This window comes from Mesorhizobium sp. CA7 (assembly GCF_020165015.1).
GTDB lineage: Bacteria > Pseudomonadota > Alphaproteobacteria > Rhizobiales > Rhizobiaceae > Mesorhizobium.
In genome coordinates this window covers 900347-1004707 of the sequence record NZ_JAIUHH010000001.1, presented here as the reverse complement: position 1 = coordinate 1004707, position 104361 = coordinate 900347, and the positions used below count along the sequence as shown (strand labels likewise).

At 64.1% G+C, this 104361-nt stretch carries 82 protein-coding genes and 1 other RNA gene; 57 read left to right on the top strand and 26 right to left on the bottom strand.

Features of this window, described 5'->3' with window-relative positions:
- Positions 1-257 precede the first annotated feature (257 nt).
- Together pbpC and LB552_RS04745 are read right to left on the bottom strand one after the other, a co-directional pair.
- On the bottom strand, positions 258-2363 hold the full coding sequence (pbpC, locus tag LB552_RS04750; protein WP_411965495.1) for a penicillin-binding protein 1C: 2106 nt from the start codon (positions 2361-2363) through the stop codon (positions 258-260).
- A 109-nt stretch (positions 2364-2472) separates the two neighbouring features.
- Complete coding sequence (locus LB552_RS04745) at positions 2473-7953, bottom strand: alpha-2-macroglobulin family protein (RefSeq protein ID WP_224602190.1); 5481 nt, start codon at positions 7951-7953, stop codon at positions 2473-2475.
- 277 nt (positions 7954-8230) lie between these two features.
- On the opposite strand from LB552_RS04745, the gene LB552_RS04740 reads away from it, so the two are divergent.
- The 6 genes from LB552_RS04740 to LB552_RS04715 all read left to right on the top strand — a co-directional run bounded on the left by LB552_RS04740 (position 8231) and on the right by LB552_RS04715 (position 22877).
- Positions 8231-10159: an autotransporter assembly complex protein TamA gene (locus LB552_RS04740; RefSeq protein ID WP_224602188.1), complete on the top strand. Its 1929-nt coding sequence runs from the start codon at positions 8231-8233 to the stop codon at positions 10157-10159.
- A gap of 2 nt (positions 10160-10161) precedes the next feature.
- Positions 10162-16215: a translocation/assembly module TamB domain-containing protein gene (locus tag LB552_RS04735; RefSeq protein ID WP_224602186.1), complete on the top strand. Its 6054-nt coding sequence runs from the start codon at positions 10162-10164 to the stop codon at positions 16213-16215.
- Between the two features lie 276 nt (positions 16216-16491).
- Positions 16492-18150, top strand: a complete 1659-nt coding sequence (locus LB552_RS04730) for an ABC transporter substrate-binding protein (protein ID WP_140839585.1) — start codon at positions 16492-16494, stop codon at positions 18148-18150.
- 148 nt (positions 18151-18298) lie between these two features.
- The gene (locus LB552_RS04725; RefSeq protein ID WP_095768933.1) at positions 18299-19333 is read left to right on the top strand and encodes an ABC transporter permease; all 1035 of its coding nucleotides are present in this window, start codon (positions 18299-18301) and stop codon (positions 19331-19333) included.
- A 12-nt stretch (positions 19334-19345) separates the two neighbouring features.
- The gene (locus LB552_RS04720; RefSeq protein ID WP_140839587.1) at positions 19346-20503 is read left to right on the top strand and encodes an ABC transporter permease; all 1158 of its coding nucleotides are present in this window, start codon (positions 19346-19348) and stop codon (positions 20501-20503) included.
- A 52-nt stretch (positions 20504-20555) separates the two neighbouring features.
- Positions 20556-22877 (top strand): ABC transporter ATP-binding protein, encoded by a 2322-nt coding sequence (locus LB552_RS04715; protein ID WP_224602184.1) that lies wholly within the window; start codon positions 20556-20558, stop codon positions 22875-22877.
- Positions 22878-23245: 368 nt separating this feature from the next.
- Here LB552_RS04715 and LB552_RS04710 read toward each other — a convergent pair whose 3' ends face one another.
- A complete protein-coding gene (locus LB552_RS04710) occupies positions 23246-23836 on the bottom strand; it encodes a hypothetical protein (RefSeq protein ID WP_224602182.1) in 591 nt (196 codons plus the stop codon).
- Between the two features lie 210 nt (positions 23837-24046).
- Between LB552_RS04710 and LB552_RS04705 the strand changes: the two genes are divergently transcribed.
- Positions 24047-25585, top strand: a complete 1539-nt coding sequence (locus LB552_RS04705) for a trimethylamine methyltransferase family protein (RefSeq protein ID WP_224602181.1) — start codon at positions 24047-24049, stop codon at positions 25583-25585.
- A gap of 80 nt (positions 25586-25665) precedes the next feature.
- Positions 25666-28092, top strand: coding sequence for an FAD-dependent oxidoreductase (locus LB552_RS04700; protein ID WP_224602178.1), 2427 nt, complete (start codon positions 25666-25668; stop codon positions 28090-28092).
- Positions 28093-28177: 85 nt separating this feature from the next.
- Here LB552_RS04700 and LB552_RS04695 read toward each other — a convergent pair whose 3' ends face one another.
- Positions 28178-28570, bottom strand: a complete 393-nt coding sequence (locus LB552_RS04695; RefSeq protein ID WP_224602176.1) for a DoxX family protein — start codon at positions 28568-28570, stop codon at positions 28178-28180.
- 195 nt (positions 28571-28765) lie between these two features.
- Here LB552_RS04695 and LB552_RS04690 point away from each other — a divergent pair, with 195 nt between their 5' ends.
- Positions 28766-29254, top strand: coding sequence for a hypothetical protein (locus LB552_RS04690; protein ID WP_224531879.1), 489 nt, complete (start codon positions 28766-28768; stop codon positions 29252-29254).
- Between the two features lie 26 nt (positions 29255-29280).
- Here LB552_RS04690 and LB552_RS04685 read toward each other — a convergent pair whose 3' ends face one another.
- A complete protein-coding gene (locus tag LB552_RS04685) occupies positions 29281-30057 on the bottom strand; it encodes a VOC family protein (protein ID WP_224602174.1) in 777 nt (258 codons plus the stop codon).
- Between the two features lie 424 nt (positions 30058-30481).
- Here LB552_RS04685 and LB552_RS04680 point away from each other — a divergent pair, with 424 nt between their 5' ends.
- From LB552_RS04680 to LB552_RS04660, 5 genes are all read left to right on the top strand, one after another.
- Complete coding sequence (locus LB552_RS04680) at positions 30482-31216, top strand: gamma-glutamylcyclotransferase (protein WP_224602173.1); 735 nt, start codon at positions 30482-30484, stop codon at positions 31214-31216.
- A 114-nt stretch (positions 31217-31330) separates the two neighbouring features.
- The gene (locus tag LB552_RS04675; RefSeq protein ID WP_140839603.1) at positions 31331-32695 is read left to right on the top strand and encodes an NAD(P)-dependent oxidoreductase; all 1365 of its coding nucleotides are present in this window, start codon (positions 31331-31333) and stop codon (positions 32693-32695) included.
- 2 nt (positions 32696-32697) lie between these two features.
- On the top strand, positions 32698-34011 hold the full coding sequence (preA, locus tag LB552_RS04670) for an NAD-dependent dihydropyrimidine dehydrogenase subunit PreA (RefSeq protein ID WP_224602171.1): 1314 nt from the start codon (positions 32698-32700) through the stop codon (positions 34009-34011).
- Positions 34012-34676: 665 nt separating this feature from the next.
- Positions 34677-35195 (top strand): RrF2 family transcriptional regulator, encoded by a 519-nt coding sequence (locus LB552_RS04665; protein ID WP_224602169.1) that lies wholly within the window; start codon positions 34677-34679, stop codon positions 35193-35195.
- Between the two features lie 36 nt (positions 35196-35231).
- Positions 35232-35690 (top strand): carboxymuconolactone decarboxylase family protein, encoded by a 459-nt coding sequence (locus LB552_RS04660; protein ID WP_224602168.1) that lies wholly within the window; start codon positions 35232-35234, stop codon positions 35688-35690.
- Between the two features lie 41 nt (positions 35691-35731).
- Here the strand turns inward: LB552_RS04660 and LB552_RS04655 are convergent, their stop codons facing one another.
- On the bottom strand, positions 35732-36454 hold the full coding sequence (locus tag LB552_RS04655) for an SDR family oxidoreductase (RefSeq protein WP_224602166.1): 723 nt from the start codon (positions 36452-36454) through the stop codon (positions 35732-35734).
- Entirely contained in the window at positions 36451-37296 is an 846-nt protein-coding gene (locus LB552_RS04650; protein WP_140839611.1) for an SDR family oxidoreductase, read from the bottom strand. The genes LB552_RS04655 and LB552_RS04650 overlap by 4 nt, the downstream gene beginning before the upstream one ends.
- Before the next feature lie 103 nt (positions 37297-37399).
- Between LB552_RS04650 and LB552_RS04645 the strand changes: the two genes are divergently transcribed.
- Positions 37400-38272 (top strand): helix-turn-helix transcriptional regulator, encoded by an 873-nt coding sequence (locus tag LB552_RS04645; protein WP_224600756.1) that lies wholly within the window; start codon positions 37400-37402, stop codon positions 38270-38272.
- A 306-nt stretch (positions 38273-38578) separates the two neighbouring features.
- Here the strand turns inward: LB552_RS04645 and LB552_RS04640 are convergent, their stop codons facing one another.
- Positions 38579-39208: a TetR family transcriptional regulator C-terminal domain-containing protein gene (locus LB552_RS04640; RefSeq protein WP_095769027.1), complete on the bottom strand. Its 630-nt coding sequence runs from the start codon at positions 39206-39208 to the stop codon at positions 38579-38581.
- Between the two features lie 239 nt (positions 39209-39447).
- Here LB552_RS04640 and LB552_RS04635 point away from each other — a divergent pair, with 239 nt between their 5' ends.
- Positions 39448-40776: an aspartate aminotransferase family protein gene (locus LB552_RS04635; protein ID WP_224602164.1), complete on the top strand. Its 1329-nt coding sequence runs from the start codon at positions 39448-39450 to the stop codon at positions 40774-40776.
- A gap of 90 nt (positions 40777-40866) precedes the next feature.
- On the opposite strand, the gene LB552_RS04630 is transcribed toward LB552_RS04635, so the two are convergent.
- The gene (locus tag LB552_RS04630; protein WP_140530185.1) at positions 40867-41505 is read right to left on the bottom strand and encodes a TetR/AcrR family transcriptional regulator; all 639 of its coding nucleotides are present in this window, start codon (positions 41503-41505) and stop codon (positions 40867-40869) included.
- A gap of 121 nt (positions 41506-41626) precedes the next feature.
- On the opposite strand from LB552_RS04630, the gene LB552_RS04625 reads away from it, so the two are divergent.
- From LB552_RS04625 to LB552_RS04615, 3 genes are all read left to right on the top strand, one after another.
- Positions 41627-42877: a Zn-dependent hydrolase gene (locus LB552_RS04625; protein WP_224600757.1), complete on the top strand. Its 1251-nt coding sequence runs from the start codon at positions 41627-41629 to the stop codon at positions 42875-42877.
- A gap of 64 nt (positions 42878-42941) precedes the next feature.
- Positions 42942-44393 carry a dihydropyrimidinase gene (hydA, locus tag LB552_RS04620; protein ID WP_224602162.1) on the top strand — a complete coding sequence of 484 codons (1452 nt, stop codon included), beginning with the start codon at positions 42942-42944 and terminating at the stop codon, positions 44391-44393.
- A 2-nt stretch (positions 44394-44395) separates the two neighbouring features.
- Positions 44396-44770 (top strand): hypothetical protein, encoded by a 375-nt coding sequence (locus LB552_RS04615; protein ID WP_224602160.1) that lies wholly within the window; start codon positions 44396-44398, stop codon positions 44768-44770.
- A gap of 86 nt (positions 44771-44856) precedes the next feature.
- Here the strand turns inward: LB552_RS04615 and LB552_RS04610 are convergent, their stop codons facing one another.
- A complete protein-coding gene (locus tag LB552_RS04610; RefSeq protein ID WP_140839621.1) occupies positions 44857-45261 on the bottom strand; it encodes a cupin domain-containing protein in 405 nt (134 codons plus the stop codon).
- A 119-nt stretch (positions 45262-45380) separates the two neighbouring features.
- Here LB552_RS04610 and LB552_RS04605 point away from each other — a divergent pair, with 119 nt between their 5' ends.
- From LB552_RS04605 to LB552_RS04585, 5 genes are all read left to right on the top strand, one after another.
- Positions 45381-46172 carry an ABC transporter ATP-binding protein gene (locus LB552_RS04605; RefSeq protein WP_095768956.1) on the top strand — a complete coding sequence of 264 codons (792 nt, stop codon included), beginning with the start codon at positions 45381-45383 and terminating at the stop codon, positions 46170-46172.
- Positions 46173-46635: 463 nt separating this feature from the next.
- Positions 46636-47514 carry an ABC transporter permease gene (locus LB552_RS04600; RefSeq protein ID WP_224602157.1) on the top strand — a complete coding sequence of 293 codons (879 nt, stop codon included), beginning with the start codon at positions 46636-46638 and terminating at the stop codon, positions 47512-47514.
- Positions 47511-48665 carry an ABC transporter permease gene (locus LB552_RS04595; RefSeq protein WP_224602155.1) on the top strand — a complete coding sequence of 385 codons (1155 nt, stop codon included), beginning with the start codon at positions 47511-47513 and terminating at the stop codon, positions 48663-48665. Before LB552_RS04600 ends, LB552_RS04595 begins: the two co-directional genes overlap by 4 nt.
- Positions 48666-48704: 39 nt before the next feature.
- Complete coding sequence (locus LB552_RS04590) at positions 48705-49676, top strand: ABC transporter substrate-binding protein (RefSeq protein ID WP_224602154.1); 972 nt, start codon at positions 48705-48707, stop codon at positions 49674-49676.
- 168 nt (positions 49677-49844) lie between these two features.
- On the top strand, positions 49845-50282 hold the full coding sequence (locus LB552_RS04585; protein ID WP_140839627.1) for a CHRD domain-containing protein: 438 nt from the start codon (positions 49845-49847) through the stop codon (positions 50280-50282).
- Between the two features lie 65 nt (positions 50283-50347).
- Here the strand turns inward: LB552_RS04585 and LB552_RS04580 are convergent, their stop codons facing one another.
- The 4 genes from LB552_RS04580 to LB552_RS04565 form a co-directional block, all read right to left on the bottom strand.
- Positions 50348-51997 (bottom strand): thiamine pyrophosphate-binding protein, encoded by a 1650-nt coding sequence (locus LB552_RS04580; RefSeq protein WP_224602152.1) that lies wholly within the window; start codon positions 51995-51997, stop codon positions 50348-50350.
- Entirely contained in the window at positions 51994-53166 is a 1173-nt protein-coding gene (locus tag LB552_RS04575; protein WP_224602150.1) for a CaiB/BaiF CoA transferase family protein, read from the bottom strand. Before LB552_RS04575 ends, LB552_RS04580 begins: the two co-directional genes overlap by 4 nt.
- A gap of 82 nt (positions 53167-53248) precedes the next feature.
- A complete protein-coding gene (locus LB552_RS04570) occupies positions 53249-54181 on the bottom strand; it encodes an alpha/beta fold hydrolase (RefSeq protein ID WP_224602148.1) in 933 nt (310 codons plus the stop codon).
- A gap of 205 nt (positions 54182-54386) precedes the next feature.
- Entirely contained in the window at positions 54387-54602 is a 216-nt protein-coding gene (locus tag LB552_RS04565; RefSeq protein ID WP_140839635.1) for a hypothetical protein, read from the bottom strand.
- Positions 54603-55002: 400 nt separating this feature from the next.
- Between LB552_RS04565 and LB552_RS04560 the strand changes: the two genes are divergently transcribed.
- Both LB552_RS04560 and LB552_RS04555 read left to right on the top strand, forming a co-directional pair.
- Positions 55003-55470 carry a hypothetical protein gene (locus LB552_RS04560; protein WP_224602146.1) on the top strand — a complete coding sequence of 156 codons (468 nt, stop codon included), beginning with the start codon at positions 55003-55005 and terminating at the stop codon, positions 55468-55470.
- A gap of 221 nt (positions 55471-55691) precedes the next feature.
- Positions 55692-56702 (top strand): ribonuclease T2 family protein, encoded by a 1011-nt coding sequence (locus LB552_RS04555; RefSeq protein WP_224602144.1) that lies wholly within the window; start codon positions 55692-55694, stop codon positions 56700-56702.
- A gap of 28 nt (positions 56703-56730) precedes the next feature.
- Here the strand turns inward: LB552_RS04555 and LB552_RS04550 are convergent, their stop codons facing one another.
- Positions 56731-58008, bottom strand: a complete 1278-nt coding sequence (locus LB552_RS04550; protein ID WP_224602143.1) for a sensor domain-containing diguanylate cyclase — start codon at positions 58006-58008, stop codon at positions 56731-56733.
- 266 nt (positions 58009-58274) lie between these two features.
- On the opposite strand from LB552_RS04550, the gene ettA reads away from it, so the two are divergent.
- From ettA to LB552_RS04535, 3 genes are all read left to right on the top strand, one after another.
- Positions 58275-59924, top strand: a complete 1650-nt coding sequence (gene ettA / locus LB552_RS04545; protein ID WP_224602141.1) for an energy-dependent translational throttle protein EttA — start codon at positions 58275-58277, stop codon at positions 59922-59924.
- Between the two features lie 40 nt (positions 59925-59964).
- On the top strand, positions 59965-60732 hold the full coding sequence (gene tam / locus LB552_RS04540; RefSeq protein ID WP_224602139.1) for a trans-aconitate 2-methyltransferase: 768 nt from the start codon (positions 59965-59967) through the stop codon (positions 60730-60732).
- A 119-nt stretch (positions 60733-60851) separates the two neighbouring features.
- Complete coding sequence (locus tag LB552_RS04535; RefSeq protein WP_224602137.1) at positions 60852-61973, top strand: beta-ketoacyl-ACP synthase III; 1122 nt, start codon at positions 60852-60854, stop codon at positions 61971-61973.
- On the opposite strand, the gene LB552_RS04530 is transcribed toward LB552_RS04535, so the two are convergent.
- Positions 61970-62536: a methyltransferase family protein gene (locus LB552_RS04530; RefSeq protein WP_140839651.1), complete on the bottom strand. Its 567-nt coding sequence runs from the start codon at positions 62534-62536 to the stop codon at positions 61970-61972. The genes LB552_RS04535 and LB552_RS04530 overlap by 4 nt on opposite strands.
- 184 nt (positions 62537-62720) lie before the next feature.
- Here LB552_RS04530 and LB552_RS04525 point away from each other — a divergent pair, with 184 nt between their 5' ends.
- On the top strand, positions 62721-63350 hold the full coding sequence (locus LB552_RS04525; RefSeq protein ID WP_224602135.1) for an MOSC domain-containing protein: 630 nt from the start codon (positions 62721-62723) through the stop codon (positions 63348-63350).
- A 40-nt stretch (positions 63351-63390) separates the two neighbouring features.
- On the opposite strand, the gene LB552_RS04520 is transcribed toward LB552_RS04525, so the two are convergent.
- From LB552_RS04520 to tsaA, 3 genes are all read right to left on the bottom strand, one after another.
- On the bottom strand, positions 63391-64233 hold the full coding sequence (locus LB552_RS04520; RefSeq protein ID WP_224602132.1) for an SDR family oxidoreductase: 843 nt from the start codon (positions 64231-64233) through the stop codon (positions 63391-63393).
- Positions 64234-64543: 310 nt separating this feature from the next.
- Positions 64544-64858: a DUF2293 domain-containing protein gene (locus LB552_RS04515; RefSeq protein ID WP_140839657.1), complete on the bottom strand. Its 315-nt coding sequence runs from the start codon at positions 64856-64858 to the stop codon at positions 64544-64546.
- The gene (gene tsaA, locus LB552_RS04510) at positions 64855-65361 is read right to left on the bottom strand and encodes a tRNA (N6-threonylcarbamoyladenosine(37)-N6)-methyltransferase TrmO (RefSeq protein ID WP_224602130.1); all 507 of its coding nucleotides are present in this window, start codon (positions 65359-65361) and stop codon (positions 64855-64857) included. The genes LB552_RS04515 and tsaA overlap by 4 nt, the downstream gene beginning before the upstream one ends.
- Positions 65362-65500: 139 nt before the next feature.
- Here tsaA and LB552_RS04505 point away from each other — a divergent pair, with 139 nt between their 5' ends.
- Both LB552_RS04505 and metF read left to right on the top strand, forming a co-directional pair.
- Entirely contained in the window at positions 65501-66523 is a 1023-nt protein-coding gene (locus tag LB552_RS04505) for an ArsR/SmtB family transcription factor (RefSeq protein ID WP_224602129.1), read from the top strand.
- Positions 66523-67440, top strand: a complete 918-nt coding sequence (gene metF, locus LB552_RS04500) for a methylenetetrahydrofolate reductase [NAD(P)H] (protein ID WP_224522885.1) — start codon at positions 66523-66525, stop codon at positions 67438-67440. The genes LB552_RS04505 and metF overlap by 1 nt, the downstream gene beginning before the upstream one ends.
- Before the next feature lie 371 nt (positions 67441-67811).
- Here the strand turns inward: metF and LB552_RS04495 are convergent, their stop codons facing one another.
- Positions 67812-68732: a DMT family transporter gene (locus tag LB552_RS04495; RefSeq protein WP_095768974.1), complete on the bottom strand. Its 921-nt coding sequence runs from the start codon at positions 68730-68732 to the stop codon at positions 67812-67814.
- Positions 68733-68948: 216 nt separating this feature from the next.
- Between LB552_RS04495 and LB552_RS04490 the strand changes: the two genes are divergently transcribed.
- Entirely contained in the window at positions 68949-70169 is a 1221-nt protein-coding gene (locus tag LB552_RS04490) for an alanine racemase (protein WP_224602127.1), read from the top strand.
- Positions 70170-70263: 94 nt separating this feature from the next.
- Here the strand turns inward: LB552_RS04490 and LB552_RS04485 are convergent, their stop codons facing one another.
- Both LB552_RS04485 and LB552_RS04480 read right to left on the bottom strand, forming a co-directional pair.
- A complete protein-coding gene (locus tag LB552_RS04485; protein WP_224602125.1) occupies positions 70264-71442 on the bottom strand; it encodes a lytic murein transglycosylase in 1179 nt (392 codons plus the stop codon).
- A gap of 183 nt (positions 71443-71625) precedes the next feature.
- Complete coding sequence (locus LB552_RS04480) at positions 71626-72417, bottom strand: GH25 family lysozyme (RefSeq protein WP_095768977.1); 792 nt, start codon at positions 72415-72417, stop codon at positions 71626-71628.
- Between the two features lie 234 nt (positions 72418-72651).
- Between LB552_RS04480 and LB552_RS04475 the strand changes: the two genes are divergently transcribed.
- On the top strand, positions 72652-74034 hold the full coding sequence (locus LB552_RS04475; RefSeq protein WP_224602123.1) for a serine hydrolase domain-containing protein: 1383 nt from the start codon (positions 72652-72654) through the stop codon (positions 74032-74034).
- A gap of 10 nt (positions 74035-74044) precedes the next feature.
- Here LB552_RS04475 and LB552_RS04470 read toward each other — a convergent pair whose 3' ends face one another.
- From LB552_RS04470 to LB552_RS04460, 3 genes are read right to left on the bottom strand one after another with little or no spacing between them, the layout of a single operon-like run.
- Positions 74045-74710 carry a class I SAM-dependent methyltransferase gene (locus LB552_RS04470; RefSeq protein ID WP_224602121.1) on the bottom strand — a complete coding sequence of 222 codons (666 nt, stop codon included), beginning with the start codon at positions 74708-74710 and terminating at the stop codon, positions 74045-74047.
- Entirely contained in the window at positions 74707-76005 is a 1299-nt protein-coding gene (locus LB552_RS04465) for a DUF3419 family protein (protein ID WP_224602119.1), read from the bottom strand. Before LB552_RS04465 ends, LB552_RS04470 begins: the two co-directional genes overlap by 4 nt.
- Positions 76006-76049: 44 nt before the next feature.
- A complete protein-coding gene (locus tag LB552_RS04460; protein ID WP_224602117.1) occupies positions 76050-79682 on the bottom strand; it encodes a hydantoinase B/oxoprolinase family protein in 3633 nt (1210 codons plus the stop codon).
- A 175-nt stretch (positions 79683-79857) separates the two neighbouring features.
- Between LB552_RS04460 and LB552_RS04455 the strand changes: the two genes are divergently transcribed.
- The 7 genes from LB552_RS04455 to LB552_RS04425 all read left to right on the top strand — a co-directional run bounded on the left by LB552_RS04455 (position 79858) and on the right by LB552_RS04425 (position 83836).
- Complete coding sequence (locus LB552_RS04455; RefSeq protein ID WP_095768981.1) at positions 79858-80070, top strand: hypothetical protein; 213 nt, start codon at positions 79858-79860, stop codon at positions 80068-80070.
- A 134-nt stretch (positions 80071-80204) separates the two neighbouring features.
- Positions 80205-80924: a J domain-containing protein gene (locus LB552_RS04450; protein WP_140839681.1), complete on the top strand. Its 720-nt coding sequence runs from the start codon at positions 80205-80207 to the stop codon at positions 80922-80924.
- A complete protein-coding gene (locus tag LB552_RS04445; RefSeq protein WP_095768982.1) occupies positions 80921-81688 on the top strand; it encodes an N-acetylmuramoyl-L-alanine amidase in 768 nt (255 codons plus the stop codon). Before LB552_RS04450 ends, LB552_RS04445 begins: the two co-directional genes overlap by 4 nt.
- A 185-nt stretch (positions 81689-81873) precedes the next feature.
- A complete protein-coding gene (locus tag LB552_RS04440; protein WP_224602115.1) occupies positions 81874-82575 on the top strand; it encodes a lytic transglycosylase domain-containing protein in 702 nt (233 codons plus the stop codon).
- 136 nt (positions 82576-82711) lie between these two features.
- An RNA gene (gene rnpB, locus LB552_RS04435) (RNase P RNA component class A) lies at positions 82712-83108 on the top strand.
- A gap of 156 nt (positions 83109-83264) precedes the next feature.
- Positions 83265-83549 carry a type II toxin-antitoxin system ParD family antitoxin gene (locus LB552_RS04430; protein ID WP_140839687.1) on the top strand — a complete coding sequence of 95 codons (285 nt, stop codon included), beginning with the start codon at positions 83265-83267 and terminating at the stop codon, positions 83547-83549.
- Complete coding sequence (locus tag LB552_RS04425; protein ID WP_140839689.1) at positions 83546-83836, top strand: type II toxin-antitoxin system RelE/ParE family toxin; 291 nt, start codon at positions 83546-83548, stop codon at positions 83834-83836. Before LB552_RS04430 ends, LB552_RS04425 begins: the two co-directional genes overlap by 4 nt.
- A 5-nt stretch (positions 83837-83841) precedes the next feature.
- Here LB552_RS04425 and LB552_RS04420 read toward each other — a convergent pair whose 3' ends face one another.
- Complete coding sequence (locus LB552_RS04420) at positions 83842-84957, bottom strand: cystathionine gamma-lyase (protein WP_224602113.1); 1116 nt, start codon at positions 84955-84957, stop codon at positions 83842-83844.
- A 388-nt stretch (positions 84958-85345) separates the two neighbouring features.
- Here LB552_RS04420 and mraZ point away from each other — a divergent pair, with 388 nt between their 5' ends.
- The 16 genes from mraZ (at position 85346) to ftsZ (ending at position 104245) form a co-directional block, all read left to right on the top strand.
- Positions 85346-85804, top strand: a complete 459-nt coding sequence (gene mraZ / locus LB552_RS04415) for a division/cell wall cluster transcriptional repressor MraZ (RefSeq protein ID WP_224602111.1) — start codon at positions 85346-85348, stop codon at positions 85802-85804.
- Positions 85801-86817 carry a 16S rRNA (cytosine(1402)-N(4))-methyltransferase RsmH gene (rsmH, locus tag LB552_RS04410; protein WP_224602109.1) on the top strand — a complete coding sequence of 339 codons (1017 nt, stop codon included), beginning with the start codon at positions 85801-85803 and terminating at the stop codon, positions 86815-86817. The genes mraZ and rsmH overlap by 4 nt, the downstream gene beginning before the upstream one ends.
- Before the next feature lie 4 nt (positions 86818-86821).
- Positions 86822-87217, top strand: a complete 396-nt coding sequence (locus LB552_RS04405; RefSeq protein WP_095768987.1) for a hypothetical protein — start codon at positions 86822-86824, stop codon at positions 87215-87217.
- Positions 87214-88935: a peptidoglycan D,D-transpeptidase FtsI family protein gene (locus tag LB552_RS04400; RefSeq protein WP_224602107.1), complete on the top strand. Its 1722-nt coding sequence runs from the start codon at positions 87214-87216 to the stop codon at positions 88933-88935. Before LB552_RS04405 ends, LB552_RS04400 begins: the two co-directional genes overlap by 4 nt.
- Before the next feature lie 54 nt (positions 88936-88989).
- Positions 88990-90444 (top strand): UDP-N-acetylmuramoyl-L-alanyl-D-glutamate--2,6-diaminopimelate ligase, encoded by a 1455-nt coding sequence (locus LB552_RS04395; RefSeq protein ID WP_224602105.1) that lies wholly within the window; start codon positions 88990-88992, stop codon positions 90442-90444.
- Complete coding sequence (locus LB552_RS04390; protein WP_224602104.1) at positions 90441-91874, top strand: UDP-N-acetylmuramoylalanyl-D-glutamyl-2,6-diaminopimelate--D-alanyl-D-alanine ligase; 1434 nt, start codon at positions 90441-90443, stop codon at positions 91872-91874. The genes LB552_RS04395 and LB552_RS04390 overlap by 4 nt, the downstream gene beginning before the upstream one ends.
- Before the next feature lie 26 nt (positions 91875-91900).
- Complete coding sequence (gene mraY, locus LB552_RS04385; RefSeq protein ID WP_095768991.1) at positions 91901-92983, top strand: phospho-N-acetylmuramoyl-pentapeptide-transferase; 1083 nt, start codon at positions 91901-91903, stop codon at positions 92981-92983.
- A 10-nt stretch (positions 92984-92993) separates the two neighbouring features.
- A complete protein-coding gene (murD, locus tag LB552_RS04380; protein WP_224544827.1) occupies positions 92994-94394 on the top strand; it encodes a UDP-N-acetylmuramoyl-L-alanine--D-glutamate ligase in 1401 nt (466 codons plus the stop codon).
- Positions 94394-95545 carry a putative lipid II flippase FtsW gene (gene ftsW / locus LB552_RS04375; protein WP_140839705.1) on the top strand — a complete coding sequence of 384 codons (1152 nt, stop codon included), beginning with the start codon at positions 94394-94396 and terminating at the stop codon, positions 95543-95545. The genes murD and ftsW overlap by 1 nt, the downstream gene beginning before the upstream one ends.
- 6 nt (positions 95546-95551) lie before the next feature.
- Entirely contained in the window at positions 95552-96676 is a 1125-nt protein-coding gene (gene murG, locus LB552_RS04370; protein ID WP_224602101.1) for an undecaprenyldiphospho-muramoylpentapeptide beta-N-acetylglucosaminyltransferase, read from the top strand.
- Positions 96673-98079, top strand: a complete 1407-nt coding sequence (gene murC, locus LB552_RS04365; protein ID WP_224602099.1) for a UDP-N-acetylmuramate--L-alanine ligase — start codon at positions 96673-96675, stop codon at positions 98077-98079. The genes murG and murC overlap by 4 nt, the downstream gene beginning before the upstream one ends.
- Positions 98076-99041 carry a UDP-N-acetylmuramate dehydrogenase gene (gene murB / locus LB552_RS04360; RefSeq protein ID WP_095768996.1) on the top strand — a complete coding sequence of 322 codons (966 nt, stop codon included), beginning with the start codon at positions 98076-98078 and terminating at the stop codon, positions 99039-99041. Before murC ends, murB begins: the two co-directional genes overlap by 4 nt.
- A gap of 312 nt (positions 99042-99353) precedes the next feature.
- Positions 99354-100280, top strand: coding sequence for a D-alanine--D-alanine ligase (locus LB552_RS04355; RefSeq protein WP_095768997.1), 927 nt, complete (start codon positions 99354-99356; stop codon positions 100278-100280).
- Positions 100268-101212, top strand: a complete 945-nt coding sequence (locus LB552_RS04350; RefSeq protein ID WP_224602098.1) for a cell division protein FtsQ/DivIB — start codon at positions 100268-100270, stop codon at positions 101210-101212. Before LB552_RS04355 ends, LB552_RS04350 begins: the two co-directional genes overlap by 13 nt.
- Positions 101209-102516: a cell division protein FtsA gene (gene ftsA / locus LB552_RS04345; RefSeq protein ID WP_095768999.1), complete on the top strand. Its 1308-nt coding sequence runs from the start codon at positions 101209-101211 to the stop codon at positions 102514-102516. The genes LB552_RS04350 and ftsA overlap by 4 nt, the downstream gene beginning before the upstream one ends.
- A gap of 67 nt (positions 102517-102583) precedes the next feature.
- On the top strand, positions 102584-104245 hold the full coding sequence (gene ftsZ, locus LB552_RS04340) for a cell division protein FtsZ (RefSeq protein WP_224602096.1): 1662 nt from the start codon (positions 102584-102586) through the stop codon (positions 104243-104245).
- Positions 104246-104361 lie beyond the last annotated feature (116 nt).

Here is a 104361-nt window from a genome sequence, read left to right as displayed (position 1 = left end):
GTCTGCTTCACAGCCATCGCGATTCCCTCCGAGCTTCCTCTCAGAGAATCACAACCAGCCAATTACGCAACAGGCCCCCTCAAGGGGGGAGATTGGCAGTTTCGGCGCTGGGCCCGCCTTTCCGACTTTGAAGATTAGCGAAGGCCACGAAGCTGCTGATCTCCCCCTGAGGGGGAGATGGCCGGCAGGCCAGAGAGGGGGGCCTCGCACCATCCAGAAGATGGAAAAACGCAATCCCCTGAATCGCTTGCCGCATCCTATTCAACGAAAACCTTCACGCTTGCAGCTCGCCCCACAGCATCGATCACCGTCAGCGTCGAATAGCCGGTGCCGTCGGGTTGCCAGGTCGCGGTGCGGCGGCGGTCGATGCCGGCGAGTGGCTTGCCGTTGGCGAGCCAGCGGAACGGCGCCCGGCCGCCCTGTAGCTTCAGCACCAGCGGTGTGGCATCGGCCGAATTGATGCCGAGGTCGACGCGGGCGCCGTTGGGCGGGAAGATGATGGTCGGCGCCGGCTCGGTGGCGGTGGCCTGCACCAGACCGTCGGCGCCGGCGCCGAAGCGGGCGAGCGTCACCGGCAATTCCTCGCGCTTGGGGTTGAAGACGCCCGGCGGCCGGCCGGGCAGCGGCACGCCGGCAAGGCCGGAACGGACGAAGCCTTCGAACAGGATGGGTGCTGCCGAGACATAGCCCGACAGGCCAGGGACAGGGCTGGCATCGGCGCGGCCGACCCACACACCCAGCACGTAGCGGCCGTCGAAGCCGACGGACCAGGCATCGCGATAGCCGTAAGAGGTGCCGGTCTTGTAGGCGATGCCGCGCTGCATGGCGCCTTCCGGCGGCTTCACGCCGGACAGGATGTCGTTGATCTGCCAGGCCGCCTGGTCTTCGAGGATGGTGGCGGTGGTGCGCTCGGCGTCGGCCGGCTCGGTGCCGTCACGCAGCGTATGCATCTTGCCGCCATTGGCCAGCCCCGTATAGAGCTGCACCAGGTCGCGCAAGGTCACGCCGACGCCGCCAAGTCCGATCGCCAGGCCCGGCGCTTCGTTGACTGGCAGGATCGGGTTGACGCCTGCCTGGCGGAAGCGCGCGGTGAGCCGCGCGGGGCCGACCGCGTCGAGCACGCGGATCGCCGGCACGTTGAGAGACATTTGCAGCGCCTGGCGGATCGAGACGTCACCCTGGTAGCCCATGTCGAAATTCTTCGGACGGTAGCCGCCGAAATCGGCGGGGCTGTCCTCGATGATCATCTCCTGCGCCACCAGCCCCTGCTCGAAGGCCAGCCCATAGATGAAGGGCTTGAGCGTCGAGCCGGGTGAGCGTACCACCTTGGTCATGTCGATCCAGCCGGAGCGGCTGGCATCGAAGAAATCGGCCGAGCCGACCTCGCCCAGAATGTCGCCGGTGCGCGCATCGGCCATGATCATGGCGACGGAAAGTTTCGGCCCGAGCTTCCTGGCGGCATCTCGTGCCACCTGTTCCAGCCCCTGCTGCACGCTTTTGCGGATGGTGAGCTGCAGCGGCTTGCCTGGCACGGCCCTGGGCAGCATGGCATAGGAAGCATGCGCGGCCAGCGCCGGCAATTTTCTGCGCAGGCCGGAGACGTCGTCCAGCGCGGCGCGCGCGGCTTCGCGTTCGCCGAGCAGGCCGGCCGAGACCATGCGGGTCAGCACGCGGTCGCGTGCGGCGTGGGCGATGTCGAGGTTGCGGTCGGGACGGCGCTTCTCCGGCAATTGCGGCAGCGCGACGAGCAGGGCGGCTTCCGAAACCGTAAGCCGCTTCGGCTCCTTGCCGAAATAGGCGAGCGATGCGGCGCGAACGCCTTCGAGATTGCCGCCATAGGGCGCCAGCGTCAGGTAGCGTTCGAGGATTTCCTGCTTGGTGAGCCGCCGCTCGATCTGGATGGCGCGCAGCATCTGCTTGAGCTTGGAGCCAAGGCTGCGGCTGTCGCGCGGCTCGATCAGCCGGGCAAGCTGCATCGATAAGGTCGAGCCGCCGGACACGATATGCCCGCTGGTGACGAGCTGGCCGGCAGCGCGGCAGAGCGCCAGGAGGTCGACGCCGCGGTGGTCCCAGAAGCGCTTGTCTTCATAGGTGACCAGCATGTCGACGAATTGCCTGTCGACCTGGTCGAGGCGGGTTTCGAGCCGCCAATAGCCGTCGGGCGTGGCGAAGGCGCGCAGCAGCTGACCGTCGCGGTCCTGCACCTCCGTCGAGACCGTCAGCTTTGCCGGCAGCGGTGGCGGGAAAGCGCGGTCGAGTTCCCAAAGGGCAGCGACGGAAAGCGCCGCGAAGCCGGCGAGGCAAAGGCCTGCGATCGCGGTGCGTCGGAGAAATTTCCTGGAAAGCATGGCGCTGACCTTCATCCGCCTGCCCGTCCTTCGCAGCAGCTACGCTGCAGCTTCGGACGGTGAACCGGCCCCTTCTCCCGGTATGGAGGCGGGGAGAAGGGAGACATCGGCGATCTTGTCATCGCTACTCGGCCTTCACCTCCATCACGCCGGTGGCGGTGCGGGCCGAGTATTGCGGCCGGTACATGTCCTCCACCGTCGCCGCCGGATGGGCGTAGGTGCCCGGCGTCACGGCGCGCACGACATAGGCCAGCGTGATGTTGCGGTCGCCGTCGCCTTCGTTCGGATTGAAAGCGGCGACGAAGCGGTCGTTGCGGAACTCCAGATGCGCGGCGTCGGTTTGCGTCAGCCAGGAGAAGTTCGATAGTTGCGCGCTGGAAACCAGGCTCGGATTGTCGATCTCGAAGCCGGCCGGCAACAGGTCGGTGATCAGGAGCCGCGACGGCCATTTGTTCTGCTCATAGACCTTGAGCACGACCACGTAGCGTTCGTTCTGCTTGGCCTCGGTGACGTTGGCCTCGGTGCCGTCGAGCTTGTAGTAAGTGCGCGCGATGGTGAAACCGTCGCCGCCGGACGGCAGCGGCTCGACCGGCGCGGCAACCGCGGTCACCACCGCCTGCAGCGGCGTCGCGCCGGTATTGGCGATGGTGAGCGGGCTGTCGACAAGCTCGCTGCCGGCGACCTGGTCTGAATAGCCGCCCGAATGCGGCGCGCCGTTGACGGAAAGCGTGATGGAATCATTGCCTTCCTTCAGCGCCCGCGCGGCCAGCAGCATCCAGGATTCGTCCTGCGTGCTTGTCCAGCGGGCGTCGGCGCGCGCCACTCCCACCAGCTTGATCAGCTGCGGCACGATGCTCGGCACCGGCTTCGATTCCGCCGCCAGCGCCAGCATCGCCGCGCCGTCACGCAGCCGCGAGCCGTAGTCCGAGCGGTAGTAGTCGTAGTCGGTTTCCGACTTCGCCAGCCTGAGCGCCGTCTGGAAGGTGGCTTCCGAACGCTGCGCGTCGCCATAGAGCGCCAGGCTTGCCGCCAACTGGGCGACGGCCATCGGGCTGGAGAAGGCTTCGAGCTGCGTGTCGGCATAATAGCGCAGGTCGCCGATCGAGGCCTTCTTGTTGCGGGCGAGCACATAGAGCGCATAGGCGATCTCGCTGCCCTTGTCCTGGACGTCCTGGTCGTAGCCGAGTGCGTTCTGCAAGTTGTTGAGCGCCTGGTTCATGGCCAGCGCCGGCACATCGTACTTCTGCTCACGCGCCCGGGTCAGGAACTCCGTGACATAGGCGTCGAGCCACAGATCGCCGGAGCCGGGGCCCCAGAGGCCGAAGCTGCCGCTTGCCGCCTGGTAGGACAGCACCTTGTAGATGGCGTCCTGGATGCGGCCATGCAGGTCCGGATCGCTCTCCATGCCGATGCTCTTGGCCATGTCATTGACGTAGAGCAGCGGCATGGCGCGGCTGGTGGTCTGCTCGGCGCAGCCATAGGGGTAGCGGTCGAGCGACATCAGAAGCGACGGCACGTCGAGCGCGGACGACTGCGAGACGCCGACGCTGACCGAAGCGCCGTCGAGCACGCTTGCGGCAAGCAGTTCCTTGTCGACGCGCAACGAGCCGCCATTGGGCTTGAGGTCGACAACCATGCGGTTGGTGACCGGAAGCTGCGCCGGGCGCACCGGCAGATAGAGCGTCTGCTCGACTTCCGTGCCATCGGCATGCGCGAGCTTGACCGTGACCGAGGCGTCGCCCGCGGTCTTGGCGACCAGCGGGAAGGAGAGCGACTGCCGCTTGCCCTGGGCGAGCGTCAGCTTCTCGGGCAGTGGCTTGTCGCCGGTCGACAGGTCGCCGGTCGTGGTGACCGAGAGCGCATAGTCGCCAGCCGGGCCGTCGGTGTCGGCGATGTCGAGGCGCATGGTCGCCGCATCGCCCGGCGCCAGGAAGCGCGGCAGGCCGGCGGTGATCACCACCGGATCGCGAACGATGACGTCGGTCTGGGCATGGCCGACCGCATCCTTGGTCCAGGCGACGGCCATGATGCGCACGGTGCCGTTGAACTGCGGGATGTCGAAATCGACCCGCGCCTTGCCATTGGCGTCGAGCTCGACCGGGCCGGAGAAGAAGGCGACCAGCTTTTCCGTCGGCGGGCTGCCTTGCGCCTGCATGTTCGCCCCATCACCGCCGGTGCGTATCTTGCCCATGGTGCCGAGCGAGCCGTCGATCAGGCGTCCGTAGAGATCGCGGATCTCCAGCCCCAGCATGCGCTGGCCGAAGAACCAGTCCTCGGGATCGGGCGCCTTGTAGTTGGTGAAGTTGAGGATGCCGACATCGACGGCAGCCACCATCACATAGGCATTGCTGCCGGCCTGAGCGCCGTTGACGGCGACCGGGATCGACAGCTGCTGGCGCGGCACGGTCTTTTCCGGCGGCGTCAGGCTGACCGCCAGCTTCTTCGAGCCCGGATCGACTGACAGCCATTGGATGCCGATGGCGCGGGCAGGCATGCGCGATTCCTGCGCGTCGCCGGGCCGGAACAAGGTTGCGGTGACATAGGCGCCGGCGCCCCAGTCGTCGCCGACAGGGATGTCGACCGTGCTGCCGCCGGCCGGCACCGAAGCGGTGACGGTCTTCAACAGCTTCTCGGCGCCGATGGTGACCAGCAACTCGCCGGCAAAATGCGGCGACACCTTCAGCTTGGCAACTTCGCCGGCAGCGTAGGTGTCCTTGTCCAGCGCGATCTCCAGGCCGTCGGGCGTCTCGGTGGTGGTGGAGGCGACATACCAGCCGGCATCGAACTCATAGCTGGTCGCCGGACCGTCGGGATCGGCCGTCTCGACCTCGAGCCGGTAGCGGCCCCAGTCGACAGGCAGCGACACCGTCGCCTCGCCATCGGCCTTCAGGTCGACCGCGCCGTTGGCGACGGCCTTGGTGAGGCTGACCGCTTCGTAGTTCCACGAATTGTTGGAACGGTACCATTGATAGTTCCGCTCGACCTTGACCAGCGACCACTGCGCGCCCTTCAGGTCTTCGCGCTTGCCGTTCGGGTCGACGGCGATGATGCTGAACTTGGCGGTGCCGCCCTGCGGCACCTCATCGCCCTCGAAATCCGGGCGAATGCCGATGACATCGCGCTGCGGGCGAACGCCGATGTCGAGCGAGCGCTCGACGGCGCGGCCGCCGGCCTCGCGCATGCGCACGGTGACCTTGGCGTTGACCAGCTTGGTGGTCGACGGCAACTGGTCGATCGTCACCGGGAAAGTCGCCTTGCCGTCATCGCCGACCACCGGAAGGTTGGCGAGAGGCGTCACGGTCGGCTCGCCCGACTGCTCGTCGGCCAGGCCGAAGGTGAAATCCTTGAAGTTGTCCCAGGCGCTTGTGGTCGACAGCGTCAGCTCGCCTTCAAGCGCAAGGCCCGCGGCCGGCGCGCCATAGAGGAAGCGGCCGTCGACGGTAGCGTTGGCGGTCTCGCCCTGGGCGATCTCCTTCTTGTCGGCGGTCAGGTCGAATTCGATGCGATCCGGCACGAAATCCTCGACCAGGAACATCTGGCTGGCGACCGGCGACTGCTTGGGATCGGTGTAGATCGACACCGTCCAGGTGCCGCGCATGGCGTTGGCCTCGAGCGGCAGGTCGACGGCGTGGCCGCCGGCGGACTCGCCATTGCTGATGATGCGGCGGTTCTCGACTCCGTCTGGACGTGTGAAGATGAAGGTCAGCGGCAGGTTCTCGACCGCTTTTGCCGCGCCGTCGCGGGCGAGGGCCGCGACGTGAACGTCCTCGCCGGCGCGGTATATGCCGCGCTCCGTCCAGGCATAAACGTCGAGGGCGCCTGGCGAGGCGCGCCCCTCGACGCCGCGATCCGACAGGTCGAAGCCGGCCTTGCCCATGTCGAGGAAGACGAAGTCGTTGTCGCCCTGCTTGGCCATCAGCACGGCCGGCACCATGCCGTTCTCGCCGCGGGTGAGGCCCGGATTGAAGACGGCGTGGCCCTCGGCGTCGGTGGTCGCCGTGCCGAGAATCTCGTTGTTCCTGGCAAGCAGCGTCAATTCGGCGCCGGAGATCGGCTTGGCCGAGCCCAGCGAACGGGCAAAGACGTTGAGGCCGTCCTGGCCGGTATAGGTGGAAAGGCCGATATCGGAGACGACGAACCACTGCGTGGCGCGTGAACCATAGTCGTCGCTCTTGTCGTCGACCGGCTGCGCGGTCAGCACATAGACGCCGGGCTTGCGCTGTGGGATCGCCTCATCCACCGGGAACGAAGTGGTAACCTCCTTATTGAGATCATTGGCGATTTCGAGCGTGCCCGACCAGACGGGCGAGCCCATCTGGTCGGAAATGGTGGAAATGTCATAGCCGTCGAGCTGATGCAGGAACTGATAGCCGGACAGGAGCTGCGCCAGCGAACGATCGCCAATGCGATAGAGCGTCATCTTGGCGGAGTTCATGTTGACGGTGACGACCGGGATGCCGCGGCGCGCCCCGGCCGGCAGCACGAAGCTGTCGCCGGTGAAGCGGGCGGAGGGAGCGCGGTCCTGGACGTAGATCGACAGCACGACGGGCGCGGCGATCGTCTCGCCGATCGCCGACGGCAGGCCGGCGCGGAAGGTCACGTCATAATGCTGGCCGTGTTCCAGGCCTTCGACGCAGATCTGCTTGTCCTTGGCCTCCACGGCCTTGGGCGCGGCGTTGTCCACCGTCACGAATTGCGAATAATCGACCCCGGTCTTGACCAGTTGCTCGGAAAACTGGGCGCAGATGCGCGGCGAGGAGGAATCGGCATCGACAGTGTGCTCGACGATGCGAAAGCCCTTGCGCGCCTTGAGATCGGCATAGTCGGCCTGGACGGCCGGCGAGCTCACCAGCGCAAGGCTCGCCTCATAGGCCTGCAGCGAGGGCCGGTAGAGGTCGCGCTTGTCGAGGCCGGCGCCAAGCAGCGCCAGCGCCTCGGCACGAGTCTTTGCCGTGCGCACCAGCTTGTAGGCGTTGAAGGCCGCCGAGGTGACATTCATCGGCAAAGTCGAAGGTTCAGTGGTGTTCGACGCCGGCTGCACGGCAAGCGTCTCGCGCGCCAGCGCCAGCCACAGCGCGCCGTCATCGGGCAGCACCGAGACCGCGGCCTGGTATTTCTGCATGGCAAGACGATGGTCGCCGGTAAGCGATGCCTGCTCAGCGGCGGCCTGCAGGGCGGCAAGCCCTTCGGTCGGCTTGTCATAGGCCGGATCGGTCAGCTTGTTGCGGAACTGCTGGGCCTGGTCGGCCATCCAGTTGGGGAAAAAAGCCAGTGCCGGCGGAGCGCCGATATCGGGATCGCCGTCGACATTGGCGACCTTGCCGGCGACTGCGCCGGTGAAGGATTTCAACTGGTTATAGTCGGATTTGAGAAAACACCATTTGGCCTTGGTGTTGTAGGTGAAGGCGCGGCAGGCGGGATCGCCGAGACATGCGGTCTTGCACTGGTCGAGGCTGACATTCTGCTCCGACCTCAGGTCGAAGCCGAAATAGTCGGAATTATCGGTCGTCACGATTCTCCGGGCTTCGGCCGCAAAGGCCGCTCCGCCCAGGGCGAAAAAGATGAGAAGAAGCAAAGAGAGACCACGAGCCGCGCGCATTGCCATACCACCCTCCAGACATCGCCAGCGTCCGGGCATGATCAAGCTTCGTGCAGGCTTGTCAACGCCGGAGCGCCGCAGGTTTATCACCCGCGAACGGTTTCCATGCCGGCCAAAGGCCGGTATTTCGACAGAACCTCTGTGAGACGGATCACACATTCTTGCGAAAATGCAAAAGGTGTGAATTCCAAGCCCGGTCTATTTCAGACAATTGGATTGTGGCCCCTTTACGAACGTTGCGGAACTTCATTCCAATTTTAGTTTTGTCGACTAGGTTGTCTTAATGCCGGCGCATGAAACGCAGATGTCAAAGGGGATCGCGCCAGGGCGCGGGCTCCCGCGCGCCCTGCTTTTGGCGCTCGTCTGCTCGACCGTGCTGACCGCAGAGGTACGGCAGGCGGCGGCTTTCGAGATTTTCGGCATCAAGCTTTGGGGCTCGTCCAAGGACGAGGATGCCGACATCGTCGATCCGCTGCGCTACTCGGTGACGATCAATGCGCCTGATGCCGACAAGGATCTGATCAAGAGGCTCGAAAACGCCTCGGCGCTGAAAAATGACGAGGATCATCCGGTGTCGGGGTCGCTCGGCCTGATGGCCAAGGCACGCGGCGACCGCGAACAGCTCGTCGCCGCCCTCTACGCCGATGCTCGCTACGAAGGCGTGGTCACCATCACGATCGAGGGCAAGTCGATCGACGAATTGCCGCCGGATGCCGAGTTCAAAGGGCCACAGCCCATTCCGGTGGTCATAACGGTTTCCCCCGGGGCGAAATTCACGCTTGGCAACATCCGGCTGAAGGGCGATGCGGCCGGGTTGGCGGCAGCCGATTTCGGCCTGATCGCCGGCGGCGATGCCGGTTCAGGCGCGGTGCTCAAGGCCGAACTGCTGATCGTGCGGGCGCTGAAGGAAGAGGGCAGGCCGCTTGCCAAGGTCACGAACCGCGAGATCGTCGCCGAGCACACCAGCTCGACGCTGGACGTGACGTTGACGGTGGCCGCCGGCCCGGTCGCCGGCTATGGCGACATGACGGTCGAGGGCACGGAAAAGGTCGATCGCGACTTCACCGAATACATGACCGGGCTGAAACGGGGCCAGCAATATTCGCCGCAGGAGATCGACGATGCGCGCGACCGGCTGCTCGGGCTCGAGGTCTTCAACAGCGTGACGATCAAGGAAGGCGACAGGCTCGACGCCAACGGCAACATTCCGATCGGCGTCCAGGTGAGCGAGCGCAAGCCGCGCTATTTCGGCGTCGGCGGCAGCTTCTCGAATACCGAAGGCCTGGGGCTCGAAGGCTACTGGGGCCATCGCAACCTGTTCGGCCAGGCGGAGAAGCTGCGCATCGACGGATCGATCAGCGGCATCGGCAACAACAGCCTTTCCGCTCTCAACTACAACGCCGGCGTCATGTTCGAGAAGCCGGGCGTGCTCGGGCCGACGTCGAAATTCTTCACCGGCATCAAGACGGTGTTCGAACACCCCGATGCCTATGACCATTTCTCGGTCAAGGGCGACGTCGGCGTTTCCTACGATCTCGACAAGAAGCAGCGGGTGTCGGCCGAATTCGACCTCGATTATTCGAGGATCACCGACGCCTTCGGCAAGCATACCTATCTGATCGCCAGCGTGCCGCTGCAATATGTCTATGACAGCCGCGACAACAAGCTGAACCCGACCAGGGGATTCCGATTCTTAGCCTATGCCGAGCCGAGCTACGACATATTGAACGGCGCGACGTTCCTGAAGCTGAAGGGCGAGGGCTACACCTACCAGTCGCTCGACACGGCAAGCCGGTTCGTGCTCGCCGAGCGCGCGACGCTGGGCTCGATCGTCGGCACCGGGCTGCAGAACGTGCCGGCCGACCGTCGCTTCTATTCCGGCGGCGGCGGCTCTGTGCGCGGCTATGCATATCAGGGCATCGGCCCGAAGGATATCAACGGCCAGCCGATCGGCGGTCTCTCCTTCTTCGAAACCTCGGTCGAGATGCGCATCGGCGTCACCGACACGATCGGCATCGTGCCTTTCGTCGATGCCGGTACGGTCTCGACCAAATCCTTCCCCGATTTCTCGAATGTGAAGGTCGGCGCCGGCGTCGGCCTGCGCTATATTACTCCCTTCGGGCCGTTGCGCATCGACGCTGCCGTGCCGCTCAACCGCGATCCGGGCGATCCGCATTTCGGCATTTATGCCGGCATCGGCCAGGCGTTCTGACGATGAAGATGGTCTGGCGCATTGTCCGTATCTGCCTCTACGCGCTGCTTGTGCTGCTCGTGGTGGCGATCGGCGCGCTTGTCGTTCTGACCGGCACCGAAGGCGGCCGCCAGAATCTTGCCGGCCTGATATCGAAGATGGCTTCGAACGAGGACCGCAAGGTGACGGTCAGCGGCATCGAAGGCATCTGGTCGGGCGCGCTCAGGGTCGACCACATCGTGCTGGAAGACCGCGCCGGCCCCTGGATGGTGGCGCGCAAGGTAGCGCTCGACTGGTCGCCGGCGGCGCTGCTGTCCTGGAATTTCGATGCCGATCACTTAGCCGCCGAGCGCATCGAGTTGGCGCGGCTGCCGCAGCCGAGCCAGCAGCCATCGCAAGGTGGCTCGTCCAGCCTGCCGGTGTCGATCGACGTGAAGCAGATCGACCTGCCGGAGATCGCGCTTGGACAGGAGCTTGCCGGCAGCGGCATCGCCGAACTGGCCGCCAAGGGTTCGCTCAAGGCCGATCCGTCGCCGCTGGCGATCGAAAGCGTGCTCAACGTCAGCCGCCATGACGGCAAGCAAGGCAATGTCGACGCCAAAATCCACTTTGCGCCGGCCGACAACAAGCTCGAGCTCGACCTCAAGGCGTCGGAACCGGCCGGAGGCATCATCGCCAATTTGCTCAAGCTGCCGGATGCGCCGCCCGTCAACATCGTCGTTTCCGGCGGCGGGCCTTTGGCCAACTGGAGCGGCGTCGGCACCTTCATGGTCGACGGTCGGATCGTCAGCCAGCTGACCGGTCGGCACCAGCTCACTGACAAGGGCCACCGCATCGAGGCCAAGGGCGACGGCCAGTTCGAAGAGTTCCTGCCGGAGAAGATAAAGGCTTTGTTTGCCGGCAAGACGAGCTTCGACCTCGCCGGAACGGCGACCGCGTCGGGTGGGATCGATATCGAGCAGGCCATCATAGAGAGCGATGCGGTGCACGGCACTGCCACCGGCAATGTCGATCCGAAGGGCGCCAGCAACCTTGCGGTCGAGCTCTCCGCAAAGGAGAAGCCGGTCACCGTCGATGTCGGCAACAGCGCGGTTCCGATCCTGGTCGCGGTCGAAAAGGCCACGGTGCGCGCCTTCGGCGACGGCAAGGCGCCGATGGTCGATATCGGCACGTCGCTTACTTCGGTCGCCGTCGGCGGCACGCAGCTCAACAATATTACGGGCGAGATCCATTCCGACGGCTTCGACATCGAGACCGTTAGCGGCCCGGTCGCCATCAGGCTCGCGGCCGCCGGCCTGAAGACCGATGTCGCGACGCTGGCGCCGCTGGTGACCGGCAAACTCGCCGCGGATCTTTCCGGCACGATCAGCCGCGAGACCGTGACCATCGACGAAGGCACCTTGCGCAGCGATGCGCTCAATGCCGGGCTGACGGCAAATGTGGCGCTGGCCGATTTGTCGATGACGCTGAAGATGAATGCCGACGCCGTCTCGAAGGCATTGCCGCCGCAGATCAGCTCGCTGCTTGGCGAGCGGGTGAAGTTCTCGGCCACCGCCACGCGCGATCCGCAAGGCGCGTTCGCCGCCAACTCGCTGGAGATCAGCTCGGGCTCGCTCAGCGCCAGCGGTACCGGCAGCATGCAAGGATCGGATATCCAGGCCAGCGTCAAAGGCACATTGGGCGATGTCTCGCCACTGTCGTCGCTCGCCGGCACGCCGCTTGCCGGCGGGGTCAATTTCGCGCTGACCACGAGCGGCCCGCGCTGGGCGCCGGATTTCTCCGTTTCAGCAGACAGCGCCAGCCTGACGGCCGCCGGCCGCACGGTGAAGGACATCAAACTCTCGGCCAAGGGCAAGGCCGACATCGCCAACCCGTCCGCCGAAATCTCGCTGACGGGCAGCGCCGAGGGGCAGGCGCTGGACATCGCAGCCTCGCTGGTGACGGCCGACGGCAAGCGCTCGATCAGGGGCCTCAGCCTGGCGCTTGGCGACAACAAGGTGTCGGGCGATCTCGCGCTCGACGACAAGTTCCTGCCGCTCGGCACGCTGACGCTTGCCGTGCCCGACATCGGACCGCTTGCGGCGCTCGCAAATCAGAGCGCGACCGGCGATATCAACGGCACGATCGCCTTCGCCAAGGACGGCGAGGCGCCGACTGTCACCATCAATGCGGCCAGCAAATCGATCGCGCGCGGCGATCTGGCGGCGAAAGCCATCACCATCAACGCGCTGATCGCCAACTACCTGAAAGGGCCGGCGATCTCAGGCACGATCAAGGCCGATAGCGTGACCTCCGGCGGCACGGTCATCAGCGGCATCGGCATCGATTTGAAGCGCGACGGCGATTGGACGAACTTTACCGGCGGCGCCACGGCGTCCGGCATTCCGGCCACCGCCACCGGCCGGGTGAAGATCGCCAACGGCACGACAAGCGTGGAAATCGCTTCCGGCGAGGCGACGGTGCGCGGCATCAAGGCGGCCATAGCCGAGCCTTCCAGCCTCTCCATCACCAATGGCGTGACCGCCATCGAGAAGCTCGCGCTCAATCTCGGCGGCGGCTCGGCGACGGTTTCCGGCAGCGCCGGTCAGGCACTGGACCTGACGGCCAATCTCGCCAACCTCCCGCTTGCACTCGCCAATGATTTGGTGCCCGGCCTCGACGGGGCCGGAACGCTGGAAGGCACGGCACACGTCACGGGTCCATCGTCCAATCCCGACATTCAGTTCGACGCGAAGTTGGCGGGCGCCGAGACCAGCCAGACCCGGCAGGCGGGGCTCGGGCCGCTGGATCTGGACGCTGCCGGTACCTACACGCTGGCGGGCGGCGTCGCCCTGGACCACGCCACGCTTTCGGGCGAAGGGATTTCAGGCAAGGCCGCCGGCACTCTCAACCCGAACGGCGCCAGCGATTTCTCCCTCGACCTTACCTCGTCCGGAGCCAGCCTGCCGTTGACCGTCGGCAGCGCCCAAAGCCCGGTCAAGATCGCCATCCAGTCCTTGTCGGCAAAGATGGCGGGCGAAAGCACGCAGGCGCGGCTCGATGTGTCCGCGATCCTGCCTTCCATTGCCGCCAGCCAAGCGACGGTCGACGGCCTCATCCTGGCGCTGCATTCGGATGCCTTCGACCTCAAGGGGCGGGCAGGTCAGGTTTCCGGCACGGTGTCGGTGGACAGGATTGGCCTCGACAATCCGACGATCGCGCCGCTGATCGCCGGCAAGGTCACGGCCAAGGTCAATGGCCGCCTGACGACCGATGCCGTTGCCCTCGACAGCGGCTCCTTGAGAAGCGATGCGCTCAACAGCCAGGTCGCCGGCCGGATATCGCTGGGCGACGGTTCGGTCGACCTCAATATGAACGCCAATGTCGCCTCTTCAGCCTTACCGGCGGCGGTGCGCGGCATGCTTGGCGAGAGCGCTGCGTTGAGCGCCTCGCTGAAGCGCGATGCCAATGGCAATGTCAATGTCGACGGGCTGAAGCTGAATTCCGGCGCGCTCAGCGCCGACGGGCAGGCGAGCCTTGCCGACGGCAGGTTGGCCGCCGGGATCAGAGGCGCATTGAGCGATGTTTCGGGGCTGTCGAAAGACGCCAAGGGCGCCATCGCCTTTGTCTTGAACGCGCAAGGCCCGGTCACCACGCCGGACCTGTCGATGACGGTGAGCAGCGACCGGCTTTCCGTGGCGGCGCGCGAGATCACGGGACTGAGGCTTACGGCCAGCGGCAAGGCCGATGCCGCCAATCCGGCGGCCAATGTTGAACTCACCGGCAATGTCGCCGGGCAGAATCTGCAAGGCAGCGCAGTGCTCGCCACGACCAATGGCAGCCGCGCGATCAATGGGCTTTTGCTGTCGCTCGGTCCGAACAAGATTGCCGGCGATCTCACTCTCGACGATGCCTTCGTGCCGGTCGGCACCGTTTCGCTCGACTTGCCCGATATCGGGCCGCTGGCCGCGCTGGCGCTGGAAAAAGCCGAGGGCAATGTGCGCGGCACGATCGCTTTTACCAAGGCAGCCAACGGACCCAATGTCGCCGTCAAGGCGAACACCTCCGAGATCAAGCGCGGCGATCTCTCCGCCAGGAATGTCGCCATCGACGCGCAGATCGCGAATTACATGGCAGCACCGGTCATTGCCGGTACGGTGCGCGCCGAGAGCGTGACTTCCGGCGGCACGGCCGTCACCGGCATCGATGTCGATCTCAAGCGCGACGGCGACTGGACCGGTTTTTCCGGCGGCGCAACCGTCAAGAACATCCCGGCGAAGGCAGCCGGCCGGGTGAGGATCGCCAACGGCACGACGACCGTCGAGCTCGCGTCGGGCCAGGCGACCGTGCAGGGCATCAAGGTCGCGATCGCGCAGGCCTCGACCGTGACCATCGCCAACGGGGTGACGACGCTCGACCGGCTGGTGCTGAATCTCGGCGGCGGCACGGCGACGGTGACTGGCAAGGTCGCGCAGACGCTCGACATCAACGCCAATCTGGCTCGGGTGCCGATCTCGCTCGCCAACAGTTTCTCGCCGGGTCTCGACGCGGCCGGCTCGGTCTCGGGGACGGTCAAGGTCACCGGCGCGCCGGCGACCCCATCGGCCGCCTTCAACATCGATGCGTCCGGCGTGCAGACCTCGCAGACGCGCGGCGCCGGCCTCGGCGGCATGAATGTGTCGTCGTCGGGAACCTTCGCCGGCAACAAGCTCGCCTTCGATGCCGACATCAGCGATGGCGCCGGCCTCGGCCTCAAGGGTGGCGGCACGGTGGCGACGACAGGCACGCCCACCTTGGCGCTCGACTTCAAGGGCAAGGTGCCGTTTTCCTTCCTTGCCGCCAAGCTCGCCGTGCAAGGTCTGGCGCTCAACGGCACTGCCAAGGTCGATGTGCAGGTGCGCGGTCCCGCATCCGCGCCGGTGATCAGCGGCAAAGTCACGACATCCGGCGCGCGCCTTATCGATGCGCGTTCCGGCCTGGCGGTCAACGATATCGACGCCGACGTTTCGATCGGCGGCGGCGTCGCCAGGATCAATCGCTTGACCGGAAAGCTGTCGACGCGCGGCAGCCTGTCGGCCAGCGGCACGGTGGGCATCACGCCGGCGCAAGGCTTCCCGGCCGACCTCTCGATCAAGCTCAGCGATGGCCGCTACACCGACGGCCGGGTGGTGACCGCCAATCTCGGCGGCGACCTGACCGTCAAGGGGCCGCTGGTCTCGGCACCGGTGATCGCCGGCACCATCAATCTGGCGAGGACGGTCATCACCGTTCCGGACAAGCTGCCCGGGTCACTCTCGGAACTCAACGTCAAGCACAAGAACGCGCCACGCGCCGTGCGGGCACAGGACAAGGCGCTGCGCCCGCCAACGTCCAGCGGCAGCAGCAAGGGCGGCAGCGGCCTGATGCTTGACGTGACGGTCAACGCGCCGAACCAGATCTTCATCCAGGGCAGGGGCGTCGACGCCGAACTCGGCGGCTCGCTCAAACTAACCGGCCCGGCGTCGTCACCGCAGGCCGTGGGCACTTTCACCTTGCAGCGCGGACGGCTAACGATCCTTGCAAAACGGCTGACATTCACGGAGGGCACGGTCGGGTTCCAGGGATCGCTGGTGCCTTACCTCAATCTCACCGCAACCACCACGACAAGCAGTGCCACCGTGACAATCGTGGTTTCCGGCGAGGCGACCGATCCGAAATTCAACTTCTCCTCGGTGCCGGCGCTGCCACAGGACGAGGTCCTGGCGCAGCTCATCTTCGGTCAATCCATGTCCAGACTGTCACCGCTGCAGATCGCCCAGCTCGCCGACGCCGCCGCGCAATTGGCAGGCGCCGGCGGCACGACCTCGCTGCTCGACAACCTGCGCAACGCAATCGGCGTCGACGATCTCGACGTGACGACGGACGAGAAGGGCGGCACCGCGGTTTCGGCCGGCAAATACCTTAACGACCGCACCTATGTGACCATACAGAAGGGCGACAAGCCGGGCTCCGGCAAGGCCACGATCGACCTCAATGTCGGTCGCGGCGTGAAGCTGCGCGGCGAGGCCAATGATGCCGGCGAAGCCAAGGGCGGCGTCTTCTACGAACGCGAATATTGAGGCCGCGCCGGCGCTTCTGTGTCTGCCCAGCAGGCTGGCCGCCGCGGGGACGGGGCCGTTATCCGTATAAAATGTATTGATTTAATCGCCCGCAACGATTTTTTGGGAAATCCGCCTCGCGATAACAAATTTGCGTCAAGACTGTCGCTAACGCGCGAACCGGGTTGTAGCCAAAGATGCACATTCCCTGGCATGTTCCTACTCCACACCGTGTTTTGACATCACGGTCTGGATGCGGAATGTTAAAAGGCGGAAAGCCAACAATGGGAGTAAGTCATGGCAATCTATAAGAGCAATGGTGATCGTGTTCCCGATCACATCCTGAAAATGGCTGAAGAAGCCAAGTCGGGCGGCGTGGACCGCCGCGAATTCCTGGCTATGGCCAGCGTCTTCGGCGCATCGACGGCAATGGCCTATGGCATGCTCGGCCTCGCCGCGCCGACCCCGGCCCGGGCCGAGGACGTGCAGGGCAAGAAGGGCGGCGTGCTCAAGGTCGCGATGTCGATCAAGGATCCGAAGGATCCGCGCACCGCCGACTGGTCCGAAATCTCCAATGCCGAGCGCCAGGCGCTCGAGCCGCTGGTGAAATACACGAAGGAATATACTTTCGCGCCGTATCTGCTGGCGAGCTGGGACATCAACGACGACGCCACCGAATACACGCTGCATGTGCGGCCGGGCGTCGAATGGAACAACGGCGACAAGTTCACCGCCGACGACGTGATCTACAATTTCACGCGCTGGGCGGATAAGGGCGCGGAAGGCAACTCCATGCCTGGCCGCCTCGGCAGCCTCGTCGACGACACGACCAAAAAGCTGCGCGAAGGCTCCGTCGTCAAGGTCGACGACATGACCGTCAAGCTCAAGCTGACCAAGCCCGACATCGCCATCATCCCGAACCTTTGCGACTATCCGGCGCTGGTCGTGCACAAGACCTTCGACGAGAAGGGCGCGAACTTCAAGAGCTGCCCGATCGGCACCGGTCCGTTCGAGCTCGTCTCCTACGACGTCGGCCAGAAGGTGGTCTACAAGCGCCGCGAGACCGGCAAGTGGTGGCAGGGCGAGGCCTTCCTCGATGGCGTCGAGTTCATCGATTACGGCACCGATCCGGCCGCGACCGTCTCGGCCTTCGAGTCGGGCGAAGTCCAGACCAACCACGAAACGACCGCCGACTACATCAAGATCATCGCCGACGTCGGCGCTCCGGTCTCGGAAGTCGTGACGGCTGCCACCGTGGTGTCGCGCTTCAACATCACCCACAAGCCCTATGACGACCAGAAGGTTCGTCAGGCGATGTTGCTTGCCGTCGACAACGCCACCGTGCTGCAGCTCGGCTACGGCAATGCCGGCACGCCGGCCGAAAACCACCACGTCGCGCCGATCCATCCGGAATACGTCAAGCTGCCGGAGGTCAAGCGCGACATCGCCAAGGCCAAGCAGATGCTGACGGAGGCCGGCGCGATCGATTTCGAGCACGAGCTGATCAGCAACGACGAGGACTACCACAAGAACACCACGGACGCGATCGCCGCCCAGCTGCGCGAAGCCGGCATCAAGGTGAAGCGCACCGTGCTGCCGAGCTCGACCTTCTGGAACGACTGGACGAAGTATCCGTTCTCGGAAACCAACTGGAACATGCGCCCGCTGGGCATCCAGGTGATCGCCATCGCTTACCGCACCGGTGAAGCTTGGAACGAGACGGCCTACGCCAATCCGGACTTCGACAAGAAGGTGAACGAGGCGCTCGGCATCGCCGATGCGGAGAAGCGCAAGGTTGTGATGAAGGATATCGAGCAGACCCTGCAAGATTCCGGCATCATCATCCAGCCTTACTGGCGCAAGCTCTACATCAACATCAAGCCCGAGGTGAAGAACCACTCGATGCACCCCACCTACGAGCACGACTTCGGCAAGGTCTGGCTCGAGCAGGCATGATCCATAGCGCGATGGATACGAGGGGCCGCGGCCTCTCGTATTTGCAGCTTCGTCGCCGTTGCATATCCTGCAGCGGCGGCGGGGCGTCATCCGCTTTTCGAAACAGGGTTGAACGTATCTGACCCCAACCCGGCCGGCAGGGGGGCACATGTTCTCATTCATCGCCAGACGCATCGGCACGATACTGCTCACGATGCTGTGCCTGACGCTGGTCGTCTTCTTCCTCGTCAATCTCGAGCCCAATCTGAAGAAACTGGCGATCAGCCAGACCGAGATGCACACGCCAGCCGACCAGCTCGAAAGCTGGCTGGTCAATCATGGCTACCGGCAGAACTTCTTCGTGCGCTACGGCCAGTGGCTGGGCGTCCTGCCGAAGCATCCGATCACCGATCCGGCGACCGGCAAGACGACGCAGCGCTTCTCGTTCTGCAACGACCCGGCCGAGCCGCAATTCTCCGGCGTCCTGCAGGGCGATTTCGGCTGCTCGACCAAGTTCAAGACGACGGTCGCGGCCAAGCTGTTCCCAGCCCTCGGCGCCACCGGATTGCTGATGTTCTGGGTGCTGGCGGTGATGGTGCCGATCTCGCTGCTGATCGGCATTCTCGCCGGCATGCGCGAGGGCTCGCGCACCGACCGCGTGCTGTCGGTGGCCTCGATCGCCTCGACGGCGACGCCCGAATATGTGTCGGGCGTCATCTTCACCGTCATCTTCGCATCCTGGCTCGGCTGGCTGAACGGCTCGGCGGCGTCCGCCAGCCAGGGCATCACCTTCTACAATTTCACGCTGCCGGTGATCACGCTGGCGATCTACGGCATCGGCTATATCGCGCGCATGACACGCGCCTCGATGGTCGAGGTGATGACGCAGCAATATATCCGCACCGCCCGGCTGAAGGGCCTGTCCTTCAGCAGCGTGGTGATCAAGCATGCGTTGCGCAACGCGCTGATCGCGCCCTTCACCGTCATCATGCTGCAGTTCCCGTGGCTGCTCACCGGCGTCGTCATCGTCGAGGTGATGTTCCGCTACCAGGGTTTCGGCTACACGCTGGTCGAGGCCGCCGGCAACAACGACATCGACCTGCTGCTCGGCTGCTCGCTGGTCTCGGTGTTCATCGTGCTGATCACGCAGCTGATTTCCGACGTCGGCTACGCGTTTCTCAATCCGCGTATCAGGGTTCAGTAGGGGCAGGGGCCGATGCAAACCGAATATATCAGCGCCTTCAACGTGGTTATCGGCGTGCTCTGGCGGTTCTGGCCGGTGTGGGTCGGGCTCATCCTGGTGATGGGCGCCAGCTTTACCTACAAGAAGCGGCTCGGGCTCTACGGCCAGCTCTTTGACAGCGGCGTCGGCATTGCCGGCGTCTTCATCTGCCTGTTCTGGCTGTTCACGGCGATCTTCGCCTCCACCATCTCGCCCTTCGATCCGCTGGCGCAGGTCTCGGTGATGAAGGACACGCTGCCCGGGGCGATCGAGCCGGCGTCGAAGCTCGTCTATTATTTCGGCGGCGACAAGCTTGCCCGCGACGTGTTCTCGCGCATGGTCTATGGCAGCCAGATCGTGCTGATCATCGCGCCGGCCGCCACCGGCTTCGCGCTGATGGTGGGCATCACGCTCGGCCTGCCGGCCGGTTATTATGGCGGCAAGATCGACACGCTCTTGTCGTTCCTTGCCAATCTGGTGCTGGCCTTCCCGGTCATCCTCCTGTTTTACCTGCTGGTGACGCCGGGCATCATGGACACGCCGATACCCTATGGGATGGCGGGACTGTTCTTCCTGTTCCCGATCATCTTCTTCTGCGTGCTGTTCTGGACCCGCTACAAGAACCGGCCGGACCGGCTCTATATCCTGCTCGGCATCACGCTGGTCCTAGGCGGCTGGATCTATACGGGCCTCGTCTTCGACAAGGATCCGCTGCGCATCGTCCATATCGATCCCAACCAGCTCAACATCTTCGTGGCGGTGGTGTTCGCCTCCAGCCCGGGCGTGTTCCGCATCGTGCGCGGGCTGACCATGGACATCAAGACGCGCGATTATGTGGCGGCGGCGCAGACGCGCGGTGAATCGCCCTGGTACATCATGCTGTGGGAGATCCTGCCCAATGCGCGCGGTCCGCTGATCGTCGATGCCTGCCTGCGCATCGGCTATACGACGATCCTGCTCGGAACGCTCGGCTATTTCGGCCTGGGCCTGGCGCCGGAAAGCCCCGACTGGGGCACCGCGATCAAGGATGCCAGCCGCCTCTTGCGGTCCTTCATCCACCCGGCGCTGCCGCCGACGATCGCGCTGATGTCGTTCGTGCTGGGGCTGAACCTGTTGGCGGATTCGCTGCGCGAACAGTCGATGAAGGATTGATGGTGTGGGTTCAGGCCCTACCTGCTGAAACAATTTAGGATTGGAGCGACCCATGAACGAGGCAGTTCGAAATCCGGCTCAACCAATCATCGAGATCGAGAACCTCTCGATCTCCTTCTTCACCCGCAAGGGCGAGATCCCGGCTGTGATGGATTTTTCCTGCACGGTCATGCCCGGCGAGGCGATGGGCATCGTGGGCGAGTCCGGCTGCGGCAAGTCGACCGTGTCGCTCGGGATCATGCGCGACCTCTCCAACATCGGGAAGATCGTCGGCGGAAAGATCAAGTTCCAGGGCAAGGACATGGGCGAGCTCTCCGAGGATGAGCTGCGCTCGATCCGCGGCAACAAGATCGCCATGATCTACCAGGAGCCGATGGCGAGCCTCAATCCGGCGATGAAGATCGGCCAGCAGCTGATGGAAGTGCCGCTGATCCACGACAAGGTGTCGAAGGAAGAGGCCTACAACCGCGCCCTGGAGATGGTGCGGGCGGTGAAGCTGCCCGATCCGGAGCGCATGATGCGCTCCTATCCGCACCAGCTGTCGGGCGGGCAGCAGCAGCGCATCGTGATCGCCATGGCGCTGCTTTCCAAGCCGGCGCTCTTGTTGCTCGACGAGCCGACTACGGCGCTCGACGTCACCGTCGAGGCCGGCATCGTCGAGCTGGTCAAAGGTCTAGGCGAGAAGTTCGGCACCTCGATGATCTTCGTGTCGCACAATCTCGGCCTTATCCTCGAGACCTGCGACAAGATCACGGTGATGTATTCGGGCGAGGCGGTCGAGACCGGCAAGATCGAGGACGTGTTCGACCGGATGCGCCATCCCTACACGCAAGGGCTGTTCCGCTCGATCCCGCTGCCTGGCGCCGACAAGAACTCGCGGCCGCTGATCTCCATTCCTGGACAGTTGCCGCTGCCGCATGAGCGGCCGAAGGGCTGCAATTTCGGGCCGCGCTGCCACCATTTCGTCGAGGGCGTCTGCAACGCCGCGGAAATCCCGATGATCCCGGTCGAGGGCCATGAGGGCCATTTCTCGCGCTGCGTGCGGTTCAACGAGATCGACTGGGAGGCGCTGCCGCCCGGTGCCAAGAAGGTCAACGAAAAGGTCGAGCCCGGCGCGCCGGTGCTCAAGATCGACGATCTCAAGAAATACTACAAGGTCGGCGGCAGCGAGGTGTTCGGCTCGAGCGAAGGCCGCGTCGTCAAGGCCAACGAGACGATCTCGTTCACCGCGCGCGAATCCGAGACGGTCGCGATCGTCGGCGAATCCGGCTGCGGCAAGTCGACGCTCGCCAAGGTGTTGTTGGGCCTCGAGACCGCAAGCTCCGGCACCGTGACGCTGGGCAACAAGGAGATCCAGTCGACCGGCATCGAGCGCCGCAATGTCGAGACGGTGTCTTCGATCCAGATGGTGTTCCAGAATCCGTTCGACACGCTGAACCCCAGCCACACGGTCGGCTCGCAGATCATCCGCACGCTGGAGAAGTTCAAAGTCGGCAGGACAGTCGCCGAGCGGCGCCAGCGGATGCTGGAACTGCTCGACCTGGTGAAGCTGCCGCGCGCCTTCGAAACGCGCAAGCCGCGCCAGTTGTCGGGCGGGCAGAAGCAGCGTATCGGCGTCGCGCGCGCCTTTGCCGGCGACGCCAAGGTGGTGGTGGCCGACGAGCCGGTCTCGGCGCTCGACGTCTCGGTGCAGGCGGCGGTGACCGAGCTGTTGATGGACATCCAGCGCAAGAACAAGACCACGATGCTGTTCATCAGCCACGATCTGTCAGTGGTGCGCTATATCGCCGACCGCGTCGTCGTCATGTATCTCGGCTACATCGTCGAGCAGGGGACGACCGACCAGATCTTCTCGCCGCCTTACCACCCCTATACCGAGGCGCTGCTGTCGGCGATCCCGATCGCCGACACCAGCGTGGTCAAGAAGCACATCGTGCTGGAAGGCGACATCCCGTCGGCGATGAACCCGCCGACCGGCTGCCCGTTCCAGACGCGCTGCGGCTACAAGAAGCTGGTGCCCGACAATCTGTGCGAGACCAAGGTGCCGCCGGTGAAGAATCTCGGCAACGGCCATATGAGCCTGTGCTGGCTCTCGGACGATGTCCTGGCCAAGATGGAACCGGTCATCAAGTTCGACAAGGAACATGCCGCGCGTGAAGGCGTGCCGGATGATGCGCCGCACGGCGAGGGGCCAGGCTTTGCCGGTTCGCCGCCGCAGCGGCCCGACGGCAAAAACGCCAGCGCGGAGGCCGATGCGATCGGAAAGGGCGTCGAGGAGAACGACGAGGTGCTCAAAGCCCGTCGCCACGAAGTGCGCGACGAGGATTCGGAAACCGGTGTTTCAAGGCCGAAGGACACGACAAGGCGGCACTAGACCCCGTTCCTTAACATAGAAGTTTTGACCGGTTGGTTATGTGTGCGTTGGCAAAGCCCATGCCTTGGCGATTGGCCGAGACGCCTATCGCGATCGTCATCCACGGGCGGAGCAAGGAGCGTAGCGACGCGCGCAGACCCGAGGATCCATGCCGTGACATGGAAGCGCCGCGGCGGCCCAGAAATTCTGCACCGCTGCGCACTTCGATCTAGGTAACGGAATGGATTCTAGGGTCTGCGCGCGTCGCTACGCTCCTTGCTCCGCCCTAGAATGACGAGGTTCAGGAGCCTTCAGCTCATCGCCAGCGTTTGCGTTTGATAGCCTTGCCCGACAAGCCTTCAATCTTTCAAAATCACCGTGTTGAGGAACTAGCTGCCGCACTGCCGCATCTGCGCGGCGTAATCGCGCGCCATCTGGTCGGTGGCGCGCGCGTAGTTTTGAACGCCGCCATCGCCGCGGTTGCCGCGGCCATAGGCGGTCCAGCCGAGATAATAGGCCAGATAGAGATTGTAGGTGTCGTTGCGGGCGACGCCGAACGTGTCGGCCGTCTTTGAGTGGTACCAGCCGACGAAATCGATGGCGTCGGCAAAGCGCGTGCGGCGCGCCGCCCAGTTGCCGGTCTCGCTTTGATATTGCGACCATGTGCCGTCGAGCGCCTGCGAGTAGCCGGTGGCGCTCGAGACATGCGTCCACGGGATGAAGCCGAGCAGCTTGGTGCGCGGCGGGCGGGCATTGCTCTTGAAGCCGGATTCCTTGCGCACCGTCGCCATCAGCACGGGGACGGGAACGCCGTATTTCCGCTCGGTCCGTTCGGCGGCGGACTGCCAGTTGTCGAACCAGCCGTCATTCTGGTCGAAGACGGCGCAAACATTGTTGATGTGACTGGGCGCTGTCGCGCAGGCCGAAAGCGCCAGCAGCACGGAGACAGCGACAATTTTACTAAAACTCGACCTACGCATTGGAAGACGAATAGGCCGAAATCATAAAAGGAGTGTTGCGCGCTTTCTTAACCAGGGGTGGGAAGCGCGAAAAGCTAAGTATCGATATAACGACTACTCGTGTCGCTATTCTTTTCCTCGATTTTGAAAAATGCCGCCTTGGCTAAAATCACGCCGGCAAATGGCGAATTCCTGACAGCTCGCATGCGATGCCGGCGCTCTGATGCGCGCATGAGCGAACCAAGACGCAAGCGCGGCGCCGAGCGCACCAGCAACCGGGGACCAGCCGCCATCCCGCAACTGCCGGCGCGGCGGGTGGAGAATTCCTATCCGCCGATGGCGCTGCTGTCGGCCGAGCAGATCGAAGCCATCCACCAGGCATCGATGCACATATTGGAGAATTTCGGCATCGAGGTGATGAGCGCACGCGCCCTGTCGCTGTTCGAGCGCGCCGGCGCCAAGGTCGACCACGGCTCGATGAATGTGCGCATCGATCGCGGCATGGTCGAGGAGGCGCTGAAGTCGACGCGCTCGGCCTATACGCTGACGCCCCGAAACCCAGACCACGCCATCCATCTTGGCGGCAGCACCATCAACTTCACGCTCGTCGCCGGGCCGCCCAATGTGCACGACATGGAACGCGGCCGCCGCGCCGGCAACCTTGCCGACTACTCGGACCTCGTCCGGCTGGCGCAGCATTTCAACTGCATCCACATGCTGGGCAACCAGGTCTGCGCCCCGGTCGAGCTGCCGGCGAACACCAGGCATATGGATACCTATTTCGCCAATCTGACGCTGACCGACAAATGCTTCCACGTCTCGGCGATCGGGCGGGGCAGGGCGCTGGACGGCATCGAGATGATGGCGATCGCGCGCGGGCTGACGCTTGAGCAGATGGGAGAGGACCCCGGCGTCACGACCATCATTTCGGTCAACTCGCCGCGCCGCTTCGACGAGATGATGGCCGAAGGGCTGATGACCATGGCCGAATACGGCCAGTCGGTGGCGGTGACGCCGTTCACGCTGATGGGGGCGATGAGCCCGGTGACGCTGGCCGGCGCGCTAGCGCAGCAGAACGCCGAGGCGCTGTTCGGCATCGCGCTGACGCAGCTCGTGCGTCCGGGCGCGCCGGTGATGTATGGCGCCTTCACCTCCAATGTCGACATGAAGTCGGGCGCGCCCGCCTTCGGCACGCCGGAGAACACCAAGGCCAACATCGCTTCCGGGCAGTTGGCGCGGCGTTACAAATTGCCTTACCGCACGACGCCTGGCTCGGCCTCCAATGCCGCCGATGCGCAGGGCGCCTACGAGACGATGATGGCGCTGTGGGGCGCGGTGCTCGGCCACGGCAATCTCGTCTATCATGCCGCCGGCTGGCAGGAGGGCGGGCTGACGGCCTCGTTCGAAAAGCTCATCATCGATGTCGAGATGATCCAGCACATGATGGAGTTCCTGCGGCCGATCGTGGTCGACGAGGCGGAGCTTGCGGTCGAGGCGCTGGGCGCGGTGCCGACCGGCGGCCATTTCTTCGGCGAACCGCACACGCTGGAGCGCTACGCCACCGCCTTTTACCAGCCGATGCTTTCCAACTGGCAGAATTACGAGGCCTGGCAGGAGGCGGGTGCGCTCGACACGACGGCGCGCGCGACGCGGCTGTGGAAGAAGGCACTGGAGGAATATGTCCAGCCGGCCATGGATCCCGCGGTGCGCGAGGCGCTCGAAGACTATATGGCGCGCCGCAAGGAAGCGATCGGGCAGGGTGAGCCGTGAGGGAACAGCTTCCCATCCTGATTCATTTCAATCTCTCAACTCATCAATCTCTCAACTCACTGAACCAACGAGAAAAGTCCATGAAGTCGCATGCAAAGGTCGTGGTCATCGGCGGCGGTGTCGTCGGATGCTCGGTGCTGTTCCATCTTGCCCGCCATGGCTGGACCGACGTCGTGCTTCTGGAGCGCGACGAGATGACGTCCGGCTCGACCTGGCATGCGGCCGGCGGCATGCACACCATCAACGGCGACCCCAACGTTGCCAAGCTGCAGAAATACACGATCTCGCTCTACAAGGAGATCGAGGAACTGTCGGGGCAGGCCACCGGCGTGCACCTCACGGGCGGCGTGCTACTAGCGGCGACCGAAGCGCGGCTCGACTGGCTGCGCGGCGTGGTGTCCAAGGGCCGCTATCTCGGCATCGACCTCGAGGTGATCTCGGCCAAAGAGGCGGCGGAACTGATGCCGCTCATCGATCCCAGCCAGTTTGTCGGCGCCGTGCGCAACAAGGAGGACGGCCATCTCGACCCGTCCGGCGTGACGCATGCCTATGCCAAGGCGGCGCGGAAACTGGGGGCTGAGGTCGAGCGCTTCACCAAGGTCGAGGACATCGTGCGCCGTCCCGACGGGCTGTGGCGGATCATCACCAACAAGGGTGATATCATCGCCGAGCATGTCGTCAATGCCGGCGGGCTGTGGGCGCGGGAGGTCGGCCGCATGGTCGGCCTCGAGCTGCCGGTGCTGGCCATGGAGCACATGTACCTGATCACCGAGGACATGCCGGAGGTCGCCGACTGGAACAAGAAGACCGGCACCGAGATCATACACGCGGTCGATTTCGACGGTGAGCTCTATCTGCGCCAGGAGCGCGGCGGCATGCTGATGGGCACTTACGAGAAGGCCAACAAGGTCTGGTCCGAGTTCCAGACACCCTGGAATTTCGGCCATGAGCTCCTGGAGCCGGACATCGACCGCATCGCGCCGTCGCTCGAAGTCGGCTTCCGCCATTTCCCCGCTTTCCAGAAAACCGGCATCAAGCAGATCATCAACGGCCCCTTCACCTTTGCGCCGGACGGCAATCCACTGGTCGGCCCGGTGCGCGGCCTGCCGGGCTTCTGGGTCGCATGCGGCGTCATGGCCGGTTTCAGCCAGGGCGGCGGCGTGGGGCTCGCGCTTTCCAACTGGATGATCGAGGGCGATCCGGGCGCCGACATCTGGGCTATGGACGTGGCGCGCTACGGCGACTGGGCGACTATGGCCTACACCAACGCCAAGGTACGCGAGAATTATTCGCGCCGTTTCTCGATCCGCTTCCCGAATGAGGAACTGCCGGCCGGTCGGCCACTGAAGACGACGCCGGTCTATGACACGCTGTCGGCCAAGGGCGCGCAATGGGGCGTGTCCTATGGGCTCGAAGTGCCGCTCTGGTATGCGCCGGATGGCGTCAAGGAGGAGTTTTCCTGGCGGCGTTCGACTGACTTCGACCATGTCGCCAAGGAAGTAGCGTCGGTACGCAACGGCGTCGGCCTGTCGGAGATTTCGAACTTCGCCAAATACAAGGTGACGGGCGAGGGCGCGGCCGCCTGGCTCGACCGCATGCTTGCCTGCAGGCTGCCAAAGCGCGGCCGCATGACCCTGGCGCCGATGCTGAAGGACGACGGCAGACTGATCGGCGATTTCACTTTGGCCAATATCGACGACGCAGAGTGGTTCATCGCCGGCTCCGGCATCGCCGAGCAATACCACATGCGCTGGTTCGAGGCGCATCTGCCGAAGGACGGCTCGGTGCAAATCGAGGCGCTGGGACAGAAGCTCACCGGCCTTGCGATCGCCGGACCGAAGGCCAGGGAAGCGCTCGCCAAGGTCACCCGCGCCGATGTCTCCAACGCGGCGTTCCCTTTCATGGCGGTTGCGCGGATGGATATCGGCATGGCGCCGTGTCTGGTAGGTCGCGTCAGCTACACCGGCGATCTCGGCTACGAGATTTGGGTGGCGCCCGAATATCAGCGCGCCGCATACCAGGCGCTGCTGGCCGCGGGCGAAGCGTCAGGCATCGGCCTGTTCGGCTCGCGCGCGCTCAATGCGCTGAGACTCGAGAAGAACTATGGCTCATGGGCGCGCGAGTACCGGCCGATCTATGGGCCGCTTGAGGCCGGGCTCGACCGCTTCGTCGCCTATGGCAAGGACGCTGATTTCATCGGCAAGGAAGCAGCACTTACCGAGCGCAAAGACGGCGGCAAGCTCAGGCTGCGCAGCTTCATCGTCGACGCCACCGATGCCGATGTGATCGGTGACGAGGCGATCTGGCATGACGGCGTTGTGCGCGGCTGGGTCACCTCGGGCGGCTATGCGCATCATTCGAAGAAGTCGGTCGCTATGGGCTATGTGCCCAAGGAGATCGCCGACAGACCGGACGGTTTCGAGATCGAGATCCTCGGCAAGCGCCATGCGGCGCGCATCCAGGCGGCGCCGCTGTTCGACGCCAATTTAGAGCGGATGCGCGGCTAGAGCAATTCCAGGAAAAGTGCGAAGCGGTTTCCGATCCGGAATTGCGTCAAAACAAAAAATCTCTAGGCGCGCACCCTTCGATGCTTCAGGCGCTGCGGCGGTTATCCAGCGCGAAGGCGCCGGCCCCGGCGAAGATCAGATAGAGGAAGATGAAACAGAAGGAGATCGCCGCATCGCCGCCGTTGTTGACGGGGAAGAAGTCGCGCGGCATGTGCGTCATGAAATAGGCGATCGCCATTTCGCCGGCCAGGAGGAAAGCGACCGGGCGGGTGAAGAGGCCGAGCGCCAGCAGGATGCCGCCGGCGAATTCGAGAATGCCGGCAGCCGTCGTCAGCCCGGTGAGGACGTGCGGCTCGGCGCTGACCGGGAAGTTGAACAGCTTCTGCGAGCCGTGTTCGACGAACTGCAAAGCGGTCATGATACGCAACACACCCAGCGCCTGCGGGCTGTACTGAGCTAGGTTTTCGAAAAGCTTCATCTAGAACTCCGTTCTATCCCGCTCGGCCTTAGATTATCGCCCGGCGACGGACCACTCACATCCCATGGCCTGCCATCAACAATCGGTGAGTGGAAATGACTTCAATCCCCATATTTCTTCTCTCTATGGTTGCATGTGTATCCTCATGGTTGTATAAATAGGGGTGACTCATCAAACCAGGCAGGTCCCTTAACCATGAGAAAAGTCGCCCTCAGCCTATTCGCAATCCTTGCAGGCACCAGCTTCGCCGCAGCCGCGGATACCGGCTGCGACGCCTTCAAATGGCCGGTTGAACGTGAGCAGGCCCTGTTTCCGGCCGCGCCGGCCGCCCAGTCCGGCGCCACCCTGACGGTCGGCCAAGCGGTGGATTTCTCGCTCGCGGCTGTCGACACGGTCAGCTTTGAAGTGCCGCCTGACCGTGCACCGAAAGCCGGCACCTTCGGCGCGACGGCAAATGTGACCGTGCCGCCTGAAGGCGAGCTGCAGTTCAGCCTGTCCGACGAGGCCTGGATCGATGTCGTGCAGGATGGCAAGATCGTGAAATCGGCGGCTTTCAGCGGCGTGAAGACCTGCCCGGGCATTCGCAAAAGCGTGCGTTTCAAGCTCCAGGGCGGAGCGGCCGTCGTCCAGCTCAGCGGCGCCAAGAAGGCCGATCTGAAGCTGGCGGTGCTGACGCCGGAATGATCCAGCGCCAGCCCGCCGAGGTGCTATTACCGAACCGGTGCCAGCAGCGCGAAATGCGCGCCTTGCGGGTCCTGGCACTGGATGATCCACTGGCCGCTCGGCACGTCCATCGGACCCATGATGACTTTCCCGCCATTGTCGGCGACGCGCTTGGCGGCGGCGTCGATGGCGTCGACGTTGAAATAGAACTGCCAGACGGGAACCGGGATCTGCGGCGGCTTGTTCATGATGCCGCCGCCGGATTCGGCGCCGGCGCCAAAAGTCTGGTAGATGCCCATCTCGCCCATGTCGAACTGGCCGGCGCTCTCCCAGCCGAACTGGCTGGAATAGAAATCGAAGGCGGCTTTCCAGTCCGATGTGTAGAGCTCATGCCAACCGACATGGCCGGGCGTGGTCGCCGGCACCGGCGGCTGCTCGGCCTGATTAGGCTGCAGGAACATGAAGGAAGCCCCTTGCGGGTCCGCGACGACGGCGAAGCGGCCGACGCCCGGAATGTCGTCCGGTGCGCGGTGGACGGCGCCGCCGGCGTCCTTGAGCGCTTGCGTCGAGGCGTCGGCATCCTTGGTGTAGATGTAGCCCATCCAGGCTGGCGGCATGCCCATCTTGGCGGGCTCTTCCGGCATCGTCATCAGCCCGCCGACGCCGCGCATGGCGGAGTTCACGACGATGTAGCGGGGCATGCCGGGCGCCTTGTCGAAGGGCTCGGCCCGCCAGCCGACAACGGCGGTGTAGAAAGCCTCGGCGGCGTCGAGGTCGGTGGTCATCAACTCGTACCAGGAGAAAGGTTGCGGGGATTTCGGCATGGTCGGTCTCCTCACCGGTTCAGGCAGCGATCGTTGTTCGATCCATCCTAAGGTATGTTGATATTCAGGTGATGCCGGCCTGCAAACGCCGGTTTCCTGCGCTTCCGGTGCTCACGTACTTAAGTACGCTCCGCTCCGGTTCTCGAAAACCGCCGTTTTCGGCGCGGCCTGACCTGAATCTCAACACACCTTAGGACGATCCTGACGACAGGAATCCGACATCTGGGCCAGAATTCGAGGACGGCAAGCGGCTTAAATCGCGTCGCGCTGAAACGGATTCAGGCGGCGCGCTTTAAGTCCTTGTCTTGATGCATGTCGTTGTCACCCAGAACCGCTGCACACTTCTCGCTGACATGCATTAGGCCCACGATCTTGCGTATCCGTCGCTTTTCGACTTTGCTGGCCTCAAAGAGGGGCTGTCTTCATGCGTCGAATGTCACTCACGCCTGAGCTCGTGGCCTTGTGCCATCGCGACGAGGTCGACCCTGGTCCCGACGGCAGCTGGACACAGCTAAGCGATGATGATTTCCGGACGCTTGCCATGCGCCTGTCCGGCGAAGCCGACGACGGTCCGCTGTGGGTGTTCGCCTATGGCTCGCTGATCTGGAAGCCGGCCTTCGAATCGGTCGAGCAAAGGCGCGCGGCCGCGCATGGCTGGCACCGCTCGTTCTGCCTCGACATAAAGCGCTGGCGCGGCAGCCGCGAGCAGCCTGGATTAATGATGGCGCTGGAACGGGGCGGGCGCTGCGACGGGGTCATCTATCGTTTGCCGGAGGGCGAGAAACCAGCCCAGATCGAGCGATTGCTGCGGCGTGAAATCGACGACCACGAAAGCGTCGGCTCGGTCCGCTGGGTTCCGGTAAGAACGGCGCAAGGGTCTTTGCGGGCGCTCGGCTTCTGGGTCGGCGTGACCGGCAAGGGCACTTCGCTCGGGCAGCCGCTGGAAAGCGTGGCGAAGATACTGGCACGCGCCTGCGGCCATGTCGGCTCCGGCGCCGAATATCTCTACAACACGGTCAGCCACCTCGAGACCTTTGGCATCCATGACCGCAATCTGTGGCGGCTGCAGGAACTGGTGGCGGACGAGATCCGGTCCATCCATGGCCACAGCGTCACAAGCCATGACACAGCAAAGGTTGCCGAGCCGGCTATAACATGACTACATTAATCATGTTTTTGCGCAAACAATACAGTGGCTTGGCCGAAAATTGACCAATTGATAAAAAAATAAAACGTGCTAGCCTTCCCCAAAACGACAACAAGGGGAACTGGAATGGCGACTGGTCATTTCATCGAAGGCATTGCCGGCGGCCGGCTGTCTTCCGAGCAATATGCCGACAATTTTTCCGACCTGCATCCGCCGCTCGATCATCACGAGGCGCTGGTCGAGTCCGATCGCTGCTATTTTTGCTACGACGCGCCGTGCATGAACGCGTGCCCGACGTCGATCGACATCCCGCTATTCATTCGGCAGATCGCGACGGGCAATCCGCTGGGTTCGGCCAAGACGATCTTCGACCAGAATATTCTCGGCGGCATGTGCGCCCGCGTCTGCCCGACCGAGACGCTGTGCGAAGAGGCCTGCGTGCGCGAGGTCGCCGAAGGCAAGCCGGTGCAGATCGGCCGGCTGCAGCGCTATGCCACCGATGTCGCCATGGGCGAGGGCAAGCAGTTCTACAAGCGCGCCGAACCGACCGGGAAGAGCATCGCCGTGGTCGGCGCCGGCCCGGCGGGGCTGGCGGCGGCGCATCGGCTTGCCCGCCACGGCCATGATGTGACGATCCTCGAGGCGCGGCCGAAGGCCGGCGGGCTCAACGAATACGGCATCGCCGCCTATAAGAGCGTCGACGATTTCGCCCAGGCGGAAGTGGACTATGTCACCGCGATCGGCGGCATCGACATCCAGAACGGCAAGGCGCTCGGCCGCGACTTCCAGCTTGCCGACCTGATCCGCAACTACGACGCGGTTTTCCTCGGCATGGGGCTTGGCGGCGTCAACGCGCTGCGCGCCGATGGCGAGGACGCCGACGGCGTCGCCAATGCCGTCGAGTTCATCTCGGAACTGCGCCAGGCGAGCGATCTTTCCGGCCTGCCGGTCGGCCGGCGCGTCGTCGTCATCGGCGGCGGCATGACGGCAATCGACGCCGCGGTGCAGTCGAAGCTGCTCGGCGCCGAAGAAGTGACGATCTGCTACCGGCGCGGCCAGGAGCACATGAATGCTTCAGAGTTCGAGCAGGATCTGGCCGCCGCCAACGGCGTCACCATCCGCCACTGGCTGCAGCCGAAGCGCGTCATTGCCGAGAACGGCAAGGTGTCGGCCATCGAGCTCGAATACACGGCGATGAGCGGCGACAAGCTTGTCGGCACCGGCGAGACGCTGCGGCTCAATGCCGACCAGGTGTTCAAGGCGATCGGCCAGAGCTTCGTGCCGGCGCATCTCAACGGCAGCGCGGAACAGATCGAGCTCGAAGGCGGCCGCATCAAGGTCGATGCCGAAGGCCGCACCTCGCTGGCCAAGGTCTGGGCCGGCGGCGACTGCATTTTCGGCGGCGACGATTTGACTGTCTCGGCGGTGGCGCAGGGGCGCGACGCGGCCGAGAGCATCCACCGGGCACTGGCCTCTAACGGGAGGGCATGAGCATGGCAGACATCCGTAACAATTTCATCGGCATCAAATCGCCCAACCCGTTCTGGCTGGCCTCGGCGCCGCCGACCGATAAGGCCTACAATGTCGAGCGCGCCTTCAAGGCCGGCTGGGGCGGCGTGGTGTGGAAGACGCTGGGCGAGGAGGGCCCGCCGGTCGTCAACGTCAACGGCCCGCGTTATGGCGCGATCTGGGGTGCCGACCGCCGCCTGCTTGGCCTCAACAATATCGAACTGATCACCGACCGCGACCTGCAGACCAATCTGCGCGAGATGAAGCAGGTGAAGATGAACTGGCCGGACCGGGCGCTGATCGCCTCGATCATGGTGCCTTGCGTGGAGGAGAGCTGGAAGGCGATCCTGCCGCTGGTCGAGGAGACCGGCGCCGACGGAATCGAGCTCAATTTCGGCTGCCCGCACGGCATGAGCGAGCGCGGCATGGGCTCGGCGGTCGGCCAGGTGCCGGAATATATCGAGATGGTCGTGCGCTGGTGCAAACAGTACACGCGCATGCCGGTCATTACCAAGCTGACGCCCAACATCACCGACATCCGCAAGCCGGCCCGGGCGGCGCATGCCGGCGGCACCGATGCTGTGTCGCTGATCAACACCATCAACTCGATCACCGGCGTCGATCTCGACAATTTCGCGCCGCAGCCGACCATCGATGGCAAGGGCTCGCATGGCGGCTATTGCGGCCCGGCGGTGAAGCCGATCGCCATGAACATGGTGGCCGAGATCGCGCGCGATCCGGAAACGCATGGCCTGCCGATCTCAGGCATCGGCGGCATCACCACCTGGCGCGACGCCGCCGAATTCATGGCGCTCGGCGCCGGCAACGTGCAGGTCTGCACGGCGGCGATGACCTATGGCTTCAAGATCGTGCAGGAAATGATCGCGGGGCTGGAGAACTGGATGGACGAGAAGGGTCACGCCTCGCTCTCCGACATCATCGGCCGTGCCACGCCCAATGTCACCGACTGGCAGTATCTCAACCTCAACTATGTCGCCAAGGCGCATATCGACCAGGATGCCTGCATCAAATGCGGCCGCTGCCACATCGCCTGCGAGGACACCTCGCATCAGGCGATCACCAGCATGGTCGACGGTGTCAGGCATTTCGAGGTGATCGAAGCCGAGTGCGTCGGCTGCAACCTTTGCGTCAATGTCTGTCCGGTGGAGGGCTGCATCACCATGCAGCCGCTGGCCGCCGGCGTGCTGGACCAGCGCACCGGCTTGCCGGTGTCGCCGGTCTACGCCAACTGGACGACGCACCCCAACAATCCGATGGCCAAGGTGGCTGCGGAGTAGGATTGGTTCCTCGCCCCACGTAGTGGGCACAGATCTTCTGTGACTGGCGCGACTGATCAGGCCGAGCCTTGATTGCGACGTGGTTCCCCCAATCCGTCGCTGCTTCGCAGCGCCACCTTTCCCCCCTCCGGAGGGAAAGGAAGGGAGCGTTGCTGGACGAGCGTTGACGGCAAAAAGCTTGGCGCCTTCCTCTACCCCGTCGATCGGGGGAGAGGTGGCTCGGCGAAGCCGAGACGGAGTGGGGGTCGACCAGCGCTACATAAGACAATGCATGCGCCAAACTGCCATGCACGCTATCGCCAAAGGCCAGGCCGCTTGGAAACGTGTGCATGCCGTAGACGAAGTGGGGAGAGGTGGCCCGGTGAAGCTGGGACGGAGAGGGGTCTTCGGGACGGATGGGAACTAGTCCAGGCTCCTGACCGCCTGTTTATCTTGCTAACACCTCATTCTTCACCGACTCTGAGCTCACAGAAGGCGTCCCCCTCTCCGTCCCGGCTTCGCCGGGCCACCTCTCCCCCGCTTTGCGGGGTGCGAGGAACCCAAGTCCCGCGAAGCGCCAATTCTCCCTCACTCTGTCATTGCGAATCGGCGGGCAACCTTCATTTTTCTATTGCAGATAAAAATTATCCATGATAAAAGATATCCATGATTAGGAGATCGGCACGATGAAGCTCGGCGATGGGGTTGAGGCGGCCATCCATTGCGCGGCGACGCTGGCCAGCGTCGATGGCAACAGCACGATGCCGGGCGCGGCGTTGGCTGAGGCGTTTGGTCTGTCGCCGAGTTACCTGCTCAAGCATCTGAACCAGCTCACGGCGGCGCGCATCCTGGAATCGGTGCCGGGGCCGGCGGGCGGCTACAGGCTGGCGCGGGCGGCCGAGCGCATCACGCTGCTCGACATTGTGCTTGCAGTGGAGGGCAGGGAGCCCGCCTTCCGCTGCGGCGAGATCCGCCAGCGCGGCCCGGTCAAGCTCGACGCCTCGGCCTATGTGAAGCCTTGCGGCATCAACGCCGCGATGCTCAAGGCCGAGCGCGCGTATCGAGCGGCGCTCGCCGAAGTGAAGCTGTCCGACATCGTGGCGGAGTACGCGGCCGAAGGCGATCCGCGATCCTATGCCGCGAGTTGCGCCTTCGTCGAGCGCCACCAGCGGCCCCAGAAATCCGCTTCACCGAAGCAGATTTGAACCTCTAACCCACCAAAAACCCGGAAGGAAAAGACGATGAAACAGAGACTGCAGTTCTTTGCCAAGGCGCCGGAAATCATGAAGGCGGTGTCGGCGCTCAACAAGGCCGTCGACGAATGCGGGTTGGAAGTGAGCCTGCTGCATCTGATCAAGCTCAGGGCGTCGCAGATCAATGGCTGCTCATACTGCGTGGAGATGCACAGCCGTGAGGCGAGGCGCGACGGCGAGAGCGAAACCCGGCTCTATCTCGTCGCGGCCTGGAAGGAATCGCCGCTGTTTTCCGAGCGCGAGCGCGCCGCCCTTGCATGGACCGAAGCCGTGACGCTGATCGCCGACAATGGCGTATCGGACGAGCTCTACGCCCGCACGCTCGAGCATTTCTCGGAAGAGGAACTGGTCAAGCTCTCGGTCGCGCTCGGCATGATTAACACGTGGAACCGGCTGTGCATTCCCTTCCACGCCATTCATCCGATGCCGGCCGCCAAGGCTGCCTGATCGAACGGCTTGGCGCGCGGATAAGAGATCCGCGCGCCTGTTCACGCAGCAAAGCGCAGGCCTCCGTCGCAGGTCAGCACCTGGCCGGTCATGAAGCTGTTCGAGACCAGGAAGGCGATCGCTTCGGCGACGTCCTCGGCGCGACCGATGCGGCCGACCGGCGTCTTGCCGGCATATTCGGCAAACACCGCCTGCCGCTGGTCGTCCGGCAAGAAGTCCCACCAGGGCGTGTCAATGACGCCGGGCGCCACGACATTGACGCGCAGCGGCTTCAGCTCGACGGCCAGGATCGGTGCGACGGTCAACAGCATGCCGTTGATGGCGCCGATGCCGGCGACGCCGGGCGCGGCGATCTGCGCCGACACAGCCGAGATGAAAGTCACCGATCCAGCTTTGTTCAAGGTCGGCAGGGCCGCCTGCAGGCAGGAGAGTTGCGGCCGGATCTTTTCATCGACGCCGCTGCCGATGTCGGCGAGGTCGAGTGTCGCGAACGGTCCCAGTCCCTTGCCGCCGCTGGCGGCGAGAACAAGGTGATCGAACGGCCCGAGGCGCTCGAAGAAATTTCGGACCTCGTCCGGCTTGGTGGCGTCGAATGCGGCCTTGGCGACGGTGCCGTCGAGGCTTTTCCAGGCGCTTTTCAGCTTCTCCTCGTTGCGGCCGGTGATGGTCACTTTCATGCCGGGGCCGACCAGCCGTTTGGCCGTGGCGAGGCCGATGCCGGATGAGCCGCCGACGATGACGCAGTGTTCGGTGGTCTCGCTCATGAGTGCTTTTCCCTGGATGTTGCGGAAGATTGCCCGATCAGTTCGAGGCTAAGCGCGCGCAGCCGGCGGCGGGCTTTCTCGTCATAGGCCTGGGCGTCGGCGCGCGACTCCCGCTGGCCGTCGAAGTAACGGCCGCTGCGGCCTTCGAGCGCCGGCGATGTTGCCAGGTTGAGAATGGCGTCGGCGCCGGTCTCGACCGAGCTCCATGGCGTGACCCCGGCCTGCCGCACCATCGTTGTGTCCATGTAGCTTGCCGGGTGCAAAGCATTGACCGTGATGCCGGTGCCGTCGAGCTGCTCCGCCAGATCGATTGTGAACAGGATCTGCGCCAGCTTGCTCTGGCAGTATGCGCGCACGCCGCTATAGCCATGCGTCAGCATCACGTCGTCGAAGTCGATCGCCTGCTGGCCGGCCGAGGCGACGTTGACGATGCGCGCCGGCGCGCTTGCCTTGATGAGCGGCAAGAGCTCCGACGTCAGCAGGAAGCCAGCAAGATAGTTGACGGCGAAGCGCAACTCATAGCCGTCGGCGCTGACCTGCCGGCTGGCGGCCTGGCCGCCGGTGCCGACGCCGGCATTGTTGATCAGGACGTCGAGCCGATCGGTCCTGGCGCGCACCGCTTCGGCGAGGCGACGCACCTCGGCAAGCGACGAAAGATCGGCGATGAGAAATTCGGCCTTGCCACCTTTTGCCTTTATGGCGGCAACGGTCGCCTTGCCGCGGCTTTCGTCGCGGCCATGCACCAGCACGCGGGCACCGCCGGCGCCGAGCCGCTCGGCGACCACGCGGCCGACGCCGTCGGTCGAGCCGGTGACGAGAATTGTTTTGTCGTTGAGTTCCATGTCCGGAGCCTCCTTGCGCTGCTCTGAACGCAAAGATGGGACATCGCGCGGGACGCTAACAGTTCAAACTTTATCCTGGTATCGGTACTGCTATAATAGGCATATGGACGTCATCACTCATTCCCCCGAAGATCACCGCCGGCGCGAGCTCGGCGCCTTCCTGCGGTCCCGCCGCGAAAGGCTTTCGCCGGATACCGCCGGCATCGCCTGCGGCGCGCGGCGGCGCACGCCGGGCCTGCGGCGCGAGGAAGTGGCGATGATCGCCGGCGTCGGCACCACCTGGTACACCTGGCTGGAACAGGGCAGGGACGTGCGGCCTTCGGTCGAGGTGCTCTCAGCGCTCTGCGAAGCGTTGCGGCTCGACGCCGCCGAGCAGCGGCATCTGTTCACGCTCGCCGGCCGCCAGCAGCCGGAGCGGCGCCGCATCGTGCAGGGCAAGGTCGAGGGGCCGCTGCTGCACATGCTGCAGAGCCTGGTCCTGCAGCCCGCCTATGTCGTCGGCCCGCGCTGGGACGTGCTGGCATGGAACGATGCGGCCGTCGCCATTTTCGGCGATTACGGCCTGCTGGAGGGCGACGCCCGCAACATCATCCACGGCGTCTTCACCGATCCGCACCGGCGGCATCTGCTGGTGGATTGGGAACAGCTGGCGCGCGCGACCCTTGCCGCTTTCCGCGCCGAAAGCGCGAAATACACCGGCGATCCGGATTTCGAGCGGCTGATCGAGTTGATGATGCGCTCAAGCCCCGAGTTCCGCGAATGGTGGCCGCAGCGCGATGTGGTGCATCGGCTCTCCGGCCTGAAGCATCTGCGGCATCCGATCGCCGGCGCGATGACGTTCGAGCATATGAGCCTGTCGATCGACGACGGCTCGGACATGCGGCTGATCGTCTACACACCGCTGGCGGAGCAGAACTCGGTGGTGAAATTGCGCAAGCTGCTTGATAGCCAGGCCATTCAGAAGCGTAGCGCCTAAGGTTGGTTGGCAGCAGCTGTCAGCTTCGTCATCCACGGGCGGAGCGGGAGCGAAGCGGACGCGGAGACCCGAGGATCCATTCCGTTACCTTTGCCGTGTGTGCCAGCGGTGCAGAATTCTGGATCGTCTCGTCGCTTCGAGGTCACGGAATGGATCCTCGGGTCTGCGCTGCGTCGCTTCGCTCCTTGCTCCGCCCGTGGATGACGGAGTGATGGGCGCCGCGGCCAATCTCCAAGGTCAGCAAAACAACACGGCGGACAAGTTGGCCCCACATACGGGTCCACCTGCTAAGCCATTTTGTCGACGCTAGCCCTTCGGCTTCAGCCCATCCAGGAACAGCTGCTCCAGAAACCGCGCTGCGTCCTCGAAGCGGCCGTCGCCGCCGCGGTCGGCGCCGAGCACGGCGCGGACCTGGACGTCGAAATCGGCATAGTGCTGCGTCGTCGCCCAGATCGAGAAGATCAGGTGCCAGGGATCGGTGCGGGCGATCTTGCCGGCGCGCATCCAGCCCTTGATGACGGCGGCCTTCTCGTCGACCAGCGTCTTCAGCTCGCCCTCCAGCATCGGCTTGATGCGAGGCGCGCCTTGCAGGATCTCGTTGGCGAACAGCCGGCTTTCGCGCGGAAAATCGCGCGCCATCTCCAGCTTCCTGCGGATATAGCTTCTGAGCTCCGTCAGCGGATCGCCGATGTCGTCAAGCTCGCGCAATGGCGCCAGCCAGGTGTCGAGCAGGCGCTGCATCAACGTCTCGTGAATGTCTTCCTTGCGGCGGAAGTAATAGAGAAGGTTGGGCTTCGACATGCCGGCGGCTTCGGCGATCTGGTCGATGGTCGAGCCGCGAAACCCGTTGGCGGAGAAGACTTCGAGCGCGGCTTCCAGGATCAGCTCGCGCTTTTCCTGCTGGATGCGGGTGCGGCGGGGAGCGGAGCCTTCCATCGCCGCCGTCATCCTGGCCGGCCGTCTTTGCGCCGGCTCTCTGGACCAATTGTCTGGACCAGTTTTTCCTTGGGCTGTGGAGCGCGCTTTTTATGCCGCATTTCCGCTAGTAATCCCCTGACCGCCGACAGGCGGTGCTAACGTTTGTCCAACCGGTCAAAAATTTGCGTAGCACGAAAACGCAGCAAAGACCAAGCGTTGGCCGCACCGAAACACGCTTACAAGGGGAAGTCCTGGTCATGTCCAACCGGCTGAAAGTCACGCCGAACGATCTCAGCGCATTCTGGATGCCGTTCACGGCAAACCGCCAGTTCAAGCAGGCGCCGCGCATGTTCGTGTCCGCCAAGGACATGCACTACACCACCAGTGACGGCCGCAAGGTGCTCGACGGCACCGCGGGCCTGTGGTGCGTCAACGCCGGCCACTGCCGGCCGAAGATCACCGAGGCGATCCAGAACCAGGCTGCCGAGCTCGACTACGCGCCGGCTTTCCAGATGGGCCACCCGATCGTGTTCGAGCTGGCGAACCGCCTGGTCGATATCGCGCCCAAGGGCATGGACCATGTCTTCTTCACCAATTCCGGATCGGAATCGGTGGACACCGCGCTCAAGATGGCGATCGCCTATCACCGCGTTCGCGGCGAGGGGTCGCGCACCCGTCTGATCGGCCGCGAGCGCGGCTATCACGGCGTCAATTTCGGCGGCATCTCGGTCGGCGGCATCGTCTCCAACCGCAAGATGTTCGGCACACTGCTCGGCGGCGTCGACCACCTGCCGCACACGCATCTGCCGGAGAAGAACGCCTTCTCGAAGGGCGTGCCGGAGCATGGCGCCGAGCTCGCCAATGAGCTGGAGCGTCTCGTCACCTTGCATGACGCCTCGACCATCGCTGCCGTCATCGTCGAGCCGGTCGCCGGCTCCACCGGCGTCATCCTGCCGCCGAAGGGCTACCTGCAGAAGCTTCGGGAAATCTGCACGAAGCACGGCATATTGTTGATTTTCGATGAAGTGATCACCGGCTTCGGCCGCCTCGGCGCGCCGTTCGCTGCGGACTATTTCGGGGTCACGCCGGACATCATGACCACCGCCAAGGGCGTCTCCAACGGCGTCATCCCGATGGGCGCGGTGTTCGTCAAGAAGGAGATCCACGACGCCTTCATGACCGGCCCCGAGCACATGATCGAGTTCTTCCACGGCTACACCTATTCGGGCAATCCGATCGCCTGCGCCGCGGCGCTCGGCACGCTCGACACCTACAAGGAAGAAGGCCTTTTGACCCGCGGCGAGGAGCTGGCGCCTTACTGGGAGGACGCGCTGCATTCGCTCAAGGGCGAGCCGCATGTCGTCGATATCCGCAACATCGGCCTGATCGGCGCGATCGAGCTGGCGCCGATCGCCGGCAGCCCGACCAAGCGGGCGTTCTCGGCCTTCGTCAAGGCGTTCGAACGCGGCGCGCTGATCCGCACCACCGGCGACATCATCGCGCTGTCGCCGCCGCTGATCATCACCAAGGGCCAGATCAACGAGCTGATCGACCATGTGCGTGAGGTGCTGAGGTCGATCGACTGACAAGCCGGAGCGGGCACCTTCCCATCGAGGGGAGGGTGTCCGCGGCACAGCAGGTGAGGTCGGCGCGGGAGCGCCGATCTTGAGTGAGAGTCAGGCGGGCAGCGCGCCGATGCCGGTCAGGATCACTCGCTTGATGTTTTCCTTAGCTTCCCGCCATTGCCGGTCGGAGAGCGACTTGCCGCCGTTGAGGGTCTCGATCTGGTGGCCGAAATCGGCGTAATGCTGGGTCGTGGCCCAGAGCATGTAGAGGAGATGACGCGGGTCGACCGGGTCCATCTTGCCCTCCTCGATCCAGCGCCTGATGATCTCGACGCGACCGTCGGTCCATTCGCGCAGCGTCGATTCCATATAGTCCTGAAGCACGGGCGCGCCGTGCATGACTTCCGAGGCCCAGACCTTCGAGCCGTCCGGGTGGCGACGCGATATTTCCATCTTGGCGTCGATGTAGGCGCTGATGCCGTCAACCGGGCCGCGCGCCGCGTCGAAGCAATTGGCCGCCTGCAGCCAGATCTCGAAAATGTTCTGGACGACGGACCGGTAGAGCTCTTCCTTGGTGGCGAAATAGTAGTGGAGATTTGCCTTTGGCAGTCCCGCCAGATCGGCGATCAGCTGCATCGTGGCGCCGCCGAACCCGGCTTCCGCAAACACCTTTTCGGCGGCGAGCAGAATTGCTTTTTCATTCTCCCGCCTTATGTCCTGTCGCCGCATGGGACGGGTGGATTCGCTCATGTCTCCCCCAAGATTCTCGTTGACCGCTTGGTCAGCTTGTGTAGTCTGAAAGCTGACCATACGGTCAGGATGCAAACCACTCAAGGGGCGACAAGACCCCTGGTGAAAATGGGAATCGCAAATGGCCGCACCTGGTGAAAATCTGCGAGTGAATTCAGACCGCTTGTGGGATTCCATCATGGAGATGGCGAAGATCGGCCCCGGCATTGCCGGCGGCAACAATCGCCAGACACTGACCGATTCCGACAAGCAAGGCCGCGAGCTGTTCAAGTCCTGGTGCGATGAGGCCGGGCTCACCATGGGCGTGGATCAGATGGGCACCATGTTCATGACGCGGGCCGGCACCGATCCGGACGCGCTGCCGGTCTATGTCGGCTCCCATCTCGACACCCAGCCGACCGGCGGCAAATATGACGGCGTGCTCGGCGTACTTTCCGGCCTGGAGGTGGTGCGCTCGCTCAACGATCTCGGCATCAAGACCAGGCATCCGATCGTCGTCACCAACTGGACGAACGAGGAGGGCGCTCGTTTCGCGCCGGCGATGCTCGCCTCGGGCGTGTTCGCCGGCGTGCACACCCAGGAATATGCCTATGCCCGCAAGGATCTCGACGGCCTGACCTTCGGCGACGAGCTGAAGCGGATCGGCTGGGTGGGCGACGAGACGGTCGGCGCGCGCAAGATGCACGCCTATTTCGAATACCATATCGAGCAGGGCCCGATCCTCGAAGCCGAGAACAAGCAAATCGGCGTGGTGACCCACTGCCAGGGCCTGTGGTGGCTGGAGTTCACGCTGACCGGCAGGGAAGCGCATACCGGCTCGACGCCGATGAACATGCGCGTCAATGCAGGCCTTGCCATGGCGCGCATCCTGGAGATGGTGCAGACGGTCGCCATGGAGAACCAGCCCGGCGCCGTCGGCGGGGTGGGCCAAGTGAAGTTCTCGCCCAATTCCCGCAACGTCCTGCCAGGCACGGTGGTCTTCACCGTCGACATCCGCTCGCCGGACCAGGCCAAGCTCGACGGCATGCGCGCCCGCATCGAAAAGGAAGCGCCGAAGATCTGCGAGGCGCTTGGCGTGAAATGCTCGGTCGAGGCGGTCGGCCATTTCGACCCGGTGACCTTCGATCCGACGCTGGTCGGCCGCGTGCGCACAGCCGCCGAAAAGCTCGGTTACAGCCATATGAATATCATCTCCGGCGCCGGCCACGACGCCTGCTGGGCGGCCAAGGTGGCACCGGCGACCATGGTCATGTGCCCCTGCGTCGGCGGCCTCAGCCACAACGAGGCCGAGGACATCTCCAAGGAATGGGCGGCGGCGGGCGCCGATGTGCTGTTCCATGCGGTGGTCGAGACAGCTGGAATCGTTGAATGACCGCCTAGACCAGTCACCTCGCAACGCCGCTCGCAAAGAAGCGCGAAAGAACAGGGGAACAGATATGACCAAAGTCATCCGGAACGGCACAATCGTTACCGCCGACCGTACCTGGAAGGCCGACGTGCTGATGCAGCATGGCAAGATCGTCGCCATCGGCTCCAACCTGCACGGCGACCATGAGTTCGACGCCACGGGCTGCTATGTCATGCCGGGCGGCATCGATCCGCACACCCATCTCGAAATGCCGTTCATGGGCACTTATTCGGCGGACGATTTCGAATCCGGCACGCGCGCCGCGCTCTCCGGCGGCACGACGATGGTGGTCGATTTCTGCCTGCCGGCGCCGCAGCAATCGCTGCTGGAAGCGCTGCAGATGTGGGACAACAAGACCTCGAAAGCATCCTGCGACTATTCCTTCCATATGGCGATCACCTGGTGGGGCAAGCAGGTGTTCGACGAGATGGCTCAAGTCGTCGACCGGGGCATCACCTCGTTCAAGCATTTCATGGCCTATAAGGGCGCGCTGATGGTGGATGACGACGAGATGTACTCGTCGTTCCAGCGCTGCGCCGATCTCGGCGCGCTGCCGCTGGTCCATGCCGAGAATGGCGACGTGGTCGCAGCGCTCTCGCAGAAGCTTTTGGCCGCCGGCAACAATGGTCCGGAGGGACATGCCTATTCGCGGCCGCCGGAAGTGGAGGGCGAGGCGACAAACCGCGCCATCATGATCGCCGATATGGCGGGCGTGCCGCTCTATGTCGTGCATGTCTCCTGCGAGCAGAGCCACGAGGCGATCCGCCGTGCCCGCCAGAAGGGCATGCGGGTGTTCGGCGAGCCGTTGATCCAGCATCTGACGCTCGACGAGACCGAATATTTCAACAAGGACTGGGACCATGCGGCGCGCCGGGTGATGAGCCCGCCTTTCCGCAGCAAGTGGCACCAGGATTCGCTGTGGGCCGGCTTGCAGGCCGGCTCGCTGCAGGTCGTGGCGACCGATCACTGCTCTTTCACCACCAGCCAAAAGCGCAACGGCATCGGCGACTTCACCAAGATCCCGAACGGCACCGGCGGGCTCGAGGACCGCTTGCCGGTTCTATGGACGAGAGGCGTCAACACCGGGCGGTTGACGATGAACGAGTTCGTCGCGGTGACTTCGACCAACATCGCCAAGATCCTCAACATGTATCCGAAGAAGGGCGCGATCGTCGAAGGCGCCGACGCCGACATCGTCGTGTGGGATCCGAAGCGCAAGAAGACGATCTCGGCCGAGAACCAGCAGTCGGTGATCGACTACAACGTCTTCGAAGGCGTCGAGGTGACCGGTCTGCCGCGCTTCGTCTTCTCGCGCGGCGAGCTGTCGATCGAGGAAGCGGAGGTGAAGGCCAAGACCGGCCATGGCGAGTTCGTCGCCCGCGAGCCGAACGCCGCGGTCAACCGGGCGCTGTCGACCTGGAAAGAGATTTCCGCGCCGCGCAAGGTCGAGCGAACCGGCATTCCGGCCACCGGGGTCTGACCATGCGGGCTCTTCATCTTGCGATCACGGCGGCCGTGATACTTGCCGCCGGCCAGGCTCTTGCCGCCGGCATCGACCTCAGCAAGCCCTATGGCGACAAATATGGCTGCATCAACCGGAACGGCCAGCAGGTCGCTGCCGACAAGATGCTGCTTTTGACCGACAAGGAACTGATCACGGCGGCCAGCGCCTGCACCTTCAGCGACCGCCAAACGCAGGCCGATGGATCGCTGGTGGTGACGGCAAAATGCGAGGCTGAAGGCGAAGAGGGACAGCCGACCAGGTTCACCATCAAGCGCAGCGTGAAGAATGCGAAGAAGCTGGTGGTGGCTGACGAAGACGGCAATGTGATGGGCGAAGTCGCGCGATGCAAATGACGGTCATCCCGTCGGTTCCTGCGAGACGTATTCGTCCCGGCCGCATTTATGCGACGCCAAGCGATGCCGCTTGGCTGCAAAATGCCCTAGGCGACGAGGCCATCCAGTTCCGGCAGCAGCACGACGCTTTCCTGCTCGTTGGGATCGGTGCGGGCGATGACCGCGGAGGAGGGCGCCCCGCTCAGATTGGCGGGCAGATGCGGCACGCCCGCCGGAATGTAGAAGAGGTCGCCGGCCTTGACGACGGTGTGGTGTTCGAGCCGGTCGCCGTACCAGGTGTGGACTTCACCGGAGAGCACGTAGATGGCCGTCTCGTGGCTTTCATGCATGTGCGCCTTGGCGCGCGCGCCGGGCGGCATGGTGAGAAGATGCATGCAGATGCCGGAGGAGCCGACGGTTTCGGCGGCGATGCCGGCGAAATAGCTCAGCCCCTGCTTGCCTTGATAGGTGCTTTCGGGGCGAACGAGACGACAGGTGGGTTTAGGCGACATCGGCAAGGCTCCGGGCGGCGTCGATCGGGTGGGACAGGACGAGTGGAAAGCAACGCTATCATAAAATCAACCGGATTGCGGACAGCGCGGCAGCGGCTGCGAAAGGCAGGCTGCAGCCAATGACCGAACAGCCGCCAGCCGTCGTCTCGGCAAGCAAGCTCGGCCTCACTTTTCAGACCAATGACGGTCCGGTGCAGGCGCTCTCCAACGTCGATCTCACCATCGGCAAGGGCGAATTCGTCTCCTTCATCGGCCCGTCCGGCTGCGGCAAGACCACCTTGCTGCGCGTCATCGCCGATCTGGAGAAGGCGACCGCCGGGGCGATCTCCGTCAACGGCATGACGCCGGAGCAGGCGCGCGAGAAACGCGCCTATGGCTATGTCTTCCAGGCGGCGGCCTTGTTCCCGTGGCGCACGATCGAGCGCAACGTGGCGTTGCCGCTGGAGATCATCGGCCTCAGCCAAGTCGAGCAGGCGGAGCGCATCAAGCGCACGATGGAGTTGGTCAACCTTTCCGGCTTCGAGAAGAAATACCCCTGGCAGCTTTCCGGCGGCATGCAGCAGCGCGCCTCGATCGCGCGTGCTCTCGCCTTCGATGCGGACCTGCTCTTGATGGACGAGCCGTTCGGCGCGCTTGACGAGATCGTGCGCGACCATCTGAACGAGCAGCTGCTCGATCTCTGGGCGCGGACCAACAAGACGATCTGCTTCGTCACCCATTCGATACCCGAGGCGGTCTATCTGTCGACGCGCATTGTCGTGATGTCGCCGCGGCCAGGCCGCGTCACCGACATCATCGAATCGACGCTGCCGAGAGAGCGGCCGCTCGACATCCGCGAGACGCCTGAATTCCTGGCGATCGCCGCACGGGTGCGGGATGGCTTGAGGGCAGGGCATAGCTATGATGATTGAGGGGCGGGAGGATGAGCTCTCTCCTCTCCCCTCCGGGGAGAGGGTCGCCGCGCAGCGGCCGGGTGAAGGGACGGCCACTCGCGCCTTCGTCATCCTAGGGCGGAACAGGCGCGCCACCCCGCGTGTTAAGGAAGCCGGCCATCGCGATTTCGTCATCCTAGGGCGTAGCGACGCGAAGCGGAGCGCAGACCCTAGGATCCGTTCCGTGACGCTGGTCGAAGGGCGTAAGCAGCTCAGAATACCCGACGAGCAGAGCGCGGCGCAGGGAGCTGTATTCTGGAACGTTGCGGAGCTCAGAAGTAACGGAATGGATCCTAGGGTCTGCGCCGCGTCGCTTCGCTCCTTGCTCCGCCCTAGGATGACGAAAAATACCAGCGCCGCAGCACTCCAGTCGAACGGGCCCGGCCTTTGCTTCGCTCCGGCCACCCTCTCCCCGCTGGGGAGAGGAGAAGGGCAGCGCTAGATGGACACCTTCCGCTCGAAAATCATCCCCGTGACCAGCATCCTCGCCGGCTTGGTGGTGCTCTGGTACGTCTTCGCCGTCATCCTCAACGCGCCGTTCCAGCGCGATCTCGACGCCAGAGCCAAGGAAACCCCCGGCGCCGTCGAATTCATCGGCAAGACGCTGGCGCAGCCGAAGCCGACGCTGCCGGCGCCGCACCAGGTGGCGGTGAATTTCTTCGAAAATACATTCCTGCGGTCCGTCACCTCGAACCGCAGCCTGGTCTACAACGCCTGGGTTACGCTGTCGTCGACGCTGCTCGGGTTTGCCTTCGGCACGGCGCTTGGCATCCTGATTGCGGTGGGCATCGTGCATGTGGCGACGCTCGACCGCAGCCTGATGCCGTGGATCATTGCTTCGCAGACCATTCCGATCCTGGCGGTGGCGCCGATGATCATCGTAGTGCTGGCCGCGATCGGCATCACCGGCCTGATCCCCAAGGCGCTGATCTCGACCTATCTGTCGTTCTTTCCGGTCGCCGTCGGCATGGTGAAGGGCCTGCGCTCACCCGAGATCATGCATCTCGACCTGATGCATACGTATAACGCCAGCGCCTCGCAGACCTTCTGGAAGCTCAGGGTGCCGGCTTCGGTGCCGTTCCTGTTCACCTCGATGAAGGTGGCGGTGGCGGCGAGCCTGGTCGGCGCCATCGTCGGCGAGTTGCCGACGGGTGCCGTCGCCGGCATCGGCGCCAAGCTGCTCGCGGGCGCCTATTACAGCCAGACGATCGATATCTGGTCGGCGCTGGTCGCGGGGTCCGTCGTCGCGGCGCTGCTGGTGATGGTGGTGGGCATCGCCGGACGCCTGGTCGACCGCGCCATGGGCGGGAGGCCGGCATGAATTGGCTGAAGCCATCCTGGCAATCGGTGCTGGCAATCCTGCTTTGTCTCATCGCCTTTGCGCTTGGCGCAATGATGAAGCCGGAGGCAGCCGCGCTGGCGGAGCCGGCCGCAACGCTGGCCTATCCCTATATGGGCGCCAAGGGGCTGATCATCGGGCTGCTGCTCATTGCTGCGCTGGTCTCGACCTTAAGGCTGACGCCGGTCGTCGAGGCCATCGTGCTCTTCGTCGGCGCCCATGCCGCAGCCTGGCTCTTGGTCAAAGGCATAGCCGGTTTCGAGGGCACGGCGCTGGCGCCCTATTTCCTGCTGCTTGCCGCTGCCTGGCTGCTTGCCTGGCGCTGCGTTGCCTTGCTCGCCTGGTTGCGTCCGAGCGGGAGCGTCGCAAGGAACGCGCTGCGCCTGATCGTCCCGGCAATCTTCGGCGCCTGGATCCTGATCATCTGGGAAGCGGTGACGCGCGGCGCCGGCATCCCCTTCATTCTTTTGCCGCCGCCGAGCGCCATTGGCGCGCGCATCGCCAACTCGCTGCCGATCCTGGGATCGGATGTGCGGCAGACGATCTTCAAGGCGGTGCTCATCGGCTATGTCGTCGGCAATCTCGCCGGCTTCGCCGTCGCTGTCCTCGCCGACCGCGTGCCTTTCCTGCGGCGCGGCCTGCTGCCGATCGGCAATATGGTTTCGGCGCTGCCGATCATCGGCGTGGCGCCGATCATGGTCATGTGGTTCGGCTTCGACTGGCCGTCCAAGGCCGCGGTCGTCATTATCATGACCTTCTTCCCGATGCTGGTGAATACGGTGGCGGGCCTTGCCGCATCCGGGCATATGGAGCGCGACCTGATGCGCACTTATGCATCGGGCTATTGGCCGACCTTGCTCAAGCTCAGGCTGCCGGCGGCCATGCCGTTCATCTTCAACGCGCTGAAGATCAACTCGACGCTGGCCCTGATCGGCGCCATCGTCGCCGAGTTCTTCGGAACGCCGGTGGTCGGCATGGGATTTCGCATCTCGACGGAAGTCGGGCGGATGAACATCGACATGGTGTGGGCCGAAATCGCAGTTGCAGCACTGGCGGGTTCGGTCTTTTATGGCGTGGTCGCTCTCATCGAGAGAGCCGTCACGTTTTGGCATCCCTCTGTCCGAGGTGGATAGGGGCGGTGGGTTTGGGTGCTAACTTCAGAGGGTAATAAGATGAAAAGACTGCTGATTTCTGCTCTGGCCGGCGCCATGTCGCTGGCCGCCTTCCAGGCGATGGCCGCCGACAAGGTGACACTGCAACTGAAATGGGTCACGCAGGCCCAGTTCGCCGGCTATTATGTCGCCAAGGCCAAGGGCTTCTATGACGCCGAAGGCCTCGACGTCGACATCAAGCCGGGCGGCCCGGACATCGCGCCCGAGCAGGTGATCGCCGGCGGCGGCGCCGACGTCATCGTCGACTGGATGGGCGGCGCGCTCGCGGCCCGCGACAAAGGCGTGATGCTCGTCAACATCGCCCAGCCGTTCAAGAAGGCGGGCATGGAACTGGTCTGCCCCAAGAACGGCCCGATCAAGACGGAAGCCGACTTCAAGGGTCATACGCTGGGCGTCTGGTTCTTCGGCAACGAATATCCGTTCTACGCCTGGATGAACAAGATCGGCCTCAAGACCGATGGCGGCCCGGACGGCGTGACCGTGCTCAAGCAGAGTTTTGACGTGCAGCCGCTGATCCAGAAGCAGGCCGACTGCATCTCGGTGATGACCTATAATGAATACGGTCAGGTGCTGGACGCCGGCTACAAGCCGGAAGACCTGGTCGTGTTCAACTACTCCGCCATGGGCAACGACCTTCTGGAGGACGGGCTTTACACGCTCGAGGACAAGCTCAAGGACCCGGCCTTCGGGGACAAGATGGTGCGGTTCGTGCGCGCCTCGATGAAGGGTTGGAAATACGCCACGGAGAACACCGACGAGGCGGCCGAGATCGTCGTGGACGCCGGCGGCCAGGATGAGAACCACCAGAAGTTCATGATGAAGGAAGTGGCCAAGCTGGTCGACAATGCCGACGGCAAGCTGATCCCGGCCGCTTACGAGCGCACCGCCAAGGCGCTGCTGGACCAGAAGATCATCAGCAAGGAAGCGAGCGGCGCCTACACGACCGCGATCACCGACAAGGCGATCAAGTAAGCTCCGCTCTAGCGCGGAAGTCGGAAAGGGGCGGGCGACCGCCCCTTTCTCGTTGCCCCGCGGTAAAATAACCGTGTGCGCCGGGATACATCGGGCCGCTCAGCCGTTGATTGGCGCATCCGCGCGCCGGGGAGCCGCGAAGGATGCTGCAATCAACGGAGGTTCTTCATGCGCATCCTATCCGTGCCGATGCTTTCGGCCTTGGCCGTTTCGACCGCCTTCCTTCTTGCATCGCCGGCCATGGCCGAGATGGTGAAGTACAAGGCGACGCTCGACGGCAGTCAGCAGAGCCCGCCCGTCACCACCAAGGGCAAGGGAACCGCCACACTTACCTTCGACACCACAAGCAAGAAGCTCAGCTGGAACGTCAAATATTCCGGCCTTAGCGGGCCTGCCGTGGCCGCCCACATCCACGGCCCGGCGGACATGGGCGCGAACGCTGACCCGGTCATCCCGTTCAAGAAGCTGAAGAGCCCGATCAAGGGATCGGCGACGTTGACCGACGCGCAGGCAGCCGATCTGGAAGCCGGCAAATACTACGTCAACGTCCACACCGCCAAGAACAAGGACGGCGAGATCCGCGGCCAGATCGAGAAGGCGATGTAAAGACGCAAAAGGGGCGGTTCACCGCCGCTTTTGTCGTGCAGCCGGCAGAAAGGCAGCAGGCTGCCTTACGCCTTGTTGCGGATCTGCGTCAGCGTGCGGGTCGGCGTGATCGCTTCGGGATCGAGCTTGATCTCGACGATCGCCGGCTTGCCGCTGGCGCGCGCGCGTTCGAAGGCCGCCGCGAAGTCGGCGGTTTTTTCCACCGTCTCGCCATGGCCGCCATAGGCGCGGGCGAGCGCCGCGAAGTCAGGGTTCTTGAGGGTGGTGGCGACGACGCGGCTTGGATATTCCCGCTCCTGATGCATGCGGATCGTGCCGTAAATGCCGTTGTTCACGACGATCACGACGATCGGCAGGTCATACTGGACAGCCGTCGCGAACTCCTGGCCGTTCATCAGGAAGCAGCCGTCGCCGGCGAAGGCAACCACAGTGCGATCCGGGAACAGCGACTTGGCGGCGACCGCCGCGGGCGTGCCGTAGCCCATCGAGCCGGACGTGGGCGCCGCCTGCGTGCCGAAGCGGCGCGAGCGGTAGAAGCGATGCACCCAGGTGGCATAGTTGCCGGCGCCATTGGTGAGGATGGCATCTTCCGGCAGAACCTTTCCGAGGTAGTCCATGATCGGGCCCATCTGGACGGCGCCCGGGCCGGTCTGCGGCGGCGTCGACCATTCGAGATAGGCGGCGTGCGCCTTTTCCGTCTCGGCCGCCCAGGCAGGCTTGGCCGTTGGCTTTCGCCTGGCGAAAGCCTCGACAAAAGCGGCGGGCGACGCGTTAATCGGTATCGTCGGCCGGTAGACGCGGCCGAGCTCGCCGGCATCGGCATGGACATGCACCAGTGCCTGGTCGGGGTAGGGGCTCTTCAGCAGCGTGTAGTCGGAAGACGGCATCTCGCCTAGGCGACCGCCGATCAAAAGCACGACGTCGGCTTGCTTGATCCGCTCGGCCAGCTTGGGATTGATGCCGATGCCGACATCGCCGGCGTAATTCGCATGCAGATGGTCGAACAGCATCTGGCGCCGGAAGGAGCAGCCGACCGGCAGCGACCAGGCCTCGGCGATCTGGCGTAAATGCGCCACCGCTTCCTCGTTCCAGCGCGTGCCGCCGAGGATGACGAACGGCCGCTTGGCGTTGCTCAGCAACATCTCCAGCGCGTCGAGCTCGGCTTCGCCCGGGCGCGTCTCGACCGGCGTGTACGGCAGCGCTTCCGGAGCCTCGACCTCGCTGGTCAGCATGTCCTCGGGCAGCGAGATAACCACCGGGCCGGGACGGCCGGAGGTTGCGACGGCGAAGGCACGGGTCACGAATTCTGGAATGCGCGCGGCGTCGTCGATCTCGACCACCCATTTGGCGATGTCGCCGAAGAAGCGCTTGTAATCGACCTCCTGGAAGGCCTCGCGTTCCTTGGCGTGGCTGGCGACCTGGCCGATGAACAGGATCATCGGCACAGAATCCTGCATGGCGATGTGGACGCCGGCCGAAGCATTGGTGGCGCCGGGGCCGCGGGTGACGAAGCAGATGCCGGGCTTGCCGGTCAGCCGACCCTGGCAGTCGGCCATCATCGCAGCACCCCCTTCCTGGCGGCAGACGATGGTGCGGATCGAAGAGTCATGCAGCGCGTCGAGCACCGCGAGATAGGATTCGCCCGGAACGCAGAAGATGCGGTCGGTGCCGTTCGCTTCCAGCGCCTCGACGATCAGTTGTCCGCCGGTCTTCATTTTGCTCTCTCCAATTCGGCAAGGATTTCGTCCGTGTGCTCGCCAAGGCGCGGCGAGGGGCGTTCATAGACGAGCGGCGTGCCCGACATCACCATCGGCGCGCGCACCGAAGGCAGGCGATTGCCGTGGCCGTCGTCGAGATCGAGCCGCATGCCGCGCGCGATCGTCTGCGGATCGTCGAACATCTGGCCGATAGTGTTGATCGGGCTTGCCGGCACGCCGGCAGCCTCGAGCTTCGCCAGCAGCGGATCGCGATCCCAGGTGCTCAGCGTCGCGATAATCAGTTCGCGCAGCTTCACCCGGTTGGCGACGCGGGCAGGGTTGGTGGCGAAATCCGGATTGGCGGGCAGATCCGTCAGGCCGACTACGGCGCAGAACTTGCCGAACTGGCCGTCATTGCCGACCGCCAGGATGATGTGGCCGTCCCTGACCGGCAGCACCTCGTAAGGGGCGATGTTCATGTGCGCATTGCCCATCTGCACCGGCGACTTGCCGGAAATCAGATAGTTGAGGTTCTGGTTGCCGAGCGCCGAGATCTGGCTGTCGAAGAGCGCCATGTCGATATGCTGGCCCTCACCGGTCTTTTCGGCGTGGCGGAGTGCTGCCTGGATGGCGATCACCGAATAGAGGCCGGTGAAGAGATCCGAGATGGCGACGCCGGCCTTCTGCGGCTCGCGGCCGGGCTCGCCGGTGATCGACATCATGCCGGCCATGGCCTGGATGATGAAATCGTAGCCGGCGCGCGGCGCGTAGGGACCGTCCTGGCCAAAGCCGGTGATCGAGCAATAGACGAGGCGCGGATTGATCGCCTTCAGGCTCTCGTAGTCGAGGCCGTATTTCTTCAGGCCGCCGAGCTTGAAGTTCTCGATCAGCACGTCGGCGGTGGCGACCAGCTTGCGCAGCGTCTCGGCACCGTCGGGCTTGGAGAAATCGACGGCGATGGAACGCTTGCCGCGATTGCAGGAGTGGTAATAGGCGGCCGACAGGTTCTCGCCGTCATGGCTCATGACGAAGGGCGGACCCCATTTGCGGGTATCGTCGCCGCCATCGGGGCTCTCGACCTTGATGACATCGGCGCCGAGATCGGCGAGCAACTGCCCGGCCCAGGGACCGGCCAGGATGCGGGCGAGCTCGATAACGCGGATGCCTTTCAGCGGAGGTTCGGCCATGGATCACCGTAATGGGTCGGAAACGCAGGCTCTATCAACAGCAGCCGTACCTGTCACGGCCCTTGCAGTGGGCCAAGCCGGATCAGGATTTCAGCACGCTGTCCGCCCAAGCGACGAAATCATTCATGACGGCATCGCGGTTGATCTCGTTCAGGCTTTCATGGCGGGTTTCCGGGTAAACCTTTGAAACCAGATTCGAAAAGCCCATCACCTGCATGCGCGTTGCCAGGTGATGGACCGCCTTGCCGTAGTCCGACGCAGGGTCCTTCTCGCCACCGACAAGGTTGATGGGAAGATCGCGCCGGACGCCGGCAAAGCTCTGGTCCTTGCCGGCGTGAAGCGCCATGTCGACCACATCGCGCCACATCGAGACCGACGCATCCCAGCCGCAGAGCGGGTCGGCGATATATTTGTCGACCTCGACCGGGTCGCGCGACAGCCAGTCGAACGGGGTCCGGTGATTTGGCACCGCCTTGCCCCAAGCCTGGAAGGTGAGCTTGGAAAGAAGCCGCGACGGCACGTCGGAGCCGAGCCGCATCCGCTCCCAGCCTAGAATGCCAAGCGCCAGTTGCCCGAGCCGGCCTTGCGAGAAATTGCCGTTCCAGATCGCGGCGGCATGGACACGCCCGGAATGGCGCAGGACAAAGTTCAGCGCCACCGAGGCGCCCAGCGAATGTCCAAAGGCGATCACCGGCAAGCCGGGATGCTCGGCCGCGATCAGGTCGTGCACGGCCTCGACATCGGCGATCACCTTGGCGATGCCGTCGCTGTCGGCGAATTTGCCGAGCGGCGCGTCGGGCGCCTTCGTCGCGCCATGGCCACGATGGTCATGGGCATAGACATGGAATCCGCGCGGCGCGAGATAATCGGCAAAGCGGGCATAACGCGCCGCGTGCTCGGCCAGTCCATGGTTGATCTGGACCACGGCGCGTGGCTTCGCCTCCGCGTGTTTCACATAGAGGTTGAGGTCGGCCCCGGTCGGTGAGGCCAGGCTGGTCTTTCTGTCAAATGGCATGTGTCGCTCCCTCGGCGACTGTTGGGCGCGGCGTTTGCCGGCGTCAAGAGGATGCGCGCTTGCCATCGTGCTACGCCGGCGTTTCGGAAACCCTTCGCGATGTCGAATGGATTGTCAGCTTGATCGACGCCCGTGCCGAAGCGCCGAGACGGCCCGCGACCTGCAAGAAAAAGGCCCCGGCCTTGTGAGCCGGGGCTGGACTGGTCTAGAATAGATCAAGCTGTGAGGACGGCGAGACGCCGGGGAACTTCATCCCGGTGTTGATCTCACTTACGCGGCCCTGGTTGATCCGGAAACGGGCAGCGATATCGTGCTGCGTCATTCCGAGGTTGAGCAGGTGCTTGATTTTTGCCGCCATTTCCGGGGTAACGTCCGGAGAACGACGGCGGCGCGGGAATGGGACAATATTGTCCTCAGTCATGTGCGCTTTTCCTTGTTCAGCGCGCACTATCCGAGTTGAAAGGCTGTCAGACTCGCTGTATAAACTCCGAGTCAACGGGAGGCTTATATAGCTTCTTTCGACCTTGCCTGACTCGGATAGCAATCGACTTCAGGCTAGTCATGAAAGGCGGGTTCGCATTCGCACTGCGGCCCGCCTTTTTGCTGCCCCGAATCAGTTCGGTTCAGCAGTCTTCACAATTACCAAAAGTCCACACGGAACCCGAGTCGATTTGTCGCAGCCCGCGGCCAAGTTGTGTGGAAAGGGCAGTTATCCCTAGCTTAGCAGAGCGGGACGGTGCAGCTCATGATGGCTGGGTAGCTTTCTGGACACTAAGCCTTGGGTGTCGCATCCTCTTCTTGGGAGAAGGGGAAGGCTTGCAATGACCCGCGGATTCAAAGCTATCCCAGTTTACACTGCTAAGGATTATCCTCTTATCCGCAAGCTTGCCGGCGCCGATGACATGCCGGAGACTTGGGAAGAGTGGCATACGGATTTTGAAGCTTCCAAGGCGAAGAGACTCCATCGACGCGACTTCACCCACGCCAAAGTCCTCGTTAGGCCCGGCAAATTCAAAGCGTGGCTAGACGAAAATTCACTCTCGGCCTCGGAACATGCGAGACAACTCTACGCTCAGGAGCGCCTGGATTCAAAGCGGGCAAGAGAAGAAGGGCGCCACGAGATGGAGCAGATGCTAATCGTCTCACAACGGCAACTGCTATCCTATTATAGGCAGCCACGGCCACGCGTGGCGCATCACAAGCCCGTCCCCAAAGGTCCGGTCGGCTTTATCTATGCGGCCATAGCCGGATTGTACCTCGCGTGGCTAGCTCATCATTGGCTTGGTTGAAGGCCCCGCGCGCAATCTCGTAAAGCGCCGGATTTCAAAATGATGCACTACCGGGAAATCGGTCATCTCGCAGAGGCGCGCAGGGCCCTTGCGAACATACCAATGGGAAGCGCTCAGCTGGGGATTGTTTTTTCGAGCGGCGAAAAAGATCGCAATTCTGACACGTCGACTGTTCTAGTGTGACGTATTCAATACGGTTCAATGATCGCCGGGAGAGCGGGATGCGGGTTTGGGCATTATGGGGTTCGATGGTGCTGGCTCTGGCCGGCGCCGGGGTGGCGCATGCCGACGTGAAGATGAGCGGCACGTTCGTTGCCGACAGCGCCTGCCCGGCGACGCAGGCCATCAAGAGCGGCAAGAACCCCGGCAACATCTCGATCGAAGCCGGCAAAAGCTATGACCTTCTTGCCGGCAACAAGGACGAGCCCACGCACTACCTTATCCAGGTGCCGGGCGCCGACCCAGAGCGGCGCTGGGTGAAGATCAGCTGCGGTCATGTCAGCGGCGGCAGCGCTGCGACCATGCCGGCGCCTGCCGGCCAGGCCAAATCGTCGCCGTCAGCCTCGGGAAAACCCGAATATGTCTTTGCGCTGAGCTGGCAGCCGGCTTTCTGCGAGACCAAGGCGAGCAAGCCCGAATGCAAGGCACAGAGCCCGAGCGAGTTCGATGCCTCGCACTTCACGCTGCATGGGCTGTGGCCGCAGCCGAACGGCAATTTCTATTGTCAGGTCTCGGCGAATGACAAGGCCAATGACAATCCGGCGCATTGGGGAGACCTGCCGCCGGTCGATCTCGACGCAAAGACGCGTGCCGAGCTCGACCAGGTGATGCCGGGCACGGCATCCAGGCTCGAGCGCCACGAATGGATCAAGCACGGCACCTGCTACGGCAAGAACCAGCAGGACTATTTCTCAGACGCGCTAAACCTGATGCGGGCGGTGAACGCCTCGGCGGTGCGCGATCTGTTCAACAAGAACATCGGTAAGCAGCTGACGTCGGATGCGATCCGCGGCGCCTTCAACCAGGCTTTCGGTCCCGGCGCCGGGGATCGCGTACGCGTGTCCTGTCTGGTCGACCCGTCGAGCGGCAGGCGTATGATCGGCGAGATCACGCTCGGCCTGTCCGGTCCGATCGGCCCGGACAGCAAGCTGGCCGATCTCCTGATGGCGTCGGCGCCGACAGCCAAGGCCGGTTGCCCGAAGGGCACGGTCGACGCGATCGGTTTTCAATAGGCGAGAATTTTGGTCAGCCCGTTCTTTGTCAGGCTGATCGGGAGGCCGCCTGCAGGATGATAGCCTCGCTGCCAGGTTCGCCGACCACGCGGTCGCGGCCGCTCAACTTCGCCTTGTAGAGGCGCTGGTCGGCCAGCGCGAAAATGTCGGCAAGACAGCGCGTCGTCTCGCTGACGGTGGAGACGCCGGCACTCACGGTGATGTTGTAGCGGCCGGTATGCGCCGAGGTCTTCGTGGCGTTCCTGATAGTCTCGCCGAGCAGCCTGGCCGGCGCGTGCGACTGTTGCGTCAGCACGGCGAATTCCTCGCCGCCGATGCGGAACACCTGATCGTTGCCGCCGACGGTCTCGGCCAGCAGGGCAGCCATCGATTTCAGCACCTTGTCGCCCTCGGCATGACCGAAGCTGTCGTTGATCGACTTGAAATGGTCGACGTCGACAATGAGCAGGCTGAGCGGCTTGCCCATCCTGATGGCGGACGACACCGCGGACTCGCCGTCGGCATCGAAACTGCCGCGATGCAGCAGGCCGGTGAGGCCGTCGCGGCCGACATATTTGATCAGCGCTTCGTAGCGTTCGCGATAGGTGAGGGCGTCGAAAATGTCGGAGAGGCCGCGCGGCACGGCGACATCGTGGTCTTCGACCCATTTCAGATAGGCGACGAGCATGCCGCTATAGGCAAGGGCTGCGCCCATCTTGGCGAACCAGCCGCCGAAGAAGACCTCGAGCGGCGCGCCGGCGACGAAATGCAGCGCGGTGAAGAAGCCGGCCTGATCGAAGGTGAGCACGCAGGCGACCGATGCGAGAATGCGCATGAATGGCCTAGCGCGCAGATAGCTGCCGAGCTTCTCGTAGAGCAGGATGATTAGGATGGAGTCGACGAAGAGCAGCGAGGTGCCCCAGACCATCAGCCAACCCATCTCGTCGATGAAGGCGATGTCGGGAAGCTTGCCGCTTGGAAGTGGAGCGATCGCGTGCAGGCGCAGGACCAGCACCAGCCCGATCATCACGGCGTTGCCAAGCAGCAGGCCGTAGATCGGCTGGCGAACCGTCGCCGCATCCTCCTTCATGTAGAGCAGAAGCAGCATGACGAGCTTGCCGGAGAAGAGCACGGCGGAGCCCGGCGACACCAGCCCGAACGGCAGCGCGACATAGAAGACGCTGGCAAGGTAGGTTTCGAGGAAATGCATGACGCCGAGCGCGCAGATGAACACGCCAAGCCCGATGCGGCGCCGGAAACGGAAAAGCGTGACCATGGCGCCGAAATAGAGAACCGCTTCGGCAAGGAGCAGGGCACCGTTCAGCACGTCGTCGATCCGATCCTTCCCCGAAACCGCAGCATGGCCGCGATTTCCCAACCTAACATCGTTTTGAAGGCGAATGGTTAAGCTCTGATTTCGCACGATCGCGAGAGCGGCGAAAAAGCCCTGAGTGAATTTGGGCGCCGCAAACGGGCGAATCCGTGCGGATTGGCGCGTTTCGCGCCGAAAGCGATTGCCGTTCGGCGCTTCATCGCCTACATAGCGCCCAACCCCCATCCACCTTGACACTTCAGTTTCCAGGGAAAGCGCGCGTGGCTCGCCAGTTCATCTATCACATGTCCGGCCTGTCGAAGGCCTACGGCACCAAGAAGGTGCTCGATAACGTTCACCTGTCCTTCTATCCGGATGCCAAGATCGGCATTCTCGGCCCCAACGGCTCGGGCAAGTCGACGATCCTGCGCATCATGGCCGGGCTCGACAAGGAGTTCCAGGGCGAGGCATGGCTGGCCGAGGGCGCAACCGTCGGCTACCTGGCGCAGGAGCCGCAGCTCGACAACACCAAGACCGTGCGCGAGAACGTCATGGACGGCGTCGCCAGGAAGACCGCCATCATCGAACGCTATAACGAGCTGATGATGAACTATTCCGACGAGACGGCGGACGAGTCGGCCAAGCTCCAGGACGAGATGGACCGGCTCAGTCTTTGGGACCTGGAGCAGCAGGTCGAGATGGCGATGGACGCGCTGCAGTGTCCGCCGCCTGACTCCGAAGTGACCAACCTGTCGGGCGGCGAGCGCCGCCGCGTGGCGCTGTGCCGGCTGCTGCTCGAACAGCCCGACCTCTTGCTGCTCGACGAGCCGACCAACCATCTCGACGCCGAGACCACGCAATGGCTGGAAAAGCATCTGCGCGACTATCCGGGCTCGGTGCTGATCATCACCCACGACCGCTACTTCCTGGACAACGTGACCGGCTGGATCCTCGAGCTCGATCGCGGCCGCGGCATCCCTTACGAGGGCAATTACACCAAATATCTCGACGCCAAGGCCAAGCGCCTGATCCAGGAAGGCCGCGAGGACGACGCCCGCCAGAAGTCGATCTGGCGCGAGCGCGAGTGGATCCAGTCCTCGCCCAAGGCACGCCAGACCAAGTCCAAGGCGCGTATCAAGGCCTATGAGGAACTTGTCGAGCAGTCGCAGAACCGCAAGCCGACCGACACGCAGATCGTCATCCCGTCGAGCGAGCGCCTCGGCAATCTCGTCATCGAGGTCGAAGGCCTCAACAAGGGGTTCGGCGACGAGCTCCTGATCGAGAACCTGTCGTTCAAGCTGCCGCCGGGCGGCATCGTCGGCGTCATCGGCCCGAACGGCGCCGGCAAGACGACGCTGTTCAAGATGATCACCGGCCAGGAAACGCCGGATGCCGGCTCGATCCGCAAGGGCGAGACGGTGCGGCTCGGCTATGTCGACCAGAGCCGCGACGCGCTCGACCCGAACAAGACGGTATGGGAAGAGATCTCCGGCGGCGCCGAAGTCATCAAGCTCGGCAAGCACGAGGTCAACAGCCGCGCCTATTGCTCGTCGTTCAACTTCCGCGGCGGCGACCAGCAGCAGAAGGTCGGCAACCTGTCCGGCGGCCAGCGCAACCGCGTCCACCTGGCCAAGATGCTGAAAGGCGGCGGCAATGTTCTTCTGCTCGACGAACCGACCAACGACCTCGACACCGAGACGCTGGGCGCGCTGGAAGACGCGCTCGAAGCCTATGCCGGCTGCGCCGTCATCATCAGCCACGACCGCATGTTCCTCGACCGCATGGCCACCCACATGCTCGCCTTCGAAGGCGACGCGCATGTCGAATGGTTCGAGGGCAATTTCGAGGAATATGAGAAGGACAAGCTGCGCCGCCTGGGCGCCGAAGCGGCGACCCCGCACCGCATGACCCACAAGCGGCTGACGCGGTAGGATCAGTCCCCAAGGGCGGCGAACAAAGCAGGGTTCTCACATGGCTGACTGGTCCGCCGCCCAATATCTGAAATTCGAGGACGAGCGCACGCGGCCGGCGAGGGATCTGGTGGCGCAGGTGCCGGTCGATTTTCCGCGCCGCGTCGTCGATATCGGCTGCGGTCCGGGCAATTCCACCGAGCTTCTGGTCGAGCGCTGGCCGGACGCCGAGGTGCTTGGTTTCGATACTTCGCCCGACATGATCGAGAAGGCGCGGGCGCGGCTGCCGAATGTCAATTTCGAGCTGGCGGATGCCGCCGGATGGCGGCCCGAGCATCCCGTCGACGTCATCTTCGCCAACGCCGTCTTCCAATGGCTGCCGGAGCATCCGGCGGTGTTCCAGCGGCTGATGGGATTGCTGGCGCCCGGCGGCGCCCTCGCCATCCAGATGCCCGACAATCTCGGCGAGCCTTCGCACCAGCTGATGCGCGAGACCGCGGCCGAGATGCCGTTCTCGGCGAAGCTCGAGGGCGCGGCGCGCGGGCCGCTGCCGCCGGTTTCCTTCTACTACGATCTTCTGTCGCCGCTCGCCGACCGGCTCGACATCTGGCACACCATCTACAACCATCCGCTGGCCGATGCCGAGGCGATCGTCGAATGGGTCGAGGCGACGGGGCTGAAGCCCTTCCTCGATCCGCTCGACGCGGACGAGAAGAAGCTGTTTCTCTCCAACTACACCGCCAAGATCGCCAAAGCCTATCCGAAAACGGCTACCGGCAAGGTGCTGCTGCGCTTCCCGCGCATCTTCATCGTGGCCAAGCGCGCTTGAGCATCCACCACCTGAATGCCAGCGGTGGTTGTCGAATTAAGCTGGAATAAACCGGGCAAATGCGACAAGTGTAGCGCCTCGCCTCGGCACAACTTGGCGCCCCCTCGGACGGATTGGACATGCATCGCGTCATCATCAGCGGCATCGGTGCCGAAATCCCTGAACCCGTCATCACCAATGAAGAGCTGGTCGCAAGCTTCAACAGCTGGGTCGATACCGAGAATGCGCGCCGCGCCGACACCGGCGAGCCGCTTTTGCAGAAATCGGACAGCGACTTCATCGTCCATGCCTCCGGCGTGAGAAGCCGCCATGTGATCGAGCGCGAGGGTATTCTCGACCCGACCCGCATGTCGCCGCGCATTCCGGCGCGGCCCGACGACGCGCTGTCGCTGGAGGCGGAGTTCGGCCTCGCCTCGGCCAGGAAGGCGCTTGCCCATGCCGGGGTCGACGGGTCGGACATCGACCTGGTGATCTGCTCGGCCTCGCACCACCAGCGGCCCTATCCGGCCATCGCCATCGAGATGCAGGAGGCGCTGGGCACCAAAGGCGCCGGCTTCGACATGGGGCTTGGCTGCTCTTCCGCCGCGGCGGCGCTGCATGTCGCGGTCAACCTGGTGAGGGCAGGGGCGCACAAGCGCATCCTGGTGTCGACGCCGGAGATCATCACCGGGCATCTCAACTTCCGCGACCGGCAGACGCATTTCATCTTCGGCGACGCCTCGGTCGCCATGGTCGTCGAGGGGCTGGCGCAGGGTGAGAAGCGGCCGGGGCGCTTCGAGGTGCTCGACACGCGCACCTGGACGCAGATGTCGAACAACATCCGCACCAATCTCGGCTACTACACGCGCACCGCCCAGGACGATCCCTACATGATCAACCTGGAAGGCAACCTCATCAAGCAGGTCGGCAACAAGGTGTTCAAGGAAGTCACCGTCGCCGGCCAGAAATTCATCGTCGAGTTCCTGGCCGAGCACGGGCTGACGCCGGCAGGCATCCGCCGCTTCTGGCTGCACCAGGCCAATGCGCGCATGAATGCGATGATCCTGAAACTGTCCTTTGGCCACGACGTCGACCATGACCGCGCGCCGATGGTGCTGGAGCGGCTCGGCAACACCGCCGGGGCCGGCGCGATCGTGGCGCTGTCGGAGAACCATGCCGACATGAAGGCCGGCGATTTCGGCCTGATCTGCGCCTTCGGCGCCGGCTATTCGATCGGCGGCGCGCTGCTCAGGATGCTTTAAGCCGGCGCGAAGGGCACCAGCATCGGCACGCGTCTGGCGTAGTCGTCATAGGCCGGGCCAAGCTCGCCGCGCAGGAAGCTCTCTTCCAACCGCGCCTTGACGACGACGCCGACGAGCAACAGCGCGGCGCCGGCGATGCCCCAGACCGTGCCCTTGACGGCCATGGTCGCCAGGACGGACAGCAGCAGTCCGGTGTAGATCGGGTGGCGGACCAGGCCATAGGGGCCGGTATCGATGACGCGATGATCAGCCTTGGCGGTGACATTTGCCGACCACAGGCGGCCGAGATGCAGGCGCGCCCACCAGGCGAAAGCGATGCCGATGGCGATCAGGGCGACGCAGATCCAGGCTTCGGCAAGCGTCGGCGTCCACAGCCGCAGCCTGCCGGCATAGCCGTGCGCCGGCACGAACAGCAGGATGGTGCCGGCGAGCCAAAGCACCCGATAACGCGCCTCCGACTTGAGATCGGCGCGCTTTTGCGCTGGGTCTGCCCAGCCAGCGGCAAGGATCCAGGATACCACCCAGAACAGCCAAAGCGCCGCTACAGCGTGTCCAACCTGCATGATCGAGCCTCCTCCCTCCCGATATAGCGCGCATCGTTTATGACGGCCGCAGGGCGGCAATGCGACGCGTGTGCAGCGGGGCGGCGTTTTCTGGTAATAACGTCGTGATCGCCATCAAACGATGTGATCGGATCATCAGCGCTTTCGACTGGACCGCCTTCTCAGCGGTCTTTAGACCAGCGGCATGCAGGAAACGAACCTAGAGCTTTTTCCAGCGGCCGAACCGACAATCGACATCGTGCCCGGCCGCAAGCTGACGGCAAAGGCGGCGGCGCTCTATGCCGCTCCGCACGACCATTTCGAGACGAGGGCGGTCGAAGAACTGCGGCTCGGCTTCGACGGCATCGAGGGCGATTTCCATGCCGGCGCAACGCGGCGGTCGGGCGGGCGCGAGCCTTGGTATCCGCGCGGCACCGAAATGCGCAACGAGCGGCAATTGTCGCTTGTGGCCGCGGACGAGCTCGCCATCATCGCGCAACGCATGGGGATCGAGCAGATCAAGCCGAAGTGGATCGGCGCCAATCTTGTGGTCGAGGGCGTGCCGCATCTTTCGATGCTGCCGGCCGGCTCGCTGATGTTCTTCAAGGGCGGCGTGACGCTCAAGGTCGACGGCCAGAACAAGCCGTGCCGGTTCGCCGGACAGTCGATCGCCGAGCATGTCGGCGCAGCGGATCAGGAGGCCACCGCGCTGCTCTTCCCAAAGGAGGCGAAACGGCTGCGCGGCCTTGTCGCCTGGGTCGAGAAGCCGGGCGTCATAAGAGCTGGCGAAGAGATTTCCATCCGGGTGCCCGAGCAGTGGATCTATCGGGCCTGAACAAAGAGGCCGCGCCGCTTTCGTGGCGCGGCGTTCGCGGTTAGGCCGCCTTGCGGTTCTTGTTGGCGCCCTGCGCCATTACCGAGACGTGATCCCATTTCTCCCAAGTGGCGATGCGGTTGGCATATTCCTGCCGGATCATCGGCAGTCCGCCGTCGCCGAAGAAGACCCTAAGCGGCGGCTCGGCGGCATCGACGATCGCCAGCATCGCCGGGCCGGTCGCTTGCGGATCGCCAGCGACGGAACGGCTGCGGCGCTCGGCCATCGCTGCGCGGACCGGCTCATAGGCGTCCAACGGCTTGGAGACCCTGGCCGACGGCCCAGCCCAGTCCGTGGAGAAGCCGCCCGGCTCGACCAAGGTCACGTGAATGCCGAACTCCGCGACCTCCAGGCTGAGCGACTGGCTGAAGGCTTCCAGCGCCCATTTTGAGGCGTGATAAAGGCCGAGCGAGGCAAAGGCGTTGACGCCGCCGATCGAGGAGATCTGGATGATGTGGCCGGAGCGTTGCGCCCGCATGACGGGCAGCGCGGCCTGGGTCACCCAAAGCGCGCCGAAGACGTTGGTCTCGATCTGGTCGCGCGCTTCCTGCTCGGTGACCTCCTCGACGGCGCCGAAATGGCCGTAGCCGGCGTTGTTGACGACCACGTCGAGCCGGCCGAAACGCCTGTGCGCCTCGGCAACAGCGGCGTCGACGGCATGCTTGTCGGTGACATCGAGCTGCATGGCAGCGACCTTGTCGCCATATTTCTCGACGAGATCGGCGAGCGTGCCGGCATCGCGCGCAGTTGCGGCGACGCGATCGCCGCGGGCGAGAGCGGCCTCGGCCCAGACGCGGCCAAAGCCCTTCGACGATCCGGTGATGAACCAAACCTTATCAGTCATGATCTGTGATCCTTGCCCTTGGAACGGTTCTGCGGTTTACGGCATCGCCGAGCCGCTCCAAGTCCTTGTTTTTGCGTAATTCCGAACGGAAAACCACTGCGAGCGTTCCTGGAATTGCTTTGAGGACGATGTATTCCGGATATAAGCGGAGGATACTCCGCTTGCTGCATGTACGGCGCTTTCGACATTTTTCCAGAGGCGCTGGCGGATTTATTTGGCGCGGGTCAAGGATAGCGTGCCGCGCTCGGCCGGGCGGGATCGTCATGCCTCTTCCAACAAGCGCCATCAGACGTCGGTGATAGTGTCGACCTTACGAGTCCTCCTCGTCTTCCTCAAGCAACCGTGTCGCCCGCCAACGGGTGAGCACCTCATTGGTCCGCCCGATGACGAAGAAGCGCGCCGAATCCCGGTCGTAGCCTTCGGCCAGCAGCTTTTCGTAATCGGTGTGGACATGGCGGACATGGGCGATGGTGGCCAGCCACACCGCGATCGTCGGCGGCAAGCTCTTCATGTGCACGGAACCGGCGTCGGCGCGGATCTTTTCCATGTCGGCGTAAGGCGCGAGCGGCAAAAGGGCGGTCAGCGCCTTGGCGATGGCGCGGCGGCGGCCGGTGGGGGCGCTCATTTCTCGTCTCGCCCGGCGACCGTCGCTTCGGAGAAAGCATCCGTGGAAGCGTAATAGGGCTTGATGTCGATGATCGGTGTCCCGTCGAGCACATCGATGGCGTCGATCCCGATCCGGCCGGACTCGATGTCGAGCGCGGCGAGCTTCGCTACATGCAGGCCGACAGGGTTGGGCCGGGCAGGGGAGCGCAGCGAGAAAACGCCTTTCGCTTCAGCCGCGTGGCGCGGTTTCTGCACAATCAGATTCCGCGGCGCGTGATGGAGCCAGGACAGGATGACGACGTGGCTGGCGCGCTCCAGGTTTTGCAACCCCGGGCGATAGGGCTGGTCGATCAGGATTGTCGCGGGCCGCCCGGTTTCCCGGGCGGCGCGCATGTTCTTGGGGCAATCCTCGCGACTGGTCCATGGTGAGACGACGCGGCCGATGAAGACCACATGGCCGTCCGGCTGCAACTGCGCCGGGTCGGCCGCAAGAAGCATTTCACCTTGGTGTGTCTCAAACATCCTGTTCATCCCGCCCAGAAACCGCCTGCCGGCGCGGATCGCGGCTGCGCCATTTTCTTGTCCGGAAGCGACATAGCGCTTGCCAGGGTATCAAAATCGACATAAACATATCTTTATATCTTTCAACGAGAGCCCGCTCATGCATGTCTCGCTCGACACAATGGTAGATACATTGAAGGCGGCGGCCGAATCCAGCCGGCTGCGCATCCTGGTGCTGCTTTCGCGCGGGGATCTCACCGTCTCCGACCTCACCGAGATCCTCGGCCAGTCGCAGCCGCGCGTCTCGCGGCATCTGAAGCTGCTGCTCGACGCCGGGCTGATCGGCCGCTATCAGGAAGGGTCCTGGGCTTTTTTCAGGCTGACCGACATCGATAATTCGCGCGACTTCGTCCAGCGTCTGGTCTCGGCCATAAGCGAGGCCGATCCGCAGGTGGTGCGCGATCTCGAGCGGCTGGCGGCGGTGAAGCGCAAGCGGCAGGACCGGGCGGCCGAATATTTCTCCGAGAATGCCGCGAGCTGGGATCACATCCGCTCGCTGCATGTGCCGGACCGGGCGGTGGAAGCGGCACTCATCAAACTCGTCGGCAAGCGGCCGTTCCAGTCCATGCTCGATCTTGGCACCGGCACGGGCAGGTTGCTCGAAATCTTTGCGCCGCTCTACCGGCGCGGCGTCGGCATCGACATGTCGCGCGAGATGCTGAGCGTGGCGCGCGCCAACCTCGACAAGGCCGGCATCGCCAATGCGCAGGTACGCCAAGGTGACATCTTCTCGCCGCCGGTCGAGCGCAACGCCTTCGATCTCGTCACAATCCACCAAGTGCTGCACTATCTCGACGATCCCGCCCGCGCCATCGCCGAAGCCGCGCGGCTGCTCAGGCCATCGGGCCGGCTGATCGTCGTCGACTTCGCGCCGCATAATCTCGAATTCCTGCGCGACCAGCACGCGCACATGCGGCTGGGCTTCTCCGACCGTCAGATGTCCGACTGGTTCGAGGAGGCCGGACTCGATGTCGAGGACAGCCAGGAATTCGAGCCGCGTGGCGGTAACGAGGCAAGGCTTACGGTGAAGCTCTGGCTCGGCCGCGATCGGCGACTGCTGATCGCCGATCCATCCAATGACTCGCTACCCGCCAAGGCATATCCAATGGGGGAAACAGCCTGATGAACCAGTTCCGCTTTTCCCGCCGCCCCGACATCGGCGACAAGGTCCGGGTCTCGTTCGAGTTCTTCCCGCCGAAGACCGACGAGATGGAAGCAAGGCTCTGGGACACGGTTACAAAGCTGGAGCCGCTCAAGCCGAAATTCGTCTCGGTGACCTACGGCGCCGGCGGCTCGACCCGCGAGCGCACGGCGCGCACGGTCAAGCGCATCCTCAACGAGACGACGCTGACGCCGGCGGCGCATATGACCTGCGTCGATGCCGCGCGCGATCAGGTCGACACGGTCATCCGCGAATTTGCGGACATGGGCGTCAAACGCTTCGTGGCGTTGCGCGGCGATCCGGCGGCCGGTGTCGGCGCAAGTTACCACCCGCATCCCGATGGCTATGCCAATGGCGCCGAACTGGTCGGGGCGCTGAAGAACGCCGGCGATTTCGACATCTCGGTCTCGGCCTATCCGGAAAAGCATCCGGAAAGCCCGGATTTTGCCACCGACATCGATATGCTGAAGCGCAAGGCCGACAATGGCGCGACGCGGGCGATCACCCAGTTCTTCTTCGACAACGACCTTTACGAGCGCTATGTCGAGCGGGCGCGCCGCGCCGGCATCTACATCCCGATCGTGCCGGGCATACTGCCGGTGCATAATTTCACCCAGGTCGCCAATTTCTCGTCGCGCTGCGGGGCGCTGGTGCCGGCCTGGCTGGCCGAGCGCTTCGAGGGGCTGGAGAACGACCCGCAGACGCACGCCCTCGTGGCCTCCGCCGTGGCCGCCGAACAGGTACTCGACCTTGTCGAGCGCGGCGTCGGCGACTTCCATTTCTACACGATGAACCGCGCCGATCTCGTCTTTGCCGTCTGCCACATGATCGGCATCCGCTCGCATGAGACGGAGGCGGCGGGTTCGGCCGCCGCATAGGGCAGGCTGCAACGGAAAAGGCCGGGTAGAACCCGGCCTTTTCGAACTGTTTGGACTATATCTCGGTACTGGTCTTCCCGGTTTTGGCGGGTCAGGGAAGAACACCTATGATAAGGGCACCGATGAATGCGAATGCGGCACAAATCATCAACGCGTTGATCGGCCTCGTCAGTCCCATGCCATAGCCTCCTCTTCAGAGCTATGGCCGGAATCTAGAGTCATTTGGGTTACAGGCAAGCGTAAAACGTGCTGCAATGCGACATGATTGTGGGATTTGCGACTTCCGATTTATCGTTAGCCGTTGAAACTCTTCGGCAAAAGCCGCCTCAAGCGTTGTGAATAAATTGTGGCGGAGCCGTGGCATGACACCGCTACCATCGGCCAAACAGGCGACCGTCTATGGTGACCAGGCCGAGTCCGATCAGCGTCATGCCGCCGATTTCGAACAGCGCCAGGCGCTCGCCGAGGAACAGGAAGCCGAGTAGCACCGCGCTGACTGGCACGACCAGGGTGACCAGCGAGGCATTGGTGGCGCCGGCCGAGGCGACGAGATTGAAATAGAGGATGTAAGCAAAGGCGGTTGAAAGCAGCGCCAGGCCCAGAACCGCGGCCCAGACGGGCGGCGAGACCGAGAAAAGCCCCGCAGGGCCATACGCAATCAGCACGAGCGGGATCATGATGATGGTCGATGCGGTCAGCTGTCCGGTGGCGATGACGGGTGACGGCACGCCCTTGAAGCGGCGCGCGATCATCAGGGCGACGGCGTAGGAGATCGAAGCGCCGATCAGTGCGAACTTGGCCCACACCGGTCCGCCAAGCCCGGCAAGCAGGCCGGGTCCGATCATCACCGCGGTGCCGGCGACACCGAGCGCGATGCCGGCGAACTTGTTCCAGGACAGCTTCTCGTCGGTGGTGAGCGCATTGGCCAGGATCAGCGTCCAGAACGGCGTCGTGGCGTTGAGCACCGAAGCGACGCCGGCGCCGAGCTGCGTCTGGCCGGCGAAGATCAGCGAGAAGGGCACGACATTGTTGGTGAGCGCCAGCAGGAAGAACAGGCCGGCATGCGGGAAGGCGAGCCGGAACGAAGGGCCGCGGGCTGCCAGATAGAGGTGAAGTGCCGCCGCGGCGATGGCGACGCGAAACAGCACCAGCGCCAGCGGATGGATCTCGGAAACGGCGATGCGGGCAAAGAAGAACGAACCGCCCCAGATCGCGCCGAGCAGGAGAAGCTGCGCCCAATCCTTGAGCGTCATCGCTCCGCGCGTCGGCGCGGCGCCGGCCGTAATCGACATGTCCTGTTCCTCCCCGGGGCCGATCGCAATCTCGGCCCGTAAAGCATCTCAAGAACCGATATAGGGTTCGGCGGCAAGGGCCACCCGAAACCTGACCGGTGGTTTAGCGTCGCCAAAATGTGCAGCAGACCGCTTCGGGTAGCCAAGACACAGAACTGTTTTCTTTGGCGGCTAGCTAGGATTAATTGTGCGCGCTCCAGACCTGAGGATTCGTCCATGCAGCGATTCGGAAATGCCCGTGAGGCGGCACTGGCGCTTCGTCCCGACGACCCGGTCTACTGTTTCCGCCCGCAGGTGCTGAAGGAGGATGCCCTGCAGTTCATGGGCATGTTTCCCGGCAAGACCGCTTACGCGGTCAAGACCAATGGCGAGCAGATCGTTCTCAAGACGCTGGTGGAAGCCGGCGTCAGCGCCTTCGACGTCGCCTCACCCGGCGAGTTCGCTGCCGTGCGCGCCGTCTCGCCCGACGCCGAGATGCTCTACATGCACCCGGTCAAAGCGCAGTCGGACATCAAGCTGGCGCTTGAAAAATACGGCATCCGGGTGATCTCGCTCGACCATGAGGACGAGATCACCAAGCTGACGCGCGTCGTGCGTGCGCTCGATATCGATCCTGGCGCTCTCACCGTCTTCGTTCGCATCCAGACCAAGGGCCACGCGGCTTACGAGCTGTCGAAGAAGTTCGGCGCGGGGCCGGCCAATGCGGTCGAGCTTGCCGAGCGGCTGAACCGCACCGGCTATAAGGTCGGCCTCTGCTTCCATGTCGGCAGCCAGATCGAGGATCCCGATACCTATGAACGTGCGCTCGCCTCGGCGGACTGGGTGCGCAACCGCCTGACCTTCGACATTGCTGGCCTGGATGTCGGCGGCGGCTTTCCCGCCGAATACGGCCACGACCCCAATCGCAAGCAGGTCGAGATGCCGTCGCTCGGCCAATTGATGTCGCGGCTGGCCGGCGACCTGAAAGAATATCAGTTCGACCAGATGGCCTTGGTGGCCGAGCCCGGACGCGTGATCGTGGCGCGGTGTCTCTCGCTGATCGTGCGGGTGCTGTTGCGCAAGGGGAAGCGGCTCTACATCAATGACGGTATCTGGGCGTCGTTGTCGGATTCATGGACCGGCAAGATCACGCTGCCGGCGCGCTTCATCCCCGATCCCGCGATCCGTACCCGCAACGGCAACGAAAACACCATCGTGCCGTTCAAGGTCTGCGGCGCGACCTGCGATTCCGTCGATATCCTGTCCAGGCCGTTCTGGCTGCCGGAAACGGTCGACACCGGCGACTGGATCGAGATCGGCCATATCGGCGCCTACTCGCTGTCGCTCAGAACCCGCTTCAACGGCTTCTTCCCCGATACGTTCGTCGAAGTGACGACGCCCTTCGACGAAGGCGACGCGCCGCAGGGCTTCGCCAGTCTGGAGACGATGGCGGATTAGGAGTAGGGAGTAGCGAATAGCGAATAGCGAATAGCGTGTAAGCGAAAGAAGCGCCGGCCAACCCTATTCGCTACTCTCTATTCGCTATTCGCTCTCACAATTTCGCCAAAAGCTCGGGCGTCGGCCAACCATCCACCGGCAGGCCAAGCCGCATCTGCTCCTTGCGGACCGCCTCGCGCGTGTTGGTGCCCAGGATGCCGTCGACGGTGCCGACGTCGTAGCCCTTGGCCTCTAGCTTGGTCTGCAGCGCCTTCATCTGGTCGCCGCTCAGGCCTTGCTCGGGCGTGCGCGGATCGAATTGGGGCGCGCCGGCAAGGCGGGTCGCAAGCACTGCCGCCGTCAGCGCGTAGGTGAAGGACTGGTTCCATTCCAGATAGACGTCGAAATTGTCGTAGGTCAGGAAGGCGGGACCCTTGCGGCCCATCGGCAGCGCCAAGCCAGCCTTGAGACCATTGTCGATGAGCGGGTTGCCGTTGGGTTCGGTGACGCCCCATTGCGCCCATTGCGACAGCGGCAGCTTGTTGGTGCGGCCGGTCTGGTCCCATGGCATCTCGTCGGGGACGCGCACCTCCTGGACCCAGGGCTGGTCGCGCTTCCAGCCGCGCGACATGATCTTGTCGGCCGTGGTCATGATGACGTCCGGCACGCTGTTCCTCAGATCGACCTTGCCGTCGCCGTCGCCGTCGACGCCGCGCGCCAGATAGTCGGTCGGCAGGATCTGCGTCTGGCCGATTTCGCCGGCCCAGGCGCCCTTGACGTCGGCGGGCAGCACGCCGCGGTCGATCAAGGTGAGCAGCGGCACCAATTGCTGCCGAAACAGCTGAGGGCGGCGGCAATCATGCGAAAGCGTCACCAGCGCATCGAGGGTATGGAAGTCGCCCTGGACGGCGCCGAAGTCGGTCTCCAACCCCCAAAAGGCTGCGATGATCGCCGGCTGGACGCCGAACTCCTTGTCGGCGCGGTCGAAGATTTCGGCATATTTCTTCAGATTGGTCGCACCCTGCTTTAGGCGGTAGGCCGAAATCATGCGGTTGGCGAATTCGGTGAAAGTTTGGGTGAAGACACCCTGGGCGCGGTCGCGCGCCAGCGCCCGCTGGTCGATGGTGGCGTCCTCCAGCGCGTCGAGCCCGACGGCGCCGACGCCGGCTGCCTTGGCTTCTGCCGCGACGCCCTGTTTCCAAGCCTCGAAATCGCCGCCGCATTCCTGCGCCGCCGACGGCAGCGCAAGCGCGCCGAGGAAGAGCGCCGCCAGGATTTCAACGCGCAATCGCATCGCTTTCCTTTCGAGACCGGCGCATGACCCGATCGCGACCCCGGACGGGATCGGACGGGCGCATGCGAGGATTTCAAAGCTCAGGAGCCTCGCCAGGCACTCGCACGAGTACGCCGCTCCAGATTACCAGCGGTTGCATGTTTCGCCGCCCGCCGTGTCGAAAAGCAGGCGCGGCGGCCGATGTCAACGGGTGTTCTGCCGCAGCCACTTCTTCCAGGCAGCTTCCGAGCCGTTGAAGACGTTGATGTCGGACTTGCCGGTCATGCCTGGCACGATGCCGGTGCCGGTGTACTGCCAGAAGGTGAAGGGGTGGCTGCCGTATTTCTCGCGCGGATGGCCGGCGACCGAGCGCAGCCAATAGGGATAGCCGCGGAAGGTCGCCAACTGGTTGTCGTCGAAGAAGTCGACCGAGGTGTAGATGATCGGCTTCTTGCCGTAGTAGCGCTCGACCGTTTGGAGGAAGACGGTCATTTCGCTGCGCACGGTGGCCGGATCGGGACGCAGCCTGCAGGTCGGCGATTTCGGGTTCCATTCCATGTCGAGCACCGGCGGCAGCGCCGACGGGTCTCGCGGGACATTGGCGATGAACCAGCGCGCCTGGGTTTCCGCCGGCGTGCAGAAATAGAAGAAATGATAGGCGGCGCGCGGAATTCCGGCCGCTTTTGTACGCGCCCAGTGCTCGTTGAAATAGTCGTCGAAACGATCGCCACCCTCCGTCGCCTTGATGAAGGCGAAGGAGATGCCGCTGGCCCTGGCGGTCGGCCAGTCGACCGAGGTCTGGTATTTGGAGACATCCGTGCCGTGGATGGCGTAGGTCCACGGTGCGCCGCTGTCCCACTCATGCGGCTTGGAGTCCTCGAATTTGGGCGCGCGCACAGCAACCGTCTGCGACGACGGCGACAATGGTGAGAGGTCCTCCACGGTCGAGCAGGCGCCCAGCAATGTAAGCATCAGGATGGCCGCAAGACGGCGCATGATATCCCCCGAGCCGGGATCAGCCGGCCGCTGATGGGTCCTTCATTGATGGCGGTCGCTTACGCGGGCCCCCTCCGGACGATCTCCCCACAGGACCGTCACAGTCGCTCATTTGATCGCCGAACATGGTTGATAATCCATTGACGGCGCTCGACGATGCCGGCGATTTTGCGGAAGCAATGGCGGCAAATCGATGACATAAATCGCGCCGGCGAATCCAAAAGGCGGGGAAAGATGCGGGCTGTCGTGAAGTTCATCAAATGGCTGCTTGGGCTTGTGATCCTGGCGGTGGCGGCACTCTTCGCCTGGCTCTATTTCGCGCCACCGGAGCTGATCCGCGTTGGCTCCGGCTACTCGGCCAAAATCGTCTGCTCGAATGTCTTCATCGCCGGCCGCGACGCCAAAGAGGTCCTTGCCGTCGACGTGCAGGCGCCCGGCCACCCGTTGCTCAAGCTGATGAAGGTCTCCGTCGACAAGGAAAGGGGACTGGTTTCGGCGGGCTTGCTTTGGGTTCTCGGCAAGAGTGTTGCCGTCGAGCGCGATGGCGTCGGCTGCGCGTCGGTTCCGGACGGCGACACCGGTAAGGCAAGGCAGACATCGCTGCGTGCCGCGCCGCCGGCGGCGGCGCAGCCCGACGCGCTCTGGCCCGATGGCGAGCGCGTGGATGCTTCGCAGAACTCCGAAGTCGCGAAGATCGTCGACGATGCCGCTATGGCCGGCATTGGCATGCGCGCCATCGTGGTCGTGAAGAACGGCCGGATCATCGCGGAGCGCTATGGCGAGGGCTTTTCGGCCAAGACGCCGCTGCTTGGCTGGTCGATGACCAAGACGGTGAATGCCGCGATCGTCGGCACGCTGGTCAAGGACGGAAAGCTGGCGCTCGACAATAAGGGCCTGTTCAAGCCGTGGAAGGCCGACGGCCGCGCCGCCATCAGCCTTGCCGACATGATGGCGATGTCGAGCGGGCTGGCGTTCAACGAGGATTATGGGGACGTCGCCGACGTGACGCGCATGCTTTATCTCGAGCCGGACATGGCTCGCTTCGCCGAGGCACAACCGCTGGCCGGCGAGGTGGGAAAAGTGTTTTCCTATTCGAGCGGCACAGCGGTGATGCTGTCGCGGCTGTGGCAGGACGCGATCGGCGACAAGGCGAAGGCGCTGGCATGGCCGCGCACGGCGCTGTTTGAGCCGCTCGGTATGCACAGTGCGGTGCTCGAGACTGACGAGCAAGGCACCTTCGTCGGCTCGTCGTATCTCTATGCCACGGCCCATGATTGGGCGCGCTTCGGCCAGTTCCTGCTGCAGGGCGGCGCCTGGAACGGAAACCAGATCCTGCCCGCCGGTTTCGTCGACTGGATGCGCGAGGCCGCACCGGCCTCAAAGGTGTATGGCAAAGGCCAGGTCTGGATCGAGGGGCCGGGCGATGAGGAAAATCCCGGCGCGGGCGTCGCCGCAGACCTGCCCAAGGACACTTATTGGATGGAGGGCCATGACGGCCAGGCGGCGGCAATCATTCCGTCGGAGCAGTTGGTGGTGGTGCGGCTTGGATTGACGCCGGCCAAGCTCGGTTATCGTCCACAAGCGATGGTCAGCGCGCTGGTGAAGGCGCTGCGCTGATCGCGTTTTTTTATTTGCGGGATCCGATCACGCCGAGCCAGGCGTACCCGCGATAAAGCGTTCTGAAGCGGAAGGTTGCGCCAGTGCGCTGCGATTCCGATTCAAGCACATCGCGCAGCGAGGCGCGCGGCGCGACATGGAATTTCCGCAGCCAGCCGCGCAGCAGGGCGCGGAACCAGCGTGGCAGGCCTTCCTGCTGGCCAAAGTCGACGACATGCAATGAGCCGCCGGGCGCAAGCGCGGCGAGTGCGGCCGAAACCGTCTTTTCCCAGCCGGGGATCATCGACAGCGAATAGGACACGAAGACGCGGTCGAACTGCGCGATGCCGAAGAGCGCCCTGGCATCGAAGTCGGTTGCGTCGCCACGCGACAGCCTGACTTTGTCGGACAGGCCTTCGCGAGCAATGGCCGCGCTAGCCGTCTCCAGCATCTCGGCCGAGATGTCCAAACCGAAGAAGCGCGCATCCGGATAGCGGCGGGCGGCAAGCGCAATGTTGCGGCCGGTGCCGCAGCCAAGCTCCAGCACGGTGCCGCCTTGCGGCACGTCCAGCCCGTCAATCAGACGGTCGCGGCCGAGCAGGTAGTATTTGCGGGTCAGATCATAGATATGGCGCTGCCAGCGGTAGACGCCGTCCATCAGTTCGGCATGGCTGGCCGGCAGCTCCGTCGTGCTCATGCGGGACGCTTCACATAGAGATGGAAGCCGCCATAGATCGCCGAGCGGTCCCTTGCCGAGAATTCGCGCGAGGCGTCGGCCTCGTAGGTCCACTGGTCGAGCAACGAACTGGAGACACGGCCGGGCAGGAGGCTCGGTTCGGCCGCGGTGCGGAAGATGACGCGGGCGCCGGCCGAGGCCGTGCGAGTGATCTCGGTCCACAGCGCGTTGAGCAGGTCGTCGGTCATCCAGTCCTGCGCGTCGAGCAGGACGAAGCGGTCGACGCTGCCCGCATCCTTGGCGGCCAGGAACTTGATCAGATTGGCGTGGTGGATGGCGACGCGATCGATGTTGTCGCGGATCGTCTTATAATTGCGCTCTTCCAGATAAGCAGGCAGCGCCGCTTCGCCGGGCTGCGGATAGCGACGGGCAAAGGCCTGCCAGGCGAAATAGTTGTTCTTGAGCGGGAAATCGCAGGCGAGCTTTTCAAGGCGCGCCTTGAGCACGCTCGCCATCGAGCCGTCGCCGGATGTGATCAGCGAGTCATACTGTGCCGGCGGGATGCCGAGGCCGAACAGCGAAGCCTTGCGCGAGGTCGCCCAGCGCAGCAGCTTCTTGTCGAAGACCGGTGCCAGTTCCTCATCGAAGAAGCGGCGCTGCTCGCCGATGTTCCCGGCCTTCATGATGCCGGCGGGATCGACGCCGAACAGTTTTGCGACGCGATGGCCCATGGCGATGAACAGGCCGAGCAGGCCAGTCTGGTAGAAGTTACGGTCGAAAACCGAGATGCGGCGCCGGCCGCGCCAGTTGCGGCGTTCCCAGTAATGGCGGCTGACCGGATCGAGATGCGGCGCGATGAAGCGATCATAGGCATCGGAATTGTGGCTGGTGCCGGCGGCGCCGAAGAAACGGAACAGGTCGCCCTGCGACGGCAGGTGGCGCACCGCTTCCAGCTTCATGCGGTTCAGCGCGACATGCGCGGCATTGAGATCGACGGCGTCGATCCGGGCCGGCGTGCGGGTCAGGTAAGCTAGGATGTTGCAGCCGCCCGAGGCGATCGTGACGACTCGGTGCCCGGCGCCAAGTTGCATGGCCTCCATGTCGACATCGGGATCTTCCCAGATCTGCGGATAGACGAGGCCGGAGAACAGGAAAGCGAAGAGCCGCTCGGAAATGCCGTCCTTCGACAATGCCCGGTTCTGGTAGACGGCCTTTCCGACTTCCTTGCCTCGACGATAAACGAGTTCTCCGGATACGTCCGACATGGAAAGGTGATTCCCCGTTTGCTTTGGCGCAAGCGGGTAGCGCAGCGGCATGACAGGCAGGTGACAGCCTGTTGACGGCAGGTTGGTACGAATTGCTACGCTTTGCCGAACGCTCCCGGTGTCGGCGTGGTGACGATGACGGCCTCGCCGGCATCGAGCGTGGTCTGGTCGCAGGCCTTCAGGACGTCGACCGATCCGTCATTGCGCCTAACTTTGGTCGAGCCCGCCTCGCCGTCACCGCCGCCGTCGAGGCCCTGGGGTGGCCGGTTGCGGTGGGAGGACAGGATCGCGCATTCCATGTTTTCGAGGAAGCGGATGGTACGCCTGGTGCCGTCGCCGGCATTCCACTTGCCCTTGCCGCCGGAATCCTTGCGGATATGGAAGTCTTCCAGCACGACGGGGAAGCGCAGTTCCAGCACCTCCGGATCTGTGAGGCGCGAATTGGTCATATGGGTATGGACGCCGGACGTGCCGGCAAAGCCCCGGCCCGAATTCATCCGGCCGGCCGGCGAGCCGGAGCAGATCGTCTCGTAATACTGGTATTTCTTGTTGCCGAAGGTGAGGTTGTTCATCGTGCCTTGGGCGTTGGCCATCGCGCCCATCGCGCCGAACAGCGCGTTGGTGACATGCTGCGAGGTTTCGACATTGCCGGCGACGACGGCGGCGGGATAGGACGGCTTGAGCATGCAACCATCTGGAATAACGATGTTGATCGGCCTCAGGCACCCGGCATTCATCGGGATCATGTCCTCGACCATGACGCGGAAGGCATAGAGCACCGCGGCGCGGGCGACGGGCTCCGGCGCGTTGAAGTTGTTCTTCATGACAGGCGACGTGCCGGTGAAATCGACGGTCGCCTCGCGCCTTTGCCGGTCGACGGTGATCTTCACCTTGATCACCTGGCCGGTGTCGGTGGGATATTCGTACGCCGCGCTGTCGGGAAGCCGCTCGATCACGCGGCGCACACTCTCGGCGGCATTGTCCTGTACGTGGCCCATATAGGCCTCGACCACATCGAGCCCGAAATGCGCGACCATCTTGCGCAGCTCCGCCACGCCCTTTTCGTTGGCGGCGATCTGCGCCTTCAAGTCGGCGATGTTCTGGACGGGATTGCGCGCCGGATAAGGATGGTCGGTCAGCAGCGTCTCCAGCTCCTTCTCGCGGAAGCGGCCGCGATCGACGATGCGGAAATTGTCGAACAGCACGCCTTCTTCGTCGACCGTTGTCGCAAGCGGCGTCATCGAGCCCGGCGCGGTGCCGCCGACATCGGCGTGATGGCCGCGCGAGGCCGCCCAGAACAGGATTTCCTTGCGGGCGTCGTCAAACACCGGCGTCACTACGGTGATGTCGGGCAAATGCGTGCCGCCATTATAAGGCGCGTTGAGCGCGAAGACGTCGCCGGGATGGATATCCCCGGAGTTCAAGCGGATGATTGTCTCCACCGAACGGTCCATTGAACCCAGATGCACCGGCATATGCGGCGCGTTGGCGACCAGCGCGCCATGGCGGTCGAACACGGCGCAGGAGAAGTCGAGCCGTTCCTTGATGTTGACCGAATAGGCGGTGTTCTGCAGCGTCACGCCCATCTGTTCGGCGATCGACATGAAGAGGTTGTTGAAGACCTCCAGCATCACTGGATCGGCTTCGGTGCCGAGCGCCGCGGCACGCGCCTTTCTTTCTGTCCGGCGTATCACGACGTGATTGAGACCGGTGATTTCGGCGCGCCAGCCCGGCTCGACGACGATGGTCTGGTTCGGCTCGATGATAAGCGCGGGCCCGGCGACCGTGTGGGACGGCCGCAGGCCTTCGCGGCGATAGACGCCGGCCTCGTGCCAGCGGCCTTCGGTGTAGATGCGCCGGCTTTCCAAGGGTTTGGCGTCAATTCCTGCCGGTCCGGCGAGCGCCGGGGCTTCAGCCTTGTCCTGTCGGGCGACTTCCATGCCTTCGACGGCGACGGTCTCGACGACGATCGGCTTATCGTCATAGACGAAACCGAACTGCGCCTTGTGCGCGGCCTCGAAATCGCTTCTGGCGCGGAAGATCGAGCCATGCTCGAAATTCACCGGCAGCGCCGTATCGGTGCCGTCATAGCGGATATGCAGGACAGGCCTCGTTGAAACCGCGTCTCCGGCAATGCCTTGCTCGCCGAGCTCGGCAATGACGTCGCCGCGCAGTGCCGCGATGAGTGCCTCGATCGCCGCGCGGGATTCTTCGGCAAGCGGCTGCAGCAGACCCTGTTGGCGCGAGGCGAAGACCGACGAGAGGCCGATGCCGTAAGCCGAGAGAAGGCCGGAGAAGGGATGGATGAGCACCGCCTCCATGCCGAGCGCATCGGCGACCAGGCAGGCGTGCTGGCCGCCGGCGCCGCCAAAACAGTTCAAGAGATATTCGGTGACGTCATAGCCGCGCTGCACCGAGATCTTCTTGATGGCGTTGGCCATGTTCTCGACGGCGATGGTGACAAAGCCTTCGGCGACCGCCTCGGGCGTCCGGCCGTCGCCGATTTCGGCGGCAAGGGCCGCGAATTTTTCGCCAACCGTGCCGATGTCGAGCGCTTGGTCTTGGCCCGCGCCGAAAATCGCCGGAAAGAAATCGGGCTGCAATTTGCCGAGCATGACATTGGCATCGGTGACGGCGAGCGGGCCGCCGCGCCGGTAGGCGGCAGGCCCCGGATTGGCGCCCGCAGAATCCGGGCCGACGCGGAAGCGGCCCGCCTCATAGTGCAGGATCGAGCCGCCGCCGGCGGCGACGGTGTGGATGCGCATCATCGGCGCGCGGATGCGAACGCCGGCGACCTCGGTGTCGAAAGCGCGCTCATATTCGCCGTCATAGTGGGCGACGTCGGTCGACGTACCGCCCATATCGAAGCCGATGACCTTTTCGAAGCCGGCGAGCTTCGCCGTCTCGACCATGCCGACGACGCCACCCGCCGGTCCCGAAAGCAGCGCGTCCTTGCCCTGGAACATGTCGGCGGCGGTAAGGCCGCCCGACGACATCATGAACATCAGGCGCGGTCCGGCGCCCAGTTCGCCGGCCACCCGCTGCACATAGCGCGACAGGATCGGCGATAGATAGGCGTCGACCACGGTGGTGTCGCCGCGGCCGACCAGCTTGATGAGCGGAGAGACCTCGTGAGAGACCGAGATCTGGCTGAAGCCGATCTTGCGGCAGACTTTCGCCACGGCCTTTTCGTGGTCTGGGTATTTCCAGGCGTGCATGAAGACGATGGCGACCGCGTCGATGCCGTCGGCCTTCGCCTGCTCGATCGCCGGGCGGCAGGCCGCGATGTCGAGCAGGCGCTCGACGCAGCCGTCGGCGCGCACGCGTTCATTGACCTCGATCACCCGCTCGTAGAGCTGCTCCGGCAGGATGATCTCCTTGGCGAAGATATCCGGCCTTGCCTGATACGCGATGCGCAAAGCGTCGCGGAACCCCTTGGTGATGAGCAGCAGCACACGGTCGCCCTTGCGCTCGAGCAGCGCATTGGTAGCTACGGTCGTGCCCATTTTGACGTCGCCGATCGCGTCGGCGGAGATGGCGGCGCCGGTTTTCAGGCCCAACAGGTCGCGGATGCCCTGGATGGCGGCATCCGCATACGCCTCGGGATTTTCGGACAGGAGTTTTCGGGGGTGCAGCCGGCCCCGCGGATCACGGCCGATGATGTCGGTGAAAGTGCCGCCGCGGTCGATCCAAAAGTCCCATTTCCCAGTTCCTGCGGCTGCCGGCATTCTGCTTATCCATAATCTCTTTGGGCGTATGTTGTGTTAGTTCGGGATTTCGGCGCCAGCAATCGCAAGTTGATGTTACACGTGGAAATGCAACGTTACGAAACCGGCAGATGGCTGATGCATTTCCCCTGCGACCGCTCACCGAAATGTGAGCGTCTGTCGAAGGAGAGATAGCATGAAGAAGCTCATTCTGGCGTCGGTCTCGGCGCTCGCCCTGCTGGGAGTCGCGGCTTGTAGCGACAGTGGCACCGGCACTGACAATACCACCACCCAGAGCACCAATCCGCCGGCCAACGAACAGCCGATGAAACCGGCTTCGCCCGACGCTTCGAAGCCTGCTGAACCGGCTCCGGCAACAAAACCGGCTCCTACCGCGCCTGCGCAGTAAGGGCCGTCCCACAATACCGAAGAAGGCCGGCACTGCCGGCCTTCTTTTTTGCGCCGTCGATCCCACGCATCGCCGGTCGACTGCGGCATCGTCCCGGCTTGATAGAACCGCCCGGTTCGCTCTATGAAGCCGACATGTCGATTTGGGACCGCCTTGGCGACTTCATCGCTCGTGTTTCGTCATCGGCGTCCTCGGGCGTCGCGGATGTCGTTGAAGCTGTGCGCACCGTGTTTTCCGGCGATCCGGACTTGCGCCGGCGCGTAGCCTTTTCGGTGGCGATGATCGCGCTCTCGGCCAAGATGGCCAAGGCCGACGGCATCGTCACCCAGGACGAGGTGCGCGCCTTCCAGGACATCTTCGAGGTGCCGCCGAGCGAGACGCGCAACGTGGCGCGGCTTTACGACATCGCCAAGCAGGACGTCGCCGGGTTCGAGACCTACGCGCGGCGCATGGCGCAACTCTGCGGTTCCGGCCATGCCAACTGCATGATGCTGGAAGACATACTCGACGGCCTATTCCATATCGCTAAGGCTGACGGCCTGATCCATGAGCGGGAAGGGCAGTTCCTGCATCGGATCGCGGAGATTTTCCGGATCGATGAGGCGCATTACGAGACGATCCTATCCAGGCACGTCAATCTCGGCGCCGCCGATCCTTACGTCGTATTGGGCATCGAGCGCGGCAAGCCGTTCGAGGAAATCAGAAAACGCTACCGCAAGTTGATCTCGGACAATCATCCCGACAGGTTGATCGCACGCGGCTTGCCGCAGGAATTCATCAAGATCGCCACGACCAGGGTCGCGGCGATCAATGCCGCTTATGAAATGATCGAGCGGGGCCTCAGGCACGCATGAGCGGTTTCCTGCCTGACCAGCCAGGTGCCGAGGTCCGGGTGTCGCCGAATTTCGGTCCGCGCCGCGAGACGCTCCGGCCCGACATGATCGTGCTGCATTATACCGGCATGGCAACCGGCGCCGGCGCCGAGGCGTGGCTGTGCGATCCAGCAAGTGAAGTGTCCTCGCATTATCTTGTCCACGAGGATGGCCGCATCATCCAGATGGTGCGCGAGAGCGATCGCGCCTGGCATGCCGGCAAGAGCTCCTGGCTCGGGCGCACCGACATCAATTCCTGTTCGGTCGGTATCGAGATCGTCAATCCCGGGCATTCACTCGGCTACAAAGCCTTCCCGAGGCGGCAGATCGACGCCGTGATCGGTTTGTGCGCGGGCATCGTGGGCCGTTATTCCATCCCAGCGACAAGGGTGCTTGCCCATTCCGACGTGGCGCCGGGCCGCAAGGTCGACCCGGGCGAAAAATTTCCGTGGAAGGCGCTGTTCGCGGCCGGTATCGGCCACCTCGTACCGGCGGCGCCGATAAAACCGGGCGCCGCGTTGAAGGCCGGCGACACCGGTTCCGGTGTCGAGGCGCTGCAGTCGATGCTGGCGCTCTATGGCTATGGTATTGAGATATCGGGTATTTACGACCGGCAGACGGAAATCGCGGTGGCGGCGTTCCAGCGGCATTTCCGGCGGCGGCTGGTGGATGGCGTGGCCGACAATTCGACGATCCGCACGCTGCAGAGGCTCCTGACTTCCGTCACGGCAGCCTCTGCCAAATAGTCGCGATAAGGTCATTAAATTACAACCCGTTACTTAAAGTGAATTGCGCCGCCTTCATTGCCGCCAATTCCGCCGCCAAATGCCTGTCCCGCAAGTTGTTGGACGTCTAGCCCCTCTGATGCTCCGATGTTGAATTGACACAACTGCGCGAAGTTCTTCGCGCGGTTCTAACAGAACAGGATTACATGCAGAAATTGACCGTTGTAGCGGCAGCCGTTGCTGCCGGAGTAATAAGCTTTGCCTTCAGTCCGGCAAACAGCGCCCCCTTAAGCCTTAGGGCAGACAATGGCCTTGCCGTCGCCCCTACGACCAAGGCTGCCCCGGCGAGCAAAGCGCCAAAGATCAAGAGAGCTCCAGCTAAGCTGCAGAAGGCCGCCGCGACCAGGGCGGCGAAATCGACGGCCAAGCGCGCCAAGCGCGGCAGAAAGGCGATCGATCTCACCACGACAGCCTCGATCCCCGCGGGCAAGATCGCTCTGGCAACACCTGCCGCGCCCAGCGGCGGCCAGTATTCGTCGATCATTGCCCGCTATGCCGCGAGCTACGGCGTGCCGGTGTCCCTGGCCAGCGCCGTCATCAAGATCGAAAGCAACTACCGGCCGAATCTGGTCGGCAGCGCCGGCGAGATCGGCCTGATGCAGATCAAGCCGGCCACGGCGCGCATGATGGGTTACACCGGTTCCGCCAAGGGACTGTTCGATCCCGACACCAACATCAAATACGGCATGAAGTACCTCGCCATGGCGCAGGGTCTTGGCGGTGGCACCACCTGCGGCACGATCCTGAAATACAATGCCGGTCACGGCGCGACGCGGATGAATCCGATTTCGGCCGCCTATTGCAGCAAGGTGAAGGTGCAGATGGCAGCGCTGGGTTCGCCGGCCTAAGCTCGTCCGCCGAAGTGGATTTGGGCGACGCGTGTCTGTTTCAAGCGCGTCGTTGTCCCAAACCGCTGCGCATTTGGGCGACGGCAACAGCTTTTTCGTTTGCGTTTTCAGGCGGGAATCCCTTTATACGCCCTTGTCAGCTGGCCGGGCGGCCGCGCCCGCGCGTGCCGAAAGGTTGCGGGTGAGGAAAGTCCGGGCTCCATGGAGACACGGTGCCGGCTAACGGCCGGCGGGGGCGACCCCAGGGAAAGTGCCACAGAAAGCAAACCGCCGCGGCTTCGGCCACGGCAAGGGTGAAAGGGTGGGGTAAGAGCCCACCGCGCGACTGGCAACAGAAGCGGCAAGGCAAACCCCACCGGGAGCAAAACCGAATAGGGGCGGTGCGAGGGGAAACCTTCGAGGGCTGTTTCCGGCCCACCGTCCGGGTAGGTTGCGTGAGGCGCGTGGCAACATGCGCCCAAGATGAATGGCCGCCACGTTCTCGCCGCGAGGCGAGGGCCATACAGAACCCGGCTTACAGGCCAGCTGGCATTTTTCTCGTAGCGATAGCCGAACGGGATCAGGAGGTTACGCCGACAGGCGTATCTTCCGATTCAAGCATTCTGCAAGACAGCCTCCGCGGCCTGGTCGAACGTATCCTTGAAGCTGGTGCGATTAAATCGTACCTTGGGGAAGAGCAGGAGTGCATCATGGGCCAGGTCGATAAACGCAGTATCACGCTTTCGCCGGAACTGGCGGCTGCGGTCGACAATGTCGTCGCTGCTGGCGAATACGCCTCGGCCAGTGAAGTTATCCGCGATGCACTCAGGCAATGGAAGGAGCGGCGCGACCTGCTCGGCTATACCGTCGAGGAATTGCGGGAACTGGTGCAGGAAGGCATCGACAGCGGGCCTGCGCTGGACGGCCCCCCCTTAATGGAGCGATTGCGCGCCAAATATGCGAAGATGGCGGAAGCCAAAGGCGCTGACGAGTGAAGTACTGCCTGCTTCCACAGGCATTGGTGGACCTCGAAACTATCGGCGACTACATCGCTGCCCGCAACCCAAACGCCGCAGTCCGCTTTGTGGAAGCTCTTCAGAGGCGATGGGATTTGCTGACCCTTCATCCCCAATCAGGCGCGCCGCGCGATGATATCTTGCCGGGCATCCGCCACCTCGTTGTCGGGGAGTATCTTACGTTTTATCGGATTGGCAACGACGCGATCGAAATCCTTCGCGTCCTGCATGGCCGACGCAAAATCGAGGCTGACGACCTGATATAGCGGGACTAGGCGCCGAGCTTGTCCAGCGACGCCTCGATTGCCTTCCAGAGTTCCTCGACAGGTTCGCAACCGATCGCGAGACGAACGAAGCCCGGCGGAACGGCGTCGCCGCGTTTCGAGCGCCGCTCGGCCGATGTGTGCACGCCGCCGAAGGACGTTGCCGATTCGATCAGCGCGCAACCGTCGATGAACGCCTCGGCCTGTTCTTCAGAGGCCAGCTCGAACGAAATCAGGAAGCCGAAGCGCTCCATCTGGGCGCGCGCCAGATTGTGCGAGGCATCGCCCTCGAGCCCGGGAAAGCGCAGGCCGCTGACGGCGCAATGACCCCTCAGCCGCCGCGCGATGGTTTCAGCCGACGAGCACATGCGATCGAAGCGCACTTCCAGCGTTTCGAGGCCGCGATGAACGAGCCATGCTTCGAACGGACCGGGGATGCCGCCGGCCGTCTCGCGCCAATCCTTCGCCCTGGCGACAATGTCGGGATCGCGGCTGGCGACATGGCCAAAGAGAACGTCCGAATGGCCATTGATCGCCTTGGTGTCGGCCGAGACCACGATGTCGGCGCCAAGATCGAGCGGGCGCTGGCCGAAGGGCGTCATCGTCGTGTTGTCGACGATCAGGGTTCCGCCTTGCGCATGGACTGCCCTGGCGACGGCGGCGATGTCGCAAATGTCCAGTCGCGGGTTCGACGGACTTTCAACGAAAACCGTCCGGTAGCCGGCGAAGCCGCCATCGAGCATGCTTGCCGTGGGCCTCACGTCATAGGCGACGCCGAGCGGTTTCAGAAAACGTTCGGCCAAGGCCCGCGTCGTGTGATAGCCGTCCGACGGCAAGAGGATGCGGTCGCCCGTTTTGACGAGCGCGAAGAAAGCCGCGGAAATCGCGGCCATTCCCGACGGAAAAATAACGCATTGCGCGTCCTCCAGATGGCCAAGCGCATGCTCGACTGCATGCCAGGTCGGATTGCTGAAGCGGCCGTATTGATCGAAACCCGTCGCGTCGCCCGGTGCGTGGAAGATCGAGGCCATGGTCAGCGGCAAGGGAATGGGATCACCCTTGGCGAAATCGGCGCTGCGCAAATGGGCAAGTGTCGCGGCGCGTGACTTCGCAGTGTCGGACATCGGCTCGATCCCTTGGGCAGAAAACTTCAACCGACGCTATGCGCGCCGGCTGTGCGCGGCAAGCTGGGTCTTTTTGGGCCAGAGGGTTCTAAACGCTTCGTTAGGCTTAATGGACGATAAAGACGAGACGTGTCTTCAGCCTGCGCTTTCTGGTTGTGGCGCGTTTGTTTGTGATGCCTGTTCCCGTTGACGCCCATAGTGCCCCATGATATCCCATTCAGATCAAGCTTTCGTTCCGCGTCAGGGTGAAGCGTACGCCAATCGGGCAGCCGCGGCGGCTGCGCGTTTGTCGGTTTTTGCCCCGGTGAATGGAGCGATTTGCCGCAAATGCGGCAGGGCGCGGAGAACAACATGAGGGGTGCAGCGGCAACAGCGGCTGTAGCGTTTATTGGACCGGTTTCTGTCAAACACGGTGTGCAAGATCGATGCGAAGGGGCGGGTGTCCGTTCCGGCGCATTTTCGCGCCGTGGTGCAAAAACGCGGCTATTCGGAACTCTACGCGCTACGCTGCCTGGATCTGCCGGCCATGGATGTCGGCGGGCTCGACCTGCTCGACCGTTACGAGCAGCGGATCGCGCTGGAGGATCCCTTTCTGCAGACGGCGGACGACATGTCGTTCTTTTGCCATGGCGACGGGACATTTCTGAAGCTCGACCAGGACGGCCGCATCACCATGACCGATTTCATCCGCGAGCATACGGGCATCTCGAACGAGGTGGCCTTTGTCGGCCGCGGCAATTTCTTTCAGATCTGGGAGCCCGGACGGCTTGCCGCCTATGGGGCGCAGGCGCGGGCCAGGCTTTTGCAGCTTCGGCAGGGGACGAAGCCCGGGGAGCGATCGGAATGATGGCTGGCCACGGCGATGACCCTCACGCCGTTGGCGGACCGGCCCGTCACATTCCGGTCCTCCTTGCCGAGGTGCTCGACGCGCTTGCGCCGAAGGCCGGCGAGACGATCGTCGACGGGACATTCGGCGCCGGCGGCTACACCAGCGCCATCCTCGAGCGCGGCGCCTCCGTCGTCGCCATCGACCGCGACCCGGACGCGATCGGGGCGGGCAGGGCGCTCGAACGACAGTCCGGCGGCAGGCTGAGGCTTGTCCAGGCACCGTTCTCAACGCTGGACGAGCATGTCGAGGGCGCCGACGGCGTGGTGCTCGATATCGGCGTTTCCTCGATGCAACTCGACCAGGCGGAGCGGGGCTTTTCCTTTCGCGCCGACGGGCCACTCGACATGCGCATGGCGCAGGCGGGTCTCTCCGCCGCCGACGTCGTCAACACCTTCAAGGGGGGCGACCTTGCCCGCATCTTCGGCTTTCTCGGCGAGGAGCGCCATGCCGGCCGCATCGCGCGCATGATCGAGAGCCGTCGCGAGAAGAAGCCCTTCGAACGCACGCTCGATCTCGCCGACGCCATCGAAACCCATATCGGACGCGGGCCGAAGGACAAGATCCATCCGGCCACGCGTGTCTTCCAGGCGCTGCGCATATTCGTCAATGACGAGCTTGGCGAGCTCGCAAGGGCGCTGCTGGCTGCCGAGCGGGCGCTGAAACCCGGCGGACGGCTAGCCGTGGTGACGTTCCATTCGCTGGAAGACCGCATCGTCAAGCGCTTCATCGCCGACCGCTCCGAGGCGGCCAGCGGCTCGCGGCACATGCCTGACGCGCCCGTGCGCATTGCCACCTTCCGCAAAGCCGGCGGCGGCGTGACGCCGGGAGAGGCCGAGCTAGGCGCCAACCCGCGGGCGCGCTCGGCCAGGCTGCGCGCGGCGATCCGCACCGAGGCGCCGGCGCGCGCCGGCGATTTTTCGATTTTCGGCCTTCCAAAGCTTCCCGCCGTCGAGCGGCCGGGGGAGAGGTGAGCACGTGTTTCGTACCAGCGACATAGTCCTGATCGCCGTCATGGTCTCGGCCGCGGCGCTGACCTACAAAACGAAGCGCGAAGCCGAAGAGCAACAGGCGGCGGTGCAGAAGATCCAGGCGCAGATCCACTACGAGGAAGAGACCATCGATCTCCTCAAGGCGGATTGGAGCCTGCTCACTCAGCCGTCGCGACTGCAGAAGCTTGCCGACGTCTATAAGAGCCAGCTCGGGCTCGAACCGGTCAACGCGCACCAGATCGGCGGGCTCGACGACATTCCCGTGAAACCCGTGACCATCGAAGACCTCTCCTCGCAGCAGCTTGGCGGCATGGCCGACAATTCGGGCAAGGAGCCCTCGGACGGCAAGGATCCGGTGGTCACCGGGAGCACCGTTCAATGATTGGCCTTCCAAGGATCGGCAGCCTGCTGACGCGCCGGAAGAAGCAGGCTGAGGACGGCTCGATCGTCGTCGACGCCGCCCGCAAGGCGACTGGCGGCAAGGCCAAGACGCGCATCGTCATGACCATGGCGGTGTTCTTCACCATCTATTCAACCATTGCCGGCCGGCTCGTCTATCTCGGGCTGCAGAATCCCGATCTTTCGGGCGGCCCGGAGAACCGCGTCACTGCATCGCGTCCGGATATCGTCGACCGCAATGGCGAGGTGCTGGCGACCGACATCAAGACGGCGTCGCTGTTTGCCGAGCCGCGCCGCATTGTAGACGCCGACGAAGCGATCGAGAGATTGTCGACCGTGCTGCCGGAGATCGACTACGAGCAGACCTATCGCAAGCTCAAGAGCGGCGCCGGCTTCGTCTGGTTGCAGCGCCAGCTGACGCCGAAGCAGCAGGCCGACATCCTGGCGCTGGGCGTTCCCGGCCTCGGCTTCCGCACCGAAAAGCGCCGCTTCTATCCGAGCGGCGAGACCTCGTCCTATATCGTCGGCCTCACCAACATCGACAACCAGGGCATCTCCGGCATGGAGAAGTATATCGACGAGCAGGGGCTGAGCGACCTGCAGGCGTCGGGGCTCGCCGTGGCCAAGGATCTCAAGCCGGTCAAGCTTTCGATCGATCTGCGCGTCCAGCATGTGGTGCGCGACGAGATCGCCGCCGGCCTGGAGCGCTATCGCGCTATCGGCGCCGGCGCCGTCGTGCTGAACATCAAGACCGGCGAAGTGATCGCCATGGCCTCGGTGCCGGATTTCGACCCGAACAATCCTTACAACGCCCAAGAGAAAGACCGGCTGAACCGCATGTCGGCCGGGCTCTACGAGATGGGCTCGACCTTCAAGAGCTTCACCTCGGCCATGGCGCTGGATTCCGGCAAGGCCACAATGAACAGCCGCTTCGACGCGTCGCATCCGATCCGGGTCGGCCATCAGGCCATCCACGATTTCCACGGCAAGAACCGCGTGCTGTCGCTGCCGGAAGTGTTTCTCTTTTCGTCCAACATCGGGTCGGCCAGGGAGGCCGAGCTGGTCGGCATCGAGGGGCATCGCGAATTCCTGCACCGCCTTGGGATTCTGGACCGGATGCAGACCGAACTGCCGGAAGTCGCCCGCCCGACCGAACCCAAGGTCTGGAAACAGGTCAACTCGTTCACCATCGCCTTCGGCCACGGCGTGTCGACGACGCCTCTGCAGGCCGCCGTCGGCTGCGCGGCGCTGATGCAGGGCTATCTGATCGAGCCGACATTCCTGGTCCGCAGCGAGGAGGAGGCCATGGCGGTGGCCAAGAGAGTGGTCAGCGACAAGACGGTCGGAGGCATGCGCTACCTCTATACGCTCAACGCCGAGAAGGGCTCGGCCAGAAACGCCAGGGCCCCCGGCTACCGGGTCGGTGGAAAGACAGGAACGGCCGAGAAGGTCATCAACGGCCGCTACTCCAAGGAGTTGAACTTCAACACCTTCGTCGCCGCCTTCCCGATGGACGATCCGCAATTTCTGGTGTTCACGATCGCCGACGCTCCTCATCCGGAAAAGCCCGGGATGACCGACGTCGCCGCCAACAATGCGGGAGTTATGGCTGGCAATATCATCAGGCGTTCTGCGGCCATGCTTGGCGTGAAGCCAGATTTCAGCCATGAAAATGGTGCAACGCTGGTTTCCTATCAGTGATTCTTGGGGCGCGCCGGCAACTGCGCGCTATTTTGTTGCGGTGAACGGGACTCAATGCATTTAAAAGATCTAGCCGGCATCCTGCCTGTCGAGGGAACAGCTTCCCCCGATCTGGAGGTGACCGGACTTTCCTCCGATTCCCGCGCGGTCGAGACCGGCGTCGTCTTCTTCGCGCTTGCCGGCAGCAAGGCCGATGGCTCGACCTATGCCGCCGATGCCGCGGCCCGCGGCGCGGCTGCGATCGTTACCGGCAAGGGCGCGAGCGTCTCCAGCCTGTCGATCCCGGTCCTTGCCGTCGATGATCCGCGCCTGGCGCTGGCGCTCAGCGCAGCGCGCTTCTTCGGACGCCAGCCGCAGACAATGGTCGCCGTCACCGGCACCGCCGGCAAGACATCCGTCGCCGCCTTCACTCGCCAGATCTGGGAGCAGGCGGGTTTTGCCGCCGCCTCGATCGGCACGACCGGCGTCGTAGCGCCCGGCCGCAACGAATATGGCTCGCTGACGACGCCCGACCCGGTGGCGCTGCACCGATTGCTCAAGGAGCTGGCGGATGCGGGCGTCACCCACGCCTCGATGGAAGCTTCGAGCCACGGCCTCGACCAGCGCCGCCTCGACGGGGTGAAGCTGGCGGCCGGCGCTTTCACCAATCTCGGCCGCGACCACATGGATTACCATCCGACAGTGGGGGATTATCACCGCGCCAAGCTGCGCCTGTTCGACACGCTGCTGCCGAAGGGCGCGCCCGCCATCGTCTTTGCCGACGATCCGTGGTCGGAGCCGACCATCGAAGCCGCGAAAGCGGCGGGGCTGGAAGTGCTGACCGTCGGCCGCCATGGCGATTTCCTGACGCTGAAGCGGGTCGAGCATGAGCGGCATCGCCAGCGCGCCGAAATCGTGGCCGACAGCGTGCTGCACGAGGTCGACCTGCCTTTGGCCGGCGATTTCCAGATCGCCAACGCGCTGGTCTCGGCCGGGCTTGCTATCGCGACTGGAACACCCGCGGGCAAGGCCTTGGCGGCATTGGAGAAATTGAAGGGTGCGCCGGGCCGGCTCGACCTCGTCGGCGCCACCGCGGCCGGCGCTCCCGTTTATGTCGACTACGCCCACAAGCCCGATGCGCTGGAGAATGTGCTGACCTCGGTCCGGCCTTTCACCACGGGGCGCGTCGTCGTGGTGTTCGGTTGCGGCGGCGACCGCGACCGGGGAAAAAGGCCGATCATGGGCGAGATCGCGACCCGGCTCGCCGATGTCGTCATCGTCACCGACGACAACCCGCGTACGGAAGTGCCCGAGACCATCCGCGCGGCGATCCTTGCTGCCGCGCCCGGCGCCATCGAGATCGGCGACCGCCGCAAGGCGATCCACGAGGCGGTGGCGATGCTTCGCGCTGGCGACACGCTCATCGTCGCCGGCAAGGGACATGAGGAAGGCCAGACCGTCGGCACCGAAACCTTTCACTTCTCCGACCATGAGGAAGTGCGTGAGGCGCTCAAGGAGCGTGCCGCATGAACCTGCTGTGGACGTCGGAAGCGCTGGTCGAAGCCATGGGCGGCAGGCCGATCGGCTTGCTGCCGGAGGGCATCACCGGCATTTCGATCGACAGCCGCAGCCTGGAGCCGGGAAACGCCTTCTTCGCCATCAAGGGCGAAGCGATGGACGGCCATGATTTCGCGACAGCGGCGGTCAAAGCCGGAGCGGCGGTGCTGGTCGTCGCCGAGGGCAAGCTGCCGTCGCTCGGCCGGCTAACGGCGCCGATGATCGTCGTGCAGGACGTGCTCGCGGCCCTCGAGAAGCTCGGCGTGGCGGCGCGGGCTCGCTCGAAGGCCAGGATCATCGCGGTCACCGGCTCGGTCGGCAAGACGACCACCAAGGAAGCGCTGCGGCATGTGCTGTCGGCGGTCGGCAAGGTGCATGCTTCGGCGCAGTCGTTCAACAACCATTGGGGCGTGCCGCTGACGCTGGCGCGCATGCCGCAGGACTGCGACTATGCCGTCTTCGAGATCGGCATGAACCATCCAGGCGAGATCCGGCCGCTGGTAAAGATGGTCAGGCCGCATGTCGCCATCGTGACCATAATCGCCGCCGCTCATCTCGGCTTCTTCAAGAATCTGGACGAGATCGCCATGGCCAAGGCCGAGATTTTCGAGGGAATCGAGCCGGGTGGCGCCGCGCTGCTGAACCGCGACGATCCACGCTGGAGGCTGCTCGGCAAAATGGCGAAAGAGGCGGGTGTCGAGCATGTCTTCGGCTTCGGCGAAAATGTCCGCTCGGCGTTCCGCCTTGTCGGCTGCGAGCTTCATGCCGACCATTCCGACATCGCCGTCAAGATCGGCAAGAAAGACCTGACGGCTCGTGTCGGGGCGCCCGGCCGCCATATCGTGCAGAACGTGCTGGCGGTGCTAGGCGCCGCGCAGCTGGTCGGCGCCGACCTCGACAAGGTCGCGGCGGCACTGGCAGATCTTTCGGCCGAGCGCGGGCGGGGCCGGCGCCATATCCTGCATCATCCCAACGGGCCGATCACGCTGATCGACGAGAGCTACAACGCCAATCCGGCATCGATGGCGGCGGCAATGGCGCTGCTCAACGCCACGCCGGTCGCGGGCGAGGGCCGGCGCATCGCCGTGCTCGGCGACATGCTGGAGCTCGGCAGCCATTCGGCAGATCTCCACGCAGCGCTTGCCAAGCTGATCGTCGGCACGGGCACGCGCAACGTCTTTCTCGGCGGGCCGGAAATGCAGGCGCTGGCCGAGGCCCTGCCGTCAGACATTGCAACCGAGTATCGATCGCGAGCGGAAGAACTGAAGCCGATCGTGATCGCCGCGCTCAGGCCCGGCGACGTGGTGATGGTCAAGTCGTCGAAGGGCATCGGGTTTTCAAAGCTGGTCGAGGCATTGCTCGGCAAATTTCCGGCGGAAGCCACAAACATTAAGCCGGCCTAGGTCGGGCTCCGGGGGACGGAAGGACCATGTTCACACTGCTCGTCGATTTCGCGGACAAGATCTCGTTCTTCAACGTCTTCCGCTACATCACTTTTCGTACAGGTGGCGCGCTGATCACGTCTGCGCTGATCGTCTTCATCTTTGGGCCGACGATCATCAATTCGCTGCGCCTGCGGCAAGGCAAGGGCCAGCCGATCCGCGCCGACGGCCCGCAGACGCATTTCAAGAAGGCTGGAACGCCGACCATGGGCGGGCTGATGATCCTGTCCGGCATCATCGGTTCGTCGCTCTTATGGGCAAACCTGTCCAGCATCTATGTCTGGGTCGTGTTGCTGGTCACCGTCGGCTTCGGCTCGATCGGCTTCTACGACGACTATCTCAAGGTCACCAAGCAGTCGCATCTGGGCTTCTCCGGCAAGGCTCGCCTGGCGATCGAGTTCGTCATCGCCGCCATCGCGGCCTGGGTGATCATGCATAACGGCCAGGCGCCGTTCTCGTCGTCGCTGACGTTCCCTTTCGCCAAGGAATTCCTGATCAATCTCGGCTGGTTCTTCGTGCCGTTCTCCTGCTTCGTGATCGTCGGCGCCGGCAATGCGGTGAACCTGACCGACGGCCTCGACGGCCTGGCGATCGTGCCGATCATGATCGCGGCGGCGTCCTTCGGCGTCATCGCCTATTTGTCGGGCAACGCAGTGTTCGCCGAATATCTGCAGATCCATTTCGTTCCCGGCACCGGCGAGCTCGCCGTCGTGCTCGGCGCGGTGATCGGCGCGGGCCTCGGCTTCCTTTGGTTCAACGCGCCGCCGGCCGCGATCTTCATGGGCGACACCGGCTCGCTGGCGATGGGCGGGCTGATCGGCACCATCGCGGTCGCTACCAAGCACGAGATCGTGCTGGTGATCGTCGGCGGCCTGTTCGTGGTCGAGATCCTGTCGGTCATCATCCAGGTCGGCTATTTCAAGATGACCGGCAAGCGCGTCTTCCTGATGGCGCCGATCCATCACCATTTCGAAAAGCTCGGCTGGACCGAAAGCCAGGTGGTGATACGCTTCTGGATCATTGCCGTCATCCTGGCGCTGGTCGGCCTGTCCACCCTCAAGCTCAGATAGGACTCGCTGCTTGATCCCCGCTGCTTCCTTTTCAGGCAAACGCATTTCGCTCTTCGGGCTTGGCGGCTCGGGGATCGCCACGGCGCATGCGCTGATCGCCGGCGGCGCCGAGGTGCTGGCCTGGGACGACAATCCGGACAGCGTCGCCAAGGCAGCGGCGGCGGGGATTACGACCGGAGATCTGCGCGCGGCCGACTGGCCACATTTCGCCGCCTTCGTGCTGTCGCCGGGGGTGCCGCTGACGCATCCGAAGCCGCATTGGACGGTGGAACTGGCGCGGGGCGCCGGCGTCGAGGTGATCGGCGATATCGAGCTGTTCTGCCGCGAACGCAACAGCCACGCGCCGGCAGCACCCTTCATCGCGATTACCGGCACCAACGGCAAGTCGACGACCACGGCGCTGACGGCGCATATCCTGAAGTCGGCAGGCCGCGACACGCAGATGGGCGGCAATATCGGTCGTGCCGTCATGACGCTCGATCCGCCCGAGCCGACGCGGCACTATGTGGTCGAGTGCTCGTCCTACCAGATCGATCTCGCGCCCTCCATCAATCCGACCGCCGGCATCCTGCTCAACCTTACGCCAGACCATCTCGACCGGCACGGCACGATGGCGCATTACGCCTCGATCAAGGAGAGACTGGTCGCCGGCAGCGACACCGCGATCGTCGGCGTCGACGATTCCTGGTGCGCCCAGATCGCCGACCGGCTGGAGCGCGCCGGCCGGCAGGTCATCCGCATTTCCAAGCGCCTGCCTTTGACCGACGGCTATTTCGCCGACGGCACCAATCTGATGGAAGCCGTGCACGGCCGCTACAGCCGCGTCGCCTTCCTCGAAGGCATCGGGTCGCTGCGCGGCCAGCACAACGCGCAGAACGCGCTGGCCGCCGTCGCCGCGTGCCTGAGGATCGGGCTCGATCTCGGCGAGATCCAGGCGGGGCTCGAAAGCTTCCCCGGACTGGCGCATCGCATGGAGCAGGTCGGCCGCAAGGACCATGTGCTGTTCGTCAACGATTCCAAGGCGACCAATGCCGATGCGGCCGCACCCGCGCTGTCGAGCTTCAACCGCGTCTACTGGATCGCCGGCGGCCTGCCCAAGGAAGGCGGCATCGAGCCGCTGCGCGGCTTCTTCCCGCGCATCGCCAAGGCCTATCTGATCGGCGAGGCGGCGCCCGCCTTCTCGGCGACGCTCGGCGAGGCGGTACCTTACGAAATATCCGGAACGCTGGCGGCGGCGGTCGAGCATGCCGCCAACGACGCGGCAAAGGACACCGGCGGCGAGGCCGTGGTGCTGCTTTCGCCGGCTTGCGCCAGTTTCGACCAGTTCAAGAATTTCGAAGTTCGCGGCGAAGCCTTCAGGCAAGCTGCGACTGCTATTGATGGGGTGAAATCCATCGGAGGGCCACGTTGATGCAAAGCCGTCTCGACAAAAGTCCTGTCGCCACCTGGTGGTGGACGATCGATCGCTGGTTCCTGGCGGCATTCCTGTCGCTGATGGGACTGGGCATCGTGCTGTCTTTCGCCGCAAGTCCGGCGGTGGCCGAGCGCATCGGCCTCGACAGCTTCCACTTCGCCACACGCCAGATCATCTTCACCATCCCGGCGCTTATCGTGATGCTGGCAGTCTCTTTCCTGGAGGCGCGGCAGATAAGGCGCATGTCGCTGGTGATGATCTGCATCATGCTGGTGCTGATGGTGGCGGTGCTCTACATCGGCGTCGAGGTGAAGGGGGCGCGTCGCTGGGTATCGCTCGCCGGTCTTTCCATCCAGCCGTCCGAGTTCCTGAAACCGGCCTTCGTCATCATCTGCGCCTGGCTGTTTGCGGAGCACAGACGCCAGCCAGACATTCCCGGCAATTTGTTCGCCATGCTTTTGCTGGCGCTGGTCATCTCGCTTCTGGTGGCTCAGCCCGATCTCGGCCAGACCATGCTGGTGCTGGGCACCTGGGGCGTGATGTTCTTCATGGCTGGCCTGCCCTGGTTCTGGATCGTCGCGCTGGGGGCTGCCGGGGTCGGCGGCGTGTTCGCGGCCTATACGGTGTTTCCGCACGTCGCCGCGCGCATCGACAAGTTCATGACCGGCGAAGGCGACACCTTCCAGGTCGATATGGGCCGCGAGGCGCTGATCAATGGCGGCTGGTTCGGCGTCGGCCCGGGCGAGGGCACGGTGAAGCGGGTCATCCCCGACAGCCACGCCGACTTCGTCTTCTCGGTCGCCGGCGAGGAGTTCGGCCTCATAATGTGCTTCTTCATCATGTCGATCTTCGCCTTCATCGTGCTGCGCGGCCTGAGCATCGCGCTCAAGGAGCAGGACGATTTCACCCGCTATGGGGTGGGCGGCCTCGTCACCGTCTTCGGCCTGCAATCGGCCATCAACATGTGCGTGAACCTGCAGCTGATGCCGGCCAAGGGCATGACGCTGCCCTTCATCTCCTATGGCGGCTCCTCGCAGATCGCCATCGCCGTCTCGATGGGCATGGTTCTCGCCTTGACGCGCAAGCGTCCGGAAAAGCGCAAGCAGATGGGCTTCGTCCTTTCGCAGCGCGCAATGCCGGCGGAATGAGGCAGGATGGCGAAGGGTGTCATCCTGCTTGCGGCCGGCGGAACGGGCGGACATCTGTTTCCGGCCGAGGCGCTGGCGCATGAGCTGATCGAGCGCGGCTGGAAGGTGCATCTTGCCACCGACAATCGCGCCGAGCGCTATTCCCGCCATTTCCCGGCAGCCGACATTCACACCATCCCCTCGGCAACGCTGGGTTCGAAGAACCCGGTCGCCATGCTCTCGGCCTTCTGGAAGATCTGGCAGGGCGTGCGGGAGGCCGGCCGTGTAATCGCCAGGATCAAGCCGGAGGCTGTCGTCGGCTTCGGCGGCTATCCGACGCTGCCGCCGCTCTATGCCGCGACAAGGCGAAAAGTGCCGACGCTGATCCATGAGCAGAACGCCGTCATGGGCCGCGCCAACAAGGCGCTTGCCGGCCGCGTGGATGCGATTGCCGGCGGTTTCCTGCCGGAAGGCGCAAGCGCTGACGGCGCAAAGACGGTGACCACCGGCAATCCGGTCAGGCCGCAGGTCCTCGATGCGGCGAAAACGCCTTACGTGGTTTCGAACGAGGGCGAGCCGTTCCGCTTCCTGGTGTTCGGCGGCAGTCAGGGCGCGCAGTTCTTTTCCGATGCGGTGCCCGCGGCGATCGCGCTGCTGCCGCAAAACCTGCGCAAGCGGCTGGTCATCACCCAGCAGGCGCGCGCCGACGATGTGGCGCGGGTGAAGGCCGCCTATGCCGATCTCGGGGTCGACATCCAGGTCTCGCCCTTCTTCACCGACATGGCGGCGCGCATCGGGGCGGCGCATCTGGTGATGTCGCGTTCCGGCGCCTCGACGGTTTCGGAAATCGCCGTCATCGGCCGGCCGGCACTGCTGGTGCCTTATCCGCACGCGCTCGACCACGATCAGGCGGCGAATGCGGCAGCCCTTGCCGCCGCCGGGGGAGCCGAGCTCCATCCGCAGTCGACGCTGTCGGCGGCGCGCATCGCCGAGCTGGTCGGCGGGCTGGTCAAGGACCCGAACCGGCTGGCGACCATGGCCGCCGCCGCCCGCTCGGCCGGGAAACCGAACGCGGCGCGGTTGCTCGCCGATCTGACAGAGGCTATTGCGTCCGGCAAAACGGTTTCGGACTACAGGAGGACGCGCCCATGAAGATGCCGCAGACGATCGGCCTTGTGCATTTCATCGGCATCGGCGGCATCGGCATGAGCGGCATCGCCGAGGTGCTGCACAATCTGGGCTACAAGGTGCAAGGGTCCGACCAGGCCGACGGCGCCAATGTGCAGCGGTTGCGCGACAAGGGCATCGAATGCTTCGTCGGTCACAAGGTCGAGAATGTCGGCGATGCCGAAGTCGTGGTTGTTTCGACCGCGATCAAGAAGTCCAACCCTGAGCTCAAGGCCGCGCGCGAGAAGCTTTTGCCGATCGTGCGCCGGGCCGAGATGCTGGCCGAACTGATGCGTTTCCGCCAGGCGGTCGCCATCGGCGGCACGCATGGCAAGACGACGACCACCTCGATGGTGGCGACGCTGCTCGAGGCCGGCGGGCTCGACCCGACCGTCATCAATGGCGGCATCATCAACGCCTACGGCACCAATGCCCGCATGGGCGACGGCGAGTGGATGGTGGTCGAAGCCGACGAGAGCGACGGCACCTTCCTGAAACTGCCGGCCGACATCGCCGTCGTCACCAACATCGATCCCGAGCATCTCGACCACTATGGGAGCTTCGACAAGGTGCGCGAGGCGTTCCGCCAGTTCGTCGAGAACGTGCCGTTCTACGGTTTCGGCGTGATGTGCACCGACCATCCGGAAGTGCAGGCGCTGGTCGGCCGCATCGAGGATCGGCGCGTCATCACCTATGGCGAGAACGCGCAGGCCGACGTGCGCTTCACCAATCATCGCATGCAAGGCGCGATTTCCGAATTCGATATCGTCATCCGCGATCGCAAGGGGCGGGGCACGACGTCGATAAATGACCTGCGCCTGCCGATGCCCGGCCGGCACAACGTCTCCAACGCGACGGCGGCGATCGCTGTGGCGCATGAGCTTGGCCTCTCGGCCGAGGCGATCAAGAAGGGCCTTTCGTCCTTCGCGGGCGTCAAGCGGCGCTTCACCCGTACCGGCTCGTGGAACGGTGTCGAGGTGTTCGACGATTACGGCCACCACCCGGTCGAGATCGCGGCGGTGCTGAAGGCCGCGCGCAGCGCGACCAAGGGGCGTGTCATCGCCATCGCGCAGCCGCATCGCTTCACCCGGCTTCACGATCTCTTCGAGGAATTCTCGGTCTGCTTCAACGACGCCGACACGGTCATGGTGGCGCCGGTCTACGCGGCCGGCGAGGAACCCATCGAAGGCGTGACTTCCGACGCGTTGGTGTCGCGCATCCGCTCCGGCGGCCACCGCGACGCACGCTATATCGATGGTCAGGCAGCAATCGCGCCCGCCATTCGCGAGCTTGCCAAGCCCGGCGATTTCGTCGTCTTCCTCGGCGCCGGCAACATCACGCAATGGGCCTATGCGCTGCCCAAGGAACTTGGTGGGACGCCCTCATGATGCGCGGCCAGGACCTGATCGACAAACTCGGCGACAAGCTTGCCGGCCTGCGTGGCCGTATCACGCCGAACGCCGAGATGGACAAGATCACCTGGTTCCGGGCCGGCGGCCTCGCCGAGGCGCTGTTCCAGCCGGCCGACGAGGAGGACCTCGCGGCCTTCCTGCGCGCGGTGCCGGAAGAGATACCGGTCGTGGTGGTCGGCGTCGGCTCGAACCTTCTGGTGCGCGACGGCGGCATTCCGGGTTTTGTCGTCAGGCTCTCGGCCAAGGGTTTCGGCGAGGCCGAGACCACCGGGCCGACCACGATCAAAGCCGGCGCGGCGACGCCGGACAAGCGCCTCGCGGCGGTGGCGTATGAAGCCGGCATTGGCGGTTTCCATTTCTATCACGGCATTCCTGGCGCTGTCGGCGGCGCGCTCAGGATGAATGCCGGCGCCAACGGCGTCGAGACGCGTGAGCGGGTCGTCGAGGTGAGGGCCCTGGACCGCAGGGGCAATCTCCATACGCTGAGCAATGCCGATATGGGCTATGCCTATCGCCATTCGTCCGCGCCTGCAGGACTGATCTTCACCTCTGCCATTTTCGAAGGGTTTGCGGAAGACAAGGCGGCGATCAAGGCGGCAATGGATGCCGTGCAGAACCATCGCGAGACGGTGCAGCCGATCAGGGAGAAGACCGGCGGCTCGACCTTCCAGAATCCGGAAGGCACCTCGGCGTGGAAGGAGATCGACAAGGCCGGCTGCCGCGGGCTGATGATTGGCGGCGCGCAGATGTCGCCGATGCATTGCAACTTCATGATCAACACCGGCACGGCCACCGGCTACGACCTCGAATATCTGGGCGAGACGGTGCGGGCGCGGGTGCTCGAGAATTCGGGCATCCGGCTGCACTGGGAGATCAAGCGCCTCGGCAATTTCAGGCCCGGCCATGCGGTGCAGGAGTTTCTCGGGCAGCTTCTTTAGCTTAGGCTTAAGTTCATGTGATGCTTGAACTTCCAGCGACCTGAAACGGCCGTAGAACCGTTGCCTCAAAGACTCACAATTCACTTTTTGCGGCTGTTTTCGCGGAAAGTGAATCTCTCGGAATCATAGGTACTTGCCAGCGAATCAACTCTCTGATTCTCTGCCCTAAAGCGTTTCCTGATTTGAGTCGTTCGACGCGTTAAGCCGCGTTTTCCGTCTGGGGGGGCAACCTGCCGGAGGGCTCGGACTCAATGTTTGGAAATGCGGTGCGGGAATATCGGTTGCAGGCCCGGCGTGAGAGGGGATGACGGGATGAAGAAGAAACATGTGGCTGTCCTCCTGGGTGGATTCTCCTCGGAGCGGCCCGTGTCTCTGTCCTCGGGGAAGGCGTGTGCGGATGCGCTCGAGAATGAAGGCTATCAGGTCACCCGGGTCGATGTTTCGCGCGATGTCGGGTCTGTGCTTGCCGAGCTCAAGCCTGACGTCGCCTTCAACGCGCTGCACGGCCCGTTCGGCGAGGACGGCACCATCCAGGGAATTCTCGAATATCTCGCAATTCCCTACACCCATTCGGGTGTGCTCGCTTCGGCCTTGGCCATGAACAAGGAGCAGGCCAAGAAAATCGCCAAGGCGTCCGGCATTCCGGTCGCGGAGTCGAAGGTGGTCAACCGCTTCGCCGTCCAGAACAAGCATCCGATGAAGCCGCCTTATGTGGTCAAGCCGGTCAATGAGGGGTCGAGCTTCGGCGTGGTCATCGTGCATGAGGGGCAGTCGCATCCGCCGCAGGTGATCGGCTCCACGGAATGGCAATATGGCGAGATCGTCATGGTCGAGCGCTACATTCATGGCCGCGAATTGACCTGCGCGGTGATGGGCGATGTGGCGCTCGGCGTCTGCGAGATCATCCCGACCGGACATTCCTTCTACGATTATGATTCAAAATACGTTCCCGGCGGATCAAAACACGAAATCCCTGCTAAAATTTCACCGAATATTTACCAAAAAATACAGACACTGGCCCTCAAGGCTCATCTTGCCATTGGTTGCCGGGGCGTCTCCCGATCGGACTTCCGTTACGACGATCGCCACTCCGAAAACGGCGAGGTTGTCTGGCTCGAGGTCAACACTCAGCCGGGCATGACGCCGACGTCTCTGGTGCCTGAAATCGCCGCGCAAGCGGGACATTCGTTCGGCGATTTGTTGAGTTGGATGGTGGAGGACGCTTCGTGTCTGCGTTGAGGTTGCGGCAGGGTAATGGCGTCGGCGCGGCTGGTCTCGCGCTGTTCGGTATGTCGCTGTCATTCGACCGTTTCGTTTTGCCGCGTCAGCTCCGCCGGCCGATGCGCGTGCTGGCGCGCCTGTGCGGCGGCGAGTATGAGGCGCCGCGCTTTTCGGCGGCGATCCTTTCCGCCGCGCTGATCGCGTCGAGCAGCGCCTATGGTGCCTATCTCGGCGGCTACGCCGACAGCATCGTGCAAGGCATCACGGCGCGCGCCGGCTTTGCCGTCGACCAGATCAAGGTGGTCGGCAACCGCCAGACCTCCGAGATCGATGTGCTGGACCGGCTCGGCCTCGACGGCTGGACCTCGCTGATCGGCTTCGATGCCGAGGCCGCGCGCGCGCGCATCGCGACGCTGCCGTGGGTCGAGGGAGCCGCGGTGCGCAAGATCTACCCGCATTCGCTGGAAGTTCGCATAGAGGAGCGCCAACCCTTCGCGCTTTGGCAGCAGGGCACCTCGGTCTCGGTCATCGAGCGATCGGGCGAGATGATCGCGCCGTTCTCGGGCGGCAAGCAGGCGCTGCTGCCGCTGATCATCGGCACCGGCGCGCCGGCCATGGCGCCGGCCTTCCTCGCCAAGATCGAGCGCTATCCCGAGCTTGCGGCGCGGGTCAAAGGCTACATTCGGGTCGGCGAACGGCGCTGGGACCTGAGGCTTGAGAACGGCGTCACGATCAAGCTGCCGGAAGACGGCGAAGATCAGGCGATCGCCGAGCTCGTCAAGATCGACCATGACAACGGATTGCTGACCCGCGACATCGCCGCCGTCGACATGCGGCTTTCCGACCGGCTGGTCGTGGAGCTGTCGCCGGAAGCGGCGACACAGCGCGAAGCAGCGCTCAGCGACAAGCCGAAGTCCCTGGCCAAGCGCAAGGTGGAGAGAAAGATATGAGCTGGCTTGGCGGCGGCAGCGACGCTTCTTCGCGCCGATCGGGCACGCTCACTGTGCTCGATGTCGGCTCCAGCAAGGTCTGCTGCGTCGTGGCGAAGCTGAAGCCGAACGAGGACGGCAAGCTGCTGCGCGGACGTTCGCATCGCATCCAGGTGATCGGCATCGGCCACCAGAAATCGCAAGGCGTGAAGTCCGGCGTGGTGGTCGATCTCGATCGCGCCGAGCATGCCATTCGGCTTGCCGTCGATGCGGCCGAGCGCATGGCCGGGCTCACCGTCGATTCCCTCATCGTCAACATGACGGCCGGCCGGCTGAAGAGCGAAGCCTTCTCGGCGACCATCAATCTCGGCGGCCATCAGGTCGAGGAAGTCGACATCAAGCGCGTGCTCGCCGCCGGCGCCAAGCAGGCGCTCAGGGCCGAGCGCGAGGTGATCCATTCGCTGCCCGTCGGTTTCTCGCTCGACGGCGAGCGCGGCATGCGCGACCCGCGCGGCATGATGGGCGATGCGCTTGGCGTCGACATGCATGTGCTGACGGGCGACGCGGCGCCGATGCGAAATCTGGAGCTTTGCATCAACCGCTCGCATCTGTCGGTCGAGCGCATGGTGGCAACGCCCTATGCCAGCGGGCTTGCCTCGCTGGTCGACGACGAGCTCGAAATGGGCGCAGCCTGCATCGATATGGGCGGCGGCACGACGACCATCTCGGTCTTCTCGGAGGGCAAGTTCGTCCATGGCGACGCGATCGCCATCGGCGGCAACCATGTGACGCTCGACATGGCCAAGGGCCTGTCGACCTCGCTCGATGCCGCGGAACGGCTGAAGGTGATGCATGGCTCGGCGCTGCCCGGCAGCGCCGACGACCGCGACCTCGTCTCAATCCAGCCGATCGGCGAGGAAGGCGATGTGCCGCTGCAGATCCCGCGCTCGGTAATGACGCGCATCATCCGCGCCCGCATCGACGAGACGCTGGAGCTTCTGCGCGACCGGCTGAACAAGTCCGGCTACGGCAATGCCGTCGGCAAGCGGGTGGTGCTCACCGGCGGCGCAAGCCAGCTCGCCGGCCTGCCGGAAGCGGCGCGCCGCATTCTCGGGCGCAATGTGCGCATCGGCCGGCCGCTCGGCGTCGCAGGCCTGCCGGAGGCGGCCAAGGGACCGGCGTTCTCGACCCCGGTCGGACTGATGATCTATCCGCAGATGGCGAGCTTCGAGAGCCATTCGGCGAAAGGACTTTCCGGTTTCAGGATGACCGGAACGGGCGGAAAACTGCATCGCATGAGTCAGTGGTTGAGAGACAGTTTTTAATTTGACGGGGACAGCCCCACAGGCGGCCGCAGCGGCGAGGCGGCGGGAAAGGCAAAGGACGGAGACAATGACCATCAATCTGCAGAAGCCGGACATCACCGAGCTCAAGCCACGCATCACCGTGTTCGGTGTCGGCGGCGGCGGCGGCAATGCCGTGAACAACATGATCACAGCCGGCCTGCGCGGCGTCGAGTTCGTGGTGGCCAACACCGACGCGCAGGCGCTGACGATGTCCAAGGCCGAGCGGCTGATCCAGCTCGGTGCGCATGTCACCGAAGGCCTCGGCGCCGGCTCGCAGCCGGAAGTCGGCCGCGCGGCGGCGGAAGAGTGCATCGACGAGATCATCGATCATCTCTCCAACACCCATATGTGCTTCGTCACCGCCGGCATGGGCGGCGGCACCGGCACGGGCGCCGCTCCGGTCGTTGCCCGCGCGGCGCGCGAGAAGGGCATCCTCACCGTCGGCGTCGTCACCAAGCCGTTCCATTTCGAGGGTCAGCGCCGCATGAAGACGGCCGACATGGGCATCGAGGAACTGCAGAAATGCGTCGATACGCTCATCGTCATCCCCAACCAGAACCTGTTCCGGCTGGCCAATGACAAGACCACCTTCGCCGATGCCTTCGCAATGGCCGACCAGGTGCTCTACTCGGGCGTCGCCTGCATCACCGACCTGATGGTCAAAGAAGGCCTGATCAATCTCGACTTCGCCGACGTCCGCTCGGTGATGCGCGAGATGGGCAAGGCGATGATGGGCACGGGCGAAGCTTCGGGCGAGGGTCGCGCGATGGCCGCCGCTGAAGCCGCCATCGCCAACCCGCTGCTCGACGAGACCTCGATGAAGGGCGCCAAGGGCCTGCTGATCTCGATCACCGGCGGCCGCGATCTCACCCTGTTCGAGGTGGACGAGGCCGCGACCCGCATCCGCGAGGAAGTCGACCAGGACGCCAACATCATCCTGGGCGCCACCTTCGACGAAGAGCTGGAAGGCGTGATCCGCGTGTCGGTCGTCGCCACCGGCATCGACAAGTCGGCGGCCGAAATAGCGGCTGCGCCGATCTCGATTCGCGCGCCGCAGAAGCCGGCCGCCCGCCCGGCGGCGGCTCCGGTGGCAGAAATCCGGCCCGCTTCGGTTCAGCCGCAGGCCTATGAGCCGCGCGCGGCCGATCCGGTCGCGGAGGCGATCCAGCTTGCCGAGGCAAATGCCGCCGCCATGGCGCAGCCGCGCGCCGTGCCGATGGACGACTTCCGGCCGCAGAGCAAGATCTTCCAAGCCCCGCCTGCGCAGCCGCAGCCGCAGCCGGTGGTGCCGCAGCAGGTCATGCAGCAGCCCGCGCCGCAGCGCGAGATGCCGCAGCCGGTGGCCGCGGCGCCGCAGCGTATGCCGCGCGTGGAAGACTTTCCGCCGGTGGTAAGGGCTGAAGTCGAAGCCAAGAGCCGGCCGGCGGACCATGAGAACAGTGGTCCGATGGGGCTGATCAAGCGGCTGACCAACGGCCTTACCCGCCGCGAGGAAGAGCCGGCCCGGCTCCAGCCGGCGCAGCCGCGCGAGCCGAAGCTGCGTCAGGCCGCGCCCGAGATGCGCCGTCTCGCCAGCCAGGATCCTGCGCTCTATGCGCCGCGCCGCGGCCAGCTCGACGACCAGGGCCGGCTGACGCCGCAGGCCCGCACAGTCCAGGAAGACGACCAGCTGGAAATCCCGGCCTTCCTGCGCCGCCAGGCCAACTGATCGATACGGCGGACCGCCAATCGTTAACGGTATATAACAGTTGTTAACAGGCATACGAGAAATCGTCTGCCTGTTTCTTTTGCAAAAGACATTTAAAAACAAGGCTTTACGAGCTG

Coding starts and splice junctions, on each gene's coding strand:
- pbpC (WP_411965495.1), bottom strand. CDS start 2,363: ATGAAGGTCAGCGCCATGCTTTCCAGGAAATTTCTCCGACGCACCGCG.
- LB552_RS04745 (WP_224602190.1), bottom strand. CDS start 7,953: ATGGCAATGCGCGCGGCTCGTGGTCTCTCTTTGCTTCTTCTCATCTTT.
- LB552_RS04740 (WP_224602188.1), top strand. CDS start 8,231: ATGCCGGCGCATGAAACGCAGATGTCAAAGGGGATCGCGCCAGGGCGC.
- LB552_RS04735 (WP_224602186.1), top strand. CDS start 10,162: ATGAAGATGGTCTGGCGCATTGTCCGTATCTGCCTCTACGCGCTGCTT.
- LB552_RS04730 (WP_140839585.1), top strand. CDS start 16,492: ATGGCAATCTATAAGAGCAATGGTGATCGTGTTCCCGATCACATCCTG.
- LB552_RS04725 (WP_095768933.1), top strand. CDS start 18,299: ATGTTCTCATTCATCGCCAGACGCATCGGCACGATACTGCTCACGATG.
- LB552_RS04720 (WP_140839587.1), top strand. CDS start 19,346: ATGCAAACCGAATATATCAGCGCCTTCAACGTGGTTATCGGCGTGCTC.
- LB552_RS04715 (WP_224602184.1), top strand. CDS start 20,556: ATGAACGAGGCAGTTCGAAATCCGGCTCAACCAATCATCGAGATCGAG.
- LB552_RS04710 (WP_224602182.1), bottom strand. CDS start 23,836: ATGCGTAGGTCGAGTTTTAGTAAAATTGTCGCTGTCTCCGTGCTGCTG.
- LB552_RS04705 (WP_224602181.1), top strand. CDS start 24,047: ATGAGCGAACCAAGACGCAAGCGCGGCGCCGAGCGCACCAGCAACCGG.
- LB552_RS04700 (WP_224602178.1), top strand. CDS start 25,666: ATGAAGTCGCATGCAAAGGTCGTGGTCATCGGCGGCGGTGTCGTCGGA.
- LB552_RS04695 (WP_224602176.1), bottom strand. CDS start 28,570: ATGAAGCTTTTCGAAAACCTAGCTCAGTACAGCCCGCAGGCGCTGGGT.
- LB552_RS04690 (WP_224531879.1), top strand. CDS start 28,766: ATGAGAAAAGTCGCCCTCAGCCTATTCGCAATCCTTGCAGGCACCAGC.
- LB552_RS04685 (WP_224602174.1), bottom strand. CDS start 30,057: ATGCCGAAATCCCCGCAACCTTTCTCCTGGTACGAGTTGATGACCACC.
- LB552_RS04680 (WP_224602173.1), top strand. CDS start 30,482: ATGCGTCGAATGTCACTCACGCCTGAGCTCGTGGCCTTGTGCCATCGC.
- LB552_RS04675 (WP_140839603.1), top strand. CDS start 31,331: ATGGCGACTGGTCATTTCATCGAAGGCATTGCCGGCGGCCGGCTGTCT.
- preA (WP_224602171.1), top strand. CDS start 32,698: ATGGCAGACATCCGTAACAATTTCATCGGCATCAAATCGCCCAACCCG.
- LB552_RS04665 (WP_224602169.1), top strand. CDS start 34,677: ATGAAGCTCGGCGATGGGGTTGAGGCGGCCATCCATTGCGCGGCGACG.
- LB552_RS04660 (WP_224602168.1), top strand. CDS start 35,232: ATGAAACAGAGACTGCAGTTCTTTGCCAAGGCGCCGGAAATCATGAAG.
- LB552_RS04655 (WP_224602166.1), bottom strand. CDS start 36,454: ATGAGCGAGACCACCGAACACTGCGTCATCGTCGGCGGCTCATCCGGC.
- LB552_RS04650 (WP_140839611.1), bottom strand. CDS start 37,296: ATGGAACTCAACGACAAAACAATTCTCGTCACCGGCTCGACCGACGGC.
- LB552_RS04645 (WP_224600756.1), top strand. CDS start 37,400: ATGGACGTCATCACTCATTCCCCCGAAGATCACCGCCGGCGCGAGCTC.
- LB552_RS04640 (WP_095769027.1), bottom strand. CDS start 39,208: ATGGAAGGCTCCGCTCCCCGCCGCACCCGCATCCAGCAGGAAAAGCGC.
- LB552_RS04635 (WP_224602164.1), top strand. CDS start 39,448: ATGTCCAACCGGCTGAAAGTCACGCCGAACGATCTCAGCGCATTCTGG.
- LB552_RS04630 (WP_140530185.1), bottom strand. CDS start 41,505: ATGAGCGAATCCACCCGTCCCATGCGGCGACAGGACATAAGGCGGGAG.
- LB552_RS04625 (WP_224600757.1), top strand. CDS start 41,627: ATGGCCGCACCTGGTGAAAATCTGCGAGTGAATTCAGACCGCTTGTGG.
- hydA (WP_224602162.1), top strand. CDS start 42,942: ATGACCAAAGTCATCCGGAACGGCACAATCGTTACCGCCGACCGTACC.
- LB552_RS04615 (WP_224602160.1), top strand. CDS start 44,396: ATGCGGGCTCTTCATCTTGCGATCACGGCGGCCGTGATACTTGCCGCC.
- LB552_RS04610 (WP_140839621.1), bottom strand. CDS start 45,261: ATGTCGCCTAAACCCACCTGTCGTCTCGTTCGCCCCGAAAGCACCTAT.
- LB552_RS04605 (WP_095768956.1), top strand. CDS start 45,381: ATGACCGAACAGCCGCCAGCCGTCGTCTCGGCAAGCAAGCTCGGCCTC.
- LB552_RS04600 (WP_224602157.1), top strand. CDS start 46,636: ATGGACACCTTCCGCTCGAAAATCATCCCCGTGACCAGCATCCTCGCC.
- LB552_RS04595 (WP_224602155.1), top strand. CDS start 47,511: ATGAATTGGCTGAAGCCATCCTGGCAATCGGTGCTGGCAATCCTGCTT.
- LB552_RS04590 (WP_224602154.1), top strand. CDS start 48,705: ATGAAAAGACTGCTGATTTCTGCTCTGGCCGGCGCCATGTCGCTGGCC.
- LB552_RS04585 (WP_140839627.1), top strand. CDS start 49,845: ATGCGCATCCTATCCGTGCCGATGCTTTCGGCCTTGGCCGTTTCGACC.
- LB552_RS04580 (WP_224602152.1), bottom strand. CDS start 51,997: ATGAAGACCGGCGGACAACTGATCGTCGAGGCGCTGGAAGCGAACGGC.
- LB552_RS04575 (WP_224602150.1), bottom strand. CDS start 53,166: ATGGCCGAACCTCCGCTGAAAGGCATCCGCGTTATCGAGCTCGCCCGC.
- LB552_RS04570 (WP_224602148.1), bottom strand. CDS start 54,181: ATGCCATTTGACAGAAAGACCAGCCTGGCCTCACCGACCGGGGCCGAC.
- LB552_RS04565 (WP_140839635.1), bottom strand. CDS start 54,602: ATGACTGAGGACAATATTGTCCCATTCCCGCGCCGCCGTCGTTCTCCG.
- LB552_RS04560 (WP_224602146.1), top strand. CDS start 55,003: ATGACCCGCGGATTCAAAGCTATCCCAGTTTACACTGCTAAGGATTAT.
- LB552_RS04555 (WP_224602144.1), top strand. CDS start 55,692: ATGCGGGTTTGGGCATTATGGGGTTCGATGGTGCTGGCTCTGGCCGGC.
- tam (WP_224602139.1), top strand. CDS start 59,965: ATGGCTGACTGGTCCGCCGCCCAATATCTGAAATTCGAGGACGAGCGC.
- LB552_RS04535 (WP_224602137.1), top strand. CDS start 60,852: ATGCATCGCGTCATCATCAGCGGCATCGGTGCCGAAATCCCTGAACCC.
- LB552_RS04530 (WP_140839651.1), bottom strand. CDS start 62,536: ATGCAGGTTGGACACGCTGTAGCGGCGCTTTGGCTGTTCTGGGTGGTA.
- LB552_RS04525 (WP_224602135.1), top strand. CDS start 62,721: ATGCAGGAAACGAACCTAGAGCTTTTTCCAGCGGCCGAACCGACAATC.
- LB552_RS04520 (WP_224602132.1), bottom strand. CDS start 64,233: ATGACTGATAAGGTTTGGTTCATCACCGGATCGTCGAAGGGCTTTGGC.
- LB552_RS04515 (WP_140839657.1), bottom strand. CDS start 64,858: ATGAGCGCCCCCACCGGCCGCCGCCGCGCCATCGCCAAGGCGCTGACC.
- tsaA (WP_224602130.1), bottom strand. CDS start 65,361: ATGTTTGAGACACACCAAGGTGAAATGCTTCTTGCGGCCGACCCGGCG.
- LB552_RS04505 (WP_224602129.1), top strand. CDS start 65,501: ATGCATGTCTCGCTCGACACAATGGTAGATACATTGAAGGCGGCGGCC.
- metF (WP_224522885.1), top strand. CDS start 66,523: ATGAACCAGTTCCGCTTTTCCCGCCGCCCCGACATCGGCGACAAGGTC.
- LB552_RS04495 (WP_095768974.1), bottom strand. CDS start 68,732: ATGTCGATTACGGCCGGCGCCGCGCCGACGCGCGGAGCGATGACGCTC.
- LB552_RS04490 (WP_224602127.1), top strand. CDS start 68,949: ATGCAGCGATTCGGAAATGCCCGTGAGGCGGCACTGGCGCTTCGTCCC.
- LB552_RS04485 (WP_224602125.1), bottom strand. CDS start 71,442: ATGCGATTGCGCGTTGAAATCCTGGCGGCGCTCTTCCTCGGCGCGCTT.
- LB552_RS04480 (WP_095768977.1), bottom strand. CDS start 72,417: ATGCGCCGTCTTGCGGCCATCCTGATGCTTACATTGCTGGGCGCCTGC.
- LB552_RS04475 (WP_224602123.1), top strand. CDS start 72,652: ATGCGGGCTGTCGTGAAGTTCATCAAATGGCTGCTTGGGCTTGTGATC.
- LB552_RS04470 (WP_224602121.1), bottom strand. CDS start 74,710: ATGAGCACGACGGAGCTGCCGGCCAGCCATGCCGAACTGATGGACGGC.
- LB552_RS04465 (WP_224602119.1), bottom strand. CDS start 76,005: ATGCCGCTGCGCTACCCGCTTGCGCCAAAGCAAACGGGGAATCACCTT.
- LB552_RS04460 (WP_224602117.1), bottom strand. CDS start 79,682: ATGCCGGCAGCCGCAGGAACTGGGAAATGGGACTTTTGGATCGACCGC.
- LB552_RS04455 (WP_095768981.1), top strand. CDS start 79,858: ATGAAGAAGCTCATTCTGGCGTCGGTCTCGGCGCTCGCCCTGCTGGGA.
- LB552_RS04450 (WP_140839681.1), top strand. CDS start 80,205: ATGTCGATTTGGGACCGCCTTGGCGACTTCATCGCTCGTGTTTCGTCA.
- LB552_RS04445 (WP_095768982.1), top strand. CDS start 80,921: ATGAGCGGTTTCCTGCCTGACCAGCCAGGTGCCGAGGTCCGGGTGTCG.
- LB552_RS04440 (WP_224602115.1), top strand. CDS start 81,874: ATGCAGAAATTGACCGTTGTAGCGGCAGCCGTTGCTGCCGGAGTAATA.
- LB552_RS04430 (WP_140839687.1), top strand. CDS start 83,265: ATGGGCCAGGTCGATAAACGCAGTATCACGCTTTCGCCGGAACTGGCG.
- LB552_RS04420 (WP_224602113.1), bottom strand. CDS start 84,957: ATGTCCGACACTGCGAAGTCACGCGCCGCGACACTTGCCCATTTGCGC.
- rsmH (WP_224602109.1), top strand. CDS start 85,801: ATGATGGCTGGCCACGGCGATGACCCTCACGCCGTTGGCGGACCGGCC.
- LB552_RS04400 (WP_224602107.1), top strand. CDS start 87,214: ATGATTGGCCTTCCAAGGATCGGCAGCCTGCTGACGCGCCGGAAGAAG.
- LB552_RS04395 (WP_224602105.1), top strand. CDS start 88,990: ATGCATTTAAAAGATCTAGCCGGCATCCTGCCTGTCGAGGGAACAGCT.
- LB552_RS04390 (WP_224602104.1), top strand. CDS start 90,441: ATGAACCTGCTGTGGACGTCGGAAGCGCTGGTCGAAGCCATGGGCGGC.
- mraY (WP_095768991.1), top strand. CDS start 91,901: ATGTTCACACTGCTCGTCGATTTCGCGGACAAGATCTCGTTCTTCAAC.
- ftsW (WP_140839705.1), top strand. CDS start 94,394: ATGCAAAGCCGTCTCGACAAAAGTCCTGTCGCCACCTGGTGGTGGACG.
- murG (WP_224602101.1), top strand. CDS start 95,552: ATGGCGAAGGGTGTCATCCTGCTTGCGGCCGGCGGAACGGGCGGACAT.
- murC (WP_224602099.1), top strand. CDS start 96,673: ATGAAGATGCCGCAGACGATCGGCCTTGTGCATTTCATCGGCATCGGC.
- murB (WP_095768996.1), top strand. CDS start 98,076: ATGATGCGCGGCCAGGACCTGATCGACAAACTCGGCGACAAGCTTGCC.
- LB552_RS04355 (WP_095768997.1), top strand. CDS start 99,354: ATGAAGAAGAAACATGTGGCTGTCCTCCTGGGTGGATTCTCCTCGGAG.
- ftsA (WP_095768999.1), top strand. CDS start 101,209: ATGAGCTGGCTTGGCGGCGGCAGCGACGCTTCTTCGCGCCGATCGGGC.
- ftsZ (WP_224602096.1), top strand. CDS start 102,584: ATGACCATCAATCTGCAGAAGCCGGACATCACCGAGCTCAAGCCACGC.